90 protein-coding genes, 2 tRNA genes and 1 other RNA gene (2 of these 93 cut by a window edge) are annotated in these 114,925 nt (G+C 67.6%); 53 read left to right on the top strand and 40 right to left on the bottom strand.

From position 1 onward, the window contains the following. From rpiB to gcvPB, 5 genes are all read left to right on the top strand, one after another. A protein-coding gene (gene rpiB / locus MLG87_RS10710) for a ribose 5-phosphate isomerase B (protein WP_243295167.1) crosses the window boundary here: on the top strand, positions 1–236 show its 3' portion. Its footprint begins 196 nt before the window's first position; only the last 236 of its 432 coding nucleotides appear in the window; its start codon lies off the left edge, out of view; its stop codon occupies positions 234–236. Further along, a complete protein-coding gene (gene rph / locus MLG87_RS10705; protein WP_243295166.1) occupies positions 236–955 on the top strand; it encodes a ribonuclease PH in 720 nt (239 codons plus the stop codon). Before rpiB ends, rph begins: the two co-directional genes overlap by 1 nt. Beyond that, positions 952–3,777 carry a patatin-like phospholipase family protein gene (locus tag MLG87_RS10700; RefSeq protein WP_243295165.1) on the top strand — a complete coding sequence of 942 codons (2,826 nt, stop codon included), beginning with the start codon at positions 952–954 and terminating at the stop codon, positions 3,775–3,777. The genes rph and MLG87_RS10700 overlap by 4 nt, the downstream gene beginning before the upstream one ends. Before the next feature lie 111 nt (positions 3,778–3,888). After that, complete coding sequence (gcvPA, locus tag MLG87_RS10695; RefSeq protein ID WP_243295164.1) at positions 3,889–5,241, top strand: aminomethyl-transferring glycine dehydrogenase subunit GcvPA; 1,353 nt, start codon at positions 3,889–3,891, stop codon at positions 5,239–5,241. 10 nt (positions 5,242–5,251) lie between these two features. Further along, positions 5,252–6,781 carry an aminomethyl-transferring glycine dehydrogenase subunit GcvPB gene (gene gcvPB, locus MLG87_RS10690; RefSeq protein ID WP_243295163.1) on the top strand — a complete coding sequence of 510 codons (1,530 nt, stop codon included), beginning with the start codon at positions 5,252–5,254 and terminating at the stop codon, positions 6,779–6,781. Positions 6,782–6,855: 74 nt separating this feature from the next. Here the strand turns inward: gcvPB and MLG87_RS10685 are convergent, their stop codons facing one another. The 3 genes from MLG87_RS10685 to modA are packed head-to-tail and all read right to left on the bottom strand — an operon-like array spanning position 6,856 to position 9,415. Continuing rightward, positions 6,856–7,962: an ABC transporter ATP-binding protein gene (locus MLG87_RS10685; protein ID WP_243295162.1), complete on the bottom strand. Its 1,107-nt coding sequence runs from the start codon at positions 7,960–7,962 to the stop codon at positions 6,856–6,858. Continuing rightward, on the bottom strand, positions 7,947–8,621 hold the full coding sequence (gene modB, locus MLG87_RS10680) for a molybdate ABC transporter permease subunit (protein WP_243295161.1): 675 nt from the start codon (positions 8,619–8,621) through the stop codon (positions 7,947–7,949). Before modB ends, MLG87_RS10685 begins: the two co-directional genes overlap by 16 nt. Continuing rightward, positions 8,621–9,415, bottom strand: a complete 795-nt coding sequence (gene modA / locus MLG87_RS10675; RefSeq protein WP_243295160.1) for a molybdate ABC transporter substrate-binding protein — start codon at positions 9,413–9,415, stop codon at positions 8,621–8,623. The genes modB and modA overlap by 1 nt, the downstream gene beginning before the upstream one ends. Before the next feature lie 185 nt (positions 9,416–9,600). On the opposite strand from modA, the gene MLG87_RS10670 reads away from it, so the two are divergent. The 9 genes from MLG87_RS10670 (at position 9,601) to folK (ending at position 20,036) form a co-directional block, all read left to right on the top strand. Further along, positions 9,601–12,195, top strand: a complete 2,595-nt coding sequence (locus MLG87_RS10670; RefSeq protein WP_243295159.1) for an ATP-binding protein — start codon at positions 9,601–9,603, stop codon at positions 12,193–12,195. A gap of 14 nt (positions 12,196–12,209) precedes the next feature. Beyond that, positions 12,210–13,340, top strand: coding sequence for a hybrid sensor histidine kinase/response regulator (locus tag MLG87_RS10665; RefSeq protein ID WP_243295158.1), 1,131 nt, complete (start codon positions 12,210–12,212; stop codon positions 13,338–13,340). A 47-nt stretch (positions 13,341–13,387) separates the two neighbouring features. Then, positions 13,388–15,175, top strand: a complete 1,788-nt coding sequence (locus tag MLG87_RS10660; RefSeq protein ID WP_243295157.1) for a M2 family metallopeptidase — start codon at positions 13,388–13,390, stop codon at positions 15,173–15,175. 2 nt (positions 15,176–15,177) lie between these two features. Further along, positions 15,178–16,002, top strand: a complete 825-nt coding sequence (locus MLG87_RS10655) for an Hsp33 family molecular chaperone HslO (protein WP_243295156.1) — start codon at positions 15,178–15,180, stop codon at positions 16,000–16,002. Further along, positions 15,999–16,718 (top strand): lysophospholipid acyltransferase family protein, encoded by a 720-nt coding sequence (locus MLG87_RS10650; protein WP_243295155.1) that lies wholly within the window; start codon positions 15,999–16,001, stop codon positions 16,716–16,718. Before MLG87_RS10655 ends, MLG87_RS10650 begins: the two co-directional genes overlap by 4 nt. Then, positions 16,711–17,421 carry a 7-cyano-7-deazaguanine synthase QueC gene (gene queC / locus MLG87_RS10645; protein ID WP_243295154.1) on the top strand — a complete coding sequence of 237 codons (711 nt, stop codon included), beginning with the start codon at positions 16,711–16,713 and terminating at the stop codon, positions 17,419–17,421. The genes MLG87_RS10650 and queC overlap by 8 nt, the downstream gene beginning before the upstream one ends. Before the next feature lie 55 nt (positions 17,422–17,476). Then, positions 17,477–18,994, top strand: a complete 1,518-nt coding sequence (locus MLG87_RS10640) for a B12-binding domain-containing radical SAM protein (protein ID WP_243295153.1) — start codon at positions 17,477–17,479, stop codon at positions 18,992–18,994. A 75-nt stretch (positions 18,995–19,069) separates the two neighbouring features. After that, positions 19,070–19,483 (top strand): preQ(1) synthase, encoded by a 414-nt coding sequence (queF, locus tag MLG87_RS10635; RefSeq protein ID WP_243295152.1) that lies wholly within the window; start codon positions 19,070–19,072, stop codon positions 19,481–19,483. Positions 19,484–19,559: 76 nt separating this feature from the next. Beyond that, complete coding sequence (gene folK, locus MLG87_RS10630; protein WP_243295151.1) at positions 19,560–20,036, top strand: 2-amino-4-hydroxy-6-hydroxymethyldihydropteridine diphosphokinase; 477 nt, start codon at positions 19,560–19,562, stop codon at positions 20,034–20,036. 45 nt (positions 20,037–20,081) lie between these two features. On the opposite strand, the gene MLG87_RS10625 is transcribed toward folK, so the two are convergent. The 4 genes from MLG87_RS10625 to gmk form a co-directional block, all read right to left on the bottom strand. Next, a complete protein-coding gene (locus MLG87_RS10625; protein ID WP_243295150.1) occupies positions 20,082–22,088 on the bottom strand; it encodes a dipeptidyl-peptidase 5 in 2,007 nt (668 codons plus the stop codon). 13 nt (positions 22,089–22,101) lie between these two features. Further along, positions 22,102–23,259: an acyl-CoA dehydrogenase gene (locus tag MLG87_RS10620; RefSeq protein ID WP_243295149.1), complete on the bottom strand. Its 1,158-nt coding sequence runs from the start codon at positions 23,257–23,259 to the stop codon at positions 22,102–22,104. 12 nt (positions 23,260–23,271) lie between these two features. After that, positions 23,272–24,852 (bottom strand): S41 family peptidase, encoded by a 1,581-nt coding sequence (locus MLG87_RS10615; RefSeq protein ID WP_243295148.1) that lies wholly within the window; start codon positions 24,850–24,852, stop codon positions 23,272–23,274. A gap of 65 nt (positions 24,853–24,917) precedes the next feature. Beyond that, positions 24,918–25,532, bottom strand: coding sequence for a guanylate kinase (gene gmk / locus MLG87_RS10610; protein WP_243295147.1), 615 nt, complete (start codon positions 25,530–25,532; stop codon positions 24,918–24,920). An 81-nt stretch (positions 25,533–25,613) separates the two neighbouring features. On the opposite strand from gmk, the gene MLG87_RS10605 reads away from it, so the two are divergent. Continuing rightward, the gene (locus tag MLG87_RS10605; protein ID WP_243295146.1) at positions 25,614–26,147 is read left to right on the top strand and encodes a DUF1579 domain-containing protein; all 534 of its coding nucleotides are present in this window, start codon (positions 25,614–25,616) and stop codon (positions 26,145–26,147) included. Between the two features lie 21 nt (positions 26,148–26,168). Here MLG87_RS10605 and MLG87_RS10600 read toward each other — a convergent pair whose 3' ends face one another. From MLG87_RS10600 to MLG87_RS10585, 4 genes are all read right to left on the bottom strand, one after another. After that, positions 26,169–29,183 (bottom strand): PEP/pyruvate-binding domain-containing protein, encoded by a 3,015-nt coding sequence (locus MLG87_RS10600; protein ID WP_243295145.1) that lies wholly within the window; start codon positions 29,181–29,183, stop codon positions 26,169–26,171. A 100-nt stretch (positions 29,184–29,283) separates the two neighbouring features. Continuing rightward, on the bottom strand, positions 29,284–30,633 hold the full coding sequence (gene gdhA, locus MLG87_RS10595; RefSeq protein WP_243287336.1) for an NADP-specific glutamate dehydrogenase: 1,350 nt from the start codon (positions 30,631–30,633) through the stop codon (positions 29,284–29,286). Between the two features lie 242 nt (positions 30,634–30,875). Continuing rightward, positions 30,876–32,894 carry a molybdopterin oxidoreductase family protein gene (locus tag MLG87_RS10590; RefSeq protein WP_243295144.1) on the bottom strand — a complete coding sequence of 673 codons (2,019 nt, stop codon included), beginning with the start codon at positions 32,892–32,894 and terminating at the stop codon, positions 30,876–30,878. Positions 32,895–32,942: 48 nt separating this feature from the next. Then, positions 32,943–33,923, bottom strand: a complete 981-nt coding sequence (locus tag MLG87_RS10585; protein ID WP_243295143.1) for a helix-turn-helix domain-containing protein — start codon at positions 33,921–33,923, stop codon at positions 32,943–32,945. Between the two features lie 105 nt (positions 33,924–34,028). Here MLG87_RS10585 and MLG87_RS10580 point away from each other — a divergent pair, with 105 nt between their 5' ends. The 6 genes from MLG87_RS10580 to MLG87_RS10555 all read left to right on the top strand — a co-directional run bounded on the left by MLG87_RS10580 (position 34,029) and on the right by MLG87_RS10555 (position 40,053). After that, on the top strand, positions 34,029–34,664 hold the full coding sequence (locus MLG87_RS10580; RefSeq protein ID WP_243295142.1) for a cysteine hydrolase family protein: 636 nt from the start codon (positions 34,029–34,031) through the stop codon (positions 34,662–34,664). Positions 34,665–34,733: 69 nt separating this feature from the next. Further along, the gene (locus MLG87_RS10575; RefSeq protein WP_243295141.1) at positions 34,734–36,017 is read left to right on the top strand and encodes a 4Fe-4S dicluster domain-containing protein; all 1,284 of its coding nucleotides are present in this window, start codon (positions 34,734–34,736) and stop codon (positions 36,015–36,017) included. Positions 36,018–36,187: 170 nt separating this feature from the next. Beyond that, positions 36,188–37,249: an NAD(P)-dependent alcohol dehydrogenase gene (locus MLG87_RS10570; protein WP_243295140.1), complete on the top strand. Its 1,062-nt coding sequence runs from the start codon at positions 36,188–36,190 to the stop codon at positions 37,247–37,249. 24 nt (positions 37,250–37,273) lie between these two features. Continuing rightward, entirely contained in the window at positions 37,274–38,269 is a 996-nt protein-coding gene (locus tag MLG87_RS10565) for an aldo/keto reductase (protein WP_243295139.1), read from the top strand. A gap of 40 nt (positions 38,270–38,309) precedes the next feature. Continuing rightward, the gene (locus tag MLG87_RS10560) at positions 38,310–39,074 is read left to right on the top strand and encodes a carboxymuconolactone decarboxylase family protein (RefSeq protein WP_243295138.1); all 765 of its coding nucleotides are present in this window, start codon (positions 38,310–38,312) and stop codon (positions 39,072–39,074) included. 16 nt (positions 39,075–39,090) lie between these two features. Next, positions 39,091–40,053 carry an AraC family transcriptional regulator gene (locus tag MLG87_RS10555; protein WP_243295137.1) on the top strand — a complete coding sequence of 321 codons (963 nt, stop codon included), beginning with the start codon at positions 39,091–39,093 and terminating at the stop codon, positions 40,051–40,053. A 17-nt stretch (positions 40,054–40,070) separates the two neighbouring features. Here MLG87_RS10555 and nadE read toward each other — a convergent pair whose 3' ends face one another. The 11 genes from nadE to MLG87_RS10495 all read right to left on the bottom strand — a co-directional run bounded on the left by nadE (position 40,071) and on the right by MLG87_RS10495 (position 49,075). Further along, the gene (nadE, locus tag MLG87_RS10550; protein ID WP_243295136.1) at positions 40,071–40,907 is read right to left on the bottom strand and encodes an NAD(+) synthase; all 837 of its coding nucleotides are present in this window, start codon (positions 40,905–40,907) and stop codon (positions 40,071–40,073) included. Positions 40,908–40,949: 42 nt separating this feature from the next. After that, the gene (locus MLG87_RS10545; protein ID WP_243295135.1) at positions 40,950–41,477 is read right to left on the bottom strand and encodes a DinB family protein; all 528 of its coding nucleotides are present in this window, start codon (positions 41,475–41,477) and stop codon (positions 40,950–40,952) included. 86 nt (positions 41,478–41,563) lie between these two features. Further along, complete coding sequence (locus tag MLG87_RS10540) at positions 41,564–41,791, bottom strand: hypothetical protein (protein ID WP_243295134.1); 228 nt, start codon at positions 41,789–41,791, stop codon at positions 41,564–41,566. Between the two features lie 350 nt (positions 41,792–42,141). Continuing rightward, the gene (locus MLG87_RS10530; RefSeq protein ID WP_243295133.1) at positions 42,142–43,482 is read right to left on the bottom strand and encodes a hypothetical protein; all 1,341 of its coding nucleotides are present in this window, start codon (positions 43,480–43,482) and stop codon (positions 42,142–42,144) included. Positions 43,483–44,003: 521 nt separating this feature from the next. Next, positions 44,004–44,394: a transfer-messenger RNA gene (gene ssrA, locus MLG87_RS10525) on the bottom strand. Between the two features lie 130 nt (positions 44,395–44,524). Next, positions 44,525–44,728, bottom strand: coding sequence for a tautomerase family protein (locus MLG87_RS10520; protein WP_243295132.1), 204 nt, complete (start codon positions 44,726–44,728; stop codon positions 44,525–44,527). Between the two features lie 33 nt (positions 44,729–44,761). Continuing rightward, positions 44,762–45,340, bottom strand: coding sequence for a DNA-3-methyladenine glycosylase (locus MLG87_RS10515; RefSeq protein ID WP_243295131.1), 579 nt, complete (start codon positions 45,338–45,340; stop codon positions 44,762–44,764). Continuing rightward, on the bottom strand, positions 45,337–45,816 hold the full coding sequence (locus MLG87_RS10510; RefSeq protein WP_243295130.1) for a YcxB family protein: 480 nt from the start codon (positions 45,814–45,816) through the stop codon (positions 45,337–45,339). Before MLG87_RS10510 ends, MLG87_RS10515 begins: the two co-directional genes overlap by 4 nt. Before the next feature lie 119 nt (positions 45,817–45,935). Beyond that, the gene (locus MLG87_RS10505) at positions 45,936–46,991 is read right to left on the bottom strand and encodes a hypothetical protein (RefSeq protein WP_243295129.1); all 1,056 of its coding nucleotides are present in this window, start codon (positions 46,989–46,991) and stop codon (positions 45,936–45,938) included. A 118-nt stretch (positions 46,992–47,109) separates the two neighbouring features. Beyond that, positions 47,110–48,357: a Glu/Leu/Phe/Val family dehydrogenase gene (locus MLG87_RS10500; RefSeq protein WP_243295128.1), complete on the bottom strand. Its 1,248-nt coding sequence runs from the start codon at positions 48,355–48,357 to the stop codon at positions 47,110–47,112. 94 nt (positions 48,358–48,451) lie between these two features. Continuing rightward, positions 48,452–49,075, bottom strand: coding sequence for a hypothetical protein (locus tag MLG87_RS10495; RefSeq protein WP_243295127.1), 624 nt, complete (start codon positions 49,073–49,075; stop codon positions 48,452–48,454). 90 nt (positions 49,076–49,165) lie between these two features. On the opposite strand from MLG87_RS10495, the gene MLG87_RS10490 reads away from it, so the two are divergent. The 6 genes from MLG87_RS10490 to MLG87_RS10465 all read left to right on the top strand — a co-directional run bounded on the left by MLG87_RS10490 (position 49,166) and on the right by MLG87_RS10465 (position 56,063). Then, positions 49,166–49,624 carry a 23S rRNA (pseudouridine(1915)-N(3))-methyltransferase RlmH gene (locus MLG87_RS10490; protein ID WP_243295126.1) on the top strand — a complete coding sequence of 153 codons (459 nt, stop codon included), beginning with the start codon at positions 49,166–49,168 and terminating at the stop codon, positions 49,622–49,624. Positions 49,625–49,763: 139 nt separating this feature from the next. After that, a complete protein-coding gene (locus tag MLG87_RS10485; protein ID WP_243295125.1) occupies positions 49,764–51,812 on the top strand; it encodes an ATP-dependent DNA helicase in 2,049 nt (682 codons plus the stop codon). 48 nt (positions 51,813–51,860) lie between these two features. Further along, the gene (locus tag MLG87_RS10480; RefSeq protein WP_243295124.1) at positions 51,861–52,538 is read left to right on the top strand and encodes a response regulator; all 678 of its coding nucleotides are present in this window, start codon (positions 51,861–51,863) and stop codon (positions 52,536–52,538) included. Next, positions 52,531–53,862 carry an ATP-binding protein gene (locus MLG87_RS16310; protein ID WP_243295123.1) on the top strand — a complete coding sequence of 444 codons (1,332 nt, stop codon included), beginning with the start codon at positions 52,531–52,533 and terminating at the stop codon, positions 53,860–53,862. The genes MLG87_RS10480 and MLG87_RS16310 overlap by 8 nt, the downstream gene beginning before the upstream one ends. 148 nt (positions 53,863–54,010) lie before the next feature. Then, a complete protein-coding gene (locus tag MLG87_RS10470; RefSeq protein WP_243295122.1) occupies positions 54,011–55,327 on the top strand; it encodes a TonB-dependent receptor in 1,317 nt (438 codons plus the stop codon). A gap of 79 nt (positions 55,328–55,406) precedes the next feature. Beyond that, entirely contained in the window at positions 55,407–56,063 is a 657-nt protein-coding gene (locus tag MLG87_RS10465; protein WP_243295121.1) for a hypothetical protein, read from the top strand. Here the strand turns inward: MLG87_RS10465 and MLG87_RS10460 are convergent. Further along, on the bottom strand, positions 56,060–58,054 hold the full coding sequence (locus tag MLG87_RS10460) for a M56 family metallopeptidase (protein ID WP_243295120.1): 1,995 nt from the start codon (positions 58,052–58,054) through the stop codon (positions 56,060–56,062). The two genes, MLG87_RS10465 and MLG87_RS10460, sit on opposite strands and share 4 nt — an antisense overlap. After that, complete coding sequence (locus MLG87_RS10455) at positions 58,051–58,434, bottom strand: BlaI/MecI/CopY family transcriptional regulator (RefSeq protein ID WP_243295119.1); 384 nt, start codon at positions 58,432–58,434, stop codon at positions 58,051–58,053. Before MLG87_RS10455 ends, MLG87_RS10460 begins: the two co-directional genes overlap by 4 nt. A gap of 170 nt (positions 58,435–58,604) precedes the next feature. On the opposite strand from MLG87_RS10455, the gene MLG87_RS16160 reads away from it, so the two are divergent. The 3 genes from MLG87_RS16160 to MLG87_RS10435 all read left to right on the top strand — a co-directional run bounded on the left by MLG87_RS16160 (position 58,605) and on the right by MLG87_RS10435 (position 65,313). After that, positions 58,605–61,199: a PIG-L family deacetylase gene (locus MLG87_RS16160; protein WP_279341233.1), complete on the top strand. Its 2,595-nt coding sequence runs from the start codon at positions 58,605–58,607 to the stop codon at positions 61,197–61,199. Between the two features lie 102 nt (positions 61,200–61,301). Further along, the gene (locus MLG87_RS10440) at positions 61,302–63,014 is read left to right on the top strand and encodes a sodium:solute symporter family transporter (RefSeq protein WP_243295118.1); all 1,713 of its coding nucleotides are present in this window, start codon (positions 61,302–61,304) and stop codon (positions 63,012–63,014) included. A gap of 46 nt (positions 63,015–63,060) precedes the next feature. Continuing rightward, complete coding sequence (locus MLG87_RS10435) at positions 63,061–65,313, top strand: aconitate hydratase (protein ID WP_279341232.1); 2,253 nt, start codon at positions 63,061–63,063, stop codon at positions 65,311–65,313. Between the two features lie 6 nt (positions 65,314–65,319). Here the strand turns inward: MLG87_RS10435 and MLG87_RS10430 are convergent, their stop codons facing one another. Continuing rightward, on the bottom strand, positions 65,320–65,943 hold the full coding sequence (locus MLG87_RS10430) for a trimeric intracellular cation channel family protein (protein WP_243295117.1): 624 nt from the start codon (positions 65,941–65,943) through the stop codon (positions 65,320–65,322). Beyond that, a complete protein-coding gene (locus MLG87_RS10425) occupies positions 65,936–67,210 on the bottom strand; it encodes an amidohydrolase (RefSeq protein ID WP_243295116.1) in 1,275 nt (424 codons plus the stop codon). The genes MLG87_RS10430 and MLG87_RS10425 overlap by 8 nt, the downstream gene beginning before the upstream one ends. Positions 67,211–67,357: 147 nt before the next feature. Between MLG87_RS10425 and leuS the strand changes: the two genes are divergently transcribed. The 4 genes from leuS to MLG87_RS10405 all read left to right on the top strand — a co-directional run bounded on the left by leuS (position 67,358) and on the right by MLG87_RS10405 (position 72,116). Next, entirely contained in the window at positions 67,358–69,805 is a 2,448-nt protein-coding gene (leuS, locus tag MLG87_RS10420; RefSeq protein WP_243295115.1) for a leucine--tRNA ligase, read from the top strand. A gap of 4 nt (positions 69,806–69,809) precedes the next feature. Next, positions 69,810–70,748: a PLP-dependent cysteine synthase family protein gene (locus tag MLG87_RS10415; RefSeq protein WP_243295114.1), complete on the top strand. Its 939-nt coding sequence runs from the start codon at positions 69,810–69,812 to the stop codon at positions 70,746–70,748. Then, a complete protein-coding gene (gene pyrE / locus MLG87_RS10410) occupies positions 70,748–71,389 on the top strand; it encodes an orotate phosphoribosyltransferase (RefSeq protein ID WP_243295113.1) in 642 nt (213 codons plus the stop codon). The genes MLG87_RS10415 and pyrE overlap by 1 nt, the downstream gene beginning before the upstream one ends. Positions 71,390–71,558: 169 nt before the next feature. Then, the gene (locus MLG87_RS10405; RefSeq protein WP_243295112.1) at positions 71,559–72,116 is read left to right on the top strand and encodes a cob(I)yrinic acid a,c-diamide adenosyltransferase; all 558 of its coding nucleotides are present in this window, start codon (positions 71,559–71,561) and stop codon (positions 72,114–72,116) included. A gap of 76 nt (positions 72,117–72,192) precedes the next feature. Here the strand turns inward: MLG87_RS10405 and MLG87_RS10400 are convergent, their stop codons facing one another. The 6 genes from MLG87_RS10400 to MLG87_RS10375 all read right to left on the bottom strand — a co-directional run bounded on the left by MLG87_RS10400 (position 72,193) and on the right by MLG87_RS10375 (position 87,863). Beyond that, entirely contained in the window at positions 72,193–75,327 is a 3,135-nt protein-coding gene (locus tag MLG87_RS10400) for a TonB-dependent receptor (protein WP_243295111.1), read from the bottom strand. Positions 75,328–75,718: 391 nt separating this feature from the next. Continuing rightward, positions 75,719–78,886: a TonB-dependent receptor gene (locus MLG87_RS10395; protein ID WP_243295110.1), complete on the bottom strand. Its 3,168-nt coding sequence runs from the start codon at positions 78,884–78,886 to the stop codon at positions 75,719–75,721. 322 nt (positions 78,887–79,208) lie between these two features. Further along, complete coding sequence (locus tag MLG87_RS10390) at positions 79,209–82,157, bottom strand: TonB-dependent receptor (RefSeq protein ID WP_243295109.1); 2,949 nt, start codon at positions 82,155–82,157, stop codon at positions 79,209–79,211. A gap of 417 nt (positions 82,158–82,574) precedes the next feature. After that, positions 82,575–85,610 carry a TonB-dependent receptor gene (locus MLG87_RS10385; protein ID WP_243295108.1) on the bottom strand — a complete coding sequence of 1,012 codons (3,036 nt, stop codon included), beginning with the start codon at positions 85,608–85,610 and terminating at the stop codon, positions 82,575–82,577. A 242-nt stretch (positions 85,611–85,852) separates the two neighbouring features. Next, positions 85,853–87,157 (bottom strand): thymidine phosphorylase, encoded by a 1,305-nt coding sequence (locus MLG87_RS10380; RefSeq protein ID WP_243295107.1) that lies wholly within the window; start codon positions 87,155–87,157, stop codon positions 85,853–85,855. 25 nt (positions 87,158–87,182) lie between these two features. Continuing rightward, positions 87,183–87,863 (bottom strand): YfgM family protein, encoded by a 681-nt coding sequence (locus MLG87_RS10375; RefSeq protein WP_243295106.1) that lies wholly within the window; start codon positions 87,861–87,863, stop codon positions 87,183–87,185. A 105-nt stretch (positions 87,864–87,968) separates the two neighbouring features. Between MLG87_RS10375 and MLG87_RS10370 the strand changes: the two genes are divergently transcribed. Then, positions 87,969–88,044: transfer RNA gene (locus tag MLG87_RS10370), tRNA-Phe, on the top strand. Positions 88,045–88,447: 403 nt separating this feature from the next. Here MLG87_RS10370 and MLG87_RS10365 read toward each other — a convergent pair. Then, positions 88,448–89,383 carry a hypothetical protein gene (locus tag MLG87_RS10365; RefSeq protein WP_243295105.1) on the bottom strand — a complete coding sequence of 312 codons (936 nt, stop codon included), beginning with the start codon at positions 89,381–89,383 and terminating at the stop codon, positions 88,448–88,450. Positions 89,384–89,425: 42 nt separating this feature from the next. Beyond that, the gene (locus MLG87_RS10360; protein ID WP_243295104.1) at positions 89,426–89,956 is read right to left on the bottom strand and encodes a contact-dependent growth inhibition system immunity protein; all 531 of its coding nucleotides are present in this window, start codon (positions 89,954–89,956) and stop codon (positions 89,426–89,428) included. A gap of 319 nt (positions 89,957–90,275) precedes the next feature. On the opposite strand from MLG87_RS10360, the gene MLG87_RS10355 reads away from it, so the two are divergent. Together MLG87_RS10355 and MLG87_RS10350 are read left to right on the top strand one after the other, a co-directional pair. After that, positions 90,276–90,632 (top strand): hypothetical protein, encoded by a 357-nt coding sequence (locus tag MLG87_RS10355; RefSeq protein ID WP_243295103.1) that lies wholly within the window; start codon positions 90,276–90,278, stop codon positions 90,630–90,632. Between the two features lie 79 nt (positions 90,633–90,711). Next, positions 90,712–91,935, top strand: a complete 1,224-nt coding sequence (locus MLG87_RS10350) for a hypothetical protein (protein WP_243295102.1) — start codon at positions 90,712–90,714, stop codon at positions 91,933–91,935. A gap of 100 nt (positions 91,936–92,035) precedes the next feature. Here the strand turns inward: MLG87_RS10350 and MLG87_RS10345 are convergent, their stop codons facing one another. Further along, positions 92,036–93,706 (bottom strand): hypothetical protein, encoded by a 1,671-nt coding sequence (locus MLG87_RS10345; RefSeq protein WP_243295101.1) that lies wholly within the window; start codon positions 93,704–93,706, stop codon positions 92,036–92,038. 291 nt (positions 93,707–93,997) lie between these two features. Then, positions 93,998–95,077 (bottom strand): tyrosine-type recombinase/integrase, encoded by a 1,080-nt coding sequence (locus tag MLG87_RS10340; RefSeq protein WP_243295100.1) that lies wholly within the window; start codon positions 95,075–95,077, stop codon positions 93,998–94,000. A 138-nt stretch (positions 95,078–95,215) separates the two neighbouring features. Here MLG87_RS10340 and MLG87_RS10335 point away from each other — a divergent pair. Beyond that, a tRNA-Phe gene (locus MLG87_RS10335) sits at positions 95,216–95,291 on the top strand. A 233-nt stretch (positions 95,292–95,524) separates the two neighbouring features. On the opposite strand, the gene MLG87_RS10330 is transcribed toward MLG87_RS10335, so the two are convergent. Beyond that, on the bottom strand, positions 95,525–96,136 hold the full coding sequence (locus MLG87_RS10330; protein ID WP_243295099.1) for a hypothetical protein: 612 nt from the start codon (positions 96,134–96,136) through the stop codon (positions 95,525–95,527). A 55-nt stretch (positions 96,137–96,191) separates the two neighbouring features. Between MLG87_RS10330 and MLG87_RS10325 the strand changes: the two genes are divergently transcribed. The 8 genes from MLG87_RS10325 (at position 96,192) to MLG87_RS10290 (ending at position 105,628) form a co-directional block, all read left to right on the top strand. Next, the gene (locus MLG87_RS10325; protein WP_243295098.1) at positions 96,192–96,485 is read left to right on the top strand and encodes a glutaredoxin family protein; all 294 of its coding nucleotides are present in this window, start codon (positions 96,192–96,194) and stop codon (positions 96,483–96,485) included. 285 nt (positions 96,486–96,770) lie between these two features. Further along, positions 96,771–97,814 (top strand): rod shape-determining protein, encoded by a 1,044-nt coding sequence (gene mreB, locus MLG87_RS10320; protein ID WP_338028450.1) that lies wholly within the window; start codon positions 96,771–96,773, stop codon positions 97,812–97,814. Positions 97,815–97,833: 19 nt separating this feature from the next. After that, the gene (gene mreC, locus MLG87_RS10315; protein WP_243295097.1) at positions 97,834–98,721 is read left to right on the top strand and encodes a rod shape-determining protein MreC; all 888 of its coding nucleotides are present in this window, start codon (positions 97,834–97,836) and stop codon (positions 98,719–98,721) included. Then, positions 98,718–99,206, top strand: a complete 489-nt coding sequence (locus MLG87_RS10310; RefSeq protein WP_243295096.1) for a hypothetical protein — start codon at positions 98,718–98,720, stop codon at positions 99,204–99,206. The genes mreC and MLG87_RS10310 overlap by 4 nt, the downstream gene beginning before the upstream one ends. After that, complete coding sequence (mrdA, locus tag MLG87_RS10305) at positions 99,206–101,092, top strand: penicillin-binding protein 2 (protein ID WP_243295095.1); 1,887 nt, start codon at positions 99,206–99,208, stop codon at positions 101,090–101,092. Before MLG87_RS10310 ends, mrdA begins: the two co-directional genes overlap by 1 nt. Next, positions 101,089–102,174 carry a rod shape-determining protein RodA gene (gene rodA / locus MLG87_RS10300; RefSeq protein WP_243295094.1) on the top strand — a complete coding sequence of 362 codons (1,086 nt, stop codon included), beginning with the start codon at positions 101,089–101,091 and terminating at the stop codon, positions 102,172–102,174. The genes mrdA and rodA overlap by 4 nt, the downstream gene beginning before the upstream one ends. After that, positions 102,174–104,174 carry an NAD-dependent DNA ligase LigA gene (gene ligA, locus MLG87_RS10295; RefSeq protein WP_243295093.1) on the top strand — a complete coding sequence of 667 codons (2,001 nt, stop codon included), beginning with the start codon at positions 102,174–102,176 and terminating at the stop codon, positions 104,172–104,174. The genes rodA and ligA overlap by 1 nt, the downstream gene beginning before the upstream one ends. Before the next feature lie 62 nt (positions 104,175–104,236). Next, positions 104,237–105,628 carry a serine/threonine-protein kinase gene (locus MLG87_RS10290; RefSeq protein WP_243295092.1) on the top strand — a complete coding sequence of 464 codons (1,392 nt, stop codon included), beginning with the start codon at positions 104,237–104,239 and terminating at the stop codon, positions 105,626–105,628. 41 nt (positions 105,629–105,669) lie between these two features. Here the strand turns inward: MLG87_RS10290 and MLG87_RS10285 are convergent, their stop codons facing one another. After that, positions 105,670–106,056, bottom strand: coding sequence for a hypothetical protein (locus MLG87_RS10285; protein WP_243295091.1), 387 nt, complete (start codon positions 106,054–106,056; stop codon positions 105,670–105,672). Positions 106,057–106,125: 69 nt separating this feature from the next. On the opposite strand from MLG87_RS10285, the gene MLG87_RS10280 reads away from it, so the two are divergent. After that, on the top strand, positions 106,126–107,280 hold the full coding sequence (locus MLG87_RS10280) for a trans-sulfuration enzyme family protein (protein ID WP_243295090.1): 1,155 nt from the start codon (positions 106,126–106,128) through the stop codon (positions 107,278–107,280). Positions 107,281–107,341: 61 nt separating this feature from the next. Here the strand turns inward: MLG87_RS10280 and MLG87_RS10275 are convergent, their stop codons facing one another. Continuing rightward, a complete protein-coding gene (locus MLG87_RS10275) occupies positions 107,342–107,866 on the bottom strand; it encodes a class IV adenylate cyclase (RefSeq protein ID WP_243295089.1) in 525 nt (174 codons plus the stop codon). Positions 107,867–107,916: 50 nt separating this feature from the next. On the opposite strand from MLG87_RS10275, the gene MLG87_RS10270 reads away from it, so the two are divergent. The 3 genes from MLG87_RS10270 to MLG87_RS10260 all read left to right on the top strand — a co-directional run bounded on the left by MLG87_RS10270 (position 107,917) and on the right by MLG87_RS10260 (position 111,456). Beyond that, positions 107,917–109,221: a hypothetical protein gene (locus MLG87_RS10270; protein WP_243295088.1), complete on the top strand. Its 1,305-nt coding sequence runs from the start codon at positions 107,917–107,919 to the stop codon at positions 109,219–109,221. A 111-nt stretch (positions 109,222–109,332) separates the two neighbouring features. Continuing rightward, the gene (locus MLG87_RS10265; RefSeq protein WP_243295087.1) at positions 109,333–110,769 is read left to right on the top strand and encodes a response regulator; all 1,437 of its coding nucleotides are present in this window, start codon (positions 109,333–109,335) and stop codon (positions 110,767–110,769) included. Between the two features lie 42 nt (positions 110,770–110,811). Beyond that, positions 110,812–111,456: a hypothetical protein gene (locus tag MLG87_RS10260; protein WP_243295086.1), complete on the top strand. Its 645-nt coding sequence runs from the start codon at positions 110,812–110,814 to the stop codon at positions 111,454–111,456. Between the two features lie 39 nt (positions 111,457–111,495). On the opposite strand, the gene MLG87_RS10255 is transcribed toward MLG87_RS10260, so the two are convergent. Continuing rightward, complete coding sequence (locus MLG87_RS10255) at positions 111,496–112,401, bottom strand: YoaK family protein (RefSeq protein ID WP_243295085.1); 906 nt, start codon at positions 112,399–112,401, stop codon at positions 111,496–111,498. A gap of 124 nt (positions 112,402–112,525) precedes the next feature. On the opposite strand from MLG87_RS10255, the gene MLG87_RS10250 reads away from it, so the two are divergent. The 3 genes in view from MLG87_RS10250 to MLG87_RS10240 are tightly spaced (at most 59 nt apart) and all read left to right on the top strand, a layout consistent with a single transcriptional unit that may run on beyond the window. Next, on the top strand, positions 112,526–113,533 hold the full coding sequence (locus MLG87_RS10250) for an asparaginase (protein ID WP_243295084.1): 1,008 nt from the start codon (positions 112,526–112,528) through the stop codon (positions 113,531–113,533). A 53-nt stretch (positions 113,534–113,586) separates the two neighbouring features. Next, positions 113,587–114,855, top strand: a complete 1,269-nt coding sequence (serS, locus tag MLG87_RS10245) for a serine--tRNA ligase (protein WP_243295083.1) — start codon at positions 113,587–113,589, stop codon at positions 114,853–114,855. A gap of 59 nt (positions 114,856–114,914) precedes the next feature. Beyond that, a protein-coding gene (locus MLG87_RS10240; RefSeq protein WP_243295082.1) for an ATP-binding cassette domain-containing protein crosses the window boundary here: on the top strand, positions 114,915–114,925 show its start. It continues 688 nt past the right edge of the window; the window shows 11 of its 699 coding nt (coding positions 1–11); it begins with the start codon at positions 114,915–114,917; its stop codon lies beyond the right edge, outside the window.

Genomic DNA, 114,925 nt, shown 5'->3' with positions numbered 1-114,925 from the left:
GCATCGGCATCAGCATCTCGGCCAACCGCCATGCCGGCATCCGCTGCGCGCTGGTGACCTCCCCTGAGCACGCGGCACTGGCACGGCAGCACAATGACGCGAACGCCATCGCTTTCGGCCAGCGGCTGACGGATCCGCTCAAGGCGGAATACTACCTGAAATTGTTCCTGGAAACACCTTTCGAAGGGGGGCGGCACCAGCGCCGCGTCGAAAAGATCGAGTGGAAGGGCTGCTGATGCGCTGCGGTGACGAGCTCCGGAGCCTGGATTTTGAAACCGGCGTCCAGCTCCACGCGGCCGGATCCTGCCTGATCCGCATGGGCCGCACCCATGTGCTCTGCGCCGCCAGCCTGGAGGAGAAAGTGCCTGGCTGGATGAAGGGCCGAGGCACCGGCTGGCTCACGGCGGAGTACGGCATGCTGCCCGCGGCCACGAACACCCGGTCTGACCGCGAGGCCGCCCGAGGCAAGCAGCAGGGACGCACGGTGGAGATCCAGCGGCTCATCGGCCGCAGCCTCCGCCAGGCCGTGGACCTGTCCGCCCTGGGTGAGCGCACCCTCACGGTGGACTGCGACGTGCTGAACGCCGACGGGGGCACCCGCTGCGCCTCGATCACCGGGGCCTGGGTGGCCGCGGCGCTGGCGCTGCGGTCCCGGGGGCTGGAGGCGGCCCTGGTCCGCCAAGTGGCCGCGGTGAGCGCGGGCATCGTGGAAGCCGGCGACGGGCGCCGGGGCCTGGTGCTGGACCTCGAATACGAAGAGGACCACCTGGCCGCGGTGGACTGCAACCTGGTGGCGGCCCGTGCGGCAACCGGGAGCGGCGAGCTGATGCTGGTGGAACTCCAGGGCACGGGCGAAGGTCGCCCCTTCAGCCGGGTCGAGGCCGATGGGCTGGTGGATCTGGGCCTCGCGGGATGCGCGGCGCTGATGGAGGCGCAGCGGGTCGCGCTCGCATGAGGCGTGGGCTGCTGGCCCCGGCCGTGCCGGCCCTGCTGGCTCTGGCCGTGCCGACCATGTTGGCGGCCCAGGCCGCTCCGGCCGCTCAGCCGCCCGCCCAGCCACCTGTCCAGCTGCCTGCCCAGCCGCCCACCCTTCCCCGGCGCATCGAAGTCACGGTCCAGCCGCCGGACATGGTGTTCCGCTTCGTGCCCCGGGTGGAGATCCCGGGCATGCCACGGGTGGCCCTGGCCCTCAGCGGGGGCGGAGCCCGCGGCCTGGCGCATATCGGGGTGCTGCAGCGCTTCGAGGAGGTGGGCTTCCCCCTGGACAGCGTCACGGGCACCAGCGCCGGGGCCCTGGTGGGAGCCCTCTACGCCAGCGGCTTCACGGGCGGGGAGATCGAGGATCTCTTCCGCCGCCTGGACCTGACCCGCGCCTTCCTGGAGCCGCTGCTCCGCAACCCCGGCGAGACCCTGGACGAGCAGGAGGACCGCGAGTCCACCTTCATGTCCATCGAGCGCAAGAACGGGCAGACGACCTTCGCGCAAGGGCTGCGCAGCGGTGTGGAGGTGCAGCGCACCCTCCAGGGTCTGCTGGCCCGGGGCGCCTACTTCTCCGAAGGGGACTTCGACCGGATGCGGCGGCCCCTCCGGATCCTGGCCACGAACCTGGAGACGGGCCAGGGACGGGTCTTCGGAAACGGGGACCTGGTGGAGGCCGTGCGCGCCTCCATGGCGGTGCCCGGGGGCTTCCGGCCCGTGCTGATCGAAGGGCAGCAGTACGTCGATGGCGCCCTGGTGGAGAACCTGCCCGTGTCCACGGCCAAGGAGGCCTTCCATCCCGACGTGGTCATCGCGGTGGACATCAGCAACCCCCTGGAGCATCGCCAGGCCACCAGCATCTTCTCCGTGGCCTCCCGCAGCCTGGACCTGGTGGTGGAGCGCCGGCAGTGGGAAAGCCGCGCCGCGGCGGACTTCCTCATCCGGCCCGACATCCGCGACGCTCCCTTCCTGGAATACGGGAGCCTGGCGCCGAAGCTGGTGCTCCAGGGCCGCGAGGCCTTCGATGCCCGCCTGGAGGAACTCGCGACCTTCCTCCGCGGAAAGACCGCGGGGCAGGAGGTCCTGCCGGCGGATCGGGTGGTCTTCGAGAGCCCCCTTCCGGTCGGGGAGACCCTGGAGGGAATCCTGTCCGCGACCCTCAAATCCGCCCCCGGTCCTGGCTCGGGTGCCGGCCCCGGTGCGGGCGGATTCTCCCTGCTGGATGTGCGGATCCTCCTCCAGCAGGTCCTGGTCCACGGGCTCGCGCGGGAGGCCTGGGCCACGGTGGAGCCCGACCGGACGCTGACCGTCCACCTGCGGCCCTATCCGCCGGTGACCGAGCTGGCCGTGAGCGCGCCGCCGGCCTGGATCCCCCGCGTCGAGCGGGCCCTGGCCAGCCGGATCAAGGTCGGCGCCCCCTTCAATCCCAAGACCTTCGGGGACGTGGTGTCCCAGGTGGTCTACAGCCTCCTGATGGACGGCAGTCCCCTGGTGGATGCGCGCGGGTCTGGCTTCGACCCCGAGTCCGGCCGCCTCAGCGTGGTCCTCCGCGAGCCCCTGATCACCCAGGTCAACGTGTGGCCCGCGTCCGGGCCGGCGGTGGACGAGGCCCACCTGCTGCGGATCCTGGGCCGCCTGGAGGGCGGGCCCTTCCGGCCGGTCACCCTCCAGCAGCGCATCGCCCTGGCCGAGCACCGGCTCCACCTGACCGAGCTGCGCTACCTCACCCGCCCCGACGGCCAGGGGGGAACCGTCCTGACCCTGATCCCCGTGCCCCAGCGGCAGGATCGGCTCGACCTGTCCCTGGGCTACGAGAGCACGCTGGGCGGGCAGCTGGGCCTGACCTATCAGGCCCTCAACCTCGGCTTCACGGGCTCGGAACTGGAGTTGAGCGCGGCCCGCAACCGCCTGCAGCAGCAGGCCACCCTGGCCCTGCGGGCCCCCTTCAGCTTCTCGCCGGGGGCCGGGATGGAGCTCAGCGGGAACTACTGGCAGCAGCGCCTGGAGGTGCCCCCGCTGTGGTCCGTCCCCCAGCTGCCCATCGGCGGTGTGGAGGGGCGTATCAGCGCCTCGGATCTGGTGCTGCGGACCTACTTCCGGTTCAGCAACCTGGGGACGGGGAAGGTGAGCTTCGACTTGGAGCGACGGAACGTGGCCTTCCTGGAGGAGGGGCTGCGCCAGACCCAGGCCCAGGACGCGGCCTTCCTTTCCGCCGAGTGGGACAACTTCGACCGGCACACCCTGCCCCGGGAGGGGCTGCTCCTGAGACTCCGGGGTGGCGCGGGCCGGACGAAGACCGGGACCCTTCCCGGAGGGGACTTCCAGCAGGCCTATGTCCGGGCCCGGGGCCTGCACGCGTTCACCGAATTCGTGGGGGCCGACCTGGATCTGGAGTGGGGCCAGGGCCGCCGGATGCCCCTGGACCGCTGGTGGGTGCTGGGGGGGCCCTCTTTCGTCCTCGGCTCCCGGGCCTCGGGCCTCGTGGCGCCCAATTTCGGGGTGGCGAGGTTCGGTCTGCCCTTCCGCATGTACAGCGGCCTGGGCCTCACCCTGGAAGTGGTGCCGCGCTTCGATCTGGCATGGCTCTCCCGGGAGGCGGACGCCCTTTTCCACGCGGACACCGGGTACCGGGCCGAGGGCAAGGGGCTCCTGGTGCGCACCACGCTTCTTTCCAAGTTCTATGTGGAGCTGTCCTATGGGTTCCTCAAGCTGAGGACCCCCCAGGGAACCCGTCCGGCCACGGGCAGCTTCGACGTGGTCATCGGGACCCAGCCGTTCGACTTGTGGAAGCGAAGGTAAGGGTGGTGGTCTGCGTCAGGGTGGTCTGTGATCACCTGCACAGGAGGGGCTCCCGCCCCGGGCTGATACCCTGAAGAGCTGGGATTTCATCCGCTCTCACCCGAGGCCGCCATGCGCTACCTGCCCTCTTCTCCTGCCGAAGATCGAGCCCTCCTGGACACGATCGGCGTCGCCCGCGCCGAGGATCTCCTCTCGGGCATTCCGGAGGGGCTGCGCCTGAACCGGGGGCTGGATCTGCCCACCCAGGGCTCCGAGCAGGAAGTGGCCTGGCAGATGCTGGACCTGGCCAACAAGAACACCCGCTTCTGCGCCCAGTTCCTCGGCGCCGGCGCCTACGACCACTTCGTGCCCTCGGCCATCGACGCCATGGTGAGCCGCCAGGAGTGGTTCACCGCCTACACGCCCTACCAGCCCGAGATCAGCCAGGGCACCCTGCAGCACATCTTCGAGTACCAGACCCTCATCTGCGACCTGACGGGCCTGGATGTGACCAACGCCAGCCTCTACGACGGCGGCACCGCCTGCGTCGAAACCGCCCTCATGGCCGTGCGGGTCCAGAAGAAGCGCCACACCGTGCTGGTGAGCCGGGGCCTCCACCCGCTCTACCGCGAGGTGCTCCAGACCGCCTTCGCCCCCCACCAGGATCTGCACCTCGTCGAAGTGGGCCTCAAGGACGGCGTGACGGACCTGGCGGATCTGCAGGCCAAGCTGAGCGATGACGTGGCCGCCGTGCTGGTGGGCTACCCCAACTTCCTCGGCGCCGTGGAGGACCTCACGGCCCTGGCCGGCCCCGTCCACGCGGTGGGCGCCCTGCTGGTGAGCGTCACCCAGGAGGCCCTGGCCTTCGGGTGGCTGGAGGCGCCCGGCAAGGCGGGCGCCGACATGGCCTGCGGCGAGGCCATGAGCTTCGGCAACCGGCCTACCTTCGGGGGGCCCTACCTCGGCTTCCTGGCGGTGAAGGACGCGCACAAGCGCGAGATCCCCGGCCGCGTGGTGGGCCAGACCAAGGACCTGGACGGCAAGACGGGCTACGTACTGACGCTCACCGCCCGCGAGCAGCACATCCGCCGCGACAAGGCCACCAGCAACATCTGCTCGAACCAGGGCCTCGTGACCCTGCGGGCCAACATCTTCCTGCAGCTCGCCGGCCCCGAGGGGCTGAAGGGCCTGGCGGCGCAGAACGTGGCCAAGGCCCAGCACCTGCGCCAGCGCCTGCTGGACCTGCCGGACATGGAGCCGGTCTTGGACGCGCCCTTCTTCAACGAGTTCGTGCTGCGCTACAAGGGCGACATGGCCGCGCTGCAGGAGGCCTGCTTCGCGGAGAGCCTGCTACCGGGCCTGGACCTGGGCCGCTTCTACCCCGAGTACCAGGGCTGCGTCCTCTGGTGCGCCACGGAACTCCACACCCGCCGGATGATCGAGAGCCTCGTCGAGATCCTGGCCCGCGTCCCCGCCACCGTGTAAGGAGAGCGACATGTTCCTTCGTCAGCGCGAACCCCTCTCCTTCGAACGCTCCGTCCCCGGCAAGCGGGGCATGGACCTGCCGAAACTCGATGTGCCCGCCGCCCAGGACACCCGCCCCGCCCATCTCAAGCGCAGCGGCTTCGAGGCCCTGCCGGAACTAAGCGAGGTGGAGGTCATCCGCCACTTCACGCGCCTCTCCAAGTGGAACTACGGCGTGGACGACGGCATCTACCCGCTGGGCTCCTGCACCATGAAGCACAACCCGCGGCTGAACGAGAAGGTCGCCGGGCTGCCCGGCTTCACGGACAGCCACCCCATGGCGCCCGATGCCCTTGTGCAGGGCAACCTGGAGCTGCTCTACACCCTGCAGGAGTGGCTGAAGGAGATCACCGGCCTGCCCGGCGTCACCCTGCAGCCCAGCGCCGGCGCGGCGGGCGAGCTCACGGGCGTCATGCTCATCCGGGCCTACCACGTGGCCCAGGGCGCCAAGCGCCGCGTGATCCTCATCCCCGACAGCGGCCACGGCACCAACCCCGCCACCGCCGCCATGGCCGGCTACGACGTGGTGGAGCTGCCCTCCCGTCCCGACGGCACCATCAGCTTCGAGGACGTGACCGACCCCGTGAACGGCAAGGTTCGCAAGGGCCTGAAAACCCTGGTGGACGAGCTGGGCTCCGAGATCGCGGGCGCCATGATCACCAACCCCAACACCGTGGGTGTCTTCGAGTACCGCTTCAAGGAGATCAGCGACCTGCTGCACAGCGTGGGCGCCCTGGTCTACATGGACGGCGCCAACATGAACGCCCTCGTGGGCGTGGCGCGGCCCGGCGACTTCGGCGTGGACGTCATGCACCTGAACCTCCACAAGACCTTCTCCACCCCCCACGGTGGCGGTGGCCCCGGCGCCGGTCCGGTCTGCGTGGGCGAGAAGCTGCTGCCCTTCCTGCCCGTGCCCGTCGTCGTGCGCGACACGGTGAAGGTGGGCGAGGGTGAGGTGCCCAGGCACTCGTACCGCTGGGACTGGAACCGGCCCCAGAGCATCGGCAAGGTGCACACCTTCTACGGCAACTTCGGCATCCTGGTCCGCGCCCTCACCTACTGCCTGAGCCACGGCTCCGACGGCTTGAAGGAAGCCACGCTGCGCGCCATCGTGAACGCCAACTACATCCGTGCCCGCCTCAAGGGCGCCTACGCCCTGCACATCGACTCTCCGAGCCTGCACGAGGTGGTCTTCAGCGACACCCTCCAGGCCCAGCACGACGTCCACACCCTGGACATCGCCAAGCGCCTCATCGACCACGGCTACCATCCGCCCACGATCTACTTCCCCCTGATCGTGCCGGGCGCGCTCATGATCGAGCCCACGGAGAGCGAGGACAAGGGCGAGCTGGACGCCTTCTGCGACACCCTGCTCGCCATCGCGAAGGAGGTCGAGACCGACGCCGAGGCCCTGCACCAGGCGCCGACCCTCGCCCCCATGCGCCGCATGGACGAGACCACGGCGGCGCGGAAGCCCGTGCTGCGGTGGACCAAGGTCTAGCCTTCTCCGCTACGAAAAACGCGGGCCGTGCGGCCCGCGTTTTTCGTAGGCCTCCGCCTGCGGCGAGGCCGGGATCAATCATGCGGAATGAGGTGCACGGCGGCGGCCTTGAGGATGGCACAGACCTGGTCGCCTTCGCCCAGGCGCAGGTCCGCGCAGGCCTGGCGCGTGACGAGGCCCTCGAGCGGGAAGCCGGCATCGAGGGCGACCCGCACCAGGGAGCCTTCCGGCTGCAGGGCCGTGATGCGGGCGGGCAGGCGGTTGCGGACGGTGGATCCGGGTCCGGGGCCGCAGCCGCGCTCCACGGCCACGTCCTCCCCTCGGATGCAGACGAAGACCTGCCAGCCGAGGCTGCCTGGATCGGCCGCGTGGATCTGCGCCGTGCCCACGGCGATGGTGGCCATGCCGTCGGCGATGGATTCGATGCGGCCCAGCACCACGGTCTCCACGCCCAGGATCCGCGCCACGGCGGGGTCCGTGGGCCGGTCGAAGACCTGCTGGATGCCCCCGCTCTGGCAGACGCGGCCCTGGTCCATCACCACCAGGAGGTCGCCCAGCTGGAGCGCCTCGGCACGATCGTGGGTGACGAGGACCGTGGGAATGTCGAGCGTCCGCAGCAGCTCGCGCAGCTCCTTGCGGAGACGCTGCTGCGAGGGCTGGTCCAGCGCCGACAGCGGCTCGTCCAGCAGCAGCAGGCGGGGCTTCCGGGCCAGGGCACGGCCCAGGGCGACGCGCTGCTGCTGGCCTCCGGAGAGCTCCCCGGGGAGGCGGTCGCCGAGTCCCTCCAGACCGAGCAGGGGGAGAAGCTCCGCCACGCGGGCGGCCCGCTCCGGCGCCGCCAGGCCGTAGCCGAGGTTCGCGGCCACCGTGAGGTGGGGGAACAGGTCGTAGGCCTGGGAGAGGAAGCCCAGGTGGCGGGCCTGGGGGAGGCGGTGGATCCGGGCCGCGGCGTCGGACCACGTTTCGCCGCCCACGCGGATGGCGCCGCGGTCCGCGGGCTCCAGGCCCGCGAGCAGGCGCAGGGCGGTGGTCTTGCCCGATCCCGACGGGCCGAAGAGCACGGTGATGGAGAAGCCGGGGCCCGGGATCTCGAAGCGCGCCTCGACGGTGGGCCCGCCCGGGAAGTGGCGCTCGGCCTCCGCCTGGAGGTAGGGGCCGCCGGAGTTCAGGTGAGTGTCCACGGCTTCCTCTGGCGGCGCTGCAGGGCGTAGGTGAAGGCCAGGACGAGGAAGGACACGCCCAGCAGCAGAGCGGCCGTGCGTCCCGCCGGCGCGTAGTCCATGGCCTGCACCTGGTCGTAGATGGCGATGCTCACGGTGCGGGTGCGGCCCGGCAGGTTGCCGCCCACCATGAGCACCACGCCGAACTCGCCCAGGGTGTGGGCGAACGTGAGCACCAGGCCCGTGAGGATGCCGGCCCAGGAGAGGGGCGCGATCACCCGGAGGAAGGTGCGGGCCCGCGATTCGCCCAGGCACCAGGAGGCCTCGATCAGCCCCCGGTCCACGGAGGCGAAGGCCGCCGCCAGCGGCTGGATCATGAAGGGCAGGCTGTAGAGCACGGAGGCGATGAGCAGGCCCTCGAAGGAGAAGGGCAGCGTGCTGCCGAAGAGGCTCTCCCAGGCGCGGCCCAGGGGGCTGCGGGGGCCCATGGCCAGGAGCAGGTAGAAGCCCAGCACCGTGGGCGGCAGCACCAGGGGCATGGCCACCACCGCCTCCACCAGGAACTTCCAGCGCCGCCGGGAGAAGGCCAGCCAGTAGGCCAGGGGCAGGCCCAGGACCAGCAGCGCCGCCGTGGTGAGCGAGGCGAGCCAGAGGCTCAGGCGGATGGCCTGCCAGTCCATCAGGGGGCGTCCGTGGTGAAGCCGTACTTCCGCAGGATGGTCTTTCCCTCCGTGGACCGCATGAACTCCCGGAAGGCCAGGGCGGCGGCGCGGTTCCGGGCGTGGTTGGGGATCACGCCGCCCTGATCCAGGGCGGGGTAGGCCTCCAGGGGCAGCTCCCACAGGCGGCCCGTGGCCGTCATGGCCGGGGCCTTGGCCAGGGACAGGGCGAGGATGCCGATGTCTGCGGCGCCGGTCTGCACGAACTGGGCGGTCTGGGCGATGTTCTCCCCGTAGACCAGGCGGGGCTTCACGGCCTCCAGCAGGCCGAGCTTCGCCAGGGCGGCCTCGGCGGCGCGGCCGTAGGGCGCGTGGCGCGGGTTGGCGATGGCCACCTTGCGGGCGGCGGGATGCAGGAGCGCCTGCATCCCCTGCTCCACCGGGATGGGCGAGCCCTTGGGCACCCACAGCACCAGGCGGCCCCGGCTGTAGCGGAATTCCGTGCTGCTGTCCGCCAGGCCCGCCTCCACCAGCTTCTTCGGGTAGGCCAGGTCCGCGGACAGGAAGAGGTCGAAGGGCGCCTTGTTGGTGAGCTGGGTGTAGAAGTTGCCGGAGGAGCCGTAGGTGATGACCACCTCCTGGCCCGGATGGGCGGCCATGAAGGCCGTCCTCACCTCGGCCAGGGCGAACTGCAGGTCTGCCGCGGCGGCGATGGCAAGCGGTGGGGGCGGAGCTGCGGCGGGCGCCGCGTTGCCGAAGCCCAGGATGCCGAGGGCCATGAAGAGGGAGCGCAGGCGGAGGCGGAGGGTGGACATGGTGGGTTCCGGGCTGGGCGACGGAGGCCAGGGCGCTGGTTTGATTCTAAGCCGGCGGGACTGGAAGCATTGCCGCCAGCGGGACGTCCCGTCATCATTCCACGGAACCACCGCCACACCACTGGCCGGACCCCAGCGGTTCCATCCTGGGCCGATCCGGCCATCGGACCCCGGGGGAAGGCCGCATGACCGTGTTCCTCAGCCGGTTTCGCATCGCCACCAAACTCTGGCTGGGGTACAGCGCCGTGGCGGCGATCCTGACTGGACTGGCGCTGATCCAGCTTGGACTGCTCCACCAGGAGGAACAGCAGGCCATCCGAGTCTTCGAGAACCGCATGGTGCCCGTGCGGCACTTGAAGGTGGTGTCGGACGCCTACGGCATCCGCATCCTGTTCGCCGCCCGCCAGGTGCGGGGAGGCACCCTGGAGCCCGCCGAAGGGCTCGCGCAGGTGCGCTCCGCCCGGCGGGAGGCGGGCCGCCACTGGGCGGAGTTCAAGGCCTCCGCGCCGGCCCAGACGGATGCGGACGCGCTGGTGCGCGTGGACCACCTTTCGCTCTACCTGGCCACGGACCTTGACCGGCTGGAGGGGCTCCTGGCTGAGGGCCGTCTGCCTGAGCTCGGGCGCTTCGTGGACGACGACCTGCTGCCGGAGATCCTGCCCCTGACCAACCTGATCGCCGGGCTGGTGCAGGCCCAGGAGGACGCGGCCCAGCAGAGCCTGGAAGCCATGGCGGCGCGGGCCCGCCGGACCCGGGTGCTGTCCTACGCCATGATCTTCGCCGGGCTGGTCACGGCCCTGGGCTTGGGCTACCTGATCGCCCGCGACCTCTCCGGCAGCATCCGGGGGATGCTGGCGCAGGTGCGCCGCGCCGCCGAAGGCGATCTGACGGCCCGGGTCGAGATCCGGGGGCGGGACGAGCTCGCGGACCTGGGGCACGAGCTGAACCGCATGGTCGCCCGGCTGAGGGAGACCATCCAGGCCCTGGCCGAACAGGAGGCCGGCGAGCGCGCGGTGCTGCAGAACGCCCAGGTGGCCGTCATCGTCCGCGACCGGGACGGCCTGGTGCGCCGGTTCAATCCCTATGCGGAGACCCTGCTGGGCTACCGCGCCGAGGAGGTCCTGGGCCAGCCGTCCGCGGTCTGGCTCGATCCGGAGGAGGTGGCGGCCCGGGCCGGGGAGCTGGCCCGGCGGGCGGGCCCGCCGGTGGCCACCGACCTCGAGCTCATCCGCCTGCTCACGGAGGCGGGGCCCGACCAGCGGGAATGGACCTTCCGGGCCAAGGACGGGCGGCGCATCCCCATGCTGGTGGCCCTGTCCCAGGTGACGGGCGCCGAGGGGGAGCCGATGGGCTACCTGAGCGTCGCCTCGGACCTGTCGGAGCGGAAGGCCCTGGAGGCCGGCCTTCGGGCCAGCGAGGCGAAGGCCCAGGCGGCCAACCGCGCGAAGAGCGCCTTCCTCTCCAACATGAGCCACGAGCTCCGCACGCCGCTGAACGCCATCCTCGGCTACGCCCAGCTGATGGCCCGGCGGCCCGCGCGCAGCCCGGAGGATCACGAGCAGCTGGGGCGCATCCTCGCCGCCGGCGAGCACCTGCTGTCCCTCATCAACGACGTGCTGTCCCTCAGCAAGATCGAATCCGGCGGCCTCGATCTGCGCCCGGAGCCCTTCGGCACCGCCGCCCTCCTGGAGGGGGTGATGGACATGCAGCGGATCCGGGCCGAGGCGAAGGGACTGGCGTTGCGGCTGGAGGTGGATCCCGCCCTGCCGCCCCACCTGGAGGGGGACGCGCCCAAGCTCCGGCAGGTGCTGGTGAACCTGCTGGGGAACGCCGTGAAGTTCACCCGGCAGGGGTCGGTGACCCTCCGGGCGGGCTACGTCGCGGGCCGGGCGACCTTCGCCGTGGAGGACACGGGCCCGGGGATCTCCGAGGAGGACCAGCGGCAGCTCTTCCAGGCCTTCTTCCAGGCCTCCACCCAGCCGCTGGCGGCCGAGGGCACGGGCCTGGGCCTCCACATCAGCCGCTCCCTGGTCCACCTCATGGGCGGCGAGCTGCGGCTCCAGAGCCGGCTGGGCGAAGGCAGCCGGTTCAGCTTCGAGCTGCCCATGGAGGAGGCGGAGCCCCCCCTGGAATTGACGGGAGGCGGCCAGGTGGTGGGCCTGGCGCCCGGTCAGCGACGCCCCGCGGTGCTCGTGGTGGACGACCGGCCCGAGAACCGCGACCTGCTCGCCCAGCTCCTGGCCACCGTCGGCTTCCAGGTGCGCACGGCGGCCGATGGCGTCGAGGCCCTGGAGCTCTGGGAGCGGCACCATCCGGATCTCATCTGGATGGACCTCCGGATGCCGCGCATGAGCGGCTTCGAGGCCCTGCAGGTCCTCCGCGGAAAGGAGCTGGAGCAGGGGCTTCCCCACACCTTCGTCGTGGCCATCTCCGCCAGCGTCATCGACTTGGACCGGGAGACCCTCCGCAAGGCGGGCTTCGACGACTTCCTGGGCAAGCCCTTCCGCGAAGCGCAGCTCTTCGAGGTGGCCGGCCGTCTGCTCGGCCTGCGCTTCCTCACCCGGGAACCCGAGGCGCCGTCTGCGCCGGGCGACCTGTCCGGCCTCCAGCTCCAGCCGGAATCCTGGCGGGCCTCGCTGAAGGAGGCGGTCGTCACGGGCGACACCGAGGCGGCTCTGGGCCTGGTGGACGGGCTCGGCCACGGCGCGCTGGCGGAGGACTTGCGGCGGCTGCTCAAGGCCTACAAGCTCGAGGCACTGCTCGACGCGCTGAACCGATGAATCAGGAGACCGACATGCTGGTGCCCCAGGGCGACATCCTCATCGTGGACGACAACGCGGCCAACCTCGATCTGCTGGGGGCGGTGCTGCGGGAGCGCCAGTACCGGGTTCGGGCCGTGCCCTCCGGCGCCATGGCCCTGGCGGCCGCCCGCCGCCACCCGCCTGAACTGGTGATGCTCGACGTGAACATGCCCGGCATGGACGGCTACGAGACCTGCGAGGCCTTCAAGCAGGATCCGGTGCTGGCCCGCATCCCCATCATCTTCATCAGCGCGCTGGACGACCCGCTGGACAAGGTGCGGGCCTTCCGGGTGGGCGGGCGCGACTATGTGACCAAGCCCTTCAGCGCGGAGGAGGTGCTGGTGCGGGTGGAGCATCAGGTCAACCTGGGCCGGCTCCAGCGCGAGCTGGAGATCCAGAACCAGAACCTGCTGGATGCCAACTTCAAGCTCAAGGAGGTGAACACCCTCAAGACCAACTTCACCACCATGCTGGTCCACGACCTCCGCTCGCCCCTGACCGTGCTGGGGCTCGTCCTGGAGCGGCTGCGGGAGGGCTCGGCGGGCGACGGGGCGCTGGACAAGGCCGAGGCCTCCGTCGGACGGATCAAGACCCTGCTTGACGAGATGCTGGAGATCTACCGCAGCGAAAGCGGACAGCTCCCCATGGAATTCGGAGAGATCGACCCGGGGCCCTGGCTGAAGGCCCTCATGTCCCCGTACCCGCTGCGGGCCGCCTCGGCCGGCCTCGAATTCCAGGTGGCGATCCCCGAGGGCCTGCCGACGATCCGCGGGGACGTGTCCAAGCTGGACCGCGTCCTGGTGAACCTGGTGGACAACGCCTTCAAGTTCACCCCCAGGGGCGGGGCGGTGCGGATGGAGGCGGGGGTCGAATTCGGCTCCGGCGTGGAGGCCGGCCTGCGCTTCCTCCGCCTGTCGGTCATCGATACGGGGCGCGGCATCCCGGCGGGGGACCTCCCCTACATCTTCGACCCCTTCCGCCAGTCTGAGCGCAGCGACGCCAGCAAGGGGGTGGGGCTGGGCCTGGCCATCGTCCAGCGCCTGGTGGCGGCCCACAAAGGCCAGATCCGGGCCCAGAGCCAGGTGGGCTTCGGCTCAAGCTTCAGCATCCTCCTCCCCTGCTGACGGCCACCCGCCCCGAAGGCACAATAGAGGGTTCCTCGGAGCCCCGCATGCGCCTCCTCCCGTCCCTTCTCCCAGCCCTCGTTCTTGGTGCCCCCCTCATGGCCCAGGCCCTCTCGCCCGTCCAGGAACGGGCCGACCGCTTCCTCAAGCTGGTGAATGCCGGCTACCAGTCCCTCTACTACGTGAGCCAGCAGGCCACCTGGGCCGCCTCCACGGACGTGAAGCCCGAGCATGACGCCGGGGCCGAGTGGGCGGGCAAGGCCTTCGCCGCCTTCAACGGCAACCCCCTGGTGATCACCGAGGCCAAGGAACTGCTCAAATCCCGGGCCCAGCTCGACGAGAAGACCGTGCGCCAGCTCGAGCGGGTGCTGCTCATGCCCTACGGCGCCGAGGGGCCCATGACCAAGCCCGAGCTCGTGGCCGCCCGCATCGAGGCGGAGACCAAGCAGGTCTCCATCATGAACGGCTATCAGTTCAAGGTGGGCGGCCGGCCCGTCAGCGCCAACGACATCGACAACAAGCTCGCCTCCAGCCGGGACCTGGCCGAGCGCCTGCAGTGGTGGGAGGCCAGCAAGGAGATCGGCGTGCCCCTGAAGGATGGCCTGGTGCGCCTGCGGGACCTCCGCAACGGTGTGGCGCAGGAGCTGGGCTATCCCGACTACTTCGCCCTCCAGGTGGCCCGCTACGGCCTCACCACCGACGAGATGATGGCCTTCAACCGGAAGTTCCTGACGGAGCTGAAGCCCCTCTACCTGCAGCTCCACACCTGGGTGAAGTACGAGATGGCGAAGAAGTACGGCCAGCCCGTGCCCAAGGCCATCCCCGCCCACTGGATCAACAACCGCTGGAGCCAGAACTGGACCGGCTTCGTCAGCGCCGTGGACTTCGATCCCTACTTCAAGGGCTGGCAGCCCGAGCGCATCGTGAAGACCGCCGAGGCCTTCTACGTGGGCCTGGGCTTCGATCCGCTGCCCGTGAGCTTCTGGGCCAAGTCCGACCTCTACCCCGTGAAGGCCGGTGATCCCCGCAAGAAGAACGCCCACGCCTCCTGCTGGCACCTCGACCTGGACCACGACATCCGGTCGCTGATGAGCGTGGAAGCCAACGCTGAGTGGTTCGAGACGGTCCACCACGAGCTGGGCCACGGATACTACTTCATGAGCTACACCCGCCCCGACGTGCCGCCCCTCCTGCGCGACGGCGCCAACCCCAGCTTCCACGAGGGCGTGGGCGAGCTCATCGCCATGGCCACCCGGCAGATCCCCTACCTCAAGACCGCGGGCGTGCTTCCGGCGGACTACAAGGCCGACCAGATGCAGGTGCTGCTGAACGATGCCCTGGAGGTGGCCATCCCCTTCATGTACTGGGCCTGCGGCACCATGCCCGAGTGGGAGGCGGAGTTCTACGGCAAGAAGATGCCTGCCGACCAGATGAATGCCCGCTGGTGGAAGCTCGTGCGCGACGAGCAGGGCGTGGAGCCGCCCAGCCCGCGCGGCGAGCAGTTCTGCGACGCCGCCACCAAGACCCACATCAACGACAACCCCGCCTACTACTACAGCTACGGCTGGGCCACCGTCTTCAAGTTCCAGATGCACGACCACATCGCGCGGAAGATCCTCCACCAGGACCCCCGCAGCTGCAACTACGCGGGGAACAAGGAGGTGGGCGCCTTCCTGAAGAAGATCCTTGAGAAGGGCGCCACCGAGGACTGGCGGAAGGTGCTGAAGGAGGCCACCGGCGAGGACCTCTCCACCCGCGCCATGATGGACTACTTCAAGCCCCTGATGGCCTGGCTGGAGCAGCAGAACAAGGGCCGGCAGATCGGCTGGGAGTAGCGATGGCAGAGGTTCCCAAGGCCCGCGTGGTCAAGTCCCTCACCCGGGACCGCCACATCCGCCTGTCCTCCATGGACGCCAGCCCCCTGTGGGACGGCGTCCGGCGGGGGCATCCGCACCTGGAGCCCGCGGCCTGCGGCTGCCTCACGGAGCTGCTCACGTCCACCGCCCTGCTCCAGAGCCGCACGTTCTTCGCCGAACGCCTGCAGCTGCTCGTGAAGGGATCCGGCCGGGCCAAGGCCGTGGTCTCGGACAGCTGGCCCGATGGCACCATCCGGGGCGTACTCGATCCCGGGCCCGAGGACGTCGCGGCGTGGATTCAGGGCCCCGGCGTCTTCCAGGTGATGCGCTCCAACGCCACGGGCCAGCCCTACGTGGGTCATCTCCCCGTGGTGGAGGGCGGCATCCAGGTGCAGGTGGAGCACTACCTCCAGCAGTCGGAGCAGATCCAGGCCAGCCTCACCCTCTGGTGCGACGCGGGCACGGGCGAGGCCGGGGGCCTGCTGGTGGAGCCCCTGCCGGACTGCCCGCCGGAGCGCCTCGCGCGACTCGTCCAGGCCATCGAAGGCCTGGAGGTGGTGCCCCTCTGGGACCGCACGCCGGACTTCCTGGCCGCCTGGGTGTCCCAGGGCGAAGGTGCCGACGAGCTGGCCGCCACGGACCTCTTCTACCGCTGCCGCTGCACCCGCGAGGCCCTGCTGGAGACCCTGCGCCGCTTCCCCGAGGACCAGAAGGAGGACCTCTTCAAGGAGCCCGGGGCCCTGGAGGTCCGCTGCGACTACTGCGGGACGATGTACCCCATCACCCGTGAGGACCTGCTGCCATGAAGACCCGCGTGGCCATCGCTGAACGGGGCCGTCCCCTGGGTTCGCCCCTCTCCGTGTGGCTGAATTTCCGGGTGGTGCCCTTCCTGGTGGCCGGCCTCACCAAGCTCTGGTCCTACACCCTGCGGGTGCGCCGCGAGGGATTCGGTCCCGTCGAGGATCTCGTGGACCGGGACCAGCGCATCATCCTGGCCTTCTGGCACCGCCGCCTCTTCATGATGCCCCTCTCGTACCCCTTCCACCGGCGGAACGCCCAGGGTGAGACGCGGGGCGTGGCCATCCTCTCCAGCGACAGCAAGGACGGCGAGCGCAGCGCCGCCACCTGGCGCTGGTTCGGCATCCACGCCGTGCGGGGCACCGCGAGCGAGGACGGCGCCAAGGCCTTGGTGCGCATGATCCAGGCCGTGAAGCAGGGCTGGGACTTCGGCATCACCCCCGACGGCCCCCGCGGACCCCTTATGCAGTTAAAGCCCGGCACCGTCGCCCTGGCCCGCAAGACCGGCGCCTGGATCATCCCCGTGAGCCTCACCTACGACCACAGCTTTGAGCTGAAGACCTGGGACCGCATGGTGATTCCTTATCCGTTCGCCACCTGCGTGGTCAAGTACGGAGCCCCCTACCAGGTTCCGCCGAAGGCGGACGATGGCGCTGAAGCCGTGCGGCTCCAGCGCGACATGGATGAGCTGGAAGCGTGGGCGGAGGGCTTCTCCCGTGGCTGAACTCGCCGTCGTCTCCCTCTCCGGCGGCATGGACTCCTGCGTCACCGCCGCCATCGCGAAGGCCCAGGGCTTCGAGCTGGCCCTGCTCCACGCGGACTACGGCCAGCGCACCCAGGCGCGCGAGAAGCAGGCCTTCCGCGACATCGCGGGCTTCTACGGCGTGCCCGAATCACGGCGCCTCATCATCGGCTTCGACACCCTCAAGGCCATCGGCGGCTCGGCGCTCACGGATGCCTCCATCGCCCTCCCCGAGGGCGATCCGGAGCGCCAGGGCGTGCCCGTCAGCTACGTGCCCTTTCGCAACGCCCACCTGCTGGCCACCTGCGTGAGCTGGGCCGAGGTGCTGGGCGCCACGGCCATCTTCGTGGGCTTCGTGGAGGAGGACAGCAGCGGCTACCCCGACTGCCGCGAGGCCTTCCTGAGGAGCTTCGAGCAGACCGCCAACCTGGGCACGAAACCCGAGACGAAGCTCACCTTCCACGCTCCCCTCATCCACCTCCGGAAATCGGAGATCGTGCGGAAGGGCCGCGAACTGGGCGCGCCCCTGCACCTCAGCTGGTCCTGCTACCAGGGCGAGGCGGAGGCCTGCGGCCACTGCGACTCCTGCCACCTGCGGCTGCGAGGGTTCAAGGAGGCGGGGCTGGCGGATCCCATCCCGTACGCCTTCATCCCGGAAGGCCTGAGGCCCGGTGGTATCGTCTAGAACGTCGCCCAGCCGTGATATGGGACACGGGAGCGTCCTTCCTTCCAGGCGGTCCATGCGAGTCACCCTGGTCCACCCTTCGGGGTTCAACTTCATTCCCGGACAACCGGACTTCTCGGTGCTGGCCAACCGGATGGCGCCGCTCGGCATCCTGTCGCTGGCCGCCTGGCTGGAACGGCACGGGCATGCCACGGCCGTCTACGACTGCCTCGGCCCCCTGGCCCCGGCCTCCCTGGAGGCCCGGGTGGCCGAGATCCTGGGCACGGAGCCGGACCTGGTGGGGTTCTCCGCCACCACCTCGGGATTCATGGATGCGGTGGACCTGGCGGCCCGGCTGAAGGCGGCCCGGCCCGGGCTCCGCATCGTGGTGGGCAATGTGCTCGCCTCGAGCCTGGGGGCGCCGCTCCTGGGATGCTTTCCCGAGCTGGACTTCCTGTGCGTGGGCGAGGGCGAGGGCCCGCTCCTGGACCTGGCGGAGGGCAGGGCCCCTGCCGCCATCCCCAATCTGGTGTGGCGCGACGGAACCCGCATCGTCTCCAATCCGCGTCGCCCGCGGCTCATGGATCTGGATGACCTTCCGTTCCCCGCCTACGAGAAGCTGGCCGGATTTCCCAAGGGCTACCACCTGCCCCTCTTCAGCTACCGGCAGCGGCATGGCGCCTCGATGATCACCTCGCGGGGCTGCCCCTACACCTGCTCCTTCTGCGACAGGACGGTCTTCGAGCACCAGTACCGATACAACAGCCCGGCCTACATCCATGCCCACATGAAGCACCTGCGGGACCATTTCGGCGTCCATCACGTCAATTTCTACGATGACCTCTTCACGGCCCACCAGGGCCGTATCACCGAGCTGTGCCAGCGCCTCATCGATGAACCCCTCGGCATGGAGTTCAACTGCATCATCCGGACCGGGCATACCTCGGACGACCTGCTCCGCCTGCTGAAGCGGGCCGGCTGCGTCATGGTGAGCTTCGGTGTGGAGAGCGCGGACCCCGGTCTGATGGCGCGGCACAAGGCGGGCGTGACGCTGGAGGCCGTGCGCGCCACGGTGGAGAAGGTCCACGCCGCGGGCCTCAGGGCCAAGGGGCTGTTCATCTTCGGCCTTCCCGGGGAGACGCCGGAGACCTTTCAGCGCACCAGCGATTTCATCCTGTCGCTGGACCTGGACGACATGAACCTCACCAAGTTCAGCCCCCTCCACGGCGCGCCCCTCTGGGCCGAATGCGTGGCGGGCACCGAGGGCGAGTTCATCGAGGATTGGCGGCTGCTGAACTGCGTCAATCCGGTGTTCCTTCCGAAGGGCTTCGAATCGCGGGAGCAGATGGACACCCTGTACAACGCCCACATCGAGCGGTTCTACAAGAGCAAGGCCTACCAGCGCCGGTTCGGCCGCCGGGTCTGGGAACACCGGTGGAGCCTCTGGCATCTGCTCCGCCACCTGCCGAGGGTGTGGGCCGCCAAGCGCTACTTCACCTCCAAGGCCTCCGGCGGCGCGACGGCCTATGACCGGCACCCCCGCCAGCCGGTGGGGCTGGTGCCCAGGCCCCTTGGCCATGGCATGCCTTCTTGAGGGAGGGTTGGCAGGGTTTTTTGGGACAATGGGTGGTTTCGGCATCTGCCTCACCCTTCTTCTGCTGGATGGACCATGGCCACTCGTAAAACCCCCCAGGCGTCACTCCCCGATCCGCTGCCCCAATTCGTCGTCACGCGCCCCACGGGGGAGCTCGATACGTTTGCGAGCCCGCGGCCGGGGCGGCCGTTCACCATCACCTTCGAGACGGAGGAGTTCACGTGCCTCTGTCCGCTGACGGGCCAGCCGGACTTCGCCAAGCTGCGGATCCTCTACCAGCCGGACCAGCTCTGCGTGGAGTCCAAGTCGCTCAAGCTCTACCTCTGGAGCTTCCGCGACAAGGGTGCCTTCCACGAGGCCGTCACCAACCAGATCCTCGACGACCTGGTGAAGGCCACGAAGCCCCAGTGGATGCGCGTGGAAGGCGACTTCCTCATCCGCGGCGGCATCCGCACGTTGGTGGTCGCGGAGCACGGGAAGAAGCAATGAAACCGCGAAAGACGCGAAATGATGCGAAAAGGGCGTGTCTTGCTTTCGCGCCCTTTTGCGTGGTTTCGCGGTTCCCATGAAGGCCGTCATCGCCCTCGGCTCGAACCTCGGCGACCGCCGGGCGCACCTGGATGCCGGGCTGGCGGCCCTGCGCTCGCTGGGCGCGGTGCTGCCCTCGCCCCTGGTGATGGAGACACCGGACGAGTCCGGCCGGGGGCCCGCCTACCTCAACACCGTGGCCATCCTGGTGACGGAGGAGGCCGATCCGCGGCGCCTGCTGGAGTCGCTGCTGCGCCTGGAGCTGGCGAACGGCCGCGACCGCAGCACAGGGAAGAACGCGCCCCGCACTCTGGACCTGGACCTCATCACCACGGACGGCCCGCCAGGTTCCTGGACCTGGGAGAGTCCGGCGGACCTGCGCGCCCTCGGGCCCGAGCTGACCCTGGAGCTGCCCCACCCCCGCGCCTTCAGCCGCCCCTTCGTCCTGGAACCCTGGCGAGCCCTGTCCGATCCAGGGGCGTGCGGCGGCATGATTCCCCAAGGCCGCGCCTGAAAAAGCCCCCGGAGTGCGGGGGCTTATCAGGGGGGTCGGGGCGGCCTACTTCGTCCAGCGCTCGCACCAGCCGAGGACGGTCTCGTACCAGAGCTTGCTGTTCTGGGGCTTGAGGACGAAGTGGAACTCGTCGGGGAAGTAGAGCAGCTCGCTGGGGATGCCCCGGAGCTGCAGGGTGTTGAAGAGCTGGAAGGCCTCGCCCACGGGCACGCGGTAGTCCAGCTCGCCATGGACGACGAGCATGGGCTTCTTGAACTGGGCGGCGGCGCTGCTGGGGCTCTGGGACTGCCAGCGGGCCTTGGTTTCGGCGCTCTCCCAGGGCCAGCCCTTGAACTCCCAGCGGGGGAACCACAGTTCCTCGCTGCCCACCTGCATGCTCTCGGTGTTGAAGATGCCGGCGTGGGTCACGAAGGCGGCGAAGCGGTCCGCCTGGTGCCCGGCCAGCCAGTTGGTGGCGTAGCCGCCGTAGCTGCCGCCGCAGGCCACCACGCGCTTGGGATCGGCGTTGGGGAACTGCTTGAGCACGGCGTCCAGGGTATTCATGAGGTCGGTCATGACGGCGCCGTTCCAGTCGCCGCTGATGGCGTCCGTGTAGGCCTGGCCGAAGCCCGTCGACCCGCGGGGGTTGGGCAGCACGGTGATGAAGCCGCGGCCGGCCCAGGCCTGGGCGTTCCAGCGGGGGTGCCAGCTGTCGGCCCAGGCACCCTGGGGGCCGCCGTGGATGACGAAGGCGACGGGGTAGGTCTTGGCCGGGTCGTAGCCCACGGGCTTCACCACGAAGGCGTGGGCCTTGGTGGGTTTACCCTGCACGGGCACAGTGTCCACCCAGAGGTCCTCGCCGGGGTTGAGGCCCAGCTCTTTGGCCAGGGCCTCATTATGGTGCGTGGCGCGAGCCACCTTGCCGGTCTTCAGGTCCAGGGTGTAGAGGTCCTGGGGTGTGCTGAGGCTGGTGGAGACCAGCACGGCGTGATCTTTCGCCAGCGCGAAGCCCTCGACGTGCAGGCCCTTGCTGAGGCGCTGGAGGCCCTGGTCGTTCCAGCGGAAGAGGTCCGCGTGGCCCTGCTGGTCGCTGACGGCCACCAGGTCCTGGCCCTGCCACTGGAAGTCGCCGAAGCTCTGGTCGAAGGCCTGGGTGGTGCGCACGACCTTTCCGGCCGTGCGATCGAACACCCACAGCTCGAACTTGTCGGATTCGAAGCCCGGCCGGCGCTGGGCGCGCCAGGCGAGGGCCTTGCCGTCCGGCGAGTAGCGGGGCGTGGTGTCCATGGCCGGGTTGTCGGAGAGCTTCATGGCGGGGCCGCCGGAGAGGGCCACCTCGTAGATCTCGCCGTTGGTGCTGGTGGCCTTGGTCTGCTCGGGGTGGGTCTCGAAGGCCAGGGCCTTGCTGTCGGGGGCCCAGTCGAAGCCGTCCCCGGCCGCCACGTCGGCGAAGTTGGGTACGTCCGTGGCGAGGCCGGCCGTCAGGTCCCGAGGTGCGGCACTGCCGTCGGCGGGCACCACGAAGAGGTGGCTCACCTGCTGGTCGTCCTTCCACTCGTTCCAGTGCCGGTACATGAGGTGGGTGATGACGCGGGCCTTGACCTTGCTCTCCTCCTGGCGCTTCAGGAAGGCCACGTTCTCGGCCTCGCTCCCCGAAGGCACGGTGGTGGAGAGGAAGGCGATCCACTTGCCGTCCGGGCTCCACACCTGGCCTTCGGCGCCGCCGCTCAGCTTCGTGAGCTGGTGCTTCTCATGAGTGCCGAGGTCCACGATCCAGATCTGGCCGCCGGACTGGTAGGCCAGCTTCTTCCCGTCCGGGCTGAAGCGGGGCCGGGTCTGGCTGCCGGCGCCCAGGTCCAGGGCCTTCGCCTCGCCGCCGGCGGGCTTGTACCAGACGTGGGTGGTGGTCTTGTTGGCGGTGATGTCCGGGGCGCCCACCTGGTAGGCCAGGGCTCCCGTGGCCGAGAGCTGAGGATCGGTGACGCGCTTGACCTTGAACAGGTCGTCCACCTGGAGGGGACGGGCGGCGAGCAGGGGCAGACCTGCGGCGAGGAGGAGGATCTGGGCCTTCATGGGGACTCCGCGATCAGTATTCAGAGAGGAGGTGGCGGGCGATGACGGTGCGCTGGATCTCGCTGGTACCTTCACCGATGGTGCAGAGCTTCACGTCCCGGTAGTACTTCTCCACCGGGTAGTCCTTGATGTAGCCGTAGCCGCCGAGGATCTGCACGGCCTGGTCCGCCACGCGGCAGGCCACCTCCGAGCTGTAGAGCTTGGCCATGCTGGCGGCCTTGGCGTAGGGAAGGCCCTGGTCCTTCAGGCCCGCGGCGCGGTAGATGAGCAGGCGGGCGGCCTCGATCTCCGTGCCCATGTCCGCCAGCTTGAACTGGATGCCCTGGTGATCCGCCAGGGGCCGGCCGAAGGTGTGGCGGATCTTGCTGTAGCGGAGGGCCTCCTCGAAGGCGCCCTGGGCCATGCCGAGGCCCAGGGCCCCGATGCTGATGCGGCCGCCGTCGAGGGTCTTCATGGCCTGCTTGAAGCCCACGCCCTCCTCGCCCAGGAGGTTGGCCTCGGGCACCTTCACGTCCTCCAGGATGAGCTCGGAGGTGTCGCTGGCGCGGAGGCCCAGCTTGTTCTCCTGCTTGCCGGCCCGGAAGCCGTTCATGCCCTTCTCGAGCACGAAGGCGCTGATGCCGTCGGCGCTGCTGCGGCCCGGAAGGGAGGGCCGGGTGCGCGCCATGACCACGAAGATGTCGCCCACGGTGCCGTGGGTGATGAAGGTCTTGGTGCCGTTCAGCACGTAGTGGGAGCCCTCCTTCTTCGCGGAGGTGCGCAGGGAGCCCGCGTCGCTGCCCGACCCCGGCTCCGTGAGGCCCCAGGCGCCGATGGCCTTGCCGCTGGCCAGGGGCTTCAGGTAGGCCTGCTTCTGGCGCTCGTCGCCCATGGCGTAGATGTGGTTGCTGCAGAGGCTGTTGTGGGCGGCCACGGTGATGCCCACGGAGCCGTCCACCCGGGAGAGCTCCTCCACCACCACCGCGTATTCCTGGTAGCCCATGCCGGCGCCGCCGTACTCCTCGGGGAAGATGACACCCATCATGCCCATCTCGCCCAGCTGCTTCACCACCTCCATGGGGAAGGTCTTGGTCTCGTCCCAGGCCATGACGTGCGGGCGGATCTCCTTTTCGGCGAACCGGCGTACTTCCTGGCGCAGGGCTTCGACGTGCTCGGGGAGCGTGACATCCATGGGGGCCTCGATTCAGCGGAGGGTGGCTGTGCTGGGAGCGGGGGCGCGGCTCAGGAGCTGCTTCTTGCGGAGCAGGGTCTCGGCCTCTGGCATCACCTCCAGGCCCTTGAGGATCACCGGATCCTTCTCGCACTGGAGCTTGAAGCCGGCCTCCACGCCGAAGGCGACGTTCTGCATCTCGATGGAGAGCTGCTCCCGCATGGCCTCCAGGTGGGTCTCCCAGTCCTTGTCGCTGATGGTGAGCTTCTGCTCCTGGGCCCAGGCGCGGAACCGCGCCATCACGGCATCATCGGCGCGCTCGCCGGGCCGGATGCCGAAGCGCTCCTTCTCCTGCACCGCATACCGGAAGAAGGCGGAGTAGCGGAAGCGGAGGTTGATCATGAACTCATCGAGGCGGACGAGGGGCATGGGATAGTCCGGATTGATACCGCCCCCGCCGTAGACCGTGCGGCCCAGGTCGGTCTTGAAGGCCGGACCCTGGGGCTTGGGGTCCTTCTCGTCCTCGGGGTTGTAGTAGTCGTCCAGGCCGTGGGTGTAGTCCCGCTGGATGCTGCGGCCCGAGGGGGTGTAGTAGCGGGCGGTGGTCAGGGCCAGGCCCCGGGAGCGGTTGATGGGCAGCACGCTCTGGACGAGGCCCTTGCCCCAGCTGGTCTGGCCGACGACGACCCCGCGGTCGTGGTCCTGGACGGCCCCGGTGACGATCTCGCTGGCGCTGGCCGAGCCGCGGTTGATGAGGACCACCAGGGGGAAGGGGTCGAGCTGGGCGCCCTTGCTGGTGCGGGTCTGGTTCTCGTCCCGGCCGTCCCGGCCCTTCTGGCTCACGATGAGCTGGTCGGGGCCCAGGAGCTGGCGGCAGATCCCGATGGCCGAATCCAGGACGCCGCCGCCGTTGCCGCGGAGGTCGAGGATGAGCTGCTTCATGCCCTGCTTCTTGAGGGTGGCCACAGCCTTCTCGAACTCGTCCGAGGTGGTTTCGCCGAAGTCCTTGATGAGGATGAAGCCCGTCGTGGGATTCAGCATGAAGCTGTAGTAGACGCTGTTGGTGGGGACCTCGGCGCGGGGGATGGAGAAGCGCAGCAGGTCGGCGATGCCCGAGCGCTGCACGGCGATCTCCACCAGGGTGCCCTTCTCGCCGCGCAGCTTCTGGAGGGCTGCGTTGGAGGTCATGCCCTCGGTGTTCGTGCCGTCGATCTCCTTGATGATGTCGCCGGACCGGACGCCCAGGCGCTCGGCCGGGCCGCCCTTCATGGGGCTGATGATGGCGATGCCCTGGTCGTGCTGCTGGATGATGGCGCCGATGCCGAAGAAGGAGCCCTTCTGTTCCTCGCGGAGCAGGCGGAACTCGCTCTCGTCCATGTAGTTCGAGTGGGGGTCCAGGGTGTGGAGCATGCCCTGGATGGTGGCGTGGGTGATCTGGCGGGGGGTGGGCGGCTCGGGGCTCTGCTTCTGCACCAGGTCCATGACCTCGGTGAGGGTGTCCAGGCCCCGCTGGCGGGCGCCCTCGGCGCCGGATCGGGCCAGCAGGGGCCCCGCCACGGCGACCGTGGCGGCCACCACCATCCACATCCAATTGCGCGTGATGAAACGGGCCATGAGGCTCCCGGGGAGTGTCCCTCCAGGATACGCCCCGCCTACAGGGTGGGCGAAGCGCGGTTTTATCAGAACCCCTCGAGGATCCGCCGGGCCGTGGGAGCCATGCGCTCCCGGCTGGCCCGGGTGGCGTGGACGATGCCCTCGAACTGCCGGTAGGCGAGTTCAAGGTCGTCATTGAGGATCAGGTAGTCGTAGGCGGGATACAGCTCCAGCTCGTGGCGGGCATGCTCCATGCGGATGCGGATCTGCTCGTCCGAGTCCTTGCCCCGGCTGCGCAGCCGCTGCTCCAGGGAGGCGGCGGAGGGGGGCAGGATGAAGATCATCCGGGCTTCGGGCATGGTCTGGCGCACGTTCAGGGCACCGGTGGTCTCGATGTCGAGCAGCACGTCGCGCCCCGTGCCCAGCACGTCCTCCAGCCAGGCGCGGCCTGTGCCGTACCGGTGGCCGTAGACCTGCACCCACTCCACGAAGCCGCCCTCCGCCACCATGGCATCGAACCGGGCCTCGTCGATGAAGAAGTAATCGCGGCCGTCCACCTCGCCGGGGCGGGGTTTCCGCGTGGTGAACGAGATGGAGAAGATCAGGTCCGGGACGCTCTGCACCAGCCGCTGGGTCAGCGTGGACTTGCCCGCGCCCGACGGCGCGGAGACCACGAACACGTTGCCGGGATGCTGGGTCAAGGGCCCCTCCTCCTCCCACTTTAGCGGAAGCCGGGCTGGCGCCGGGTTCCGGCGGGGGTAGCATGGGCGTCTGGAGGTCCCATGCGCGCCCTGATTCTCTCCCTCGGCTGTGTCCTGGCCCTGTCCGCCCAGGAAAGCCCCCTTCCCAAGCCCACGGCCCATCACCTGGCCATGAAGGAGCAGGCCGGCACCTGGATCGCCGTGGCGAAGATGTACATGGACCCGTCCAAGCCGCCCGTGGTGTCCAAGGGGACGGAGACCAACACGCTCGTGTCGGGCGGGCTGTGGCTGAAGTCCGAGATGCACGCCGAGATGATGGGCCAGGCCTTCGAGGGGCATGGCCTCTTCGGCTACGACACCCTCCAGAAGGCCCACGTGGGCGCCTGGGTGGACAACGGCGGCACCTGGATGGCGGTGTCCAAGGGGACCTGCACGAACGACTGCCGGGAGATGACCCTCTTCTTCGAGGGCCATGACGAGGCGGGGAAGCCCCTCTCCTTCAAGGAGGTCCACACCCAGCCGGACCACGACCACCGCTTCGCGTCGATGTTCGTGAAGGGCAAGGACGGCGCCTTCGTGAAGCTCATGGAGATGGAATACACCCGGGCGAAGTAGGCGCGACGCTCCTCGACGTTGCTACTGGAACTCCTCCGGCTCCTCGGGCACGGGCTCCGGCGCGCGCTTGAAGATGGCCGAGGCGCTGCGCCGGCCGTCCATGACGATGTGGACGGGCTCGTCCAGCCGCGTGTGCACCAGGCAGCCCGAGCGCCAGACCTCCGGCTGCCGGCGCAGCCAGCCCCAGTCGAGCAGGCTCGTGCCCCGGGGGTAGGGCACCGTGAAGTAGCCGATGTTCAGGGACGTCACGTTGTGGAAGAAGTGCGAACCCAGGGAGGCGTCCGCCTGGAAGTTCTCCATGGCGTACTCCACGATGACCTGGGCGCAGGAGATCATGGACCACACGATGGGGATGCCCAGGTGGCGGTCGTTGCTGCCCCAGCGCCCGGGGCCCAGCAGGACGTACTTCCCGCCCTCGGCGCGGAAGCGGTCATTGAGCTTCTCGATCTCCGCCGCCAGGGCGGGCGTCTCGAACTTGTCGAAGCCCCCGGGGTCCACCCACACGACGTCCCGCAGGCCCTCCACGATGCCGTTCCCCACGCACTTCTCGGAGAAGAGGAAGAGGTCGGCCGGATCGAGGTCCGCCGAGGACAGGTTCACGTCCCCCGTCTCCATGAGCTGGTGCTTGATCTGGAGGAGGGTGAAGGTGGGCTTGCCGTTGTGGGGATCGGGGTCGAGGTTCACGGCGAACTCGAGCTCCACGGGCGTCTCCATGGCCCCGCGGATCAGCTCCAGCAGCCGCTGGAGGATCGGGGCCAGGGGGAACTGGTCGTACTTGAGGATGTTCCGGAAGTTCACGATGCGGGGCCCCGGGCGGTCAAGGCCATCCTGGATGCGATCGTCGTTCCAGTCCCAGACGGAGGCGCAGTGCTGCAGGGCCCCATCCGCCTCCGCCTCCTGGATGTCGAGGCTGAGCAGGGTGGCGTCCTCCCCGGCGTAGAGGTCCACGGAGGTTCGGCTCATGTCCAGGGCGTAGAAGCGCTTCTGGGTGGTGCGCAGCTGCTCCCTGGGGGGCAGCATGTCCATCTCGGGGTAGGGCGGCGCGAAGCAGTAGGCCTTCTCGCCCTCCACCACGTACTTGCCCAGCCCCACGGCGATGCTGGCGATGCCGTCCTGCGGCAGCGTATAGGCCACGGGATAGTAGTTGAAGGACTGGGCCACGCCGGAGATGTGGGGGTAGAAGCGGCTGCCGAAGCGGCGCCCCGAGACCTCCTGGATGAGGATGGCCATCTGCTCTTCCTCGATCTTGTAGTCGATGGCCTGGAAGTAGGCGCGGGAGGCCTTCGAGTAGACCGAGGCGTAGACCAGCTTGATGGCCTCCATGAGCTGGACCTCGCGGACGGCGGGATCGGCGTCGTTGTTGGGCAGGAAGAAGGTGCTGTAGAGGCCCGCGAAGGGATGGGAGAGGCTGTCCTCCAGCAGGCCCGAGGAGCGCACGGCCAGGGGCACCTTGGCATGCTTGGTGAGGAAGAGCCGCAGCTTGGCGATCAGCTCCGGCGACAGCGAGCCCATGAGGAAGCGCCGCTTGATGGCGTCGTCGTCGGCGTCGCTCTGGACCATCTGCCTCAGGCCGTTCCGGTGGATGAAGCCGGTGAATTCCTCCGTGCCGATGATGGCGGAGCGCGGGATCCGGATGTTCGCGCCGGGGATCAGGCTCTCCAGGTCCAGCCGGGAGAGCAGGGAGTGGGTGAAGGCCACGCCCCGCGCCTTGCCGCCCATGGAGCCGGAGCCCAGGCGGAGGATGTTGGGCTCGTCCCGGGGCGTGGATTCCGTGAGGGGGATCACCTTGCCCAGGGTCCGCATGCGCTGCACGTAGTCGCCCACGTCGATGAGGAAGGTCCGCATGTCCTCCGGGTCCCGGTAGTCGGAGATGCGGAAGCGGGCCAGGACCTTGGCGACCTGGACCTCGCCGCGGGCCATGATCCAGGAGGAGAAGTGGTTGCGCAGGGCGTGGTAGACCAGGGATTCGGCCGGCACGGTGCGCAGCTTCTCCCGCAGGTCCTCCATGTCCGTGGCCCGGGCGATCTCCTCGCCGGCCTGGTTCCGGAAGATGAAGTCGCCGAAGCCCAGGCGTTCGTAGAAGAAGCTCGAGAGCTCCGCACCCAGGGTGAACGAGTTCTTGTTGAGGAAGCCGCTGCCCAGGGCCGTGGCCCAGGATTCCTTCAGGGGATCCGAGGACTGGAGCAGGGTCGGCAGGTCCGGGATCCGCTCCTTCAGGGCGCGGATGAGCTTGATGCCGGCCTCGCGGTCGAGGGTGCCATCCTTGGGGAACTTGCGGTCCGAGATGACGCAGAGCAGGCAGTCCTGGAACTGGTCGCAGAAGGCCATGGCCTCCTCGTACGAGGTGGCCAGGATCACCTTGGGGCGGACGCGCATGGACAGCGTGCGCGTCATGCGGTCCATGTTCTGCTCCTTGGCCAGGCGCGTGGTCTGCTTGAGGATCTCGCTGTAGAGGATGGGCAGGTACCGCGAGTAGTAGCGGATGCTGTCCTCCACCAGGAGGATCACGCGGGTGAGGCCCACCTTGGTGTCGTTGAGGACGTTGGCCCGGTCCTCCATGAACTTCACCATGGCCATGAAGATCTCGGGGTTCCCGTTCCACACGAAGATCTGATCGTAGTGGCGCAGCAGCTCCTGGCGCCGGCGGTCCATGACGCCCACTTCCACGTTGTCGTTGAGCAGCAGGTAGATGGGGATCCGCGGCGCGGCCTTGCGCAGGGCGCGGGACAGCTCCACGTGTCCGCCCTGGCCCAGGCGGCTCATGACGATGATGATGTCGAAGTGGCGGCTGGCGCAGCGGTCCAGGGCCTCGTCCACCGTGGACACGTTGGTCACCCGGGGCGGGTTGCTCATGTTGAGCTGGTAGTAGCCGTCGAAGAGGATCTCGGTCAGCAGGCCGTCCTGCTCCAGCGTGAAGGCGTCGAAGGCCGGGGCCACCAGGAGGATCTCCCGGGTGCGCAGGGGCATGAGCTCGTGGAAGATCTCCTTGTCCGTCGCGTACTTGTGGAAGATCTCGTTGAAGTCGCGACTGATCATCTGAGGGGCCTCGGTTCCACCGCAGTTTACTGGTCCGGGCACAAAAAGGGGGGCCGCGGACGGCCCCCCTTTTTGTGCCTTGTTGCAAAGCAGAAAGCGGCTACACCAGGCCCTGGTCGATCATGGAGTCGGCCACCTTGATGAAGCCGGCGATGTTGGCGCCGTTCACGTAGTTGCCGGGGGTGCCGAAGCGGGCGGCCGCGTCGGCGCAGGACTTGTGGATGTTGATCATGATCTGGTGCAGGCGGGCGTCCACTTCCTCGGCGGTCCAGCCCAGGCGCATGGAGTTCTGGCTCATCTCCAGGCCCGAGGTGGCCACGCCGCCGGCGTTGGAGGCCTTGCCGGGGGAGAAGAGGATCTTGCCGGTGTTGGCCTGGAAGAACTCGACGGCGTCCAAGGTGCTGGGCATGTTGGCGCCCTCGATGACGGCCATGCAGCCGTTGGCCATCAGGTTCTTGGCCTCGTCGAGGTTCAGCTCGTTCTGGATGGCGCAGGGCAGGGCCACGTCCACCTTCTGCTCCCAGGGACGCTTGCCGGCGTGGAACTGGGCCGTCTTGAACTTCTGGGCGTAGGGGGCCACGGACATGCGGTCGATGCGCAGCATCTCGGTCATGTACTCGATCTTCTCGCCGGAGATGCCGTCGGGATCGTAGATGTAGCCGTCGGGTCCGGAGATGGTGACGACCTTGGCGCCCAGCTGGGTGGCCTTGGTGACGGCGCCCCAGGCGACGTTGCCGAAGCCGGACACGGCCACCTTCTTCCCGCCGATGGACTCGCCCTTGGTCTTCAGCGCCTCTTCGGCGAAGTAGACCACGCCGTAGCCCGTGGCTTCGGGACGGATGAGGCTGCCGCCCCAGTACTGGCCCTTGCCCGTGAGTACGCCGGTGAACTCGTTCCGCAGCTTCTTGTACATGCCGAACATGTAGCCGACCTCGCGGCCGCCCACGCCGATGTCACCGGCCGGCACGTCCGTGTCGGCGCCGATGTGGCGGAAGAGCTCCATCATGAAGGACTGGCAGAAGCGCATCACCTCGGCGTCGGACTTGCCGTTGGGGTCGAAGTTGGAGCCGCCCTTGCCGCCGCCCATGGGCAGGCCCGTCAGGCTGTTCTTGAAGATCTGCTCGAAGCCCAGGAACTTCAGGGTGTCGAGGGTGACGTTGGGATGGAAGCGGATGCCGCCCTTGTAGGGCCCGATGGCGCTGCTGAACTGCACGCGCCAGCCCGGATTGACGCGGATCTGGCCCTTGTCGTCCACCCAGGGCACGCGGAAGCCGATGGCGCGCTCGGGTTCGATCAGCCGCTCCAGGATGGCGTTCTTCTTGTACTTGGGCTCCTTCTCAAGGACCGGCGCCAGGGAGTGGAGGATTTCGGTGGCGGCCTGGATGAACAGGCTTTCCCAGGGGGCCTTCTTCTTGAGGCCCTCAAGGACTTCATTGACGTACTGGCTCATGGTTCCTCCGGGAAGGAAGGGGGTGTGGAGGCGGAACCGGGGCTCCGGCCGGGAAAAGCATTCGTGCTGAGATCCCGCGGGGCCGTCCCGAGGCGTCCGCGGCGCGATGCAGGGGCAAAAACAGGACGACATGACTCTAGCCGCACGGGCTGCCTCGAGGGAGGGCGGAGTATCAAGAGGTGATGCGAAGCACTAAAAGAGGGCTATGTGCGGGGAGCATCGGGCGCTTTGTTGACGATTCGTCAAAAAGGCCAGCCCGCCCGCAGGTCTACCCGGTTGTCGTAGAAGGTGCTGCCGCCGCCCCGGTCCGTGAGGCGCTGGGAGGTCAGGGCGTTCACGGTGCGGTCGCCGGGAGCGTCGCGACGCCACCACACCCCTTCCGCCACCGCCACGCCCACGGGCACCTTGTCCGTCACCTCCAGGGTGAAGGCCACCTCGCCCAGGTCGTTGAACGCGGTCACCGGGCCGCCGTCCGCCAGGCCGCGGCTGGCGGCCTCCGCGGGGTTCACCCGGAGGGCCATCCGGCCCATGCGCCGCCGCAGGTCCTCCCGCTCGTGGAAGGTGGAGTTGAGCCCCTGCACGGCTGGAGCCGTGACGAGCTGGAGCGGGTGCGGATCCTCCGCGCTGTGCGCCGGCAGGAAGCGGGGCAGGGGTTCCGGGTCGCGGGGGTTGAGGACTTCCACCTTGCCGCTGGGCGTGCCGAACTGGAGCGCCTGCCGGTGAGGGTCCAGCTCCACGGCGAACCCCTCGGCGAACCGGCCTGCGTCCACACCCGCCTTCCACGGATGGGGCTCGGCCAGGAGGGCGTCGATGAGGTCGTCCGCGGATTGCGAGAACACTTCCTCCGTGAAGCCCATGGCGTGCGCCAGGGCCTGGAACACCTCGAGGTTCGAGCGGCTCTCCCCCACGGGCGGCACCACGGGCCGCGCCCGCTGGATGGCGTAGTGTCCGAAGGCGCGGTAGAGGTCGCTGTGTTCCAGGGAGGTGGTGGCGGGCAGGACGAGGTCGGCGAACAGGGCCGTGTCCGTCATGAACCGCTCGTGCACCACGGTGAAGAGGTCCTCGCGGCCGAGGCCCTTCAGCACGGCGTTCTGGTCCGGCGCCACCACGGCGGGGTTCGAGTGGTAGACATAGAGCGAGGCCACCGGCGGGTCCTGCAGCTCGTTCAGGGCGCGGCCCAGCTGGTTCATGTTGAGGGTGCGGACGGGGCGGGGCAGCAGGTCTTCGCGCTCGATGAGGCGCATGGGGAATATGCCCCCGGTGCTGGTGGAGGCGAAGGCGCCGCCGCCGGGCTTGGCGTAGGCCCCCACGAAGGCGGGCAGGCAGGCCAGGGTGCGCAGGGTCATGGCGCCGTTGCCGTAGCGCGAGATCCCGTTGCCCGGGCGCAGGTGCGGATCGCGAGCGCGGCCGTAGGTCTCCGCCAGCTCGCGGACCGTGGCCGCGGGCACGCCCGTGATCGCCTCCACGCGCTCCGGCGGATAGTCCGGCAGGATGCGCGCCCGCAGCTCGTCGGCCCCCTGCACGTGGGCGGCCAGGAAAGCCTCGTCGCAGAGCTTCATCCGGTCCAGCAGGTGGAGGATCCCCAGGGCCAGGGCGCCGTCCGTGCCCGGGCGCACCAGCACCACGCGGTCGCACAGGGGCGCGGTAGCGTGGGCGTAGGTGTCGATGAGCCAGACCTGGGCGCCCTTCCGCTTGGCCTCGCGCACGGCGTGGAGGCCGTGGACGTTGGTGGCCGCGGCGTTGATGCCCCAGAGCAGAATGAGGTCGCTGGCGGCGCAGGCGTCCGGGTGCGGCGCGGGCGTGCCGCCCATCACCAGGGCCCAGCCCTCGTTCTTGGCCGGAGAGCAGATGGTTCGGTCCAGCCTCGAGGCTCCCAGGCGGTGGAAGAAGGCATGCCCGGCATTGCGCTGGACCAGGCCCATGGTGCCCGCGTACGAGTAGGGCAGGATGGCTTCGGCGCCGTGGGCGGTGATGATCCGTCGCCAGCGGTCGGTGATCTCCCCGATGGCCTCGTCCCAGGAGACGGGTGTAAAGGTGCCCTCCCCCTTTGCGCCGGTGCGGCGCAGGGGCGTCGTCAGGCGCTCCGGATGGTGCACCGTGTCCTGGTAGCGGTTCATCTTGGGGCAGAGGGCTCCCCGGGTGAACGGATGTTCCGGATCGCCGGCCACCGCCACGGCGCGGCCGTCCTCCACCTCGACCACAAGGCCGCAGGCGTCGGGGCAATCATAGGGGCAGACGGAACGGTGGCTGGTGCGGGGCATGGGACACCTCCCGGGGGGTTCCATCATGGCCGCAGCCGCGGCTCCTTCCTAGTCGCTCTGGGGGTCGCCCTGGAAGGCCCGGCGGTAGGCCGTGGGCGAGGTCTTCAGGATCTGGCGGAAGTGCAGGCGGAGGGAGACCGCCGAGCCGAAGCCGGCCAGGGCGGCCACATGCTCCACCGGGTGCCCGGTGGTCTCGAGGAGCCGCTGCGCGAAGGTGAGGCGGCGCTGGAGCAGCCAGGCCCAGACGGTGGTGCCGGTCTTCCGCCGGAAGTGGCGGGTGAAGGTGCGCCGGCTCATGCGGGCGCGTGTCGCGAGGGTGTCCACGGTGTGCGGGTGATCCAGGTGCCCCTCCGCCCAGGCCAGGGCCTCCGTGAAGGGATCCCGCCCCGACGCTGGCGCCACGGGCTGCTCGATGAACTGCGACTGGCCTCCGTGGCGGTGGGGCTGCACGACCATGCGCCGGGCTACCGCATTGGCGACCTCGGCCCCGCACTGGGACCGGAGGAGGTGGAGGCAGCAGTCGAGGCCCGCGGCCGTGCCCGCCGAGGTCACCACGTCCCCCTCGTCGACGTAGAGAACCCCCGGATTCAGCCGGACCCGCGGGAACTGCCGGGCGAACCTTTCGGCCCAGTTCCAGTGGGTGGTGGCCCGGCGCCCATCCAGGAGGCCCGCCTCGGCCAGGACGAAGGCGCCCAGGCAGAGGCCCACCACCCGCGCGCCCCGGGCATGGGCCTTCCGGAGGGCGGCGAGGAGGGCTTCGGGCGGGCGCTCCTGGGGATCCCGCCAGCTGGGGACGATGATCGTGCCGGCGCCGGCCAGGCCCCGCACGCCATGGGGGGCCTGGAGGGTGAAGCCGGCGGAGGTGCGAAGGGGGCCGGCCTCCACCCCGCAGATCCGGAGGCGGTAGGGCGGGATGCCGAGGTCCGGCCGGTCCTCGAAGACCAGGCAGGGCACCGAGAGGTGGAACGGACTGATCCGGTCGAACACCACCACGGCCAGGGTGAAGGGGTCCAGCGGGAGAGACGCCATGGCCTGATCTTATCGAACATTGTCATTCAGGCCACTTTCTCGTTCCCGTCGCGGGGCCCAGCATGAGCGCAGCCCGGTTCCGCCGGCCCCTTCAAGGAGAAGCTCATGCCCGCCTCCCCCCGCCGCGCCCTCATCGTCATCGATGTCCAGGAGGAGTACGTCACCGGCGACCTCCCCATCGAGTTCCCGCCCATCGCCGAGTCCCTGGCGAACATCGGCGCCGCCATGGACGCCGCCCGGGAGGCGGGCATCCCGGTGATCGTCGTCCAGAACCACGGGCCCGCCGGGGCGCCCCTCTTCGCCAAGGGCAGCCCCGCCTGGGAGCTCCACGAGGTGGTGCGTTCGCGCCCGTCCGACCACTACCTGGAGAAATCCCTTCCCAGCGCCTTCACCGGGACGGATCTCGCTGAGTGGCTGGGGGCCCGGGGCATCGACACCCTCGCCGTCGTGGGCTACATGACCCACAACTGCGTGGACTCCACCATCAAGCACGCCATGCACGCCGGGCTGGCGGTGGAGTTCCTGGCCGATGCCTCGGGTTCGGTGCCCTACGAGAACGCCGCGGGAAGGGTCAGCGCCGAGACGATCCACCGGACCTTCTGCGTCGTCCTCCAGTCGCGTTTCGCGGCGGTCACGGACACCCGCACCTGGGTGGCGGCCGTTCGGGGCGAGGGGCCGGCACCGGCCCGCGGCACCATCTACGACTCCAACCAGCGGGCCCGGGGTTGTCGCCCGAAGTGACGCCCGAAGTGACTCCGAAGTGAAGGTGCGCCCGGGGTGAAGGGGGTATCCTGGCGCCGGGATATCCCCATGGCCCACGCCCTCCTTCCCTCCGGCCACGGCACCTACGAGCGCCTGGTGGCGCGTCTGAACCGCTTCCCCCAGGGCGCGCCACCCTCGGAGCGGCTCCTCCAGATCCTCCGGCTCCTGGTGAGCGAGGAGGAGGCCGGCCTGCTGGCGCAGGTTCCCATCCGGCCCTTCACGGCCCGCCGCGCAGCGGCGATCTGGAAGATCCCGGAGGCGCGGGCGCGCAAGGTCCTGGAGGCCCTGGCCGGGCGCGCCATGCTGCTGGACATGGTCCACGACGGCGAGACGCGCTACGTGATGCCGCCGCCCATGGCTGGCTTTTTCGAGTTCTCGATGATGCGGGTGCGGGGCGATGTGGACCAGAAAGCCCTGGCGGAGCTCTTTCACCAGTACCTGAACGTGGAGGAGGACTTTCTCCGCGCCCTGTTCACGGGCGGGGAAACGCAGCTGGGCCGGGTCTTCGTGGACGAGACGGCGCTGCCCCGGGAGGACAGCCTCGTGGTGCTCGATCACGAGCGGGCCAGCGAGGTGGTCCGGACCGCGGGGGCCATCGGGGTCGGCACCTGCTACTGCCGCCACAAGATGGCCCATCTGGGGAAGGCCTGCGACGCGCCCATGGAGATCTGCATGACCTTCGGCACCTGCGCGGATTCCCTGACACGCCACCAGGTGGCGCGGCGCGTGGAGGCCGCGGAGTGCCTCGATCTGCTCGATCAGGCCCGCGAGCGGGGACTGGTGCAGTTCGGCGAGAACGTGCGCGAGCAGGTGAGCTTCATCTGCAACTGCTGCGGCTGCTGCTGCGAGGCCATGGTCGCGGCACGCCGCTTCGCGTTCATGAAGCCCGTCCACACCACGAACTTCCTCCCGGAGCTGGATGACGGGCGGTGCACCGGCTGCGGGAAGTGCGTCGGGGCCTGCCCCGTGGAGGCGCTCGCCCTCGTCTCGGCCCACGATCCCCGCCGCCCCACCGCGCGGCGGGCCAGGCTGGACGAGGACCGCTGCCTGGGCTGCGGCGTGTGCGTGCGGACCTGCGCTCCGAGGGCCATCCGGCTCAAGTCCCGCCCGGCGAGGGTGCTGACCCCCGCCAACACGGCCCATCGCACCGTGGTGATGGCCCTCGAGCGCGGCCAGCTGGCGGAGCTCCTGGTGGACGGGCAGTCGAGCCACGGGCACCGCGCCGTGGCCGCCATCCTCGGCGCCGTGCTCAAGCTCCCGCCCCTCCAGCGGGCCCTCGCCTCCAAGCAGGTCAAGTCGCGCTACCTGGACCGCCTGATGGCGGGGCGCTGAGGATCGGACAAACGATCCTGGAGGATTGGGCTAGAAGTTCGGAGCATCAGGCAAGCCGGCCGGCCGCCCGCTTCCTACACTTCCTCATGCCGCTCCCCGAACCAGGCGGCCCCGCATAAAAAGGTCCGCGGGCAGGACGGACGACCCTCGTCCCTGACATGGAGGAATGCATGACTCTGAACGTGCTCGGCTACGCCGCCCAGTCCCCCACCTCGGACCTGGCCCCCTTCCCCTTCGAGCGCCGTGACCCCCGGCCCGACGATGTGGTGATCGACATCCTCTACTGCGGCGTCTGCCACTCGGACCTGCACACGGCCCGCAACGACTGGGGCTGGACCACGTACCCCATCGTTCCCGGCCACGAGATCATCGGCCGCGTCCGCGAGGTGGGCGCCGCCGTCACCCGTTTCAAGGTCGGCGACGCCGTCGGCGTGGGCTGCCTGGTGGACTCCTGCCGCCACTGCAAGCCCTGCGAGCACGGTGAGGAGCAGTACTGCCAGAACGGCTTCACCGGCACCTACGGCGGCACGGATCGCCACGATGGCCGGCCCACCCAGGGCGGCTACTCCGACCAGATCGTGGTCTCCGACCGCTTCGTGCTGAAGGTGCCGGAGAACCTGGACCTCCGCGGCGCGGCACCGCTCCTCTGCGCCGGCATCACCACATGGTCGCCCCTGCGCCACTGGAAGGTCGGGAAGGGCAGCCAGGTGGCCGTGGCGGGCCTGGGTGGCCTGGGCCACATGGGCCTGAAGCTGGCCAAGGCTCTGGGCGCCGAGGTGACCCTCTTCACCCGATCCAAAGGCAAGGAGGCCGATGCCCGGCGCCTGGGCGCGGACCGCGTGGTGCTGTCCACGGATGCCGCCCAGATGGCGTCGGTCGCGGGTCGCTTCGACCTCATCGTCGACACCGTGCCTTATGTCCACGACCTGAATCCCTACATTCCAACCCTCGCCACGAACGGCACCCTGGTGCTGGTGGGCTACCTGGGCGGGCTGGAGCCCATGCTCAACAGCGTGCCCATGGTCCTCGGCCGGAAGTCCGTGGCCGGCTCCCTCATCGGCGGCATCCCCGAGACCCAGGAGCTGCTGGACTTCTGCGGCGAGCACGGCATCACGTCCGACGTGGAAGTGATCCGCATGCAGGACATCAACGGGGCCTTCGAGCGCCTGCTGAAGGCCGACGTGAAGTACCGCTTCGTCGTCGATATGGCCTCGCTGAAGACGAAGAACTGAACCCGATCCACAGGGAGAACTCTCATGAAGATGCGAACACTCGGTACTCGCGGCCTGAATGTCTCCGCCCTCGGCCTGGGCTGCATGGGCCTGAGCTTCGGCCTCGGCCCCGCCGTCGACAAGCAGGAAGGCATCGCCCTCATCCGGGCCGCCGTGGAGAAGGGAGTCACGTTCTTCGACACGGCGGAGGTCTACGGGCCCTGGACGAACGAGGAGCTGGTGGGCGAGGCCCTGGCCCCCTTCAAGGGCCGGGTGGCCATCGCCACCAAGTTCGGCTTCGCCATCGACCAGGTCTCTGGGCAGAACCCGGGCGGCCTGAACAGCCGGCCCGAGCGCATCCGGGCCGTGGCCGAGGCCTCCCTGAAGCGCCTGCGCGTGGAGGCCATCGACCTCTTCTACCAGCACCGGGTGGATCCCGAGGTGCCCATCGAGGACGTGGCCGGCACGGTCAAGCAGCTCATCCAGGAAGGCAAGGTTCGGCACTTCGGCCTCTCCGAAGCCGGCGCCGCCACCATTCGCAAGGCCCACGCCGTACAGCCCGTGGCCGCCCTGCAGAGCGAGTACTCCCTGTTCTGGCGGGAGCCGGAAGCGGAGATCATCCCCACGCTGGAGGAACTCGGCATCGGCTTCGTGCCCTTCAGCCCCCTCGGCAAGGGCTTCCTCACGGGCAAGATCGACGAGACCACCACCTTCGATCCCACCGACTTCCGCAACATCGTTCCGCGGTTCACGCCGGAAGCGCGCAAGGCCAACCTCGCCCTGGTGGAGGTGCTGAAGGCCCTGGCGGCCGCGAAGGGAGTGACCCCGGCCCAGCTCGCCCTCGCCTGGCTGCTGGCCCAGAAGCCCTGGATCGTCCCGATTCCGGGTACGACCAAGCTCCATCGGCTCGAGGAGAACCTGGGGGGCGCCGCCCTCGAACTCACCGCCGAGGACCTGAAGGCCATCGAGGCCGCCGCCTCCCAGGTCGAGCTCCAGGGCGCCCGGTACCCGGAGCACCTGCAGAAGCTGGTGGGCCGCTAACCGGCCCTCGACCGGGACCCAGGCAGACAAGGAGGATGTGATGGCCCTTTCAGAAGCCGCCGAGCGGAACCACGCGCGCTGGTTTCCGGGCCACACGTCCACCCTGAAGGCCACCGACCCGGAGTTCGTCGAGCTGTTCGACGGCTTCGCCTTCGACGAGGTGGATGCCCAGGTCCACCTGGACGACCGGACCCGCCTGATGGTCATCCTGGCGGCCCTGATCGCGAGCCAGGCGCTCGGAGAGTACAAGGTCATGCTCCGGGCGGCGCTGTCTGTGGGCGTGTCGCCGGCCGAGGTGAAGGAGGTCGTCTACCAGGCGGTGCCGTACTGCGGCATCGCCGTGGTCTTCGACTTCCTCCACGCCACCAACGAGATCCTGGCGGGCGCCGGGGTGAAGCTGCCGCTGGAGGGCCAGTCCACGACCACGCGCGAGACGCGGATGGCGCGGGGGCTGGCGGTCCAGAAGGCGATCTTCGGCGAGGTGATCGACCGGATGCGCGAGGCTGCGCCGGTCGACCAGCGGCACATCCAGGACCACTTGTCCGCCAACTGCTTCGGGGACCACTACACGCGGACGGGGCTGGACCTGCGCCTGCGGGAGCTGCTCACGTTCTCGATGCTGCTTGCGCTGCGGGGCTGCGAGGCCCAGGTGAAGGGACACATCCGGGGGAACCTCCAGGTTGGCAACCATCGGGCGACCCTGCTGAGTGTCGTCACGCAGCTTCTGCCCTACCTCGGCTACCCGAGGACCCTCAATGCCCTGCAGGCCCTGAACGAGGTCCTGCCCGCCCCCGGACTGGCCTGAAAGGAGAGAATGGTCCATGACCCGCATCCCCAAGCCATCTTCTCCCGATAGCCTCGAGCCGGAGCCCTCCCGGCCGGACGTGACCCGGCTCGCGAACCTGCTGTTGGCCCTCGCCCCCTACGACGGCACCTTCGAGCTGCGCCTTCCGGGGGTGCACGTCTCCCGGGCCTCCCGCGCCCACGCGGCCTTCCACCACGCTGTGCAGCGCCCGGGGCTATGCCTGGTGGCCCAGGGCGCGAAGCGGGTGATGCTGGGGCAGGAACTCTACGAGTACGACGCCTCGCGGGTGCTGGTCTATTCCGTGGATGTCCCCGTGTCCGCCCAGGTCACCCAGGCCAGCCTGGACGCGCCCTACCTCGGCCTCCTGGTGGATCTGGATCCGGCGCGGATCGCCGACCTGACGGCCAAGGTCTACCCCCTCGGTCTCCCCCGCCGGAGCGAGGGCCGGGCGATCTGTGTGGACCAGCTCGATGTGCCGCTGATCGACGCCGTGGTGCGGCTGATGGAGCTGGCCTCCCGGCCCGACGAGGCGGAGCTCCTGGCGCCCCTGGTCCTCGACGAGATCCTCATCCGGCTCCTGCGGAGTCCGCTGGGGCCGCGGGTGGCGCTGATCGGCCAGGAGGAGAGCAAGCTCCACCGCGTCGCCAAGGCCGTGGCCTGGGTTCGCGCCCACTTCGACCAGCCGCTGGACGTGGAGCGCCTGGCCACCCTGGTGCACATGAGCGCCTCCTCCTTCCACCAGCACTTCAAGGCCGTCACCGCCATGAGCCCCCTGCAGTACCAGAAGGCCATCCGCCTCCAGGAGGCGCGGCGTCTCATGCTGCTCACCCGTCTCGACGCCAGCACCGCCGGCCGCCGCGTGGGCTACCAGAGTCCCTCCCAGTTCGCCCGGGAGTATGGCCGCTACTTCGGGAACGCGCCGACCAAGGATGTGGCGCGGCTGCGGGAACAGGCGGAGGGGCTGAGGACGGAGGACTGACGCAGGAATAGCGGCCATCAGGATCGGCCGGGAATGGTCTTGATTCCAGGTGGACGAAGTTTGTGGGAATTGGCCTTGTGGCGATTCCGTACGAAGTCGACGACTTTCATGAAGTCAGGGTCTCGAAGCGTGTGGTCATCACATCCGCCCTTCCCGGATCGCATGCAATACAGAATGGCCGGGGCCATCTCGTCGTAGGTGAAACCCAACTCTCCCTCATCCGTATGGCCTGGCCACAGGCCTGCCGAAGGGACCCGGTCGATGTGGGTCTCTTCGATGAGGCCATCGGCGGTGAAGCAGTCGAGGGCCATGTAGACTTCCTTCTTGAAGAAGTCGCTGATCGGAAAAATGTCGCAGGCGCCATCACCCCACTTCGTGTCGTAGCCGATGTAGTCCTCGCTGAGGTTACCGGTGCCGATGACCCGAACGCGCTTGCCTGGATGGGCCTCGCCGAGTGCCATGCAGGTGAGGTAGAGGTTGATCATCCGAAGACGCGCACGGGTATTTCCCGTGTTGAGCGCCGAGATTCCATGGATGCCGATGGGCCCCACCTGCTCCTCCCAGGCTGACAGGACGGCAGAAACAGCCTGTTGGATATCGAGGGTTATATGGTTGATACCCAGCTTGTGAGCCACGGACGCAGACCGGGCGTTAAAAGTCGCGTCGTCAATGGAGCAGGCGGGCATCGAGATGCCGAAGACATTGTCTGCACCAAGGGCCGAGACCGACAGGCAGGCGCACAGGGTCGAGTCCGCCCCTCCAGACAGGCCGATGACCGCGATATCAACCTCTTTTTTGATTCCATCCACGGCAGCCAGAATGGCGGGTCGGATGTCAGTGACGAAAGGCGACATGTTGAGATCTCCTATCCTTGCACCGCGGCCCGGCGGCACACCTCAGGGCGCAAGGTACCGTTCCCGGATCACCTTCATGTGCCAGAGCTCGTGCCCGGCCACGTGATAGGCGATGGCCCGCACGCTCATGATGTTTCCCGATGCGACTCCCGAACGGAGAAGCGCCGCGTCACCAAGCCCGGCATAGAGCGAGAGCGTGGCCGCGCGAACCGTGGCGAATTCATCGATCAGATCATCAAGGGCGCGGAGGTTCGCCTGGGTCTCCGCGGTGTAGGCATCCTGGTCGAATCCAGGGAGCTCGGTCGTGTCGCCGCGGGCGAATCGCAACGCCCGATAGGCGTATATCCGCTCGTCGTCACTGAGGTGCTGGAGGATTTCCTTGATCGTCCACTTCCCAGGGGCATACCGGTGATCAAGCAGGTCTGAGGGCAGGGCGCGAAGGAACGCGGAAGTCTCGATGAGGTTCTCCCGAAGGTGCTCGAGCACCCGCCCATCGCTTGGTACCAGGTTGAAATATTGCAATACGTATGGGACATGCTCGCTGGATCCTGGCTTCTCGATCTCCCTCAAGGCCCTGCCTCCTGTCGATGCTTGAGCGCGCCGGTTCGACTCAGCCACCGAGGTTCATGTTAGCTCTGACGGAACGAGGTCGGTCTCTAGGGTTCCTCCCGTCGCAGGAGGCTGGAACCGAAGGACGGGACGAGCGCGCGTTCGCGCCACGGACTAGGATGGTCCTCCTCTCGGCGAAGAAGCACGGTGCTCAGCTTGATAAGACCCATGTGCGAGTGGTTCAGGCCGGGTTCTCTTTTCGCGAGGGCAGCCAGCTCCTGCATCTCCTTGATGTCTTTGGGCCAGGTGGCGGTGATCTCGAAATAGGTGTGCAAGGCTCCATCCTCAAAGACCAGAGCCAAGACTAGGTTTGGGGTGGTTCTCGAAAAAGATCCAAAAATGAAATTCCAAGTAGACCACCTGGAACAGGCCCGTAGGCCTTCTCGCTGAACCCCATGACTGAAGAGCCAGGATCCGGCCGCGCGAAAGGCTGGCACGCCGCGGTCGATCCAGACCACCCTGCGGGAGTGGGGCTATGGCCTCACCTGGCAGAGTTCAGACGAGCGAATCCCGGCGCTCAGCGCCTGGCTTCACTTCGACCATCACCACCGGCCACATCCGGCCCTCAACGGTCAGCCCCCGGTCACAAGGCTGAACAACCTCGTTGGCCACGACAACCAGCTCATCATCGCTGCGTCGCCGACGGATCCGCTCTCTTTGAAGGCATCGATCTTACGATCAAGAATGCCAGGAGCGGCATGGCGAGCGCGTAGACATATTGTGTCCGCGACACGCCGATGCCGAACGGGAACCAGATGCCCGGTACGCCGATCATATCGAGCAACTCGCCGCCGAACAGCGCGGCCATGATGGAGGCCAACGTGACGAGCGCCAGGATCCGCACGGATCCACTGCGGAAGATGCGCGCCCCGATCACGACAAACAGTGCGATGGACCCGAGCTGGCTGCCTCTCGTCACACTCGCCGAATGGGTCACGGCGCCGACAATCGCCGAGACCGCCAGCAGCGCGGCAGACACATCGATGCTTCGCCACGGAGGCAGGCACCAGCGATTCCAGGCAAACGCCCAGGCGGCCACCGTTGGTACCCACATCACGGAGGCCAGGCACGCATAGGTCGCCAGATCCATCAGATCGGTCCACGCGAGGATCGCGTTGTTGAGGCGCCTGGCTGCCATGAGCGCGAGTGCGATGCTGGCGAGGATCAAGAAACTCCCGTGGTTGCTTCGAGGCCGGCACCAGAGTGCCAAGCCAATGAGTGCAAACATCGTTAACGGCTCGATCACATCGACGATGTAACCGGCGATGGTTCGCTGCCATTGCACGCGGTGGAGCGCATCGCTCATCGGCCGCGGGGCCAATATGGGCGGGCTGTGCATGCCGCCGCCATTTGGGCTAACACCGGACCCGGGAAGCATGTACACGCGGATAGCCAGTACATTGCGGGTACCCGCCACATCGGAAGGCAGGGCGAACTGAAGCGGTCGCGTTCCGACGAGTCGTGGGGCCGCGCCGAGCCTGCCTGACCCGCCTAACAGTTGGCCGTTCCAATAGAGTTCATAGCCATCCTCCACGAGGGTCGGTCCGAGGATGTCCCACGACGCGGGTTTGGGCGGCACCGTCACCACGCGTCTGTACCAGGCGTAACCCTGATACCCGGGATGACCGTGTGCCATCCACCCGCCCACATAATCGGGTAGGCCCACGTCGCCGTCGTGGCTGCCCGGTGCGGCGGTCATGTCGACCGTCTCCCAACCGCTATCGTCCGTGATGGCGTCCGCCCAGTGTGGGTCATCGCCGGTATGGAATCGCCAAGTCCCATTGAGCAGAGTCGCTGCAGCGCGCAGCCCCGGCGGATCAGGGCGGCCACCGCTCGCCAGGTCGACGATCACGACAGCAAATGCCAGCAACAGCGCAGTGACGATGCCAAGTATCAGTTTGCGTTGGGTTGTGTCCATCAAGGCCACCGCGAAGAATTCGAATGGGACCGCATGCAATGACCTCATGTATATCTCATTAAATGATGTCATGACATCAACAAACGGGTTATCACTTAAACAAATTCAACCAACAGCACCTGGACAGAAATCTATGACGTCCTCCCCACTCCTATACCAAGGATGGTGAGAGCCCTGGGTTAAGGGTTGTCTCGCTGGGGTTCGCGGATAGACCCCGCCGATCCTCGAACATTGGTCGGGTCCAAGGAGGTTCATACCAGGCTTGGGTTGGAGCGGATTATTCGAGAGTAATAAGAACCATAAGCTGACCAAACGGCCAAATGATGGTTCCGCGACAAAGAAAAGCCCCCGCAGGCGGGGGCTTTTCTTTGGTGGAGGTGGTGGGACTCCCTCCGCATCACCCTGCGGGTGACGCTCCGGCCGCGCGAAATGCTGGCACGCCGCTTAACGCCTCCGGCAGTCCCCCGGACTGCCTCCGGCTACGGCTACCTGCCAGCATTTCAGCGATTTCGAGTCCCGCCTTTTATATTTCCACCACAAAATGAGGCCCCATTCGGGGCCTCATTTTGTGGTGGAGGTGGTGGGACTCGAACCCACGTCCAAGACATGCCGGATGGCGGCTCTTCCACAGGCTTGGTCCGCTCTTGAAACCTCCCGGCGGGGAACGGACGAGCCGCTCGGGACGTGTGCCCCCTGGTCTCGGCCGCCGTCAGGGGGCGTCGCGGCGGCCCATCTGGTGCCGCTGTCCGGCAGGCCGAAGCCACCCTTTCAGCGGTTTAACGAGCCCGGTACCCAGAGATCCCGGGGACTCGCTCGGAACCTAGGTTGCCCTAGGCAGCGAGAGCCAGTTCGAAGTTATCGTTGGCAGTTTGTTTTGGGCGGCTTGATGAGGGGGCCAGCCGTCCAACCCCCGCCTGCACCAGGCACCCGGATCACGACCTGTCGAAACCGGTCACCCCCGCGTGTGGTGATCACCAGACATGGACTACGATCGCTCCCGCATCCGGCGCCGTCCGTCCGGCCCCCTCAAGGGCGCGAATCGGGCGGATCCTGAGTATGGGTGCGGGATGGCGGATGCACAAGCATGCGTTCAGTGCCCCTGCTTTCGCCGGGCGGTGACGGTCTCGCCGCCGATGCCCCAGTTGTCCGTCTCCACCTCGTCGATGACGACGACGGTGGTCTGGGGGTTCTTGCCCAGCACGTCCACGAGGAGCTGGGTGGCGCCCTGGATGAGCCGGGCCTTCTGCTCGGCGGTGGCGCCTTCGCGGGTGATGCGGATGTTCACGTAGGGCATGGCGGCCTCCTGGACGTCTCCAAGATAAGCGCCTCAGCGGGGGAGGAGGGCGGTCCGCCGCAGCACGGCCCGGCTGTCCCCGTCGGCGAAGCGCCAGGGGCGGGACTGGTCGGCCGCGGTGGCGAAGGCGATGCCCAGGCGCGGACCCGCGAGGATCACAGCCGGGGCCGGGCCGGGCCGCAGCTCCAGGCCGCCGGGGGCCAGCAGATCGTGGCCGTCGAAGGCCCGGTCAAGCCCCAGGGCCTGGGCCACTTTGCCCGGGCCCGCGCAGAGCTGGGGCGTGGCCCTGGCCGCACCGCGTCGCGCCAGGACGGTCTCGAGCCCGGAGACCACCTCCGCCCCGCGGATGAGAACCGCGCAGGCTTCGCCTTCGGGGCCCGTCACCACGTTGAGCATCCAGTGCACGCCGTAGCAGAAGTAGAGGTAGGCCCGGCCCGGCGGGCCCCACATGGGCGCGTTGCGGGCCGTGCGCCCGTGGCGGGCGTGGCTGGCGCTGTCCTCGGGACCGCCGTAGGCTTCCACCTCCGTGATGCGGAGGACGACGTTCTCACGCACCAGCCGCATGCCCAGCAGGAGACGGGCGGCGCTGTCCACGGACCCTTCGAGGGTCATGGCCGCAGCAGCTTCCGGGCCCGGAGGAAGGCCTCCAGCTCGGCGGCGGCTGGGCCCTCGAGGGCCCGCTCGGGAACGAGCACGGCCTGGGAGGGGCCGACGCGGAAGATCCAGAACCCGCTGCGGCGGGCCACCCGGGTGAAGGCGCTCCAGGGCAGGCCGCCCTCGGTGGCCTCGGTGCGCAGGGAAAGGCCCTCGTCGTCCAGGCGCACCTCCATGGGCGGGTAGGCCTGCCCTCCGCGGCGCCGGCGCCCCCAGCGCAGCACCGCCTCGGGGAGGACCATCAGGAGCAGGCCGTTGAAGGCCAGGAAGAGGCCCGGTCCCGGATGGTCAGGCGTGAGCCCCACTCGGCCGAGCCCCCCCATCAGCAGCAGGGCGCCGCACAGGACCGACAGGGCGTACCAGAGGCGCTTGAAGGCGCGGGTGCCCCGCAGGGCCTCATCGGGCGTCAGGGTGTAGGTGGCGAGGATCTGCATGGGCGTTCCGGAAGGCTCAGGCCGCCTCGCGCCCCGAGTTGAAGAAAAGGATTCCATCAAAACGGGCCCGCAGCGCGGGCCCGTTTTCCTACTCGAATCGCGAAGCGATTCGGGCCTCCTCACACTTCGTCGAAGAAGTACGGCTTCAGCACCTGGATGCGCTCCTCGAAGTCGTCCGGGTGGATGAAGTGCAGGGCGGCGGCCACGCTGGAGAGCAGGCTGTTGCCGTCCTGGGGGGTGAAGCAGAAGCCCACCACGCGGGTCTCGCTGGGCATGGTGAGGGTGCTGAGGGGGATCACGGTCTGGTTGAGGATGCGGCCGTAGTGGCCCTGGTCGCGGCCGAAGGAGAACACGGTGTTGGCGTCCTTCTTCTCCGTGATGGCGATGCGGTCGTTGGCCTTGATGCGGGCCTTGAGGCTCTCCAGCGTGGTGGGGCGCTTGAGACGCAGGTCGAACCAGAGGCTGTGCATGTACTGGGTGGAGAGCTTGATGGCGCTGCTGAACAGGTTCAGCTCCAGGCCCTTGGTCTGGAACAGGTGGTAGGCGTCGCGGGCGTGGTGGGTGCCGAACTTGCCATCCTTGTGGGTGCCGACCTGGGGCGCGGGGCAGAAGTCCTTCACCTGGCTGATGTCGTTGGCGCGGCGCATGCAGACGAAGCTGCCTTCCAGCAGGTTGTCGTCGCCCTCGGCCAGGGCCAGGGTGTCGATGATGCAGGAGAGGTTGTGGGTGTTGCAGCTCACGACCTGCACGTACTGGCCGCTCTTCTTGAGCACATCGTCGTTGATGCCGCGGGCGTACATGGTGCCGAAGCCGAACTCGCTGCCCTGGGCGATGAAGCCCTTGGTGTTGTGCTCGTAGTGCGTGTAGAGCTTCTCCTTCATGTCCAGGCCCTTGGGGCTGCAGTCGATGACGACCGTGGCCTCGTTCAGGGCCTGGTCGTGGAGCATGGCGGGCTCGATGCCCCAGGACTTGAAGCCCTCCACATTGTCGGCGTCCACCACTAGCTTCGCGCCGCGACGCAGCAGGGCCTTCACCTTGGGACGGTCGCTGACGCTGTTCTTGTGGAACGTCACGTCATCGATGCCCAGTTCCTTCTTGTACTCGGTCAGCAGGCCGATCAGCGGCTCGCCGATGGTGCCCGTGCCGACCACGTGCACGATGTTCTTCTTGGACATGGGTCCTCCCTGGCCGGATTTTCGGGACGCCCCCCGGCCCAACTGAGGATTTTCCCAGGCGGCCGGAGGAAAAGCCACCCGCAAACGGCGGATGCGGACCCCTTGTGACGGGGGACCCCTACCAACCCCTCAGTTCGTTGGCCTTCCGCACGCGGTCCAGGGCCAGGACCAGGGCCCCGGTGCGCCAGGTGCAGTGGTGCCGGTGCACCTGCTCCTCGACGTCGCGGAAGGCCTGGAGGAGGACCTTCTCCTCCTTCTCGAAGATCTCGGCCTCCTCCCAGAAGAGGTGCTGGAGGTTCTGCACCCACTCGAAGTAGGACACGGTGGCCCCGCCGGCGTTGGCCAGGATGTCGGGCATCAGCAGGATGCCCCGCTCGCGGAAGATCCGGTCGGCCTCGGGGGTGGTGGGGGCATTGGCGCCCTCGACGATGAGGCTGGCCTTCACGGAGGGGGCGTTGGCCTCCGTCAGCACGCCACCCAGGGCCGCGGGGATGAGGATGTCGCCCTCCTGGGCCCAGATCTCGGCCGGATCGAAGGGCTCGCCGCCCGGGAAACCGGCCACGGTGCCCCGGTTCTGGCGCGCGTGGGCCAGGAGGGCCGTCACGTCCAGGCCCTCCTGGCGCCGGACCGCGCCGCCCAGATCGGCCACGGCCACCACGCGGGCGCCCATGTCGGCGAGGAACCGGGCGCTGTGGCCACCCACGTTGCCGAAGCCCTGGAGGATCACCCGGGCGCCCGCCAGGTCGCGGCCCAGCACGCGCGTCCAGGCCTCCCGCGTGCAGAGGGCCACGCCCCGGCCGGTGGCGGCCTCGCGGCCCTGGCTGCCGCCCAGCTCCAGGGGCTTGCCGGTGACGCAGGCGGGCTGGTGGCCGTTCTTCCGGCCGTACTCGTCCATGACCCAGGCCATGATCTGGGCGTTGGTGTTCAGGTCGGGGGAGATGATGTCCCGGGTGGGGCCCAGCACCATGGAGATCTTGGAGATGTAGCGGCGCGTGAGCATCTCCAGCTCGTGCGGGGACAGCCTCGAGGGATCGCATTGGATGCCGCCCTTGGCGCCGCCGAAGGGGATGTTCACCACGGCCGTCTTCCAGGTGTTGAGGCTGGCCAGGGCCCGCACGTCGTCCAGGGCCAGGTCGGGGTGGAAGCGGATGCCGCCCTTCTGCGGGCCCCGCACGCCGTTGTGCTGCACGCGGTAGCCCTTGAAGACGCGCAGCGTCCCGTCCTCCATGCGGATGGGCATGGCCACGGTGATCTCCCGGTAGGGCGTCTTGAGCAGCTCCCGCAGCTCCTGGGAGAGCTGGAGGATGTCCGCCGCCTCGTCGAACTGCCGGTTCACGTTCTCGAAGAGGTTGGTCTGCCCGGCCATGGGTGCCCCTCTCGCGCCCGGCCGAGGCCGGATCGCCCCAAGCATAGCGCGGCCCCGGGGGACCGGGGCCGCGGAGAGGGGCTGGCGGATGAACCTACTGCTTCAGGCCCTGGAGGGAGACCAGGTAGCGCATGAAGGAGACGCCGTAGGTGCCATCAGGCTTCTTGAGGCAGCTGACGGAGAGGATCTTGTTGCCGTCGAAGCCCAGGGACATGTCCTTCACGATGGTCTGGGCACCGAACTGGCGGGCGGCCGTGTTGTCCACGATGCCCATGTGCCGCATCTTGCCCCAGGACTTGGCGGTGAGGCCCTTGGTCAGGCGGTAGATGCCGGCGTTGTAGGCCAGGCGGGCTTCCTTGACGGTGTAGTCGGGGAAGTTGACGGCATCGGGGCCGCCGGGCAGGGCATCGAGCTTGGCGGCCAGCTTCTCGTCGATGCCCAGGCCCTTCAGCTCCTCGGGGGTCAGGGTGAGGCCCAGGGCCTTGGCGTCCATGTGCATCTGCCGGGCGGAGGGGAACACCACGTCCGGCGTGATGGGCGCGATCAGGGTCACGTGCTTGTAGTCCTTCCGCACCGCCAGGTACTGCAGGTGGTAGAGGATGTCGGCGGGCTCGGTGGCGGCGGGCGGGGGCGTGGTGGGGATCTCGTCACCGCCGCAGCTCACGAACGCGGGCACGAGGAGCAGGCTGGCAAGGGGCAGCATCAGGGTACGTCGCATCGATAGGCCTCCGGAACGGGGTGGTCTGGATGATTGTGAGGATGCAGTCTTCCCACTGCGCTGCCAAGGGAAATTCATCACAATGGGATCATGTATCCCATTGGAGTCATCGCCTTCGGCCGTCTGCGCCTGGAACCCTGCCGGGGACTGGAGCGGCACTACCTGGACATGCTGCGCCCCTACGCCCGGATGGAGGTGACGGAACTGGCGGAGGGGAAGGGGGATCCGGCCCGGGGGCTCCGGGAGGAGGCCGAGCGCCTGCGACCGAAGCTGAAGGCGGCGACCTGCCCGGTCCTGCTCACGCCGGAAGGAAAACTCCGGGACAGCGAGGCCCTGGCCAAGTGGCTGGGCGAGCGCATGGACCGCGGGGAGAGTCTGGCCTTCGTCCTGGGCAGCAGCCACGGCTTCGACCCGGCCCTCAAGGCCGAGGTGAAGGAGCAGCTCAGCCTATCGCCCCTGACCTTTCCCCACGAGTTGAGCCGGGTGATGCTCCTGGAGCAGCTCTACCGGGCCTTCACCATCCTTCGCGGCAAGGACTATCACAAGTGATTTGAACTGCGAAAGGCGCGAAAACGCCCTGCGGGCCCTCGAAAGCAAAGCCTGTTTCTTTTTCGCGCCCTTTCGCGTCTTTCGCGGTTCCATCTTTTCGGGATTCGCCCTTTTTCCGCCTTTGCCGCAGACTGGGGTGATGGCGCATCCCATGGACCGCTACTTCGCCCCGCCGGAGGGACGGATCTTCGCCTGCTTCCCCGGGGCTGAGGATCGGCCCGGCCAGCGGCGCATGGCGGAGCTGGTCCACAATGCCGTGGTGGAGGGCAGCGCCCGCTTCCAGGGCTGGCGGGACCGGGGCGGCGAATCCGAGGACCGTCCCGAGGCCGTCATCCAGGCCGTGGAAGCCGGCACGGGCACGGGCAAGAGCCTGGGCTACCTGGTGCCAGCCCTGGCCGCGGGACGCCATCCCATCCTGGTGGCCACCCGCACCAAGCAGCTCCAGCGGCAGCTGCTGGAGGAGGACGTGCCCCGTGCCGCGGGCATCCTGGGCCGGCCCATCAAGGCCGTGCTGGCCAAGGGTCGCGCCAACTACCTCTGCCGCACGGCCTGGGAAGCCGTCTCCACGGATCCGCACCTGGAGTTCACCCGCGCCGACCAGCAGCTCTGGCTGGCCCTCCAGCGCTGGACCCGCGAGACCCAGGACGGCGACCGGGAGGGCCTGGGCCGCTTCGGGGAGGGCGAGTCGCCCCTGTGGGACAAGATCAACGCCCGGGCCGAACGCTGCACGGGCCGGCAGTGCCCGCGTTTCGAAGACTGCTACCTCACCAAGCTGCGGGCGGAGGTGGCCGAGGCCGATCTCATCATCGTCAATCACGCGCTGCTGCTGGCGGACCGCGTGCTGCGCGAATCCGCCTTCGGCCAGGTGCTGCCGGACGCGCCGGTGCTCATTCTCGACGAGGCCCACGACCTGGAGGAGCAGCTCACGGAGAGCTGTGCCGAGGCCTGGTCCAGCCGCGCCATGCAGCTGCTCTTCACGGACCTGCGCGACGCGGCCAAGGGCTCGGGCGCGGGCCTGCTGGCCCTGCTGGAGCCCTGGGAGCGCGCCTGGGCGGACATCCTCACCTGGGTGCCCCTGGAGAGCGGCGTGCTGCCGCTCCTGTCGCCGGGCCCGGAGATGAAGGCCCTGGCGGATGCCGTGGGCGCCTGGGTGGAGGCGGGCCATCCGCTGTGGATGGAGGCGCGGCGCCTGGCGGGGGCCGATCCCGAGAACCCGCTGTGGATGCGCCTGGCGGAGCGCGTGGGCACGGCGTTCTCGCGCATGGAGCAGATCTTCGCCCAGCCCGAGGGATGGGTGTCCACGGTGAACCGGGAGGGCTCTCACCTCGTCCACTTCAAGTCCAACCCCGTGGACGTGCGCCCCTTCTTCCACCAGCACGTGCGCCGCGGCTTCGAGAGCGTGGTGCTGACCAGCGCCACCCTGCGGGACGGCCGGGGCTTCAACGGCCTGGGCCTGCGCCTGGGACTCACCCGGCCCGAGGTGGAGGCCGCCGAGCACGTGGAGAGCCCCTTCGACTTCGAGGCGCAGGGCCTGCTCTTCGTCCCGCCGGATCTGCCGGAGCGCCGGGCTTCCGGGGGCGGCGTGGGCGACCCCGCCTGGATCGAGGCCTCGCTCGCCGCCATGGAGCGCATGCTGCGGGCCAGCCGGGGAAGGGCCCTGCTGCTCTTCACCAGCCGCAAGATGCTGGCGGCCTTCCGCCCGCGGCTGGAGGACGCGCTGCCGGAGCTCACCTTCTTCGTGCAGGGCGACGGCCTCTCCCGCACCCAGCTGCTGGACCGCTTCCGGGCCACGCCGTCGGCCGTGCTGCTGGGCCTGGCCAGCTTCTGGCAGGGCGTGGACCTGCCGGGGGACGCCCTGAGCCTGGTGGTGGTCTCGGCGCTGCCCTTCGCGCCCCCGGACGATCCCGTGCTCCAGGCCCGCATCCGCGAGGCGGACGCCCAGCGCGACGGCCTCGGCTTCATCGGCATCCAGGTGCCCCAGATGACGCTGAAGCTCAAGCAGGGCATCGGCCGCCTCATCCGCACCCGCGGCGATCGCGGCGTGGTGGCGGTGCTGGATCCGCGCCTCATGCTGCCCAGCGAGGATCGCCTCGGGAAGCGCTACGCCGCCCAGGTCCGCGCCGCCCTCCCGCCCTTCCCCGTGACCCGGGACTGGGAGCGGGTGGAGAGGTTCCTGCGTTCGTTGTGAACGCCGGAAAGGACCGGGCGCTGCGGGTATAAGTGATAGATTCCTGGCATGCACTTGCTGCTTGTCGAAGACGATCAACGCGCCGCTCAGGCCATCGCCCGCGGGCTGCAGGAGCATGGCTTCACTGTGGAGGTGGCTCACGAGGGGTTGGCGGGGTTGGACCTGGCGCAGTCCCGGAGCTTCGACCTCCTGGTGCTTGACGTGGGACTGCCCGGGCTGGATGGGTTTGCCCTGTTGAAGAGGCTGCGGGAGGATGGATCGGGAACGCCGGTGATCTTCCTGACGGCCCGAGGCGGCCTGCAGGATCGCGTCCAGGGGCTCGAGCTGGGAGGTGGCGACTACCTGGTCAAGCCTTTCGCCTTCTCGGAGTTGCTGGTCCGGGTGCAGAACCTCTTGCGTCGCCCTGGGGTTCCCTTTCCCGAGAAGCTGGTGCTGGGGGATCTGGAGATCCTCCCCAGGCTCCGGCGTGTGTCCAGGGCCAACCAGCGATTGGATCTGACGCCGCAGGAATATGCACTCCTGGAACTCCTGGCCCGCAACGAGGGCCGGGTGGTCACCCGGACCCGCATCGCGGAGGAACTCTGGGGTGTGGCCTTCGATCGCGATCCGAACCTCGTGGATGCCGTGGTCAAGCGCCTCCGCCGCAAGGTGGATGCACCCTCCTCCCCGTCCCTCATCCAGACCCGCCGCGGCATCGGGTACCTGCTGGAGGTCCCCGGTGCTTGATCTCCTCAGGCGGTCCATCCGCTTCAAGCTGAGCCTGTGGGGCGCCCTGGCCATCCTGCTGTTCGCGACGGCCACCGGCCTGTATCTCTATGCGACCGTGAAGGCCACCCTCGGCCGGGGCATCCTCAGGGATGTGGAGGAGACGGCCCGCGTGCTCGACCACAAGCTGGTGGTGGATGGTGACCCCGTCGACAAGGAGCTGCTGGATGTCGGGGATCACCTCTCCGTCCGGTTCTTCTCGCCCGATGGGCAGGTCGTCCTCGCGTCGCCGACTCTGGAGACGCTGGCTCCTGCGGCCGCCTACACACCCAGGAGCCGCGCCCGGGTCTGGTCCGATGAGGCCCTCGGCCAGGGGCACCGGCTGAAGATCCTGACGGTTCCCTATCCCGGCGGCTGGTTCCAGGTGATCCGGAACTGCGACACCGAGGCCTTCCTCCTCAAGAGGATCCGCGTGGCGCTGGTGATCGTGCTGACCCTGATGCCCTTCCTGGGGTTCCTCACGGGCATGCTGATGGTCCGGCGGGGACTGAAGCCCCTGGAGGCCATGGCCGGGCAGGCGCGGGGGATCCGGCCTGAGACCCTCGGTTCGCGCCTGGAGCGCCGCGGCATCCCGCTGGAATTGGACCCCCTGGCGGAGGCCATCAACACCACCCTCGATCGCCTCGAGACGGCCTTCGCACGGCTCTCCGGCCTCAACGCGGACCTTGCCCACGAACTCCGCTCGCCCCTGCATGCCCTCCGTCTCGAACTGGAGTTCCTCCTCCAGCGGGCGGAGATCCAGCCCGACCTGGCGGACCGGCTGGGCGGGTGGATGGAAGACATTGACCACCTGATCGCCGTGATCGAGCAGATGCTGTTCCTGGCCCAGACGGAAGAGCCGACCCACCTGCTGTCCCGGGAGGAGATCCAGGCCGAGGTACTCCTGCAATCCCTTTTTCGCCCCTTCCTCGCCCTGGCGGAAGATCGGGGCATCACCCTCGTTCCGGTCCTGGACAAGGCCTTCTCCTTCCGGGGGGATCCGACCCTCCTCCGCCAGGCCCTCCACAACCTCCTCACGAACGCCATCCGGCACAGTCCGGACGGGGGAGCCGTCACGGTGACCGCCGCCTTCGAATCGGGTGGCCCCATGTTCACCGTCCAGGATCAGGGCCCTGGACTGCCGCCCGGACTGCTCCCCGAAGTCGGCCGGAGGTTCCTGAAGGGGGGCGAGGGCGCGGGCCTTGGCCTGGCCATCGCCTCCCGGATCGCCCAGCTGCACGGAGGGAGCCTCTCCATCGAGAACCTGGATCCTGGCGGGGCCAGGGCCCGACTCCTGCTCGGTTGATGCAGATCACAGTTCCGGGAACCTGACCGTTTTGTCAGGTTGCTGCCCCGGGTCTGTCAGGTCGTCTCCCTAATTTGTGGACTCGAAGGTAAAGAGTTGGGCCGCGGATGGCCCCGACTCCTCCCCCCCACCCATCAGGAGGCAGACCGTGACCCTCACCACCATTCTTCGCCGCTGGGCTCCGAGGACGTTCGTCCTCCTGCCCCTGCTGGCCCTCATCCCCCGCGCGGAGGCCATGCCCAACTGGGCGCGCAAGTACTCCGCCGACTGCAGCATGTGCCACACCACGGTGCCGGCGCTGAACGAGACCGGCTACGACTTCCGCAAGGCCGGCTTCCGTTTGACTTCCGAGATCTACCGTCTGGACGGTACCAAGGCCAGCAAGGATGCCCCGGCCAAGACCACCATGGACAACGCGTACACGGCCCGTATCCAGGCCCGGTACGACAGCAGTCACACGGACACGGGCACCAACCCCGCCAACAACCAGAGCACCAACCAGACGACCTTCTTCGAAACCACGTTCTATCCCATCAGCGGCTCCTTCGGGAAATACCTGGGTTCCCTCGTGGAGCTCTCCCTCGCACCCGGCGATGTCGTCGAGACCGAGAACGCCTACCTGCGCTTCACCGCCGGTGACGAGAACAGCTGGTTCAACGCCCGCATCGGCGTCTTCCACCCCTTCGAAGGCTATGGCGCGTCGGATCGCCCCTTCTCCATCGATCGCCCCTTCATGCAGACCTCGCCGGCCAAGTCGTCCTATTTCAAGCCCTGGGGCTTCGACCAGGCCGGTGTGGAGGCCTCCTATGTCTACAAGCGCACCACCATCAGCCTGACCATGTTCAACGGCGTGATGGTCCACGAGGAGGACGGCGCCCTGATCGCCGATCCCGCCCAGGGCGGCAGCTGGAGCAAGAAGTCCTCCTTCAAGAACTACAACACCAAGGACTACCAGCTCTTCCTGAACCAGATCCTGGACGAGAAGGGCTCGGGCGTCTCGCTCTACTACTACACCGGCACCATGGACCAGCCCATCCCCGGCACCGCGCCCGATGCGTTCGCTCCGGCCACGAGCTACGAGAACAAGTACACCCGCACCGCCGTCTACGCCTCCTGGGTCCCCACCCTCAAGGCTCAGATTCGCGCGGGGTATCAGGTGGGCAAGGACAAGGCCTACCTCACCGGCGCGACCTATAAGAGCAAGGGCTACTTCGGCGAACTGGCCTCGTCTCCCAGCGAGCGCCTGACGGTGGGTGCGCGGTACGACCGCTTCCAGCCCACGGATGTCGCGACCAATGTGGACAAGAGCGGCATCACGGCCTACGCCAACATCCCCTTCAACGACGGCTTCCAGCTCATCGCCCAGTACCAGAATGTCACCACCCAGCAGGGTGTCGTGGCGGGCGTGAATGCGGCCGACAAGAAGGAGAACAAGTTCCAGATCCGCTTCATCTGGATCTACTGACCCGCGCTGTCCCGAGGCGGAGACGCGGTCCCCGCGCCTCCGCCTCGTTTCCATCTGCACCTGCGATCTGGAGGCGGCCGTGAATGGCCCTGACATCTCAAAGGGACTGGAGGTATGGAGTCTCCAGGGCCTCATCGACCTGTCGATCCTGATGGGTCTTCTGGCCTCAGGCCTCATCCTGGCCCGAGACTACTTCCACGCCGTGGAGCAGAGGTTTGGACTCCGTCTGTCCCAAGAGGCCTTCCGTGGCGCAGTCGCCCTCGCCCCTGACTTGCTGCTCTCGGGAACCGTTCTCATCGGGTACCTCGTCCTGAACCCCGACGTCCTGGCCGATGTGAAGGTCGCAGTCCCGTTCTATCCCGTGGCCACGCTCCTGTTCGCCGCCGCCCTGATCCTGAGGGTGTTCAAGGGCGGACACGACGCCGCGACCTCGGCCTTCCGTCAGGCCATGCGCTTGATCTTCGTGGGGAATCTCCTGAATGTCCTCGGTTTCACGTTCATCATGGAATCCGCGAGCGAGGAGTATCTCCATCACCACCCCAGCGCCTTCTGGGGCTTCCTCAAGACCCACCTGCGTTCCAACGCGGATCCCGCGGGGCTGGAACTGGCCCAGCTGACGTTCTACGTCTGCTTCCCCATCCTGCTGCTCCTGGGAGCCTGGGCGGTGAGGGCTGGGCTGGGGACGATCGGGAAGCCCCCCGCCGACTCCTCGTCATCGTCCTCCGTCGGCCTCTAGGGCTCGATGGGAGGTGCAGGAGGTGCCGGCGGATCAGGCGGCGCCGGGGGGGCTGGAGGAGGCGGCGGCACGGCCGCGCCCTTGGGCACCTTGCGGCCCTTTGGTGCCTCGGCCGCCTGCTTCTGGAGCTGGTCCAGGCGCTTCTGCATGGACGTCATGGCCGCCTGCAGGGCGCGGATCTCCGCCTGGGGATCGGCTTCTACGCCCGGGTGGTCGATGTGGATCTCGGGGATGTGGATGGGCGGGATGTCGATGTCGCCGGGGACCTCCACGAGCATGTCCTCCTCATCGGGGCCCACGAAGGTCCAGGTACCACCCTCGCCCTTCTTCGCGCCACGCACCTTCACGCGCTTCTCGATGACGTCCTTGCCGTCCACCCGCTTGCGGATCACGACGGTGCCGGGGCCCACGTCCTCGGTGAGGATCTCCACGTCCTTCCCGGCCTCGCCTTTCTTCCGGATCACCTCCATCCGCACCTTCCGGCGCTCGGCCCGGGCCTTCTCGATGTCTGCTCGCGCCTTGTCGATGTCGGCGCGGACCTTGGCGCGCTCTTCGGGGCTCAGCTCCGGGAGGCGATCCAGGTCCTTCAGGTGCGCGTCGAGGTTCTTCAGATGGGTATCGAGTTCGCGGGTCTGGGCATCCAGGTGCCGGGTGCGGATCTCGATGCGGCGGGCCTTGTCGCCGGCCTTCTGGGCCTTGGCGGCGTCCTTCACGGCCTCGCGCAGCCAGGCCTCGCCCTCGGCGTCCAGGGGCTGCGTCTTCCCATCCACGGTGTAGGTGCGCTGGCCCTTGGAGGCGCTGTAGGCGCGGGTCTTCCCGGCCTTCTTCTCCTCCACGCGGAAGCTGCCGTCCCCGGGGACGGTCACAGGCTCCTTGGCGGCGGGGTCGAGCTGCACATCGCCCTTCATCTGCAGGTCCAGCTTGCGGTCGCCGTCGATGACCTTCATGCGGGTGACCGGCTCGGCCTTGGGGGTGGATTCCTTTCCCTTGTCCTGGAGGACCACGCCGGCGCCCAGCAGCGAGGCGGCCAGGAGGGCCAGGGCCGCGGCCCGGGCGGCGTTGGAGGCGGGCAGGGCGGGCTGGAGCAGGTGGCGGACGCGGTGCATGAGGGAACCTCCGTTGGCGGCCAGGGCCAGGTGGGGGGCGGGGGACGCGGCCTCGCGCAGGGCCTCCAGATCGGTGAGGGCGCGGGCCAGGAGCAGGGGATCACCGCAGAGGGCGGCGGCCACGTCGTCGCAGCAGAGCTCACGCTCGTGCCGGATGCGGGCCGACAGCCACCACACGGCGGGGTGGTAGAAGAGGGCGACCTCCACCAGGGACTGGAGCAGATTCACCAGGAAGTCGCCCCGGCGGATGTGGGCCAGCTCGTGGGCGAGGATGGCCTCCAGTTGCTGGGGCGCGAGGCCCGCCAAGGCGCAAGCGGGAAGCAGGATGACGGGGCGCAGCCAACCCAGGGCCGTGGGCACCTCCACCGCGGCGGACCGCAGCATGCGCACGGTGCGGGAGAGCTTCAGCTCCCGGCAGAGCCGGGACAGCACCAGGTGCCACTCCGCGGGGGCCGGGGTGGTCCCCTGCTGGCGCAAGCGCTGCACGCGGGCCCAGCCACCGAGGAAGCGGGCGGAGAGCAGGACCACGCCCAGGGCCCAGGCGCCCAGCAGCCAGGGCAGGGCGGAATCCAGGGCCAGCTTCAGCCGCAGGGGCAGCGGCGCGTCCGGGATCAGGATCCCGGAGGCTTCGGCTCCCAGGCGCAGGGGCTCCGCCAGGGCGGCCTGGCGCTGGAGGAACAGGAAGGTGGCCACCGGCGCCGCGGCCATGAGGAGGAGGGCGGCGCAGGCCACGCCATAGCGGGCCCGGGCGCTGACGCCCCGCAACAGGGCCAGCGCCAGCCAAGCCAGCAGGCCCAGGGCGGCGCCCTGCCACAGGAAATGGAGCAGGCTCCAGCCCAGGGCCTGGGCCCAGGGCTCGCGGACGACAGAGAGCAGGGGATTCATCGCTTCCCTCCTTCGGCCTGGTCGAGCAGTTTCCGGATCTCCGCCAGTTCCTCGCGGCTGGCCCGGCGGGTGGCCAGGGCCTGCATGACGAGGCTCAGGGAGGAGCCCCCGAAGGCCTTGTCCAGCAGGTCATCCAGCAGGTGCCGCTGGGTCTGGACCTGGGTCTCGCGGGCGGAGAAGACATGGGTCCGGTCCGTGACATCCCGCGCCACCAGGCCCTTCTCGTCCATGATCTGGAGCATCTTCAGCACGGTGGTGTAGCCCAGCTCCCGCTCCGAGGACAGCACCTCGAAGACCTGCCGCACCGTGCTGGGTCCCCGCTCCCAGAGCACCCGGAGGATGGCGAGCTCGGCGTCGGTGGGGCGGGGGGCAGAGGTCATGGGAAGGGACTCCAGAAGGGGGATGCGGAAAAGATACGACAAGTTTCGTAGTAGTCAACGAAGATTGTCGTACTTGGTTTAGTCCCCGGCTGAAAAACCGTCTCTCCATTCCCTGAGCCCTCGCCATCCCGGGCCAGGCGGTATGCTGGCCGTCCTGATCGAGGAGCCCCATGCCGCTTCCTGCCGCCGCGCGCCCGACCCCTTCTGTCCCCGGCGCGGCGTGGCGGAACGCGCCCCCGGCGCTGGGCCGGGCGCTCCTCCTGGCGCCGCTCCTGGCGCTGGGCCTGCTGCTGGGATCCGGACTTTCGGCCCAGGTGCCCGTCCGGGACGCGGCGGACCTGGAGAAACGGCTGGACCGCCTCCAGGCCGTGGGCAGCGTCCTCTACCTCGCGGCCCACCCGGATGACGAGAACACCGCCGTGCTGGCCACCCTGTCCAAGGGGCGCAACCTCCGCACGGCCTACCTGGCCATCACCCGGGGTGGGGGCGGGCAGAACCTCATCGGCCCCGAGCTGGGCGACGGCCTCGCGGCCATCCGCACGCAGGAGCTGCTGGCCGCGCGGCGCATCGACGGGGCCGAGCAGTACTTCACCTCGGCGGTGGACTTCGGGTTCTCCAAGACGGCGGAGGAGAGCCTGCGGATGTGGGGCCACGACCGGGTCCTCGCCGAGGTGGTGCGGGCCATCCGCGCCTTCCGGCCGGATGTCATCCTCACGCGGTTCCCGCCGGATGCGCGGGCGGGTCACGGCCACCACACCGCCTCGGCCCTGCTGGCCATCGAGGCCTTCAAGGCCGCGGCGGATCCGGGCCGCTTCCCGGAGCAGCTCGCGGCCGGGCTGCGCCCCTGGCAGGCCACGCGGCTGCTGTGGAACCACTACCTCTTCACCGACGAAGCCCCGGCGCCGCCTTCCGGAAGCCTGACCCTGGATGTGGGCGCCTACGATCCGCTACTGGGGCGATCGTACGGCGAACTGGCCGCCGAGAGCCGCAGCCAGCACCGCAGCCAGGGCTTCGGCGTGCTGGCCCAGCGGGGCCGGCGGCTGGAGACCTTCGAGCGGCTGGAGGGCCGGCCCGCGACGGCGGATCTCTTCGAGGGGATCGACCTCACCTGGTCCCGCTTCCGGGGCACCCGCGGTCTAGCCGCCCTCCTGCGCGAGGCCCGCGAGGGCTACCGTCCGGAGCACCCCGCCGGCGTCCTGCCGTCGCTGGTCCGGGCCCTGCAGGCCCTTCGCGCGCTGCCGTCCGAGACCTTGGCCGAGCCTCTGGTCCAGGCCAAGGCCGCGGAGTTGGAGGACGCGATCCGCGCGGCTGCCGGGCTCTGGGTGGAAGCCATCGCCGACCGCCAGCGCCTGGCGCCCGGCGACCGGCTCACGGTGCATGCCGCCCTGCTGGCGCGCGGCGGCGCTTCCCTGACCCTCGACGCCCTCGCGCTGGAATCGGTCCGGCCGGAGGAAGGCCGCGTCCTGGAGTCCCGGAGGGAGGGAGCGGTCCTGCCCGACAATGCGCCCTGGAAGGTGGCCTTCTCCTTCGCCGTGCCGGCGGACACGCCCCTGAGCCAGCCCCACTGGCTGGGAGGGCCGGGCGCGGAGGCCTGGGCGGGCCTGCCCGAATCCCCGGCGCCCTTCCGCCTCCGGGCCCGCCTGAAGACCTCTGACGGCCCCTTCGAGGTCACGGTGCCCGTGCAGTACCGGTTCCGGGATCCGGTCCTGGGTGAGCGGTACCAGCCGCTGGCGGTGGTGCCGGCGGCGCTCGTGAGCTTCGCCGACTCCGTCCTGGCCTTTGAGACTCCGGCGGCGAAGGAGGTGCGCCTCCAGGTGCTGGCCGGCGGTGCGGCTGCCTCGGGGCGCGTGCGCTTCCGGGTGCCCGCGGGCTGGGCGGTGGATCCGTCTGAGCAGGCCTTCGCCCTGGCCCAGGCCGGCGAGAAGAAGAAGCTGAGCTTCCACGTCACGCCGCCGGCCTCGGCCGCGTCCGGCGAGCTCCGCGCCGAGGTGGACCTGGGCGCGGGCTTCACGGGCGCCCGCGGCCTCGTGGCGGTGGACCACCCGCACATCCCCTTGCAGACATTGCTGCCCGAGGCGAGGGTGCGCCTGGAGCGCTTCGACCTGAAGCACGACGGCCGCCACATCGGCTACGTGATGGGCGCGGGGGACGAGATCCCCCGCGCCCTGCGGCGCATCGGCTACGAGGTGGAGCTCCTCACGGACGAGGCCCTGGCCCGGGAGGACCTCGGGCGCTTCGACGCCCTCGTGCTGGGCGTCCGCGCGTTCAACACCCGCCCGGCCCTCCAGACCCTCAAGGAGCGGCTCCACGCCTATGTGGCCGCGGGCGGCACCGAGCTGGTGCTCTACACCGTGAACACGGGCATCCCGGGGATCAACGCCGCCATGGTCACGGAGGCCATCGGTCCCTATCCCTTCAAGGTGGGCCGGAAGCGCGTCACCGTGGAGACGGTGCCGGTCCACCTCCTGAAGCCCGACCATCCCGTGTTCCACTGGCCCAATGAGATCGTGGCGGCGGACTTCGACGGCTGGGTGCAGGAGCGGAGCCTCTACCACGCCGAGGGCTGGGATGCCCGCTACACGCCCCTGCTGGGCATGGCGGACCCCGGCGAAGCCGAGGACGCCGGGGCCCTGATCCTGGCGAAGCACGGGAAGGGGCACTACGTGTACACGGGCCTGTCCTTCTTCCGCCAGCTGCCGGACGGGGTGCCCGGCGCCACCCGGCTCTTCGCCAACCTGCTGGCCCTGGGGCACGCCCATGACTGACGCCCCGCCCCTCCTGGGCACTTGGAAGCGCCTCTACCTGATGGTTCTCGGCGAGCTGCTGCTCTGCATCCTGGGCCTCCGCCTCCTCGCCTGGGCCTTCTCGTGAGCCGGCTCGACTGGCTCGTTCTCGGCGGCGCCCTGCTGGTCGTCGTGTGCTGGGGCCTCTACAAGGGCCGCGGCGCCACCTCGGGCGAAGCCTACATCGGCGGCGGGCGCGACCATCGCTGGTGGCTCATCGGCCTCTCCATCATCGCGACGCAGATGAGCGCCATCACCTTCCTCTCCACGCCGGGTCTGGCCTACGCGGACGGCATGCGCTTCGTGCAGTTCTACTTCGGCCTGCCGCTGGCCGCCATCGTCCTCTCGATGACGGCGCTTCCCCTCTACCACCGCCTGAAGGTCTCCACCGCCTACGAAATCCTCGAGGCCCGTTTCGACCTGAAGACCCGACTTCTTGCTGCCGGCCTCTTCCTGATCCAGCGCAGTCTCTCGGTGGGCATCACGATCTTCGCGCCGGCCCTGGTCCTCTCGGTGCTGCTGGGCTGGAGCATCCACGCCAACATCCTGCTGGTGGGTGTGCTGGTCATGACCTACACGGTGGTGGGCGGGACCCGGGCCGTGGCCTGGGCCCACAGCTCCCAGATGGTGATCATCGCCTTCGGGATGATTCTGGCGGGCGTGATGACCGTCCACCGCCTGCCCGCTCATGTGAGCCTCGGCGACGCCCTGCATGTGGCGGGAGGGCTGGGGCGGCTGAACGCCGTCGACCTGCGCTTCGACCTGAACAACCGCTACAACCTCTGGTCGGGCCTCATCGGGGGCTTCTTCCTCATGCTCTCCTACTTCGGCACGGACCAGTCCCAGGTGCAGCGCTACCTCGCGGGCAGCTCGCTCACCCAGGGGCGCCTCGGCCTCCTGCTGAACGGCATGGTCAAGGTGCCGCTGCAGTTCCTCATCCTGCTGCTGGGCGTGATGGTCTTCGCCTTCTACCAGTTCCACGCGCCGCCGCTCTTCTTCAACCCGGGCCCCGTGAAGCAGGTCCTGGCGGGTCCGGACGCCCCAGCCTACCGCGCCCTGGAGGCGGACTACGCCCGCGCCCGCGACATCCAGCGCCAGCGGGCCGAGGCCTTCGTGGCCGCCCGGCACGCAGGGGACGCGGGGACGACCGCCGACGCCAAGCGGCAGCTCCAGCAGGCGCAAGCCGACAGCGAGACGGTGCGGCAGAAGGGGCTGGCCCTCATCGAGAAGGCCAATCCGGGCACCCATCCCAGCGACGTCAACTACATCTTCCTGGCCTACGTGCTGAGCAGCCTGCCGGCCGGCCTGGTGGGCCTGGTGCTGGCCGCCGTGTTCTCCGGCTCCATGTCCTCCATGTCCGGCGAGATCAGCGCCCTGGGCGCGACCACGGTGGTGGACTTCTGGCGCCGCCTCATCGGTGGCAGCCGCGGCGCCCGCGAAGTGTGGGTGGGCCGCGCCGCCACGTTCGCCTGGGGCTGCTTCGGCATGGCCTTCGCCGAATACGCAGCCCGCCTGGGTTCCCTCATCGAGGCGGTGAACATCCTCGGGTCGCTGTTCTACGGCACCATCCTCGGCATCTTCATCACGGCCTTCTACGTGAAGCGGGCCCGCGGCGGCACGGCGTTCTACGCCGCCCTCGCGGCCGAGGTCGCCGTTCTGCTCTGCTTCGCGTTCACTTCCATCTCCTTCCTCTGGTACAACGTGGTCGGCTGTGTGGCGGTGGTGGGACTCGCGTATGCGTTCAGCTTCCTTCAGCCATCGGCCGAGGCACCGGGAAGGCCGCTCGAAACCGCGTGACCTCATCGGTGGAAGGACTACACTACTGGCCCCGGAGGATTCCGCCATGGCGCAGATCGAATCCACTCCCGCGTTCGTGAAGGCCGTCTACGACCGCATGGCCGCCAACCTGAAGGTGGTGCGCCAACGTCTGAACCGGCCCCTCTCCCTGGCCGAGAAGATCGTCTACGGCCACCTGGATCACCCGGATCAGGCAGAGATCCTGCGGGGGAAGAGCTACCTGGAGCTGCGGCCCGACCGCGTGGCCATGCAGGACGCCACGGCCCAGATGGCCCTCCTCCAGTTCATGACCTCGGGGCTGCCCGAGGTGGCCGTGCCCTCCACGGTCCACTGCGACCACCTCATCCAGGCCGAGGTGGGCTCCAGCCCGGACCTGGCCCGCGCCAACACCGAGAACAAGGAGGTCTACGACTTCCTCTCCTCGGTGTGCGACAAGTACGGCCTTGGCTTCTGGCGCCCGGGCAGCGGCATCATCCACCAAGTGGTGCTGGAGACCTACGCCTTCCCCGGCGGCCTCATGATCGGCACGGACTCGCACACGCCCAACGCCGGCGGCCTGGGCATGGTGGCCATCGGCGTGGGCGGGGCGGACGCCGTGGACGTCATGGCGGGCCTGCCCTGGGAACTGAAAGCGCCCAAGCTCATCGGCGTGAAGCTCACGGGCGCCTTCCGCGGCTGGACCTCCCCCAAGGACGTCATCCTCAAGCTGGCGGGCATCCTCACGGTGAAGGGCGGCACCGGCGCCATCGTGGAGTACTTCGGCCCCGGCGTGGACGCCATCTCCTGCACGGGCATGGGCACCATCTGCAACATGGGTGCCGAGATCGGCGCGACCACCAGCCTCTTCCCCTTCAACCACCGCATGGCGGACTACCTGCGGGCCACGGGCCGCGGCGAGATCGCGGCGCTGGCCGAGGGTTTCGCAGACCATCTGAAAGCCGACGAAGGCTGCGCCTACGACCAGGTGGTGGAGATCGACCTCAGCACGCTGGAACCCCACATCAACGGCCCCTTCACGCCGGACTTGGCCTGGCCCCTGTCGAAGTTCGCCGCCGCCGTGAAGGAGAAGGGCTATCCGGAAGAGCTGAAGGTGGGCCTCATCGGCAGCTGCACCAACTCCAGCTACGAGGACATGGAGCGGGCCGCCAGCGTGGCGAAGCAGGCCCTGGACCATGGCGTGAAGGCCAGGTCCACCTTCACCATCACGCCGGGCAGCGAGCAGATCCGCGCCACCATCGCGCGCGACGGGCAGATGGCCGTCTTCACGAAGGTGGGCGGGACGGTGCTGGCCAATGCCTGCGGGCCCTGCATCGGCCAGTGGAAGCGCCACGACATCCAGAAGGGCGACCGAAATTCCATCATCACGAGCTTCAACCGCAACTTCGCCGCGCGGAACGACGCCAACCCCGAGACCTGCGCCTTCGTCGCCTCGCCAGAGATCGTCACGGCCTTCGTCCTGGCGGGCCGCCTCACCTTCAACCCCGAGACGGACACGCTCACGGGCGCGGATGGCAAGCCCTTCAAGCTCCAGCCGCCCAGCGGCGACAGCCTCCCGAAGAAGGGCTACGACCCCGGCCAGGCCACCTACCAGGCGCCACCCCAGGATCGCCACCGCATCGACGTGAAGATCGATCCCGCCAGCCAGCGCCTCCAGAAACTGGAACCCTTCAAGGCCTGGGAAGGCACGGACCTCACGGATCTTCGGATCCTCATCAAGGCCCAGGGCAAGTGCACTACCGACCACATCTCCGCCGCAGGTCCCTGGCTGCGCTTCCGGGGTCACCTGGACAACATCAGCAACAACCTCCTCATCGGCGCCACCAACGCCTTCAACGGCTCGGTCAACCGCGTGAAGAACCTGCTCACCGGCGCCACCGACGAAGTGCCCAAGGTGGCCCGGGCCTACAAGGCTGCGGGGATCGGATGGGTGGTCATCGGCGACGAGAACTACGGGGAAGGCTCCAGCCGCGAGCATGCGGCCATGGAGCCGCGGCACCTGGGCGGTCGCGCCATCATCGTGAAGAGCTTCGCCCGCATCCACGAGACGAATCTCAAGAAGCAGGGCATGCTGCCTCTCACCTTCGCGGACCCCAAGGACTACGACAAGCTCCTGGAGGACGACCGCCTCGCCATCCAGGAGCTCACCACCTTCGCGCCCGGCAAGCCCCTCACCCTGGTGGCCACGCACGCGGACGGCAGCACCGACCGGATCACGCTGAACCACACCTTCAACGAAGGCCAGATCGCCTGGTTCAAGGCCGGCTCGGCGCTAAACCTCATGGGCAGGACCGAGAAATAGCCCCGTTCAGGCAGTCCGCCGCCCGAAGCGGGGCATGTTCCAGCCGAACCGCAGCGACAGGTAGCGCAACCCGAAGCAGGCCAGGAGGCCGGGCCAGGTGGCCCAGGCCGGACTCGCGTGGAGGTGGTGCGCCAGCACCACCAGCAGGGCGCCCAGCAGGGCGGCGGAGGCGTAGATCTCCCGCTCCAGCACCACGGCCACCCGGCTGAGGAGCATGTCGCGGAGAATGCCGCCGCCCACGGCGGTCATCATCCCCAGGAGGATCGCGGTCTCGGCGTTGCGGCCCATCCCCAGCGCCTTCTGAGTGCCGGCCACGGCGAACATGGCCATGCCCAGCGCGTCGAAGAGGAGCACCGGGTAGCGCAGGCGCCGCACCCAGCCGTAGGCGCCGATGGTGGCCAGGGCACCCAGGGTGGCGCAGGCCAGGTAGCGCCAGTCCGTCAATCCCACGGGGGGCAGCGCGCCCAGGCAGAGGTCGCGCACGATGCCGCCGCCGCAGGCGGTGACGAAGGCCAGGGCCACGATGCCGAACAGGTCCAGGTCCCGCTGCCGGGCCGCCGCGGCGCCGCTGATGGCGAAGACGAAGATGCCCGCCAGGTCGAGGAACTCGAAGATCGCGCGCTCAGGCATGGTCGGTGGACTCTCCATCGCAGAGCCAGGCCCCGGCCGCGGCCAGCATGGCCTGGAGACCTGTCTTCAGGGTGGGATGCAGCACCGGAGCGAACCGCGACGAATGGTTGCTGGGGATGCGGTTGACCTGCCCCTCGGCCTTCGCCTTGGCGTGGATGCCAGGGTCGGTTCCACCCACGAACCAGAACACGTAGGGCGTCTTCCAGGCGCGGCCAAAGAAGCTGAAGTCCTCGCTGGCCGCCGCGGGCGCCGCTTCGTAGGCCGCCTCCCCGAACTGGGCCTGGAAGACTTTCGCTACCCGGGCCGTGGCCGCGGCGTCGTTCACGGTCATGGGGTAGCTGTTCAGGGGGGTGAACTCGGGCTCTCGCGGGGCGTTCGAGGCCGCGCACTCCGCGCAGCAGATTCGCTTCACCGCGGACAGGACGTGATCGCGGACCCCCTCGTCGTAGGTGCGGATGTTGAGTTTGAGGGTGGCGTCCTCGGGGATGATGTTCTCCTTGGTGCCGGCCTGGAGCGAGCCGATGGTTAGCACCGCGCTGTCCAGGGGACCCACTTCGCGGGAGACGATGGTCTGGAGGCGCAGGACCGTGGAGGCGGCCATGACCACGGGGTCGATGGAGGTCTGGGGCTGGGAGCCGTGAGAGCCGCGCCCGAAGAGCTGGACCTTCAGGCTGTCCCCGGCGGAGAGGATGGTGCCGGCGCGGGTGCTCACCGTGCCCGCGGGGCCCACCATGACGTGCTGGCCCAGGATGACGTCGGGCCGGGGGAAGCGCGCGATCATCCCGTCATCCACCATGGCCCGGGCGCCGCGGCCGACCTCCTCGCCCGGCTGGAACACGGCCAGGAGCGTGCCATTCCAGAGGTCCCTGCGCTCGCTGAGCACCCGGGTCGCGCCCATGAGCCAGACCACGTGCAGGTCGTGGCCGCAGGCGTGCGACACGCCCACCTCCACCCCCTCGTCGTTCATGGCCCGGGCCGTGCTGGCGTAGGGGAGACCTGTGGCCTCCGTGACGGGCAGGGCATCCATGTCCGCCCGTAGCATCACCGTGGGGCCGGGCCCGTTGCGCAGGAGGCCCACCACGCCGGTGCCGCCCACCCCCGCAGTCACCTCGAATCCGTGCCGGGCGAGGTGATCGGCCGCTAGCTTCGCGGTACGCACCTCCTGCATGGACAGCTCCGGATGGCGGTGCAGGTCCTTGTAGATGGCCTCCAGCTCCGGCAGGAGCGTCTCCAGATGGGGATCGAGGGCCTTGGCCAGCGGGTCCATGGAGCCTCCGTGCGCAAGTATCCTGCCCTGATTCCAGATCCGGGTGGGGAATTCCGTGGGATGAAGCGGTTGTCCTTCCGGCGGCAAGCCGTGGCTGGAGGCAGGAGGGTTTCCTTGTAGAATCAAGGGTTCTAGCGGAGTTTCGCCATGCCCTTCCAGCCCCTGACCCAGGAACCCGAGATCCAGCGCCGCTGGCTCGAGTCCGGCGCCTTCCGCGCCAAGCGGGCCTCGGAGCTGCTGCCCGGGTCGAAGACCTTCTACATGCTGGTGATGCTGCCCTATCCCAGCGGGCGCATCCACATGGGCCACGTGCGCAACTACACGCTCGGTGATGTCACGGCCCGCTTCCGCCGGATGCGGGGCTGCGAGGTCATGCACCCCCTGGGCTGGGACAGCTTCGGCCTGCCGGCGGAGAACGCCGCCATCAAGCACGGCATCCACCCCGCCATCTGGACCCGCAAGAACATCGAGGAGATGAAGGGCCAGATCCAGAAGATGGGCATCAGCTACGACTGGGACCGCGAGATCGCCAGTTTCCAGGACGACTACTACCGCTGGAACCAGTGGCTCTTCCTCAAGATGTGGGAGGCCGGCGACGTCTTCCGCGCCATGCGCACCGTGAACTGGTGCGAAGCGCTGGGCACCGTGCTGGCCAACGAGCAGGTGGTGGACGGCAAGGACGAGCGAACGGGCTTCCCCGTCGTGCAGAAGCCCCTGGAGCAGTACTTCTTCAAGACCACGAAGTACGCGGACGAGCTGCTCGAGTGCCTCGATGGCCTGGACTGGCCCGAAAACGTGAAGACCATGCAGCGCAACTGGATCGGCCGCTCCGAGGGCGCGCGCCTGGCCTTCGACTTAGCGGGCGATGGCCAGATCCCAGCGGGTATCCGCCAAGTGGAGGTCTTCACCACGCGCCTGGACACGCTCTTCGGCGTCACCTTCATGGCCCTCAGCACCGAGCATCCCGTCATCGAGAAGGCCGCCGAGACCGACCCCGCGCTGAAGGCCTTCTGCGACCAGGTGGCCTCGGTGAGCCGCGAGGAGCGCCTCACCAGCGACGTGAAGCTGGGCCACCGCACGGCCCTCTCGGTGATCCACCCCTTCACGGGCGAGAAGGTGCCGGTCTTCGCGGCCAACTACGTGCTCATGGACTACGGCACCGGCGCCGTCATGGGCGTGCCCGCCCACGACGAACGCGACCACGAGTTCGCGAAGAAGTACGGCCTGCCCATCCCCAAGGTCATCGAATCGGAAAGCGAATGGGACCTCGGCACCCTGGTGAACAGCGGCGAGTTCACGGGGATGAAGAGCGAGGAGGCCGTCACGGCCATGATCGCCAAGCTCGGCGCGCGCGCCGAGAAGACCACCACCTACAAGCTCAAGGACTGGGGCCTCAGCCGCCAGCGCTACTGGGGCACGCCCATCCCGACGGTGCACTGCCAGGCCTGCGGCGTCGTTCCCGAGAAGCCCGAGAACCTCCCCGTGCGTCTGCCCGAGGACGTGGCCTTCACCGGCCACGGCCCCTCGCCGTTGACGACGTCTTCCTCCTTCCTGGACACGAGGTGTCCAAGCTGTGGCAAGCCGGCCAAGCGCGAGACCGACACCATGGACACCTTCGTGGACTCGAGCTGGTACTGGCTGCGCTACCTGGATCCGAAGAACACGGAACTGCCCTTCGCCAAGGCCGAGAGCGATGCCTGGATGCCCGTGGACCTGTATGTGGGCGGCATCGAGCACGCCACCATGCACCTCATCTACGCGCGCTTCTTCTACAAGGTGCTGCGCGATCTCGGCCTGGCCAGCGGCCCCGAGCCCTTCCAGAAGCTCATCTGCCAGGGCATGGTGCTGAAGGACGGCTCGAAGATGAGCAAGTCCAAGGGCAATATCGTGGATCCCGACGAGGTGATCTCGAAGTACGGGGCGGATGCGCTGCGGCTCTTCATGATCTTCGCCGCGCCCATCGAGAAGGAGATCGACTGGACCGGCTTCGAGGGCATCGAGGGTGCCAGCCGCTTCCTCAAGCGCGTCACCCGCATGGTGGAAGACCATGCGGTGACGGGCGACGCCCTGCCGACCAAGGACCAGCTCGCCCCTGCGGAGAAGACCCTCCTCATCAAGCTCAACCAGACCATCGCCCGGCTCACGGACGACCTGGAGCGCCGCTACCAGTTCAACACCGTGGTCTCGGGCCTCATGGAGCTGTCCAACGCCCTGGGTGACCTGCCCTCGGACGCGCCTCACCGCGGGGCCGTCATGCAACACGCCCTCGACGCCTTCGTGCGCATGATGTCGCCCGTGGCGCCCCACCTGGCCGAGCAGCTCTGGAGCCAGCTCGGCAAGGCCGGCCTCTGCATGCAAGCCGCCTGGCCCCAGGCGGACGCGCAGTATCTGGAGGCCGACGAGGTGCTGGTGGTGGTGCAGGTGAACGGCAAGGTGCGCGGTCGAATCACCGTGTCGGCCCACGCCGGCGAGGCGCAGCGCCGCGAGGCCGCCCTGGCCTGCGCCGAAGCCCAGCCCCACCTGGCGGGCAAGGAGATCGTGAAAGTGGTTCTTCCTCCGGGCGGCAAGCTCGTGAGCATCGTGGTGAAAGGCTGATCCCGTGACCAAGACCCTCCCTTCCGTCGTCGATACCGTCCTTGACCTGGTGGGGAACACCCCCCTTCTGCGCCTGACCCGCTTCGCGCCGGGCCTCCAGCTCTTCTCCAAGCTCGAGTACCTGAACCCCGGCGGCAGCGTGAAGGACCGCATCGGCGTGGGGATGATCAAGGCCGCGGAGGCGCTCGGCCAGATCAAGCCCGGCGTGAGCACCATCATCGAGCCCACGGCCGGCAACACCGGCGTGGGCCTGGCCATCGCCGCCAAGGCCCTGGGCTACCGCTGCATCCTCTGCGTGCCGACGAAGTACAGCCGAGAGAAGATGATGCTCATGAAGGCACTCGGCGCCGAGCTGGTGCTCATCCCCAAGGAGCAGGGCATGAAGGGTGCCATCGCCAAGTGCCAGGAGCTGGCGGCGAGCATCCCCCACGCCTTCGTGCCCCAGCAGTTCGACAACCCCAGCAACCCGGACAGCCACTACGCCACCACGGGCCCCGAGATCTGGCAGCAGATGGAGGGCCGTGTGGACGCTGTGGTGCTGGGCGCCGGCAGCGGCGGCACCTTCACGGGCATCGCCCGCTACCTCAAGGAGAAGAACCCCGCCCTCAAAGCCGTGGTGGTGCAGCCCGTGGGCTCGGTCTACTGCGGCGCCCCGGTGGGTGAGTGGGTGGTGGAGGGCGTGGGCAATGGCTTCATCCCCGCCAGCCTCAACCTCTCCCTGGCGGACCGCATCATCGACGTCGCGGACGCGGACAGCCTGGCCACGGCCCGGGAGCTCATCGCCACCGAGGGCTGTCTGGTGGGCGCCTCCGCGGGCGCCAATGCCTGGGCCGCCCGCGAGTTCGCGAAGACCCTGCCCGCCGGTTCCCGGGTGGTGACGCTCTTCCCCGATGGGGCCGAGCGCTACATGTCCAAGCAGCCCGTGGCCGACCTGGAGCTCTGATGCCGCTCTCGCCCCGGGATCTCGCCGCCTGCCTGCTAGACGCGGGCGCCGTGCGCCTCCAACCTCTGGACCCCTTCACCTGGGCCAGCGGCCTGAAGGCGCCCATCTACTGCGACAACCGCCAGCTCCTGGGCTTCCCTGAGGCCCGCGGCCAGATCGTGGCGGCCCTGGCGGAGCGGGCCGCCAGCTTCGCCCCCACGCTCGTGGCCGGGGCGGCCACGGCGGGCGTGCCCTGGGCGGCCATGGTGGCGGACCGCCTGGGCCTGCCCATGGCCTACGTGCGCCCCACGCCCAAGAACCACGGCATGGGCCGCCAGGTGGAGGGCCCCCTGGCCAAGGGGCACCGCGCCGTGCTCATCGAGGACCTGATCTCCACGGGCATGTCCAGCCTCAAGTGCGCGGACGCGCTCCGGGCCGAGGGCGCCGAGGTGCCGGCGGTGCTGGCCCTCTTCAGCTACGGCCTGCCCCAGGCGGAACAGGCCTTCGCCTCGGCGCACATCCCGTTCGAGGTGCTCGGCTCCTTCCAGGTGCTGTCCGAGGAGGCGGGACACCGCGGCCTTCTGGATGCCGCCGGCCTGGCCGCTCTGGCGGATTGGCGGACCGATACCGTGGCCTGGAGCCGCGCCCGCGGCGGGGCGTAGGCGCCGACCCATCCCGGCGAAAGGCGTGGACAGGATTAACAGGATGAAAAGATGGATTAACAGGACTAAAGAAGAAAAACAGTCCTGTTTTTGCGTCCGTCAGTTGTTTTGAATCCTGTTCATCCTTCCAAATCCTGTTCATCCTGTCTCTGTTTTTCGAGGTCCGATCATGAAGCTGTACACGCGCACGGGTGATGACGGTTCCTCGGGGCTCTTCGGGGGGGAGCGGGTCAGCAAGTCCCACCTGCGCCTGGTGGCCTACGGCACACTGGACGAGCTGAACAGCGTCATGGGCCTGCTGCTGCTCCACGCCACGGCTCCCTGCGCCACGCAGGAGACCCTGCAGCGCATCCAGCACGATCTCTTCGTGCTGGGGGCCATCCTCGCCACCCCGGCCAACCGCCAGGAGTTGCTGGGCGCCCGCATGAGCACCCCCACCTGGGCCCTGGCGGACATGGAGGCAGACATCGACCGCCTGACCGCCCTGGCGCCGCCCATGACGGCCTTCGTGCTGCCCGGGGGCACGTCCGCCTCGGCTCACGCCCACCTGGCCCGCACGGTCTGCCGTCGGGCCGAGCGCGAGGTGGTGGCCCTCACCCACGAGGAGCCGCTGAACCCCGCCGTCCTGGCCTACCTGAACCGCCTCAGCGACTGGCTCTTCGCCCTCGCCCGCGCCGAGAACGCCACCGCCGGCGTGGCGGACATCCAGTGGGTGCCGAAGGACTGACGGCGCCATTCCCGGAGCGGCGGTACATGGCTCGGCCCCCTTCCGGGGGCCGAACTTTGCGGATTGGAGATCCGGGCTAGAAGGAGAACTTCACGCCCACGTTCCAGCGGCGGGGCGGAATCCAGGCGTAGGCCTGGCCCACGCTGAGGCCGCTGAAGGGGAAGTTCTGGGCCGCGGCCACGTCGGTGGCCAGCTGCCGGTTGAAGAAGTTGAACACATCCAGGGAGACCGAGCCCTTGGTCTTCTGCCAGACCTTGAAGTCGTACTGGAGGTGGACATCCATCGTGTCGTAGCGGGGACTCATGTTCTTGCCGAGGGTCTCGGTGTCGACCATGGCTGGGTCCTTTGGGGCGAGTAGCAGCAGGCGGCTGGAGAAGACCTGGCCGTCGCTGTAGTGGTAGCCGGAGACCACATTGTAGGTGGCGCCGATGAGGAAGCCGGAGTCCCACTTGTAGTAGGCGTAAGCCTTGCCCATCCAGTCGAGGGAGCCTTCGAGGCTGCCGTTGTTGTAGCCCAGCCGCGGGTCGAAGCGGGCCAGGTCACCCTGGTAGTCTGCGTTCCCCGAGCTGTTGGAGTTGCCCGTGGCGCGGATGCGGCTGAAGGTGGCGAAACCGCCCCAGTGATCCTGGAGACGGCGGGTAACCGTCAAGTCCACCGTGTTGTAGTAGCGGAAGCCGCCGGGCAGGTTGGCGAGCACGAAGTTCAGGGAACCTCCGTCCACGCGAGCCACGTTCTGGGCGCCTGTGTAGCCGCCACCCGCGAAGTAGTTCGGGTCGATGACCAGGGAACGGAAGCGGTTCACGGCTTTCAACTGCGCCGAGGTCAGCTGGGAGTAGGGGATGGGCACATCGAGCTTGCCGGTCGTGGGATTGGCGGTGTAGAGCCCGTACAGAGACCGTGCTTCGGCCTCCAGGCGATCCGCGCTCGTATAGAGGGTGGGATCCCAGTCCTCGACGATGTCGTAGTCGCGGCGGTAGGTGTAGGTGGCTTCCGCGGTCCAGGCATTGCCGAAGTCCTGGGCGAAGCCCAGACGGAATTCATCGGTCTTGGGCAGCTTGAAGGAATCCGCGAACACGGCGTCCACCGTCTTGCTGCCGCCTCGGGTGTTCTCGGTGACCCACACGCCGGCAAGGCGGATGTCCTCGGTCTGGACCGAGCTGGTGAGGCTCCCGGTGAAGCGCACCATGTCCAGCTTGATGGGGTCGATGTAGCGACCGAAGTAGGCGTAGGCCTTGGTGCGGCCATTGCCCTTCACGTCCCAGGTGACGCCGAGACGGGGTGCCCAGTTCGCGCCGGTCTTGAAGAGGGATTGGCCATTGTCCGCCTTGTATTCGTAGGAATCGAAGCGGATGCCGGGGCTGAAGGTCCAGGTGCCGATCTGCCACTGATCCTGGATGTAGCCGCCCTGGGTCTCCATGCGAGGAGACGAGGTGGCCTTGCTGGCCAGGTTGCGGCGGTAGCCGTAGTAGCCGAGGTAGGGGCGGGCGGGGTCGAAGAGCTCATTGAACTGATAGGCATCCAGCTCGCTCGCTGAAACGATGCCGTCGCCGTTCGAATCAAGTGCGGTGCGGACCGAGTTGTAGTTGCCGCTGTTGATGGCCGTGAGCAGGCGGCTCCCGGTCCCCGGCACGTAGCCCCCGTACGGCGGAATCTTGGGGGTCGTCGAGGTGGCGGCGACGCCCTGGTCGACCAGGTTGAAGGTCGGGCCGTTGCTCCCGGTGGCGGGCGCGTTCTGCGAGGCTGTCAGGTTGTCGTACCAGGTGCCGTTGACGATGAAGATGGTCTGCGTGAGTTCTGATTTGCCCTTCTGGATGCCCAGCTTGAGCGTGTGGTTGCCGGCGGCTTCGAAGAGGTAGGTGAAGTCCACGCGGCCGTTATCCACCTGGTACTTGCGGGCGGTGCCGGCGGAGCCGCCGCCAAAAGTCCGCTGGATGGAGGGGATGGCGACATTGGATTCCAGAATGATCTGGGGACCGAGGTCGGCGCGGAGGGCCTGGGTGGTGTCCGCCTCTTCATGCCGCAGGAAGCGGGCATCGAGGATGAACTTGGACTCCTGCCACGTGTAGGACAGGTTGTAGTTGTTGCCGCCACGCTCGGTCCGGGTGGCTTGGCTGGTCACCACGAGGGGGCTGGCGAGGTTGTCGAAGGTACTGGGATTGCGGTTGAAGCCGCCCACCACCGTGTGGCCCGGGGCGATGGCCCAGGTCAGCTTGAAGAAGTAGCGGGACTCGTCGTTGATGACGGTACTCCGCGTCTCGCCGGGGGTCAGGGTGGCAGAGGGATCTACCTTGGCGGTGCCGTCCTCCTTGACCTTCTGGCCCGAGGCGACGATCCACAGCTTGTCCTTCAGGATGGGGCCGGAGAAGTAAACCGTGGTGTCGTTCAGCTGGGAAGGCACGACGGCCAGGCGATAGCGACCCACGGAGTTCCACCAATCCGACGAGCGGTGGTAGTAGTTGATGCCGCCGCTCCAGTCATTGGATCCGGAGATGGTGGTGGTGTTGGAGAACAGGCCGGCGCGGGCCGTGTACTCGGCCGTGATGGCGCCGGTCTTGATGTCCTGGGCGGCCACCAGCTCGGGGGCGATGGTCGTGCGGTACAGGCCCGACTCCGGGCTGGTCACATCGATGCCATCGATGAGGTAGGTGTTGTTGCGCGCGCCGTTGTTGCCGAAGTTGTCGCGGTTGAGACCGGCGGCCAGCGAGGGATTGCCGCCGACGCTGACGACGCCCGGAGCCAGGTTGATGGTGGCCATCTGGTTGCGGGCCACGGGCAGGCTGGTCAGCTCCTCCTGAGTGAGCTGGGTGCCGGCCGTGACGGTGGTGACGTCCACGGCGCTGATGCTGCTGACCACCTCGACCACCGCCGCGCCCACGGGCGCCAGGCGCGCGTTCACGCTCTGGGTCTGGTCCACGAGCACATCCACCTTCTCGATGGTCGCCGTCTGGTATTCCTTGGCCGTGACCAGGACCCGGAACCTGCCGGGGATGAGGCGCAGGAAGCGGGCCTTTCCGTCATGGTCAGCGACTTCGGTGCGGGCGCCGCCGATCTGGGTGGGGCTGGTGATGGTGACCGTGGCCCCGGGGACGGGCGCACCGGCGGTGTTGGTCACGGTGACGGTGATGCCGCCATCGCCGGCCGCGTGGAGCGCGGCGCCCATGGCCACAAGAAGGGCCGTGGTGCGGGCCATTCGGAAGGGAGAAGGATACATGCAGAACTCCTGGTAGGTGCGGAAGGCCGCACGAGTGAAGGTTGTCGAGACATCGAGCCTGCCTTCGCCTAGACCGCGGCCGACCTCCATCCAGGATTCATGGAGGCGGGACGACAAGCCCCGGAAGTAACAGGACGTCGAGATCGAAAGAGCGGAAAGTGCGATAAGGATAGGACAGGTTCTCGAGTTTCTTCATGCTTTTCTTAGCCTTTTCATGCGTTACATCGCAACGCGATATTAATGAGTCAGGCGACTGAAAGCCCGGGAAATAGAAGGAGATTGATATCGTCTTGTTGAAAGAATAGGCGATTGATACATCATCAATAAGGGTGTGACGCCCAATAAAAACGGGCCCCGAAGGGCCCGTTTTTATTGCGGTCGTGAGTTCCGATTAGAACTGGAACTTCACGCCGAACCGGTAGCGGCGGCCGACCTGCCAGGCGTTGGCAGCACCGTAGCGGACATCAGGGTTGCCGCCCTGGTCCGTCACCTGCTGCAGCTGGCTGGTGGCGTAGCGGGTGTTGAACAGGTTGAACACGTCCACGCTGGGGATCAGCTTGTACTTCTTGCCGATCTTGTAGGCCCAGTCGAGGTGCATGTCCACGTTGTTGAGGGCGGGCGTGCGGCCGGCGTCGCCCTGCTTCCCGTGGGCGGCCACGGCGTCGCCGTAGTAGCCGATGTCGAGGAAGGAGTGGGTGACATCCGATCCGCCGATCCAGTTGCCATCGACATCGTAGTTGTTCGGATCGTTGTAGGCGGCGTCGGAGTTGGCCACGACCGGGTTGCCGCTCAGGGTGTAGACGTTGTTGACGTCCTTGTACACCACATGCGCCGTATCGAAGCCGGAAGCGTAGCCGTTGGTGGTGGAACCGTCATCCCAGGCGCTGTTGGGGGTGCCGCTCTGGTAGGTCCAGTTGACGCCCACGTTCAGGTCGCCGCCGAAGAAGTCGAAGCGGTGGCTGGCGAAGAGCTTGACCACGTGGGTGCGGTCGTTGGGCAGCAGACCCCAGCCCGCGTAGGGGAAGTAGTCGAAGCTGGCGGTGATGTTGCCATCCGCCTGGCCGTTGGAGCTGGACACCACACCCTCGTAGTTGCCTTCCAGGCGGCTCCAGGTGTAGCTGAAGCTGAAGGTGTCGCGGTCGGTCTTCTTGTCCAGGGTGAAGTCCACGCTGGAGTACTTGTTGCCGGCCTTCTCATACCCGGTGTTCGGGATCGTGAAGAGGCCGGTGGCGGGATTGTAGTAGTTCAGGTAATCGACGCCATAGTTGTTCTGCGTGTAGGGGTTGCCCAGGTAGTTCGTGCCACCGCCCTGGTTCAGGAGGACGAGCGTCATGCTCTTGGCGTTGGGACGCCACTGCTGGAAGGCCCCGGGGTTGCCGATGACGGCAGCGCCGGCACCGTAAAGAGGAGCGCCGGTCCCGGAGAGGGCGATGGCCGGACCCTCGTCGTAGGGGTTGCCGTACTGGTCGGTGAACACCATGTCTTCCATGGGGTTCTTCAGCTCGCGGTACTTGGCGTGGACACCCGCGGTCCAGCCGCTGGCGAAGGTGTGGTCCACGCCCAGGATGTACTCATTGCGCTCGGGCAGCTTGGTGCCTTCGGCAATGGGATCGTAGCTGAACGGCGTGCCGTAATCGACGATGCTGCTCGGGGTCGTGCCATAGGTGTAGGCGCCCGTGGCGTTGTTGTAAGAGGAGTTGGTCCTGCTGTAGTTGTAGCGCAGGTAGGTCTCGTTCGCGTAGACGCGGATGGCCATGCGCTGCGGGATCTGCTCGAAGTACTTCGCGTAGTTGCCGCTGACCTTGGTCTTGCCGTCCTGGTTCACGTCCCAGGTGAAGCCCAGGCGGGGCTGCACGTAGTCCTTGAAGTCGTCGAACTTCATGAAGGAGCGGTCGTGGAGATCCCGCTGGTCCTGGGTCTCGAAGCGGAAGCCATACATGAGCTTGACGCCGGCGCCCACATCCCAGGTGTCCTGGGCGTAGACGGCATTGATGATGGCCTTCACGGTGGCGTTGGTGTGGAGGAACTGGCGGTTCAGGCCATTGAAGGCCGTGGGGGTGGCGGCGCGCGACGCACTGATCGAGACGCGCTCACCACCGGAGGTGGCGGCGATCTCCGTGTACTTGGAGGTGAGCTGGGACAGACCGAACTTCATGTTGTGGTTGCCCACGAACCAGCTCAGGTCCACGCGGGCCTGGGTGGTCTGAGTCTTGTCCTCGCTCACGTAGTAGCCGGCGCCGCCACGGACGAAGGCCAGGCCGCTGCGGGCATTGGGATCGCCGTTGAGGAAGCCGGGACCGTTCTGCTCCCACTGGTAGTCGGTCACGCGGACGGAGGTGGTGTCCGTGGGATCGATGGTGGTCTTGTACTGGGTGGAACCGAGCTTGGCGCTGAGGAACAGGCTGGGGCTGATGTTCCAGTCGTAGTTCAGCACGAAGTTCTGGACGGTATCCTTGCGAGTGCGGCCCAGCTGCGCGTTGCCCAGGGTGCCGGGGTACTGGTTCGGGAAGTCGTCCTTCCCGTCATTGACGTTGGCCGAGAAGGTGATCTGCTGGTCCTGGGTGATGTACCAGTTGATCTTGCCGATGACCTGGAGGTTGTCGATCGTCTGCTTGCCATTGCGGAGGCCGCTGAGGTTGGGCAGGTTGTTGCTTTCGTTGGACTCGGTCTTGGCGGCGTCGACGCCCAGGAAGAAGAAGAGCTTGTCCTTGATGATGGGACCGCTCACCTCGGCGCCGAGGTCGTAGCGGCTGTTCGGGGGATCCTGCTTGAAGTAGTCGTTCTTCTTGGGCACGGCCTGGATGCCGATGGCGTCCCAGGTGGCCCAGGCGGAGCCCTTGAAGGCGTTGGTGCCGGACTTGGTGATGGCGTTGATCACGCCGCCGAGGGCGCTGAACTCGGGCTTGAAGCCGCCGGTCTGGACTTCCACCTGGTCGATGAATTCGGTGACGAGGGAGGCGCCCTGGTAGCCGCGGGCCGTATTCGTGGTGGAGAGGCCGTCCACGACGTAGCTGTTCTCAGCGGCGGAACCACCGCCGATGGAGGGGTCGTTGCTGCCAGGCATCCCGCCGGCGACCACACCGGGGGCCAGCATGGCCACGGTGCTCATGTCGCGGCCCTTGGGGATGGAGGACAGGTTGTCCATGGAGGTCACCAGACCCGTCTGGGTGGTGGTGGTGTCCACTGTGGCGGTGGTGCCGAGCACCTCGACCACGGTGGCCGCCTCGGAGGCCATCTTGATGTTGACGGGCTGGGTCTGGTTCACCAGGACGTTGAGGTTCTGGGTGAACTTCTGAAGACCCGACTTGGTGACTTCGATGGTCCAGGCACCGGGGTTCAGGAGGCCGAGGCGGAAGGAGCCATCGGCGCCCGTCACCGCCTGGCGGGTGGTCTGGGCGGAGGTCAGGCGGACGGTCGCACCAGCGATCGGGGCGCCCTTGCCATCCGTCACCGCGCCGCTGACGGCACCGGTGGTGGCCGTCTGCGCGTGCGCGACGATGCCGCTCCCGGCGACGATGGCGGCGGCTGTGAAGCCCAGCCGGGTTAAGACACGATTCATAGAAACTCCTTTTGGGGGGAAGGCGGCAATGCCGCATGGTGCAGGTAAAAAGCGGGGGAGACCGGGGTCGAGTGGAGGTAAACAAGTCCGCCGCAGGGTCTGCGGCGGGGGCGGTTCCGAATTCGGAGGACTGCCAAAGAGCGGGGACGAGTGTCGAAAGGATAGGTCAGGTTCCAAGAACTTTACAAATAAATTTGACCTTGAGTCTGGGAATACAGGCATCGTAACACGATGTTAATGGGTCTAGACCTTTCGATAGGTTTTCCTTAGTACATAAGGAAAGAGGCCCTTGCGGGCCTCTTTCCGAAAGCGGCGTTCCCGATTAGAAGCGGAAGCCGGCGGATGCGGTGATCGTACGGGCCGTGCCGTAGCTGAGGTAGCTGCTGGGCTGGCCGTAGCCAGAGGCAGCCACCCAGGGGGAATTCACACTGCCACCGCGCACGGCCTGGGGAGCGGCATTCCAGGCAGTGTTGAAGGTGACGAGCTGCTGGTGGTTGAACACGTTGCCGATGACCACCTTGCCGAAGGCCGTCACGTCCTTGCCCGCCACCTTGAACAGGGGGAAGTCGTGGGTGATGGCCAGATCCAGGTAGGAGGCGGCGTTGTAGACGCCGGCGCCGCGCTGCTGATCCATGTACTGGGTGGCGGTGCCCCCGAACTGGCTGCTGAGGTTGGTCAGGTAGGGGTTGTTGGTGTCAGTGATTGCGCGGGTGGGATCGTAGTTCGGATCCGCAACCGTGCTCGTGCCGCCCAGGGCCCGACGGGTGATCGAACGGGTGTTGCTGTAGTGGGAACCGGAGTCGAAGCGGTAGACCAGACCGATGGAGGTCTTGCCGTACGAGTTCAGGTAGGTGCGGTTGCCCGTGACGCGCATGCGGATGGGCACGTGGCCGAAGAGGTAGCCTTCGGGGGTGCTCCAGTTGCGGTCGTAGAGGGTCACGCCGTCCTGGACGTTGAAGTTGTTGAGGCCCTCGCCGCGGCCGGGGGTGTTGGTGCCCTCACCCTCGTAGTTGCCCTTGAGCTCGCTCCAGGTGACGTTGCCCAGGAAGCTCCACTCGTTGCGGTTGTAGCTGCCCTCGAGCTCCAGGCCCTTGTACTTGCGCTGGGCATCCGGATTGTTGTCCCACACGCGGATGTAGATGGGGGTGCCCGTGGGATCGGACACGGTGCCCATGTTGCCCACGCTGAAGTCGATGAGGTTCTTCCACTTCTTGTAGACGCCGGTGACCTTGACGTAGCCGTCCCCCATGGGGCCGTAGTTGAAGGAGTAGGCGTAGCTGCCCTGCACTTCATCCACGGTGGGGGCCTTGAGGTTGCTGCTCAGGCGCACATTCAGCTTGGGGTCGTTGTAGTAGGTGGGCGTGCCGCCGATGTCGTAGAGGGACAGGTCCTGCAGGGCCGTCAGGCTCATGGGCTGGAAGGGCCCGATGTAGGCGTAGTCGATCTCGGTGGGGTTGCCCTGGCTGGTGACGGAGTTGGTGATGCCCTCCAGCACCTTGGCGTTGTAGCGGGCGTAGCTCAGGCCGAAGATGTGCTTGCTGTCGCCGAACAGGTCGTACTTCAGGCCCAGGCGGGGGGACAGGCCGTCGGCGCCGGCGGTCTCGGTGCCGCCCTCGTTCTTGGCCTTGTACTTGTCGAAGCGCAGGCCCAGCTGGAAGTTCCAGTGCTGGTTGAGGCTCCACTTGTCGTTGACGTAGAGGCCGTAGGAGTAGTTCTTGGCAGAGCCGGACCCGCTCTGGTAGGTCCAGACGTCGGCGCCAAAGGCCTGGCGGGTGGCCAGGTTCAGGCCATAGACGCCGAAGATGTAGCCGGTGGGCGTCTGCTCGTTCTTGGCCTGGCGCTTGCCCTCGTAGTAGTCGATGCCGAAGTCGGTCTGGTGGCTGCCGGCGGCATCCCAGAAGAGGCTGGCCTTGACGTTGTAGGTGCGGTTGTCGCGCTCGTCACCGCCGTCGGCGCTGTTGAAGATGCCGTTGTTGCTGTAGCCGCCGACACCGTAGGTGTAGAAGGGGCTCTCGCCGTTGGGCGAGCCGCCGGCGGAAAGGTTCTGCTTCTTGTTGCCGATGTTCAGTTCCGTGGTGAAGTTGGTGGCCCAGGCGGCGCGCCAGGACAGCTTCCAGAACTCGCTGGTGTTGATCTGGGGCACCAGGGAGCGCAGTTCAGCCGCGGAATAGTTGCGGTTGATCTGGTTGGTGCTGGAGTTCATGAACGACGCGATGACCGTGTGGTCCTGGTTGACGGACCAGGTCAGCTTCGCCTGCCGGCGGATTTCCTTGGAGGTCGCGGTGTAGCCCGCGTTCAGGCCCTCGGGTCCGTTCAGGTTGGTGCCGGCGGGCCAGAGGCCGTAGACGTCTTTCTGGTTGACGGTGATGGCGCCGGCGGTGGCCTGGTCCGTCTTGAAGAAGGAGGCGGCGAACCACAGGCGGTCCTTGAGGATGGGACCGCTCAGGAAGAGGGTCTTCTCTTCGTTGAGCACGTTGTTGATCTTGGCGCGGTCCTGCATGGGAGCCGTGGCGTTCCACGCGGCGTTGCTCAGTTCCCAGCGGAGAGAGCCGGAGAACTCGTTGCCGCCCGAGCGGGTGATGGAGTTGATGACGCCGCCGTCCACGTCGCCGTACTCGGCGGACATGGCGCCGGTGATGACCTGGGTCTCTTCGATGGAGTCATCGATGGTGCGGACGCCGCGGTTGTTGTAGGCGTTGTCAGCGATGTTCTGGCCGTCCAGCAGGTAGAGGTTGCCGGAGGTCATGGCGCCGCGGATCTGCACGCGACCGCCCACGCCGGCCGTGACGCCGGGGGTGAGGAGGGCGACGCCTTCCATCGTGCGGGCGTTGGGCAGGAGATCGACGGTGTCGTTGCGGTAGTTGCTGGCGGTCTTGACGTCAGTCTTGTCCACGGCGGGAGCGGCGGCGACCACTTCGACCACGGCGCCACCGGCCTTGCTCAGGGTGACCTTGGGGCTGAAGGTCTGGTCGATGCCGAGCTGCTCGGTGATCTTCCGGGTCTCGAGGCCGTCCTTGGTGTACTGGATGGTGTAGAGGCCGGGAGGCAGCAGGCGGGCGATGAACTTGCCCGTCGCGTCCGTGACGTAGGTGCGGACGCCCTGGAGGGCGGGGGAGGTGAGGCGGACGGTGACGCCTGCCACGGGGGCGCCAGCGGCGTCGACCACCGTGCCGGTGATGTTCGCCGTCTGGGTGCCCTGCGAGTACAGCGCTGCCCCGCCCAGGGCGATGAGGGCCGTGAGGCGGCCCAGGCGGTTGTTCAAGAGATGCATTGCATCCTCCGAAGACCAGAGCCGGACAGGGCGGCTCTGCGTTGAAAAAACATCCGCGATCTCCGTGGGCGCCCGGGGAATTGCCCAGGCATCGGGGACGGCAGAAGGCATTAAAGGGGAGAAAGATCAGAGCACGATGATGCGGCCATTGTATTGCGATGGATATTAATTTTTGTTAATTCGGCCAGAAAGTTGGGAACCGATTCGACCGAATCGGCACTTCACTTTAGCTTCGAAGACATGCCTCTACTTGCGAGGTTATCGCAATGTCAAGAAGCTGGCTGGATGGGTGAGACGGTATTTTCTTCGGTCTGCCCGGAAGACCATGTGGTTCGGGTTGAGCCTGCAGGTTTGACCGGGTCTGCCAGACGTAGAACGGGCCCCCGAAGGGGCCCGTTCTCTCGCAGCGACGGCTGATCAGAACTGGTACTTCAGGCCCAACCGGATCCGGCGGGCGGTCTGGTAGGTCAGCACGTTCATGAAGTTGCCGTTGGGGGCATCCACCGAGGCCTCGTAGTCCTGATCGTAGGTGACCGGCTTGTGGACGTTCCACAGGTTGAACACATCGATGCGGGCGGAGATCTGGTGCTTGTTGGCCAGCTTCCAGACGTACTGGCCGCTCAGATCGAAGTTCAGGGTGTTGGGGGTGCGCCCCATGGATCCTCGTCCACCGGCGGCGAGCTCGCCGCTGTTGTCGTAGTCGATGAGGCCATAGAGCTTGTTCAGGGGCGTGCCCGTTTGGAACTTGACCAGGGTGGTGAGGGAGAAGCCGAAGTCCCACTGGTAGGTGAAGCCGCCGTTGGCCACGACGGTGCGGTCGTTGGGCAGGGGGCCAGACGCGAAGGCTTCGTCTCCCGTCAACCCGCGGGGGTGGTAATCGGGGTTGCCGGGGGTTTCGTACTTCTTCATGTACTCCAGGGAGAAATCGAAGAGCGAGGTGATGTTCGGATCGCTCTGGCCGTTGTCGTTGCGGAACAGGCCCTCATAGTTCCCCTCGAGCCGGGAGAGCCGGAGGTTGAAGAAGGCCATCCAGTTCTTGGCGTTCTTCGTCGCCTCGAATTCGAAGGCCCAGTAGTCGCGCTTGGGCTTGGGCCAGGAGGCGGTGGGGGTGATGCTGTTCCCCAGGGTGGGATCGATGGCCGCGGCCATGGAGGCGATCACGTCGGTGTTCTCGCCGGGGTTGCCGATGAAATAGGGCAGGTTGTTGCCGCCGTCGATGCCCAGGTCCTCGAGGACGCGGCCCACGGAGCGGTAGATGACCCGGTTGCTGAGGGTGAGCCCATCGGAGGGGCGCATGTCCCAGCCGAGGACATACTCGTTCGTGTAGGGAAGTTTGGTATTGGGAAGCACGGGCGTCAGGAACCCCTGGCTCCCGATGAAGTGGGTGGAGTTGGTGCTGCCGGCGATGCCGTAGCCATTGACCGTGTCCGGACGGACGTCGCGGATGGACACGCCATTCTCGATGGGGTTGCTGAGGCCGTTGTAGCCGCTGCTGATGTTGTAGAAGTCGGACCGGCTCACACCGACCTCGGTGCTGAGGGAGCGGACCGCGAGATCCAGGGGGACCTTCTCGAAGTACTTGCCGTAGAAGGCGTAGATCTTGTTGCGGCCGTCGCCTTCCGGATCCCAGGTGATGGAGATGCGGGGAGCCATGGCGTCCTGGGCCTTGAACTTGTAGGTCTGCTGCAGGCCCTTCATGTCCTCCTGCTCCCAGCGGAACCCGGCCTTCACGAACAGGCGGTTGTTCCAGGAGTACTTCGCCTGGATGAAGTAGCCTTCCCACGGCGCGGAGGTGGGGATGAGGGGAGGCGAGGTGCGGGCGCGGGTGATGCGCCAGTAGGGGGCGATGTTGCTGAGGGGCGTGTGCCCGTTCGCATCGACGAGGGTGGGATCCAGCATGTAGTAGCGCTGGTTGACCAGGGCGCCGCTGGAGTAGGGCTGGCCGGTGGCGGTGGTGTGCGGATCCACGAAGCCCGGGGGGCCTTGATAGGTGTTGCCACCCTTATGGTCGATGTCCTCCTTGAAGTAGCCCACCTTCATTTCGACGGGGCCGAAGGTCTTGGTCAGCTTGAGGTCGTACTGGCGGTTACGGTCGTCGGTGCCGTCCACGAATCCGGGGCCGGGGGCATAGGCGAAGCCGGTGTAGACGTCCGTCACCCGGAAGGTGGCCTGCACCGCGGGATCCAGCTTCCGCCGGAACTTGTTGTTGGCCTGGGAGACCCGGGCCTCCACCAGGAAGTCATTGAAGAAGACGCCGTTGTATTTCAAGGTCCAGTTGCGGCCGCCGAATTCCACTTCCTCCCAGGAATAGGGGGCGTTGTAGATGGCGTTGGTGAGGTTGGGGCCGAAGGGCAGCTTGCCGGGATCGCCGAAGATGCTGAATTCCAGCGACTGGGTGGTGGTGATCATCCAGTTCAGTTTTCCGTAGTAGGTGTCCGTCTCGGTCTTCTGCTCGACCTGCCGGCCGTAGAAGGGCTGGTCGGGATCCACCTGGGTCCGCTTCACCTTGGTGCGGATGGGGTTGTAGCCGATGAAGTAGAAGAGGCGGTCCTTGATGATGGGACCGGAGACCGTGAAACCGATTTCATAGCGGTCCCTGCTGTCGAACGACGGGGTGATGCGGAGGGTCGGATCGATCCGGGGCGGGACCTTGTCCTTGGCCTGGAGGCTGTCGATGTCGAAATAGGCGAAGACCTGGGCATGCAAGGTGTTGTCGCCGGTCTTGGTGACGGCGTTGACCATGCCGCCGGTGGCGCCGCCGAACTCGGCATCCATGCCGAAGCTCTTGATCTGCACCTCGCTGATGAAGTCGGTGTTGATGCCGGTTCCGAGGGACCCGTAGACGATGGAATACGATCCGCTCGCCCCGTAGCCGGCGCCGGTGGTGTTGACGCCGTCGATGATGTACTGGTTCTCAAGGCCGGAAGAACCGCCGACGGAGGGATTGTTGGCGTCGATGCCGCTGCTCGAGACGCCGGGGGCCAGGTTCACGACCGAGGAGAAGGACCGGCCCAGGGGGAGGGCGGAGATGGTCTCGGCGGTGTAGGTCGAACCCGAAGTCTGGGTGGTGGTATCCAGGACCTGGGAGGCGGCGATCACCTCGACCACGGCGCCTGCCGCCTTGGTCATGGTGACCCGGACGGGTGTCAGGGTGTTGATGGAGGCGGTGGCGATGAGCTTCGTCGCCGTCTCGTAGCCGGCCGCCGTCACCGTGAGGTGGTACTGGCCGGGAATCAGGGCGGACGCCTTGAAGGTGCCATTGGCATCGGTCACGCGGACAACCTGGCCGCGGCCGCCATCAAGAATGACCTTCGCACCGGCGACCGGGGCCCCGTTCGGGGCGGTCACCGTCCCCGAGATGGCGCCCGTCGTGGCGTCCTGTGCGCACAGGATCACCCCGCCGAGGGCGAGGAGGGCCGTCAGACGGCCGAGGTGGGAAAAACGTCCATGCATACAGCCTCCATGGAAATCGGGGCCATGCATCGCAGGTCCCGAGGGTGAACACGGGTCCTCCGCCAGACGTCGTCGATCAAGGGCCCGCTCGGGCCCCCAGGCTTGACGTCTGGGACTTCATCGTGGAAAAGATCGATTCTGGTTGGGTCGCATTATAGCCGCTGGACCCAGGTCAATCGTCTTTTTTTATAAATTTCCGGGAACCCTTGCTGACAAGGGCGCACTTGCCCGCTTATTGAGACTCAGCAGCCGATGGTGTCCAGCAGCCAGGGGGTCTCCGCGGGCTGCGCCGCCGCGAGTTCCAGGGTGGCCAGGTAGGCCTCCGGCTTCATCGCGTGCCCCGTCTTGGCGTGGGCCGTGAAGACTAGGTCTCCCGGCTCAATCCGCTGTCCGACGCGCACATGGACCCGGATCCCCACGCCGAGATCCAGCACGTCCTTCTGATCCTTCCGTCCGGCGCCCAGCTCCATGGCGAGGAGGCCCAGGGCGCGGCCATCGATGGCGGACACGTACCCGGCCCGATCGGCCCGGATGTCCACGGTCTGGCCGGCCTGGGGCAGGCGGCTGAAGTCGTCCAGGGCCCGGGCGTCACCGCCGTTGAGGGCCACGAAGCGCCGCAGGGTCTCCAGGGCCGAGCCATCCTGGATGCTGGCCTCCACCAGCGCCTGGGCCTCGGGCAGCGTTCTGGCGGCGCCGCCCATGATCAGCATCTCCGCGGCGAGGCGGAAGCTCATCTGGGCCAGTTCGGAATCGCCATGCTCGCCGCGGAGGATCTCCACGGACTCCATGACCTCGAGGGCGTTGCCGATGGCCCAGCCCAGGGGTGCGTCCATGCGGGTGATGAGGGCGCGGATCTGCATGCCGTGGGCGGTGCCCACGTCCACCATGCTCTGGGCCAGCGTGCGGGCATCCTCCAGGGTCTTCATGAAGGCGGTCGGGCCGCACTTCACGTCCAGCACCAGGGCGTCGGCCCCGCCCGCCAGCTTCTTGGACATGATGCTGGCGGTGATGAGGGGGATGCTCTCGACGGTGGCGGTGGTGTCGCGCAGGGCGTAGAGCTTCTTGTCCGCGGGGGCGATGTTCCCCGTGGGCGCGGAGTTGGCGAAGCGGGTTTCCTTCAGGCTGCGGACGAACTCCGCGTCCGTGAGCTCCACTTTGAGGCCAGGGATGGCGGCGAACTTGTCCACGGTGCCCCCGGTGTGGCCCAGACCGCGCCCGCTGAACATGGGGCAGGGCACGCCGCAGGCGGCCACGATGGGACCGAGGATGAGGGTGGTCTTGTCGCCTACGCCGCCGGTGCTGTGCTTGTCCACCTTGGTGCCCGGCACGGCGGAGAGGTCCATGCGCTTGCCGGAGTCGCGCATGGCCAGGGTGAGGGCCAGGGTCTCCTCGGTGGTCATGCCGCGCCAGCAGATGGCCATCAGCAGGGAGGCGCTCTGCTCGTCGGGAACGCTGCCATCGGCCGCGCCCTTGACCCAGAAGGCGATCTGCTCGGGCGACAGGGCGCCGCCCAGCTTCTTGGTGTAGATCAGGTCGTACATCCGCATGGGATGACTCCTCGGCTGAAGGCCCTCAGATGCTCTGGACCAGGCTTTCGAAGGCCCCGGCATCGCCGCGGCCCTTGAAGCGGGCCTTGTATTCGGCCAGGTCCTTCATGGCCTGGGCGCGGTCACCGGCCAGGCGGTCAGCATCCATCTGGCTGGCCCAGAAGGCCTCGGCCCAGGGCTCGCCGGGGGTGGCCTTGGCCCTCAGGCCGTCCAGCTGGGCCCGCGCGGCATCGGCCTGCCCCAGGGCCAGGGCCCGCTGGGCGAGGCGGATCTTGCCCCAGGGGTCGCCAGCCTTGCTCGGGGCCTGTTCCTTCCCGTCCAGGGCCAGCCGCCAGGTGGACAGCAACCCGGCGGTGGCGGCCTTCCGCGACGAGGGCGCCTGGTTCACCAGGGCCTCCAGGCGGCCAAGTCGTTCCCGCATGCGCTTCTCGACCTCGGCGGGGGGAACGGGTGTCACGCCATCACCCTCGACCTCCATTTCCAGAGCCGAGAGGGCGGCCTCGTGCTTCTCCACGGCCTGGGTCTGATAGGCGCTCCAGCCGCCGTAGGCGAGTCCCGCCAGCACCAGGGCCCCGATGCCGATGAGGATGGGCTTCAGGAGCCCTCCATCCTCGTCCTCGCTCTTGCCCAGCTTGGTCTGGAAGTGGGCAAGGCTCTGCGCCGGCTTCTGGACCTGGATCTCTCGGTTCTTGGTGGGACGGGCCATGGAGGACCTCTCTGACGGAGCAGCACTCAAACCATTGAGGATGCACCAATCCCCTCGGTTCCGGCACTTGAAAATGCGCCGCTGCCTGATATGCTGGCTCTTCCCGCCTGGGTAGCTCAGTTGGTAGAGCAATGGATTGAAAATCCATGTGTCGGCGGTTCGATTCCGTCTCCAGGCACCAGTGAAACCCCCATGCCCACTAGGTTTGGGGGTTTTCGCGTGTGGGGGATGCTGTCTCAAAGAGCCTGATTTCCTGCCTCAATTCTAACATTTAGAGGCGTGATTCCCTACAAAATCCCTACATCGGGTCGGACCCCAAACCCGCACCGGTGCTGACAAAAGGTAGCCCGGGTAGGGGTTCGCCGGAGCGTGGTCAGCGATGCCGGGAGGACCGGGGTGGTCCACCTAGATTCCGCTTTCCGTCACCTGGGGACCCCCGGGAGGGGTTTTCCTAGCTGGTCTGACTACATCTGCCAGAGGTACCGGGTGGTCGAACTACGAACCGGGGTCCGCTCCAGAGACGGGTTCGGGCTTTACCAGGAGGGGTGTAAAGGGAGCAAGACCAGGACCGTATGGGGATCGTGTTACTGGAAGGCAGCCGCCGCTCGTTTCCGATTGAACTCATCCGGGGATGCCAGCGAATGAGCGAGCAGCCGCCTCTTTATGGGTTCAGGCAGCAAGGCTAGTTCCTTCGGATGCCGACGCAGGAACCGTGGACCTGACAGCAGCCGTGCAAGCCCCTCAAGTTCTGTGGTGTTGAGGGACGCATCACTCCCAACGCTGATCAGATCAGCAACAGGGAACTCGACAAGCCTCTCTTCGACTTCACTCTCGTAGGCGGGGAACCCGGACCAGGGTCCCGCCCCGGAACCATACCAGCGAAGTAGAACGCGGATTCGATCCTCAGGCTTCGGATAGGTGTCCTGGAGCGCCTTCCCCACTCGCTCTTCATATTTCTCGTATTCCTCGGCTCCGACACCGCTTCCGAGAGCATCCCAGAGCGGTCGAACACAGGAGGGCATGGCGTCCATCCACCGCTTCCAGTCCGCCTGTGATTTCTTTTGGAGCAGTTCTTCTTCTTGGTATTCCTGGCGTGCCTTGGTCATCCCTCGGTCATCGAACCAGCGCAACCATGCCTCAGGGTTCTTGACGGGCGCATCGCTCTTCCACAACGAACACCGCATCAGCACTCCATGGTGGTTCGAGAACTCCACCACCAGCCTCCCCTTACGGTAAAGGCGGATGACGGGTGAGCCGAGGCAGCCGCAATACTCGTATGGGGCACCTTCCACTACCTGCGCCGCCGCCATCAACGCATTGAGGTCCGTGCGGTCTGTCGAAGAGAACAGCACCTTCGCATTCGGGACCGGCAGTTCAAGCACGATGATCTGGTCCGCCATCGCCATCATTGCGTCGAGTTCCGCCTGCTTGACGGGACGGGTGGATGACTCGCCTGCTACGACGAGAAGGGCGCTGCAAAGGAAGCTGCAAGCACAGAGCAGGGCGTTCTTCATGACCATGGCGTTTCCAGAGACGGGTTCGGGCTTCACCAGGAAGGGTAGTTAGCGTGTGGGATGATTGTCCGTCACGGAGTAGACCAGGGACACCCATCCTCTCCAGTCCGTGGTGGGGATCAAGCAGCCGCCGAGATTACGGAAGAGTCCAGCAAGCTCATCCTCCTTCCAGGCGTCCTCTGCCAGCAGCCGCAGTTCTTCCCGCAGTCCCAGTCCCACCGACTCTGACTCCATGGAGAAGAAGAGGCGCACCGTGCCCAACTCATCCTCAGCATCCAGGTTCCAGTCCTGGTGGAAGTAGGCACCCATCAGGAGGGCGAGGTTCGGGAAGCAGGCAGCAGCATGGCGGCTCTGGTGGTCGTGCCGGGCTTCCCTGAGGGACAGCCGATTTGCCCCGCCCCTGGCATCAGGGTCCGCAGCCTGCACCGGATCGTCTTCCCAGGCGCACTCGGGGCAGATGGCGAAGGTGCCGGGCGGCTGCTCATCAAGCGCAGGTTGCCCACAGCAGGGGCAGGGATGCTTCTCGACCAGGGACATGGAACCCAGTCTAAGCCCCGGCACGGGACGGTCGTGGGACATGGTTCCTGAAGGAAAGTTCCACAACGATGTTCCGGGTCCCCGTGGACTCAAAACAGGAGTTTTAACTCCTAATTGCCTGGGAGTGCGAGGTGGTTCCCTGGGTGCTTAGGTGCCCATTTGGGCGCTTCTGACACAGGTAAAAGAGCTTGTGTTGTATGGCGAAGTCCTCGATTTGGGTTGGACACACCCTGCCGTGGACGAGAGCAGCCGAGGTGTGTCCAGGGGTGCAGAGACGGGTTCGGAACGAGTGGTGGTAATTCGTAATGTCAGAGGGCGTGTCGCTCCTGACGAGTCCATCCACCACCTGTCAGGAGAACCCATGACAACCGAACCGAACCGCCGCGCCCCAAACCGGGGCACCTGTCGTCCCCGCCGCACGAACCCCTACCAGGGCGTTCCCATGCCCGTCCCGCTGGATGGGTGGAACCTTCGTGCCGCTGACATCTTCCGTGCCGCGCCCCTGGCGTCTCTCCTGTCCAGGAACGCCCGGTGGTTGCAGGCGCGTCCCCGCACTTCGGAAGTCATCGAAGCGACTCTCTTCCCCGAATACACCCTGGGCGGCATGGACCATGACGAGGTTCGTGCCCAGTTGAACTGCGCCCTCTTCGATGCGGGGTATGAACCCGACGACGAGGCGTCCAGCAACCCCACCTGGTTCTGGACCGAAGGCAACTGACCGCTGGGGCGGGGTGCTTCCGTGCCTGTTCCTCGTGAGGGGTCCGGGTGCGCCCCGCCTCCCTGGATGGAGACTGTGTATGACCGCTGGATACGATTCCCACTACCGACGCTATGACCGCATCTACCATGCCTTCCTGAAGGGCGGCGTGCCCCTGGCGGGGTTGCTGGAGGGCACCAAGCAGATCTTCCACAACAGCGCCCCGGAGAGCCTCTTGCTTGATCTCCGCTATCTGGAAGCCGCCATGGACGCCGGGGCGAATGTGGGCGCCATCACGCATCAGAAGGACCTGCCTGGCATCAACCCGCTGGGGTTCTGGGACCTGGATATTGATGGTCCCGACCATGGACTGGATCTGTCCCCGTTCACCTTCCGGGTGCGGCGGCAGGGTGAGACGATCCGCGCCCACTACTGGGCACGCCTGCCCGACCCCACGGTGCCCCTGGAAACCTCCTACAAGGGCAAGGACTACGACCTCTGCACCTGGAACACGGTCATGCCGGGTTCGGTCCATGGCAGCGGCACCGTCTACGAACTCGAATACCTGGAGGGTGGGGAGTGGGTGCCCTGGGATGGAGAGGCGTTCACCTTGGACATGCTCCCGGTGGTAGACCCGGAAGCGTATCGGGCACAGGAGAACCTGCGGGTGCCCACGACTCCCGGCAAGGTCCAACCCCTCCGAACGAAGCCCAAGAAGGCGAAGAAGCTGGTGGTGTGGGTTGCCGCCACGGGCAGCGAGACGACCCGCATCAAGATGGCGAGGAACTACCTCCGCTACTACGCCTGGAAGTCCGTGTCGGGGAAGAACGGGCACGACACCCTCATGGTCGCTGTGACGAACCTGCGCCTCTTCCATCGCCTGGAGCGGACCCTGGCGCTGAAGATGATCCAGGAACACTTCAACCCGCGCTGCGTGGACCAGCAGGGGAACCCGTGTCCCTGGTCGGATGCGGAGATCGCCCACAAATGGGAGCAGGCGGGGAAGCCCGGTGCCTACCCCACCCTGGGCGTGAAGCACCCCAGGGCACGGGCGAAGGAAGCGCGGATCATGCTAGAGGGTGAGGTGGCGGAGTTCCTCGGGCAGTTCACCCAGGAGGGCGGCAGGGCAAACCCTACGGACTTGCGCCTCGCCTTCATCGCCCAGCGCGGCGGGGAGGTCGTGGACGAAACGCGCTTTGGTCGTGCCGTGTCCCAGGTGACGGGCATCCGCACCACCACGCCTAACGGCAAGCGGGTCTACCAGGGCTTCTCGCTCACAGAGGCAATCCTACGCTTTATGAGAAAGACTGTTGAGGCAGCTTAGCCAAGGAAAGATAAGTTCCTATTCATCAACCATTTTTTATGATGCGGTTGTTGCTTGCGAGTATGTTACATCGACGAGTAAATTGATTACAGTTGGTAGGTTAATTGTCTTGGTAATCGAATAGCATCCCCATGGGCGATCGCTTTAAAATGTTTGATTGTTGGGCAAAGTCCAAGATGGTTGATGGAATTTCCAGAAGTTTTGGTCCTGGCAGAAGGGCGGCTGCGATTAACGGAGCCAGTGCCCAAATCGGTTGTCCAGTTGCTGCGGCGGCAACCGCTACTGTTCCATTAACTAGCCAAGAGGAAATTCCATCCTTTGCGAATTTCCATTTTGCTTGGCTTAATTCATCAATAGCCCTTTGATGCTTAGCCATCGCATCATGAAAATTATCGAACACTTGATCTGTTGAAGCTTTAAAATTTAATGGATCTATCTCAATAATGCCCGTGATACCACGACTAAGCATTTGACGAATTTCTTCGGTAGCTCCACTTCTTCTTAATTCAATCAATGCCTCTGGCGGAATCTTGCCTATCCATCGTGTCTCAAATTCGGACATTGATTGGAGCGCTCTATAAATATGCAAATCAACTGTCCCAAGAGATTTGCTTGCTTGTTCTGAGTCGTATTCTAGTTTCCAGTTAAAATATTTCCAAGAAGTTGGTGCATCAATAATTGGCACACCGTTTAATTGTGTTGATTTAAAAATGAGCTCGTTGCTTACAGCCATTCTACCCATTGAAAGAGAGGCAACCAACAAGCCGGGTGAAAGTTTTTTCATGATTTCAATATTATCAAGCATGGATTTATTGATTTGTTCCGAGAGAGATCCCTTAAAGTCGACATCAAATAGAACTCGCTCCCTGTCTACAATTCGAGCCTCGACTTGCTCGACGGTTTTTAGCTCATCTGCAAATTCCATCATTTCTTGGAAGGATGTAAATGATCTTCCAAAAATTTTACTCCCGTGAATGATTGCATCATTTTCCCCAAGTTTGGTGAAGAATTCCTTTTCTCGATTGTCAAATGAAGCTCGATCAGGATAAATGGCAAGTATGGGTGGGTATATTGGTTCAAGGGCTAAATTTTTGTATTTCAACACATTTAATGCATGTTTGATGCAGTAATAAGTCCGTTGTTTTGGTGTCCAATGATTAAACATCGTTAAAGATCTAATAAAAGGGCAAGGCAATATTAATGTGTCAATGTAGATACTGCATTTTGAGGCAATATTCTCACTATTGCTTGGAAACAGATCTCCACCAAAAACGCCTTTTGTATATTTTGTTATATTTTGGAGGTGGTAGAGGGTGACTTCCTCCATGCTTGACCAAAATTCTTTTAATAATTCTAAAAATTCCGGAAGAATTTTGTCTAAACTGGCAACCCTTTCTTCACTTTGTGCGTAAAATGTCGCTATGTCATGAGGAGTTACACCCTTTTCCACCATGATTTTATAAAATTCACCAAAATTCACATCTAGAACATGAAAATAAGAACCTTGAATATCTAATAATGGAATTCTTCGTGTCATTTCATCTCGATCATGTAAATGCTCCACAGCCAGAGCTGCTGCACGAACTGAGGAATCAACCGTACTCAGATCAATAGATCCATCGGCGGCATACTTAACCTTTTTCAGGCTATCTATAAGGTTTAGTCCCTCTTGCACTTTGAATTTTCCAGCCTCGATTTGCTTTTTTAATATTTCAAGCCTTCTTCTTAATCTTGTTTCATACAGTTCCTGCTCATCTCTTGATTCATGCATGTTCATGTCCTTGTGAGAATAGACCTCGAAACTCCTCGGTTGGAATATCAGCCATCGTCACAGCTTGAGGCAGGCGATTCAACATACGGGCAACGATCACATGGGTTCCCTCGAATCGAGAGTGTGTGAAATGTTGAAGAACTCCGGTTTACGCCACTCCACAGCGCCTACCGGGGCAATGTCATCACGCTATGCCGTTGCCAAGGAACCACTCCAGAAGCCCCGTAAGGCGATCCCGGGACTCAGGCGGGGCATCCCCACTACCTGGGTCATGGAAGGCGTGAGAAGCCCCTACACCGCAGCGGCGGGAGAGTTTGGTGACGGGGTGAGCCCGAGGAGGCGTCCCAACCCTTCCTGGGCATCACGCCGGGCATCGAGGGTCTGCTCGATGTATCCCCACAGGGTCTTGTAGTCCTTGTGCCCCATCATCGTCTGAAGCTCAGGGAGTGGCGTCCCGGCGGCGGCGTGAAGACTGGCGAAGGATGCCCTCAGGCGATGGGGCGTCAGGTGAGGGAGTTGAAGCTGCTTGGTGACTGCCATGAGGGGCTTCCTCAGGAACCCGGGGCAGTGCTGCTTGCCGTTTCGGGCAGGGAAGACCAAGCCGCTGAGGGTGCCCTTGGGCAGGGTGGACAGGGCTTCCCACACCCAGGAGGGGATGGGCAGCACCCGCGCCTCCTTGCCTTTCGCGCGTCCCACGGTGTAGGTCCGCTGCTCCAGGTCCAACCAGTCCCAGCGCATCCCGGCGACCTCGCTGGAGCGCAGTCCCAACCCCAGCATGACGCGGACCATCACCCGCACCTGGGGGTTCTTCGTGGCGTGGTCGAAGGCGGCGAGGAAGTCCGACACACGACTGGCGGGGACGGTGGGGCGGGGCTTCCGCTGCACCCTCAGCAACTCCACCTTGAGGGCTTTTCGCAGTCGTCCGCGCTTCACGGCGAAGTTGAGGAGGGTCCGCAGGGAGATGAGGACATTGTTCGTGAAGACCGGGGACCGCCCCGCCACCAGGAGGTCGTTCCTCAAGCGGTCTACTGCGGCGGCATCGATGCGATCCACCGGGGTCTTCCCGAGGCGGGGTGCGATCCACACGCGCCAGTGCGCCGTGGCGGAGGTGATGTAGCGGGGACTCGCTGAAGGGGTCTTGGATGCCAGGAACTCCCGGTGGACTTCCTCCAGCAGCAGGGTTCGGCGGGTGTCCTTGAGGGCGAGCTTGCCTCGGGCGATGTCCAGGCGAAGCTGACTCAGGAACAGGGCGGCGGTCTTCAGGTCCGTGGTCTTGGTCGATCCCTGGTAGCGGACCGCATCGACCACGATGTCGTAGTGCCAGACGGACCCGCCCCGCTGGGTGAGTCCTGGGGTCTTGCTGCGTGCCATGGCGTCCTCCGAGATGGAGGCGCTTCGAGACAGCGGAGGGGCGATTCCCTACATTTCCCCTACATGGGGCGAAAGTGCTAGGTGCGGAATCTATGACCACAGTCGCAAGTGTTGCAACCGGATATCCTGGTCCTTCCCGCCTGGGTAGCTCAGTTGGTAGAGCAATGGATTGAAAATCCATGTGTCGGCGGTTCGATTCCGTCTCCAGGCACCAAAATCAAGGCCCCCGCATGGGGGCCTTGATTTTGGCGGAGACGGAATCGAAATCACAGGGCGGTTGGGCTGCGTCCTGACCGAGTCGGGCGCATGCGTCCGGCGAGGGAAGCGGCCCTAGCGCCCGTGCGGCCCGGGGGAGGCGCGCAGCGCCGGAGGAGGGGATTCCGTCTCCAGGCACCAAAACCAAGGCCCCCAACCGGGGGCCTTGGTTCGTGAACGCGCGAAAGGTTCCTATTCCGCCCCCGCCGGCCGGTAGTCGTCGGCCAGGGTGACGGGGACCTTCTGCTTGACCTCGTTCTGGATCTGGTCGCTGAGGGTCTGCATGTGCTGCTGGCGCCAGAGTTCGGGCAACTGGGACTTGACCGTCTCGAAGGGGGGGATGCCCTGCGCGCGGCCCTGGGCCTTGAGGGCCTCGACGCGTTCCTTGTAGAAGGCCTGGAGCTGCTCATCGGTGGGGTTCATGCCCGCCATGCGCTTCTTCATCAGGGCCTGGAAGTAGACGTTGGCCTGCTGCTGCTCCAGCTGACGCTTCACGGAGGGATCCTGGTCGAGTCCCGTCTGCGCCGCGTAGGTGGTGATGGCCCGCGACATGGCGATGCGCTGGGCGAGCTGGGCCCGGTCGTTGCGGGCGGCGGCGTCCGTCAGGAAGGCCTGGGCCTCCTTGGGATCCGGGGACAGGCTCTTCACGATGTCCTGGAACTCGGCTTCGGTGAGCTTGCTCCCGCCGATGTTGGCGATGACGCGGCTGGAATCCGGCTTGACGGCCTTGCCGCAGCCCAGGGCGAGGGCGAGGAAAAGGGCCGGCATCGCGATCAGGCCGGCTCGATGGGTCATCTTGGACATGGAACCCCCAACAAAGGCATCAAAGCATCCAGAATGACAGGTCCGGGAGGATCGCATGAGCCGAATTGATGACCTGAAGGGCCTAGATCTGGCGGTCTACAGCGCCACCTGGTGCCCGGATTGTCGTCGCCTGGAGACCTGGCTGACGGGTCAGGGTGTGGCCCACCGGAAGGTGGACATCGAGACCGTGCCAGGTGCGGCGGAAAAACTCGAGACGGAAACCGGGAAACGGGCCATCCCGTTCGTTCTGGTGAACGGGGAGCGCTGGGTCCGGGGCTATCACAAGGAATTGCCCCAGCGGCTGGACGGGGATCTGCTGGTGGCGGAGCTGCTGGCCGCTGGGAAGTAAGTCGCCCCGGACACGCGCCGTGATGCTCACCGGTGCGGGGGCCCCGCTCGGGACAGGCCGTGGGGCCTGTCCGCTCGCGACCCGCATCCGGTTCGCGGGTCCGGGGCTATCACAAGGAATTGCCCCAGCGGCTGGACGGGGATCTGCTGGTGGCGGAGCTGCTGGCGGCTGGGAAGTAGCGCCATGCCGCGGGCCTGCCTGAATCCATCCGGGCAAGGGCTGCTCTGTTCCCTGGCCTGGGGGGGGTGGTTCGTGGCACTCTAGGAGGTTCTCCGGGAGCCGCCAGTGGCCAGTATTTTCTCCAGCCAGTTCTGGTCCAACATCTTCAATTCGGACCTCGCCATCGACCTTGGCACGGCGTCGACCCTGATCCATACGAAGCAGGCGGGCCGCATCGTCATCTACGAACCCTCCATCGTGGCCGTGAACACGGTCACCCATGACGTGGAGGCCGTGGGCGACGAGGCCAAGCAGCTGCTGGGCCGCGCCCCCCAGGGCGTCCGGACCATCCGGCCCATGAAGGACGGCATGATCTTCGAGGTGGATGCCGCCGAGAAGATGCTGGCCCAGTTCATCTCCAAGGCCCGGCCCAACCGCGGCATCGCCCGCACCCGCATCGTGGTGAGCGTGCCGCCCCGGGCCCACCAGGTGGCCCGCCGGGCCGTGAAGCAGGTCTGCTACGACGCCAAGGCCGGCGAGGTCTTCATCGTGGACCAGACCATGGTGGCCGCCATCGGCGCGGGTCTGGCCATCAACGAGAAGCGCGGCTGCATGATCGTCGACATCGGCGGCGGCACCACGGACGTGGCCGTCATCAGCTACAACGGCAAGGTGTTCTCGGATTCCATCCTCATCGCCGGCGACGAGATGGACGAGGCGGTGATCAAGTACATCCGCGAGAAGTACAACGTGCTCATCTCCGAGGCCTCGGCCGAGGAGGTGAAGTGGACGCTGGGTTCGGCCTTCCCCTCCGAGCTGACCCGCACCATGGAGGTGAGCGGCCGGGATCAGTTCGAGGGCCTGCCCAAGACCCTGACGCTCAACGACGCGGAGATCCGTGAGGCGCTGGCCGAGCCCATCAACGCCATCATCGACCTGGTCCGCAAGGCGCTGAACGAGACCCCGCCCCAGCTGGCGGCGGACCTCATCGACCGCGGCATCTGCCTCACGGGCGGCGGCTCGCTGATCCAGGGCCTCGACGAGCGGCTGCGTAAGGAGACCCACCTGCCGGTCTTCCGCGCCGAGGATCCCCAGACCGCCGTGGTGCGGGGAACCGCGCTCCTGCTGGAGAACATCCCGCTCCTGCGCCGCATCCAGATCCTCGACTAGCTGGCGGGAGGTTCGACAGATGGCCCTCCGCGCAGCCAAGTGGGGATGGAGCCGCACGGGCTGGCAGCGCCTGCTCGTCCTCCTCCTGTGGCTGAGCCACGGAACCTGGGTCCTGCTGGGCCCGCATCCTAGTCGGCACTGGGCGCGCGCGGCCGATGTCCTCTCGAAGCCGGGCCAGGGCCTGGCGTCCCGGTGGGCGCAGTGGCGGGCGGCCCGGCGGGTGTCGGCCCGCAGCTTCGCGGAGACCCAGGCCGAGAACGAACGGCTGCGCGCCGAGTTGGCACAGCTGCGGACCCAGTCGGCGCAGGAGGCGCCCCGGCTGATGGAAGCGGACGAAGCCGTGCGGCTCCTGGGGCTGAAGCGGCAGGTTCCCCTGGATCTGAAGGGCGCGCGGGTGATCTTCAGCACGCGGCCCGCCGCCTTCGGGGGCCTCATTCTCGACCGGGGCCAGGACCTGGGCCTGGTGGCCGACCAGGGCGTGCTGGTGCCCGAGGGCATCGTGGGCCGGCTCTGGTCCGTGGGGCCCACCCAATCGAAGATCCTGCCGGCGGACGCGCCGAACGCCTCCGTGGCCGTCATGCTCATGCGCAGCCGCGCGACGGGCGTGCTCCAGGGCCTGGGGTCCGGGCGCGCCCTGATCCGCTACATCAGCAACCAGGAGGTGGTGCAGGTGGGCGAAGCCGTCCTCACGTCAGGTCTGGACCGCGTGTTTCCCCGGGGCCTCCTTGTGGGCTACGTGGCCGAGGTGGCGCCCGGCGACCTGGAGCTGAAGGTGCAGGTGAACTTGTCGGCGCCCCTGGACCGGATCTCCACCGTGTTGCTGCTGCCCGCCCAGCCGCCGCTGGAAGTGCAGTCGCCCTTCGTGGCGCCGGAACAGAAGCCGCAGCGCAAGCGGGGGACGCCATGAGGATCCCGGCTCCATCCGCCATGCGGCAGAACCTCCTGTGCGCGGTCGCCCTGGGCCTGGTGTTCCTCTGCGCTCCCTTCCCGCGGCTCCAGGCCGTGGTGCATGTCCTGCTGGTGCTGGCCCTGGCGCCCCGGGCGGGCTCTCCCCTGACGGGCGTGCTCTGGGCCGCGGCCGCCGGCTGGGCCTTCGAGGGGTCCCTGCGGCTCTATCCGCACCTGGGCGGGACGGCCTGGGCGGACATGACCCTGACCCTGGCGGCCGGCTGGATGGCGGGCCGCTGGCCGCTGGAGGGCCTGAAGGGCTGGCTGGCGCGGCTGGCGTGCCTGGTCGTCGCGCACACCCTGCTGGTCCACGCGGCCGTCCGCCTGGCCGCGGGCCCGCACGCCTGGGGCCCAGGGTGGTTCTGGGCCCTGCTCAGCCTGCCCCTCTGGGGCTGGGCGACCTGGCGCCTGCTGTACTCCGGGCCTTCTCCCCGGTTGGGCTGATGGACCCCCGGCAGCGTCCCCTCCTCCACCGCCGCCTCGGGGTGTTCAAGGGCCTGGCCTGGAGCCTGGTGGCCCTGCTGGTGCTGATCTACGCCTGGCTCCAGATCGTCCGGCATGGTGAGTTCAAGCAGCTGGCCATGCAGCAGGCCGTGAAGATCCGCCCCATCGCCGCGCCGCGGGGTCTTGTGCTGGACCGCAACGGCTACCGCCTCGTGGACAACCGCCGCGCGCTGCATCTCGTCATCCAGCGGGAGGATCTTCCCACCCGGCCGGAGGTGGTGCAGAGCCTGGCCCAGGCCCTGGAGCTGGATCCGGCGGGGCTGATGCGAAAGATCCAGAGCTACCGCCTGGCCGGGAAGGGCCGCCCCCTGGTGCTGAAGGAGAACCTGGACGATGCGGGCATCGCCCAGGCGGAGCGGGTCCGGGCCCGCTTCCCCTTCCTCAGCGTGGACGTGGCGCCGCGGCGCGTGTATCTCGGCGACGAGCTGGCGGGTCACGTGCTGGGCTATGTGGGCGAGGTGGACGAGCCGATGATGAAGGCCAATCCCGACGTCTTCCGGCTGGGCGAGACCATCGGCAAGGAGGGCTTCGAGGCCAGCGGCAATGACAAGCTCAAGGGAGTGGACGGCCAGCGGCGCATCCTCGTGGACCAGCTCGGCACGGAAGTCGCCCACTTCGGCCAGACCGACGCCGTCGCGGGCCGCAGCCTCTACCTCACCCTGGACGCGGGCCTCCAGAAGGTCATGCAGGACGCCTACGGCGAGGAGGCCGGTGCGGCCGTGGTGCTCGACCTCCGCGACGGCGGCATCCTGGCCATGTACTCCAGCCCCTCGTACGATCCGAACCTCTTCCTCAACCGCCTCAGCCAGGAAATGGTGGACCGCTACCTGAACAACCCCGCGCGCCCCATGATCAACCGGGCCATCCAGGGCATCTACGCGCCGGGCTCCACCTTCAAGCTGCTGGTGGCCCTGGCGGGCCTGGAGAAGGGCGTCATCACCCCCCAGACCGTCATCTACTGCGCCGGGAAGAAGAACTTCTACGGCCGCGACTTCCGCTGCGACAAGCCCACGGGCCACGGGGGCCTGAACCTGGTGCAGGCCATCGCCCAGAGCTGCGACGTCTACTTCTACGAGGTGGCCTCCCGGCTGGACGTGGACGACATCTACGCCACGGCTGAGAAGTACGGCCTGACCGAGCGCACGGGCATCGACCTGCCCCGGGAGAAGCGCACCCGCATCCCGAGCCGCGCCTGGAAGCGCAAGGCCGTGCCCAAGGATCCCAAGTGGTATGCCGGCGAGACCATCAGCGTGGGCATCGGCCAGGGGGCCGTGGGCGTCACGCCCATCGGCCTGGCGAGGTTCTACGCCACGCTGGCCACGCGGGGGAAGGTGCTCACGCCCCACCTGTTCTACGGCTTCCGCAGCGACCAGACCAACACCCTGGAGCCCGCGTCGGTCGCGCCGCCCAAGGACACACCACTGGACCCCCGCAACTGGACGGTCCTGGATGAGGGCCTGTACGAAGTGGTCCAGAGCGGAACGGCCGCGGCCAACCCCTTCATCCGGGAGATGGCGCGGGAAGCCCCCTTCGTGGGCAAGACCGGCACGGCCCAGGTGGCCACCTTCGTGGACAAGAGCCACTACGCCCGCCAGGCCAAGCACCTGAAGGACCACGCCCTCTTCGCGGGCTACGCGCCCCACGACAAGCCGCAGATCGCCTTCGCCGTGGTGGTGGAGAACGCGGGCTTCGGCTCCACCGCCGCCGCGCCCATCGCGGCGAAGCTCGTGAAGTACTGGTTCGTGGATCGCGTGAAGAACCCCATTCCGCCGCCCAGGGGCCGCATGGTGGATCCCTTCGCGCCTCCCGCGGAGGCGGCGGAATGAAGGATCGCGTCCGAGCCCTGGATTCCCGGCTGCTGTGGGTCATCCTCGCCCTCATGGCCCTGGGCACGCTGACCCTCTATTCCGCGGGCCGGAACACGCCCCAGGCCACCATCTGGCTCAAGCAGACCCTCTGGAACCTCATGGGGCTGGCGCTGATGCTCCTGCTCGCGAACACGAACCCGCGCCGCGTCCTCCGCTACAGCTTCCCCGCCTACCTGCTGGGCCTGGCGGCCCTGATGGCGGTGCTGGTGGTGGGCAAGAAGATCGGCGGCGCCACCCGCTGGTTCGTGGTGGCCGGCCAGACCTTCCAGCCCTCGGAGCTCATGAAGTGGGTGACGCTGCTCTACGTGTCCCAGCGCCTGGGCTCGCGACCCGCGGACAGCATCGGCCGCCTGGAGCTGCTGGGGGCCGTGGGCCTCGTGGCGTTCCCCATGCTGCTCGTCCAGCGCCAGCCCGATCTCGGCATGGCTCTGAGTTTCCTGCCCATCCTGCTGATCATCCCCCTCATGAAAGGGCTGCGGATGCGCTGGGTGGTCGCGCTGGTCCTGCTGGTCACCGTCGGCGGCTTCGGCGCCTGGAAGTTCGCCCTCAAGCCCTACCAGAAGCAGCGGGTGATGATCTTCCTGGATCCCTCCAGCGACCTCCAGGGCAAGGGCTACCAGGTGAACCAGAGCCGCATCGCCATCGGCGCGGGCGGCCTCATCGGGAAGGGCTTCACCAGCGGATCCCAGACTCAGCTGAATTTCCTCCCCGTGAAGACCACGGACTTCGCCTTCAGCGTGTGGGCGGAGGAGCGGGGCTTCTTGGGCGTGCTGCTGGCCCTGGGCCTCTTCGGCCTCCTGCTCAGTCGCATCCTCGACGCCGCCAAGGCCGCCCATACCACCGCCGAGGCCTACTTCTGCGCCGGGGCGACGGGCATCTTCGCCCTGCACCTGCTGGTGAACGTGGGCATGGTGGCGGGGGCCCTGCCGAACAAGGGCATGGTGCTGCCCTTCTTCAGCGCCGGGGGCAGCAGCACCCTCAGCTTCTTCCTCGCCCTGGGGCTCATCATGGGCATCCTGTACCGGTCGAAGGTGAAGTGATGGATCTCCGGACCCGCATGAAGCAGCTGGCCGACCAGGTGCGGCAGCACCGCCACCGGTACTACGTGCTGGACCAGCCCACCGTCTCCGACGCGGAGTACGACACTCTGGAGCGGGAGCTGCGCGGTCTGGAGGCCGCCCACCCGGAGCTGGCCGATCCCAACAGCCCCACCCTGCGCGTGGGGGCGCCGCCCATCGACGCCTTCCAGAAGCGCCGCCACGCCGTGCCCATGCTGAGCCTCGACAATGCCTACTCCGAGGCCGAGCTGCGGGAGTGGGAGGTCAAGTGGCGCAAGCTTGCCCCGGAGGCCGAACCCCGCTACGCCGCGGAACTGAAGGTGGACGGTCTGTCGCTTTCCCTGCGCTACGAGCGCCGCGAGCTGGTGGAGGCCCTCACCCGCGGCGATGGCGAGACCGGCGAGCTGGTAACGGAGAACGCGCGGACCATCGCCGACATCCCCATGCGGCTGCCCGGGGACGCTCCAGACACGCTCACCGTGCGCGGCGAGGTGTTCCTGTCCCGCAAACGCTGGGAGGAGCTGAACCGCCAGCGGGACGCCCGGGGCGAGGCCCGCTTCGCCAACCCTCGCAACGCCGCCAGCGGCACCATGAAGCTGCTGGACAGCCGGGAGGTGGCCGCTCGCGGGCTGTCCTTCCTGCCCTGGCAGGCGCTCTGGGACGGCGGCCCGGCGGAAGATCACGCCCGGTCCATGGTCCACCTGGGCGCCTGGGGCTTCGGGGTCATGCCCGCCCATGCCACCGGGGACCTGGAGGCCATGCTGGCCTTCATCTCCACCCAGGCCGAGGCTCGCCTGAAGCTCCCGTTCGACACGGATGGGGTGGTGATCAAGGCGCTCGATGCCGACCTCCAGCAGCGGCTGGGCGCCACGGACCGCGTGCCGCGCTGGGCCATCGCCTTCAAGTACCCCGCCACGCAGGTGACCACCACGGTGCTGGGCATCACCTGGCAGGTGGGCCGCACGGGCAAGCTCACGCCGGTGGCGGAGCTGGAGGCCGTGGAGGTGGCGGGCTCCACCGTGCGCCGGGCCACGCTCCACAACGCCGACGAGCTGGCGCGCCTGGGCCTGCGCGTGGGCCACCGCGTGTTCATCGAGAAGGGCGGGGAGGTCATCCCCAAGGTGGTGGCCCTGGTGCCCGGCGAGGAAGACCGCGACCTGCCGGTGCCGGAGATCCCTCCCGTCTGTCCCGTGTGCGGCGGCGAGGTGGGCAAGGCCGACGATGCCGAGGTGGCCATCCGCTGCCTCAACCCCGAGTGCCCCGCCAAGCTGGTGGCGCGCATGCTCCACTTCGGCGGCCGCGCCGCCCTGGACATCGAGGGGCTGGGCGAGGCCCTGGTGGAACAGCTGGTAGCATCGGGCCGCTTCGAGCAGCCCTGGGAGATCTTTACCCTGCTGGGCGAGCCCCTGCTGGGTCTCGCGTACCTGTCGAACCTGGAGCGCATGGCGGAGAAATCCGCCCAGAACCTCATGGACGCCCTGGCGGCGGCCCGCACGAAGCCCCTGTCCCGGTGGCTCCACGCCCTGGGCATCCCGATGGTGGGCGCCCGCACCGCGGAGTTGCTGGCGGAAGCCTATCCATCGCTGGAGGCGCTGTGGACCGCCGAAGAGGCGCGCCTCCAGACCGTGGAGGAGGTGGGCCCCAAGGTGGCCGCCGCCCTGCGCGCCTTTGCGGCCCTGCATCCGGACCTGCCTGCGCGGCTGTCCGCCCTGGGCATCCATCCCGCCCCGCCGGAGGCCCGCGACCGGGGCGGGCTGCCGCTTGCGGGTGAGGTAGCCGTGGTCACCGGCACCCTGCCCACGCTCTCCCGGGAGGAGGCTGAGGCGCTGCTGAAGCGCCTGGGCGCGAAGGTCACGGGCAGCGTCAGCGCCAAGACCACGGTGTTGGTGGCCGGGGAGAAGGCCGGCTCCAAGCTGGCCAAGGCCGAGACCCTGGGTATTCCCGTGCGGGACGAGGGCTGGCTGCTGGGGCAGGGGGGCTGAAAAGGCCTGGACGGCGTGTCGGGGATCGTCCGATGATCGGGGCCGAATTCTTGGAAAGTTCCGTGCTGACGCGTCTCGGGAAATTCGACATCCTCCGCCTGCTGGCTCAGGGAAGCATGGGCGACGTCTACGTGGGCCGCGATCCCATCATCGGCCGGGAGGTGGCCATCAAGGTCATCCAGGCCTCGGCGGCCGCGGGGCCCGAGGCGCGCGAGCGATTCGCCCGGGAGGCCCGGGCCGCCGGGACGCTGAACCACCCGAACATCGTCACCATCCATGAGATGGGGGAGGAGCAGGGGGTGCTCTACCTCGCCATGGAGCTGGTGAAGGGCGAAGACCTGGCAACGCTCATCCGGGCGGGCACCCTCTCGCCGCGGGACACCCTCAAGGTGCTGGCCCAGGTCTGCGACGGGCTGGCGGTGGCCCACCAGCACCAGGTGCTGCACCGGGACATCAAGCCGTCCAACATCCGGGTGGTGTGGGACGGGAAGGCCCTCCAGGCCAAGGTCCTGGATTTCGGGGTGGCCAAGATCTTCAACACCGACACCACGGATGAGGGCATCGTCTTCGGCACCGTGACCTACATGGCGCCGGAGTACCTCCAGGGGGGTCGTCCGGATGCCCGCAGCGACCTGTTCGCCGTGGGGGTGGTCCTCTACGAGACGCTGACGGGCATTCCCCCCTTCGACGGGCCCAATCCCGGCGCCGTGATCTACCGCCTGCTGCACGAGCCTCCGCCCCCGCTGCTGCCCACGGCCTTCCACGGCATCAGCCACGACGTCCAGAGCCTCCTGGGCAGCGCCTTGGCCAAGGATCCGGCGCACCGGTTCCAGAGCGCCGAAGCCCTGGCGGCGGCCCTGAGGGCTGCCAAGGATCCGAACTGGCGCTGGAACCCGGAATACCTCCACGCCGGTCCCCTGCTGCCCCGAGTGGCCTCGGCCCCGTTCCCAGCGGCTCCCGCGCCTCGGCCCGCGAGAGCCCAGGAGGCCACGGCGCCGAGGGAACTCCCCGCCTCCGCCGCCTCACCCGGGCGCTCCCGGGACACGCCCCCCGCCAGGCTCCCGTCCCCCGCTTCGGGGCCCCGACGGGTCGCCAAGGTCGGTGGGGTCGCGCCGGTTCCGGACCCCGAGGAGGAGGTTCCGCTCGAAAAGCGTCCCGCGGGCCAGGCGGAAGTCCGGAAGGACGTCCTGGAAACCACACGGCGCCAGCTGCTCCAGGCCCTCGCCATCGATCCGGGCAATGCGAAGGCCCACGCCATGCTGCTGGTCACGCTCTACCGCCTGGGCTGGCGGGAAGCCATGATGCAGAGCCTGCGCCACGCCCGGGACGGCGGCATCCCGGCCGCGCTCCTGAAGGCGGTCCCCCGCTGCGCCCAGCTCGTGGATGAGGAGGCCGCCGCCTGCCACCTCCCCCTGGAGCTACACCAGGAGTTCATGGCCTACCTGGGGGATTAGCGCTCCCAGCGTTCTTGACGTTCCTAGCGCTCCTGACGTCCCTAGCGCTCCTGGATCTCCAGGATCCGCCAGTCGTCGCCGGCCTTCCGCCAGCGCAGGCCGAAGGAGCGGCGCGTGGCGTCCCGGGGCAGGAGGCCGCCTTGGCGGCACGTGATGAGGAGGTCCACCTCCTGGAAGGCCTCGTTCCCCCGCACGGTGAGGTCGTTGCGCAGCACGGTCACGCCCACCTTGTCCTGCCTCAGGAGGCCCAGGAGGAACAGCCGGGCGCCACCCTTGTCCATGCCTTCGGGACCACGGAAGGCCGCGTCCAGGGGGCCCACGGCGGCCGCCGCGTCCCCGTCCTCCACGGCGGCGCGGCAGGATTCGAAGGCCTTCCGGATCCGGTCCTCGGGCTTGTCGGATCGACAAGCCAGGAGGATCGCCAGCATAGAAACCAAAGCGATGCTTTTCCTCATGGACGCTCACCTTCACACTGGTGGACCAGGAAGGATGGTCCCATGAATCCCCAAGGCCGTTTCGACACCCGCTGCATCCACGCCGGCCAGAGCCCGGATCCCACCAGCGGCGCCATCATGACGCCGGTCTTCTTCACCAGCACCTACGTGCAGGAGGGCCTGGGCCAGAACAAGGGCTTCGACTATGCCCGCGTGCGCAACCCCACCCGCGACGCCCTGGAGGCGAATCTGGCGGCCCTCGAGGGCGGCGCCCACGGCATGGCCTTCGGCTCGGGCATGGCGGCGGTGCAGGCCATCTTCGAGCAGCTCTCCAGCGGCGACCACGTGGTGCTGGGCGACAACGTCTACGGCGGCACCTTCCGCCTGCTGGACAAGGTGATGACCCGCTTCGGCCTCACCTACACCCAGGTGGACACCGGCGACCTGGCGGCCTTCAAGGCGGCGCTGCGTCCCAACACGAAGCTCGTGATGCTGGAGACGCCCACCAACCCCATGCTGGGCCTCACGGACATCCCCGGCGTGCGCCGCGTGATGACGGAAGCCGGTTGCACGGCCGTGCTGGCCGTGGACAACACCTTCGCCACGCCCTACAACCAGCGCCCCTTGGAGCTGGGGGCCGACCTGGTCTTCCACTCCACCACCAAGTACTTGAACGGCCACAGCGACTCCATCGGCGGCGTCGCCATCACCAGCCGCGACGACATCGCCGAGGGCCTGCGCTTCCACCAGAAGGCCGCCGGCGGCATCCTCTCGCCCATGGAATCCTGGCTCATCCTGCGAGGCACCAAGACGCTGCACCTGCGCATGGAGCGCCACAACCAGAGCGCCCTCCAGATCGCCCGCTGGCTGGAGACCCGCAAGGACCTGAAGGCCGTCTACTACCCCGGCCTGGAATCCCACCCCCAGCACGCCCTCGCCAAGCAGCAGATGAAGGGCTTCTCGGGCATCGTCAGCTTCGACACCGGCGATGCCGAGCGCACCCGGCGCATGGCCTCCAGCTTCAAGGTGTTCTCCCTGGCCGAGAGCCTGGGCGGCGTGGAGAGCCTCGTCTGCCACCCGGCCAGCATGACCCACGGCAGCGTGCCCGAGGCGGACCGCCAGCGCCTCGGCATCAACGACAACCTCCTGCGCCTCAGCGTGGGCGTGGAGGACATCCAGGACCTCATCGAGGACCTGGAGCAGGTGCTGAAGGTCTGAATCGCGCCGACCCATCGGGGCGGCTGATTCACCGCGGTTAGCGGTTCTTCTTTTTGGGGGCCTAACCGAGTCCGTGGGCCTGGTAGAGCTCCGGGTAGCTGCGGGTCTCGGCGCGGTCGGGGGCGAGGCCCAGGCCCTCCATGGCGGCGCGGATGGCCTGGGGATCGCCCTCCAGCTCCAGGTAGCAGCCGAAGGGGGTCTCGTCGAGGCAGGCCTCCAGTTCCTCCCGCTCCCAGACGGCTCGCACCTTTTCCATGCGCAGCACGGGCGCGAAGCCCAGGGCGCGGAGGATGGCCTCTAGGGAGGCTCCGTCGTCGATGCCCGCCTCGTGCTCGGGGCGGATCTTGAGCATGGGGTCCGGCACCTTGGGGCCCTTCCAGGTCAGCCGGAAGGCCCCGGCGAAGCGTCGTGTCCGCAACGCCGAGCCCGCGGCCCGCAGCTCGCCATCCCGGTCCCAGAGCACGCTCACCTCCGCCTGGGCGGGAACGACCTCGCGGAAGCCCAGGGCCTCCAGCAGGGCGCGGTAGGGCCTCGTGGCCGGGATGCGCAGCTTGAGCTCGGTCTCCACGGCGGGTTTGTGCTTCATCGCGGCGCGCCTCCGATCAGGCATGATGGTGCTGTCTCTGCGGTCCCATCGTGATCCCACAACGGTACATCATCGCCACCCTCTTCATCGCCGCCATGCTGCTGCTCTTCGCGGTGGTGCAGGCGCCGCGTCCGGTGACCTCGGGCGGTGTGACGGTCACAGATGCACCGGCCGTCATGAGCCTCGGCGGCAGCGAGACCCTCGCCGAGCTCAGGCTGCAGGATGGCTGGGCGCCGCGCTTCCAGGGGGCCCTCGACCCAGACCAGTCCGAGCCCTGGCCCTTCGAAGGCGGCTTCGGCACGCCCTGGGAGCCGGCCTCGCCCTACCTGGGCGACCAGGGCCTGGCCCTGAACGGTCCCCAGGGACGGAGCGAGGTCGTCCTCTGGCGCGGTCTGGAATGGCGCCGGTACCGGTTCGACGCCCCCCTTGCCTCCGCCCGGCTGGATCCGGCCAAGGGCAACCGCCTGCTGGTCACCCTCCAGATGGGGGACGGTCGCTACGAGACGCGGCTGCTGGAGGTGCCCGAGGGCCGGGTGATCTGGTCCACGGAGTCGGGACCCTGGAGCCGGTTCAGCTGGGACGGAAAGGCCGTGCTGCTGGGCTTCTTCGAAAAGGCGGACCCCCGGGCGGAATCCCGCCTGCTGGTCGGCGTCCTGCCCCTGGAGACCGATCTGGGGGAATCCACCCTCGCCGCCTGGGACGAGGCGGGTCTTCCCGCTCCACCCCGGGGTCTGGCCACGAAGCCGGAAGCCCTGTCGGACGATGGTCGGGACCTGCCCGGGGCCCGCATCGAGCTGCCCTGGCACGCAGGGGACCGGCTCTGGTTCCCGCGGGCGGACCGCCTCTGGTACGGAGGCGTCCAGGGATGGGCCGCCTGGGTTCTGAAGGAGGGCCGGTGGCGCCGCGCCGCCGCGGGTCCGGGGCTGCTCACCGCCCATCCTCCCCAGCGCATGGCCTTGACCTCGCCCCTCGCCGACGAGGGGATGACCCGCCGCACGAGCCCGGTGACCGGGGTGGACTGGGCCCCGATGCCTGAGGGAGCGCTGCCCTGGCCTGCCTGGGACGCGGCCTGGGCCTGGCGGGACAACGGCGCCTTCGATGCCTGGGACCAGCGGTGGAACGAGAGCGCCCTGCCGCCGGAGCGCCAGCGCCAGGCGCTGAGCGAGGCCTTCCGCCCGGATTGGCGCGCCGCGCTGAACCTGCGCGTCTCCGTCAAGGGCTGGCTGCCCGGGGGCCCCGAGGTCGCCCTGCGCGAGCCCCTGGGCGTCGCCTGGATCTGGGTGGGGGACCGGGTCCTGCTGGTCCGCCTGGTGGAAGTGGAACGGGTACGGGTCTTGAAGAAGCTGTTGCGCTAGCGTCAGATTCCAGACACGCCTCCGGCCCATTCGCTTGCGTTGGAAGTGCAGATTTCTGGTAGCGTTGTGCCCAGCCACTCTTTCTTCCTCCCGGCCTCCCGAGGTAACCAGATGCCCCGCCTCCTCCTCGTGGACGACAATCCCAGCATCCACCGCATCGCCGAATCCCTGCTGGCTCCCACGGATGTGGAAGTGGTCTGTGTCGACTCCGCCGCCGAGGCCCTGGACCGCATCGCCCGGGGCGAACGGTTCGACGTGGCCCTGGTGGATACCGCCATGCCCGGCATGGACGGGTGGGCGCTGCTGGCCCGCATGAGGGAGCTGGAGGCCACCGCCCGCCTTCCCATCGCCATGATGGCCGGCGTGCTGGACCCCGTGGATCCGGCGAAGCTGGCCCAGGCCCCCATCCAGGGCTTCCTGAAGAAGCCCATCGAGCTCCGTGAGCTGGCGGATCGCGTGAAGGCCCTGCTGGCGACCCCGGTGGCGTCCGCTGCGCCTCCTGCTGCCGCACCTGTTGCCGTCGCGGTCTCCCCGACGCCGGAACCCGCGAAGACGGCCGAATTCGCCCGGCCGGTCTTTCCATCGGACCTCCCGCCTCCGGTGCTGGAGGCCGACTTCCCAGTTCTGGACACCAGCCTGCCAATCCTTGACGCCGGCTCCGCACCTCCCCAGATCACCCTCGCCGACACGGCCGAGGATGACCTGCTGGTCCTGACGGCCGAGGACCTCTGGCCCGAGGATGTGGCGACCGAGGTGGCCCCCGTGCCCGCCCCCGAACTGGTTTCCGAGCCAATCCCTGCACCGGTCGCCGCATTGGCCCCCGAGCCCACGGCTGTGGCCCAGGTCCACCTCGACCTGGAAGAACTGGACCTGGACAGCCTTCACGGCCTGGCCACCGAGTCGCTTCCCCCCCTACCGGCCGTCATCCCCGCGGTGGCCGAGTCCCTGCCGGCCTCTCCGGTGCTTCCCTCGATGCCGGTGCCAGTGCCCGAGCCTGCCCCGGCGGAGGCCCTGGTCGAGGAAAGCCTGCCCGCCTTCTCGGGCATCGAGGCCCTCGACGACCTGGGAGGCACCCTCGAGCTGCCGCCTCTGCCCGAGCCGCCCGCGGCCGAGCGGCCTTCCGTCCTGCCCGCGGCGGGCGTCGCCTTCGCCGGCCTGGCGGCCGCCGGGGCCGCCAGTCTGCTGGGGCGGTCGCAGGAGACGCACCAGGCCACCCACCAGGCCGCGCCGGAACCCCCGGCAGCCCCGGTCCTGGAGCCTCCCCATCCTCCCGCCCCGGTCATCGGAATTCCACCGGTGGTCCCCTCCACCCCGCCTGTCGCGCCTGTCCTGGCCGTCCCGGTGGAGGCGGCCACTGCCGCGTCTGGGCAGGCGCCTGCCGCACCCGGGCAGGCAGTCCTCACCCCCGGCCAGGTCCAGGCGCTTCTGGCCGATCCCGCGCTGATGGACGCCCTGGTGAAGGCCCTGGTGGCCCGCATGGGCGATCAGGTGATCCGCGAGATTGCCTGGGAGGTCATGCCGGAACTGGCTGGAAGATTGCAGAGGTAGGTTCATGGTCCGCCCTGCCCCTTCGTCTTCCGGGTTCCTCCCATGATCACCGGCTACAACACCGATGTCCGTCATGGGAACCGCGTCTACCACGTGCAGACCGAAGACAAGGGCATGTCGAACCCCAAGATCGAGACCCTCATCTACGTGGGCGGCGAGATCCTGGACAACTACCGGTCTTCCTACGAGGACCTGGTCTCGACCCCGCCCGTGTCCGATGTGGCCGTTCAGGAGCGCATGGATGAGCAGCACCGGGCGGTGATCCGGGACATCAAGAACGGCAAGTACGACCAGACGCCGCCGGACCTGCTGGAGAAGCAGGCCTTCAACGAGCGGCCTCTGGACCAGGCCATCCTCGAGTTCCTCCAGCTGGAGGGCGATGTGGACACGCTGGAGCTGGTGCTGGATCAGCCCCTGAAGCCGGCCTTCGGAGCCCCCTTCCGGGTGCGCCTGCAGGCCCGCCTCAGCCAGAGCCAGAGCCCCGTGGCCGATGCCGAGGTCTCGGTGAAGCTGGTGTCCAGCCTCAAGAAGGCCACCAGCCTCCTGAGCGGGCGCACGGCCAGCGATGGCCACTTCGACGGGGAGGTCCAGCTGCCGCCGAGCCAGCCGGGCCAGTGCGCTGTGGTGATCAGCTGCACCTGCGATCAGGGCTTCGACGAGCTGAAGGCGGCCGTGGTCGCGCTGTAGGTTGCGGTCGGGGATCCGGCGAGGGCACGGGGCCGGAGGTCACGGCGCGGTGTGATCCGGATCCCACTGCCGGCGGAGGCGGTGCAGCAGGAGGCGCACCTCCAGCAGCAGGGGGCGGGCCGCGAGAAAGCACAGGAACAGGGCCAAAGGCACCGTGACCTTGAAGCCGATGTGCCGGAACCCGAGGGCCCCCGATACGCCGCCGACGATGAAGGAGACCAGGATCAGCAGGAGCAGCGTGAGCTTCTGGCGGTTGGCGACGATGCGCTCCCGTCCGTGCCGGTGGTGGACGTTCACGTAGGTCAGGCGGCTCAGCTCGATGCCGATGTCCGTGACCGTGCCCGTGAGGTGCGTGGTGCGCACCGCGGCGCCGGAGATGATGGAGGTGACGGTGTTGTGCATGCCCATGATGAAGCAGAGCAGCATGACGGTGCTGGGCAGGGTGAATCGGATCTCCTGCTGGAGGCGGTTGCCCATGAGGCCGAAGACCATCATCAGGAGGGCCTCGAACACGAGGGTCAGTGCGTAGCGGCTGCGCATGCGCCGGCGCTGGCCGAAGCTGATCAGGGTGGTGCAGACGAAGGCCCCCGCCAGGAAGCTCAGCATCATGGCCAGCGCCGCCAGGGCCGTGGCCAGGTCCCCGTCGGCGAGCTCGTCGGCCATGGAGGAGACCACGCCGGTCACGTGGGAGGTGTAGTGGCTCACGGCTAGGAAGCCGCCGGCGTTCACCGCCCCGGCGACGAAGGCCATGGCCCAGGCCAGCTGGCGGTTCAGGGTCTCGGAGCGCAGGGCCCCCTCGCGCACCAGGAGCTTCTCCTGGATGGGCAGGGTGGCGATGGCCGTCTCCACGGCCGACTGCAGCTGCCGGCCGGACAGACGCCCCCTCAGCAGCCGCCGGAGGTAGCGGCCAGCGATCAGCTGGAGGTAGCGGGGAATGCGGCGCATGGCGTGGCGGAGGTCCCAGTCCAGTTAACCATCCGGAAGGCGCGTGGGCCAACCCGGGACCGGAGCGCAGACGGCACGCCGCGCCCCATGGAGAAGTCCGGCCCGTTTCGATTAGGGTGGAAGCATGCGGACGATCCTCCTCCTCCACACGGGTGGCACCCTGGGCATGATGCCCAGCGGGGAACCGGCCTCGCTGGCGCCGGGACGCTTCCTGGACCACCTGCTGGAGCAGGTGCCGGAGCTGGGCCAGATGGCGAAGCTCTCGGTGGAGGTGCCCTTCAACCAGGATTCCTCCTGCCTGGAGCCGGAGCACATCCTCGCGCTGGCCTCCCGCGTGCGCGCCGCGGCCCAGGATGTCGACGGGTTCGTGATCATCCACGGCACGGACACCATGGCTTTCACGGCCTCCTGCCTGGGCTTCCTCCTGGCGGACCTGGGCAAGCCCGTGGTGCTCACGGGCAGTCAGCGCCCGCTGGCCTTCGTGCGCAGCGACGCCCGCAGCAACCTCGTGAATGCCGTGGACCTGGCCTGCCGGGGCATCCCCGAGGTGGGCATCTGCTTCGGCACCCACTGGATCCGGGGCGTGGCCGCGGACAAGCTGAGCGTCCACCAGTTCGAGGCCTTCCAGAGCCCGAACCTGCCGCCCCTGGCGGAGATCGGGGCGGAAATCCGCCTCCATCCCGATGTAGGCCAGTTCGTCCGGCAGGTGCCGGAGGGCGTGGGAGAGCGGCTGGATCTGGCCATCCACACCCTGACGCCCCACCCGGGCATGACCTGGAGCCTGGCCCCCGCGGGCGCCAGGGCGGTCCTGATCCAGGCCTTCGGCGCAGGCAACCTGCCCATGGGTCGGGCGGATCTCCGGGCCATGCTGGAGGACGCGCGGCAGCGACGGCTGCCCGTGGTGGTGATCTCCCAGTGCCCCTACGGCGGCGTGGACCTCTCGGCCTACGAACTGGGACGGCAGATCGAGGCGATGGGGGCCATCTCCGGCGGCCTGCACACCCGGTGGGCGGCCCTGGCCAAGATGGGCCTGGTCCTGGGCGCCGATGGTGGCATCGAGGCGGTGCGGGAGGCCTTCGGGGTGGCCTGGGCCGGGGAGCCCATGCCGGAGGGGGCGTGGTCGCAGGACTGAGCTTCTGGCGTGTTTTGGAGCTAGGTAAACTGATCAATCGCTAGGGACACACCATGCTTGACGCCAACCTCCTGCGCAACGACCTCGACGCCGTGGCGGCCCGCCTGTCCGAGCGCGGCTACTTGCTGGATCGGGCACGCTACCAGGAGCTGGACCAGCGGCGCCGGGCCGCGCTCCAGGAGGCGGAGACCCTCAAGGCCGAGCGCAACCGCGTGAGCGAGGAGGTGGGGCGCCTCAAGCGGGCCAAGGAGAACGCGGACCACCTCATCGCCCAGCAGCGGGAGGTGGGGGACAAGCTCAAGGCCCTGGAGGCGGCCGAACGCGAGATCGAAGCCGCCTTCCGTGACTTCCTGGCCGGCATCCCGAACCCGCCCCACGCCAGCGTGCCCTCGGGACGCGACGAGCATGCGAATGTCGAGGTCAAGCGCTGGGGCCAGGTCCCCTCGATCGCCGCGCCGAAGGATCATGTGGAGCTGGGGGCGGCCCTGGGCATCCTCGACCTGGACCGCGCCGCCAAGCTGAGCGGCGCGCGCTTCGCCGTGCTGAAGGGCCTGGGCGCCCGGCTGGAGCGGGCCCTCATCGCCTTCATGCTCGACCGCCAGACCGCAGCGGGCTACACCGAGGTGATCCCGCCCTACCTGGTGAACGCCGAGAGCATGTACGGCACGGGCCAGCTGCCCAAGTTCGAGCAGGACCTCTTCAAGACCTCGCGCGGCGACGGCGCGCCCCTCTACCTCATCCCTACGGCGGAGGTGCCCGTCACCAACCTCTACCGCGACGAAATCCTGTCCGCGGAAGCGCTGCCCCTGCGGCACTGCGCCTTCACGCCCTGCTTCCGCAGCGAGGCCGGCAGCTACGGCAAGGACACCAAGGGCATCATCCGCCAGCACCAGTTCCACAAGGTGGAGCTGGTCACCTTCGCCGCCGCCGACGAGGCCGAGGCCGAGCTGGAGCGGCTCACGGCCAACGCCGAGGCCATCCTCGAGGCTCTGGGCCTGCCCTACCGCCGCGTGCTGCTCTGCACGGGCGACATGGGCTTCAGTAGCCAGAAGACCTACGACCTGGAAGTCTGGCTGCCGTCCCAGAACACCTACCGCGAGATCAGCTCCTGCAGCTGGTTCGGCGACTTCCAGGCCCGGCGCGCCAACATCCGTGTGAAGGGGAAGGAGGGCAAGCCCGCCTTCGTGAACACCCTCAACGGCAGCGGCCTCGCCGTGGGCCGCACCTGGGTGGCCATCCTCGAGAACTACCAGCAGCCGGACGGCAGCGTTGTGGTGCCCGAGGCCCTGCGGCCCTACCTCGGCGCCGAGGTGATCCGCTGACCCTGCTTTCCGCGGAAGGCCTGAGCCTCCGCCGGAACGGGTGCGGGGACCTGAGGGGCGTGGCCTTCAC

Origin of the sequence: Geothrix mesophila, assembly GCF_022808835.1 — a bacterium.
GTDB lineage: Bacteria > Acidobacteriota > Holophagae > Holophagales > Holophagaceae > Geothrix > Geothrix paludis.
Note: the sequence above shows the minus strand (reverse complement) of the source record. Positions and strands in the feature narration are given on the sequence as shown.

Excerpts from the sequence above, each read along its gene's own strand:
- MLG87_RS10575 (WP_243295141.1), top strand. The coding sequence starts at position 34,734 with ATGGCCCACGCCCTCCTTCCCTCCGGCCACGGCACCTACGAGCGCCTG.
- MLG87_RS10500 (WP_243295128.1), bottom strand. The coding sequence starts at position 48,357 with ATGGCCGGGCAGACCAACCTCTTCGAGAACGTGAACCGGCAGTTCGAC.
- MLG87_RS10375 (WP_243295106.1), bottom strand. The coding sequence starts at position 87,863 with ATGGCCCGTCCCACCAAGAACCGAGAGATCCAGGTCCAGAAGCCGGCG.
- MLG87_RS10390 (WP_243295109.1), bottom strand. The coding sequence starts at position 82,157 with ATGCATCTCTTGAACAACCGCCTGGGCCGCCTCACGGCCCTCATCGCC.
- MLG87_RS10385 (WP_243295108.1), bottom strand. The coding sequence starts at position 85,610 with ATGCATGGACGTTTTTCCCACCTCGGCCGTCTGACGGCCCTCCTCGCC.
- MLG87_RS10600 (WP_243295145.1), bottom strand. The coding sequence starts at position 29,183 with ATGATCAGTCGCGACTTCAACGAGATCTTCCACAAGTACGCGACGGAC.
- MLG87_RS10365 (WP_243295105.1), bottom strand. The coding sequence starts at position 89,383 with ATGGTCATGAAGAACGCCCTGCTCTGTGCTTGCAGCTTCCTTTGCAGC.
- MLG87_RS10330 (WP_243295099.1), bottom strand. The coding sequence starts at position 96,136 with ATGTCCAAGATGACCCATCGAGCCGGCCTGATCGCGATGCCGGCCCTT.
- pyrE (WP_243295113.1), top strand. The coding sequence starts at position 70,748 with ATGCCGCTCTCGCCCCGGGATCTCGCCGCCTGCCTGCTAGACGCGGGC.
- MLG87_RS10700 (WP_243295165.1), top strand. The coding sequence starts at position 952 with ATGAGGCGTGGGCTGCTGGCCCCGGCCGTGCCGGCCCTGCTGGCTCTG.
- MLG87_RS10580 (WP_243295142.1), top strand. The coding sequence starts at position 34,029 with ATGCCCGCCTCCCCCCGCCGCGCCCTCATCGTCATCGATGTCCAGGAG.
- MLG87_RS10255 (WP_243295085.1), bottom strand. The coding sequence starts at position 112,401 with ATGCGCCGCATTCCCCGCTACCTCCAGCTGATCGCTGGCCGCTACCTC.
- MLG87_RS10570 (WP_243295140.1), top strand. The coding sequence starts at position 36,188 with ATGACTCTGAACGTGCTCGGCTACGCCGCCCAGTCCCCCACCTCGGAC.
- MLG87_RS10400 (WP_243295111.1), bottom strand. The coding sequence starts at position 75,327 with ATGTATCCTTCTCCCTTCCGAATGGCCCGCACCACGGCCCTTCTTGTG.
- leuS (WP_243295115.1), top strand. The coding sequence starts at position 67,358 with ATGCCCTTCCAGCCCCTGACCCAGGAACCCGAGATCCAGCGCCGCTGG.
- MLG87_RS10620 (WP_243295149.1), bottom strand. The coding sequence starts at position 23,259 with ATGGATGTCACGCTCCCCGAGCACGTCGAAGCCCTGCGCCAGGAAGTA.
- MLG87_RS10310 (WP_243295096.1), top strand. The coding sequence starts at position 98,718 with ATGAGGATCCCGGCTCCATCCGCCATGCGGCAGAACCTCCTGTGCGCG.
- MLG87_RS10510 (WP_243295130.1), bottom strand. The coding sequence starts at position 45,816 with ATGCAGATCCTCGCCACCTACACCCTGACGCCCGATGAGGCCCTGCGG.
- MLG87_RS10405 (WP_243295112.1), top strand. The coding sequence starts at position 71,559 with ATGAAGCTGTACACGCGCACGGGTGATGACGGTTCCTCGGGGCTCTTC.
- MLG87_RS10605 (WP_243295146.1), top strand. The coding sequence starts at position 25,614 with ATGCGCGCCCTGATTCTCTCCCTCGGCTGTGTCCTGGCCCTGTCCGCC.
- MLG87_RS10340 (WP_243295100.1), bottom strand. The coding sequence starts at position 95,077 with ATGGCACGCAGCAAGACCCCAGGACTCACCCAGCGGGGCGGGTCCGTC.
- nadE (WP_243295136.1), bottom strand. The coding sequence starts at position 40,907 with ATGTCGCCTTTCGTCACTGACATCCGACCCGCCATTCTGGCTGCCGTG.
- MLG87_RS10530 (WP_243295133.1), bottom strand. The coding sequence starts at position 43,482 with ATGAGGTCATTGCATGCGGTCCCATTCGAATTCTTCGCGGTGGCCTTG.
- MLG87_RS10345 (WP_243295101.1), bottom strand. The coding sequence starts at position 93,706 with ATGCATGAATCAAGAGATGAGCAGGAACTGTATGAAACAAGATTAAGA.
- MLG87_RS10355 (WP_243295103.1), top strand. The coding sequence starts at position 90,276 with ATGACAACCGAACCGAACCGCCGCGCCCCAAACCGGGGCACCTGTCGT.
- MLG87_RS10490 (WP_243295126.1), top strand. The coding sequence starts at position 49,166 with ATGTATCCCATTGGAGTCATCGCCTTCGGCCGTCTGCGCCTGGAACCC.
- MLG87_RS10585 (WP_243295143.1), bottom strand. The coding sequence starts at position 33,923 with ATGGCGTCTCTCCCGCTGGACCCCTTCACCCTGGCCGTGGTGGTGTTC.
- MLG87_RS10275 (WP_243295089.1), bottom strand. The coding sequence starts at position 107,866 with ATGAAGCACAAACCCGCCGTGGAGACCGAGCTCAAGCTGCGCATCCCG.
- ligA (WP_243295093.1), top strand. The coding sequence starts at position 102,174 with ATGGATCTCCGGACCCGCATGAAGCAGCTGGCCGACCAGGTGCGGCAG.
- MLG87_RS10380 (WP_243295107.1), bottom strand. The coding sequence starts at position 87,157 with ATGCGGATGTACGACCTGATCTACACCAAGAAGCTGGGCGGCGCCCTG.
- MLG87_RS10660 (WP_243295157.1), top strand. The coding sequence starts at position 13,388 with ATGCGCCTCCTCCCGTCCCTTCTCCCAGCCCTCGTTCTTGGTGCCCCC.
- MLG87_RS10650 (WP_243295155.1), top strand. The coding sequence starts at position 15,999 with ATGAAGACCCGCGTGGCCATCGCTGAACGGGGCCGTCCCCTGGGTTCG.
- MLG87_RS10655 (WP_243295156.1), top strand. The coding sequence starts at position 15,178 with ATGGCAGAGGTTCCCAAGGCCCGCGTGGTCAAGTCCCTCACCCGGGAC.
- MLG87_RS10640 (WP_243295153.1), top strand. The coding sequence starts at position 17,477 with ATGCGAGTCACCCTGGTCCACCCTTCGGGGTTCAACTTCATTCCCGGA.
- MLG87_RS10395 (WP_243295110.1), bottom strand. The coding sequence starts at position 78,886 with ATGAATCGTGTCTTAACCCGGCTGGGCTTCACAGCCGCCGCCATCGTC.
- serS (WP_243295083.1), top strand. The coding sequence starts at position 113,587 with ATGCTTGACGCCAACCTCCTGCGCAACGACCTCGACGCCGTGGCGGCC.
- MLG87_RS10625 (WP_243295150.1), bottom strand. The coding sequence starts at position 22,088 with ATGAAGGCCCAGATCCTCCTCCTCGCCGCAGGTCTGCCCCTGCTCGCC.
- MLG87_RS10485 (WP_243295125.1), top strand. The coding sequence starts at position 49,764 with ATGGCGCATCCCATGGACCGCTACTTCGCCCCGCCGGAGGGACGGATC.
- MLG87_RS10360 (WP_243295104.1), bottom strand. The coding sequence starts at position 89,956 with ATGTCCCACGACCGTCCCGTGCCGGGGCTTAGACTGGGTTCCATGTCC.
- MLG87_RS10285 (WP_243295091.1), bottom strand. The coding sequence starts at position 106,056 with ATGCTGGCGATCCTCCTGGCTTGTCGATCCGACAAGCCCGAGGACCGG.
- queF (WP_243295152.1), top strand. The coding sequence starts at position 19,070 with ATGGCCACTCGTAAAACCCCCCAGGCGTCACTCCCCGATCCGCTGCCC.
- MLG87_RS10670 (WP_243295159.1), top strand. The coding sequence starts at position 9,601 with ATGACCGTGTTCCTCAGCCGGTTTCGCATCGCCACCAAACTCTGGCTG.
- MLG87_RS10495 (WP_243295127.1), bottom strand. The coding sequence starts at position 49,075 with ATGCGACGTACCCTGATGCTGCCCCTTGCCAGCCTGCTCCTCGTGCCC.
- modB (WP_243295161.1), bottom strand. The coding sequence starts at position 8,621 with ATGGACTGGCAGGCCATCCGCCTGAGCCTCTGGCTCGCCTCGCTCACC.
- mrdA (WP_243295095.1), top strand. The coding sequence starts at position 99,206 with ATGGACCCCCGGCAGCGTCCCCTCCTCCACCGCCGCCTCGGGGTGTTC.
- MLG87_RS10430 (WP_243295117.1), bottom strand. The coding sequence starts at position 65,943 with ATGCCTGAGCGCGCGATCTTCGAGTTCCTCGACCTGGCGGGCATCTTC.
- gcvPB (WP_243295163.1), top strand. The coding sequence starts at position 5,252 with ATGTTCCTTCGTCAGCGCGAACCCCTCTCCTTCGAACGCTCCGTCCCC.
- MLG87_RS10425 (WP_243295116.1), bottom strand. The coding sequence starts at position 67,210 with ATGGACCCGCTGGCCAAGGCCCTCGATCCCCATCTGGAGACGCTCCTG.
- MLG87_RS10555 (WP_243295137.1), top strand. The coding sequence starts at position 39,091 with ATGACCCGCATCCCCAAGCCATCTTCTCCCGATAGCCTCGAGCCGGAG.
- MLG87_RS10280 (WP_243295090.1), top strand. The coding sequence starts at position 106,126 with ATGAATCCCCAAGGCCGTTTCGACACCCGCTGCATCCACGCCGGCCAG.
- MLG87_RS10260 (WP_243295086.1), top strand. The coding sequence starts at position 110,812 with ATGATCACCGGCTACAACACCGATGTCCGTCATGGGAACCGCGTCTAC.
- folK (WP_243295151.1), top strand. The coding sequence starts at position 19,560 with ATGAAGGCCGTCATCGCCCTCGGCTCGAACCTCGGCGACCGCCGGGCG.
- MLG87_RS10250 (WP_243295084.1), top strand. The coding sequence starts at position 112,526 with ATGCGGACGATCCTCCTCCTCCACACGGGTGGCACCCTGGGCATGATG.
- MLG87_RS10560 (WP_243295138.1), top strand. The coding sequence starts at position 38,310 with ATGGCCCTTTCAGAAGCCGCCGAGCGGAACCACGCGCGCTGGTTTCCG.
- MLG87_RS10505 (WP_243295129.1), bottom strand. The coding sequence starts at position 46,991 with ATGTCCAAGAAGAACATCGTGCACGTGGTCGGCACGGGCACCATCGGC.
- MLG87_RS10515 (WP_243295131.1), bottom strand. The coding sequence starts at position 45,340 with ATGACCCTCGAAGGGTCCGTGGACAGCGCCGCCCGTCTCCTGCTGGGC.
- MLG87_RS10350 (WP_243295102.1), top strand. The coding sequence starts at position 90,712 with ATGACCGCTGGATACGATTCCCACTACCGACGCTATGACCGCATCTAC.
- MLG87_RS10460 (WP_243295120.1), bottom strand. The coding sequence starts at position 58,054 with ATGAATCCCCTGCTCTCTGTCGTCCGCGAGCCCTGGGCCCAGGCCCTG.
- MLG87_RS10590 (WP_243295144.1), bottom strand. The coding sequence starts at position 32,894 with ATGCCCCGCACCAGCCACCGTTCCGTCTGCCCCTATGATTGCCCCGAC.
- rodA (WP_243295094.1), top strand. The coding sequence starts at position 101,089 with ATGAAGGATCGCGTCCGAGCCCTGGATTCCCGGCTGCTGTGGGTCATC.
- gcvPA (WP_243295164.1), top strand. The coding sequence starts at position 3,889 with ATGCGCTACCTGCCCTCTTCTCCTGCCGAAGATCGAGCCCTCCTGGAC.
- MLG87_RS10435 (WP_279341232.1), top strand. The coding sequence starts at position 63,061 with ATGGCGCAGATCGAATCCACTCCCGCGTTCGTGAAGGCCGTCTACGAC.
- MLG87_RS10520 (WP_243295132.1), bottom strand. The coding sequence starts at position 44,728 with ATGCCCTACGTGAACATCCGCATCACCCGCGAAGGCGCCACCGCCGAG.
- gdhA (WP_243287336.1), bottom strand. The coding sequence starts at position 30,633 with ATGAGCCAGTACGTCAATGAAGTCCTTGAGGGCCTCAAGAAGAAGGCC.
- MLG87_RS10455 (WP_243295119.1), bottom strand. The coding sequence starts at position 58,434 with ATGACCTCTGCCCCCCGCCCCACCGACGCCGAGCTCGCCATCCTCCGG.
- MLG87_RS10615 (WP_243295148.1), bottom strand. The coding sequence starts at position 24,852 with ATGGCCCGTTTCATCACGCGCAATTGGATGTGGATGGTGGTGGCCGCC.
- MLG87_RS16160 (WP_279341233.1), top strand. The coding sequence starts at position 58,605 with ATGCCGCTTCCTGCCGCCGCGCGCCCGACCCCTTCTGTCCCCGGCGCG.
- MLG87_RS10325 (WP_243295098.1), top strand. The coding sequence starts at position 96,192 with ATGAGCCGAATTGATGACCTGAAGGGCCTAGATCTGGCGGTCTACAGC.
- MLG87_RS10565 (WP_243295139.1), top strand. The coding sequence starts at position 37,274 with ATGAAGATGCGAACACTCGGTACTCGCGGCCTGAATGTCTCCGCCCTC.
- rph (WP_243295166.1), top strand. The coding sequence starts at position 236 with ATGCGCTGCGGTGACGAGCTCCGGAGCCTGGATTTTGAAACCGGCGTC.
- MLG87_RS10665 (WP_243295158.1), top strand. The coding sequence starts at position 12,210 with ATGCTGGTGCCCCAGGGCGACATCCTCATCGTGGACGACAACGCGGCC.
- MLG87_RS10480 (WP_243295124.1), top strand. The coding sequence starts at position 51,861 with ATGCACTTGCTGCTTGTCGAAGACGATCAACGCGCCGCTCAGGCCATC.
- modA (WP_243295160.1), bottom strand. The coding sequence starts at position 9,415 with ATGTCCACCCTCCGCCTCCGCCTGCGCTCCCTCTTCATGGCCCTCGGC.
- MLG87_RS10265 (WP_243295087.1), top strand. The coding sequence starts at position 109,333 with ATGCCCCGCCTCCTCCTCGTGGACGACAATCCCAGCATCCACCGCATC.
- mreC (WP_243295097.1), top strand. The coding sequence starts at position 97,834 with ATGGCCCTCCGCGCAGCCAAGTGGGGATGGAGCCGCACGGGCTGGCAG.